General features: G+C 66.3%; 101 protein-coding genes, 1 other RNA gene and 1 pseudogene (1 of these 103 cut by a window edge). 57 read left to right on the plus strand and 46 right to left on the minus strand.

Annotated elements, in window-relative coordinates; genetic code table 11:
- The 3 genes from N5D45_RS05765 to ftsY all read right to left on the minus strand — a co-directional run.
- The coding region (locus N5D45_RS05765; RefSeq protein ID WP_279938589.1) for an oxidative damage protection protein at window positions 1–233 on the minus strand (233 nt) is incomplete at its 3' end.
- 5 nt (window positions 234–238) lie between these two features.
- The gene (mutY, locus tag N5D45_RS05770) at window positions 239–1,363 is read right to left on the minus strand and encodes an A/G-specific adenine glycosylase (protein WP_164192135.1); all 1,125 of its coding nucleotides are present in this window, start codon (window positions 1,361–1,363) and stop codon (window positions 239–241) included.
- Between the two features lie 91 nt (window positions 1,364–1,454).
- Complete coding sequence (ftsY, locus tag N5D45_RS05775; protein ID WP_164192132.1) at window positions 1,455–2,777, minus strand: signal recognition particle-docking protein FtsY; 1,323 nt, start codon at window positions 2,775–2,777, stop codon at window positions 1,455–1,457.
- Window positions 2,778–2,906: 129 nt separating this feature from the next.
- On the opposite strand from ftsY, the gene N5D45_RS05780 reads away from it, so the two are divergent.
- On the plus strand, window positions 2,907–3,212 hold the full coding sequence (locus N5D45_RS05780; protein WP_010484366.1) for a hypothetical protein: 306 nt from the start codon (window positions 2,907–2,909) through the stop codon (window positions 3,210–3,212).
- Window positions 3,213–3,380: 168 nt separating this feature from the next.
- Here the strand turns inward: N5D45_RS05780 and htpG are convergent, their stop codons facing one another.
- Window positions 3,381–5,273: a molecular chaperone HtpG gene (gene htpG, locus N5D45_RS05785; protein WP_164192129.1), complete on the minus strand. Its 1,893-nt coding sequence runs from the start codon at window positions 5,271–5,273 to the stop codon at window positions 3,381–3,383.
- 548 nt (window positions 5,274–5,821) lie between these two features.
- Here htpG and rsmD point away from each other — a divergent pair.
- From rsmD to N5D45_RS05815, 6 genes are all read left to right on the plus strand, one after another.
- On the plus strand, window positions 5,822–6,430 hold the full coding sequence (rsmD, locus tag N5D45_RS05790; protein WP_312250764.1) for a 16S rRNA (guanine(966)-N(2))-methyltransferase RsmD: 609 nt from the start codon (window positions 5,822–5,824) through the stop codon (window positions 6,428–6,430).
- Window positions 6,431–6,456: 26 nt separating this feature from the next.
- On the plus strand, window positions 6,457–6,966 hold the full coding sequence (coaD, locus tag N5D45_RS05795; protein ID WP_164192123.1) for a pantetheine-phosphate adenylyltransferase: 510 nt from the start codon (window positions 6,457–6,459) through the stop codon (window positions 6,964–6,966).
- A 60-nt stretch (window positions 6,967–7,026) separates the two neighbouring features.
- A complete protein-coding gene (locus tag N5D45_RS05800) occupies window positions 7,027–7,518 on the plus strand; it encodes a hypothetical protein (protein ID WP_010484374.1) in 492 nt (163 codons plus the stop codon).
- A gap of 132 nt (window positions 7,519–7,650) precedes the next feature.
- On the plus strand, window positions 7,651–7,932 hold the full coding sequence (locus tag N5D45_RS05805; RefSeq protein WP_010484376.1) for a YfhL family 4Fe-4S dicluster ferredoxin: 282 nt from the start codon (window positions 7,651–7,653) through the stop codon (window positions 7,930–7,932).
- Window positions 7,929–9,659 (plus strand): gamma-glutamyltransferase, encoded by a 1,731-nt coding sequence (gene ggt, locus N5D45_RS05810; protein WP_134958159.1) that lies wholly within the window; start codon window positions 7,929–7,931, stop codon window positions 9,657–9,659. The genes N5D45_RS05805 and ggt overlap by 4 nt, the downstream gene beginning before the upstream one ends.
- Before the next feature lie 120 nt (window positions 9,660–9,779).
- The gene (locus tag N5D45_RS05815) at window positions 9,780–10,667 is read left to right on the plus strand and encodes an MBL fold metallo-hydrolase (RefSeq protein WP_053442833.1); all 888 of its coding nucleotides are present in this window, start codon (window positions 9,780–9,782) and stop codon (window positions 10,665–10,667) included.
- 85 nt (window positions 10,668–10,752) lie between these two features.
- Here N5D45_RS05815 and N5D45_RS05820 read toward each other — a convergent pair whose 3' ends face one another.
- Complete coding sequence (locus N5D45_RS05820) at window positions 10,753–11,046, minus strand: PsiF family protein (RefSeq protein WP_019338338.1); 294 nt, start codon at window positions 11,044–11,046, stop codon at window positions 10,753–10,755.
- A 57-nt stretch (window positions 11,047–11,103) separates the two neighbouring features.
- Here N5D45_RS05820 and N5D45_RS05825 point away from each other — a divergent pair, with 57 nt between their 5' ends.
- A complete protein-coding gene (locus tag N5D45_RS05825; RefSeq protein WP_279938593.1) occupies window positions 11,104–11,538 on the plus strand; it encodes a metalloregulator ArsR/SmtB family transcription factor in 435 nt (144 codons plus the stop codon).
- Window positions 11,510–11,989 carry an SRPBCC family protein gene (locus N5D45_RS05830; RefSeq protein ID WP_049434910.1) on the plus strand — a complete coding sequence of 160 codons (480 nt, stop codon included), beginning with the start codon at window positions 11,510–11,512 and terminating at the stop codon, window positions 11,987–11,989. Before N5D45_RS05825 ends, N5D45_RS05830 begins: the two co-directional genes overlap by 29 nt.
- Before the next feature lie 59 nt (window positions 11,990–12,048).
- Here the strand turns inward: N5D45_RS05830 and upp are convergent, their stop codons facing one another.
- Window positions 12,049–12,681 carry a uracil phosphoribosyltransferase gene (upp, locus tag N5D45_RS05835; protein WP_004153184.1) on the minus strand — a complete coding sequence of 211 codons (633 nt, stop codon included), beginning with the start codon at window positions 12,679–12,681 and terminating at the stop codon, window positions 12,049–12,051.
- A 167-nt stretch (window positions 12,682–12,848) separates the two neighbouring features.
- On the opposite strand from upp, the gene N5D45_RS05840 reads away from it, so the two are divergent.
- The 6 genes from N5D45_RS05840 to N5D45_RS05865 all read left to right on the plus strand — a co-directional run bounded on the left by N5D45_RS05840 (window position 12,849) and on the right by N5D45_RS05865 (window position 20,853).
- Window positions 12,849–15,410 carry a TonB-dependent receptor gene (locus N5D45_RS05840; protein ID WP_071305811.1) on the plus strand — a complete coding sequence of 854 codons (2,562 nt, stop codon included), beginning with the start codon at window positions 12,849–12,851 and terminating at the stop codon, window positions 15,408–15,410.
- A complete protein-coding gene (locus tag N5D45_RS05845) occupies window positions 15,410–16,525 on the plus strand; it encodes a phytase (RefSeq protein WP_057503071.1) in 1,116 nt (371 codons plus the stop codon). The genes N5D45_RS05840 and N5D45_RS05845 overlap by 1 nt, the downstream gene beginning before the upstream one ends.
- 14 nt (window positions 16,526–16,539) lie before the next feature.
- On the plus strand, window positions 16,540–17,889 hold the full coding sequence (locus N5D45_RS05850; protein ID WP_239519158.1) for a metallophosphoesterase family protein: 1,350 nt from the start codon (window positions 16,540–16,542) through the stop codon (window positions 17,887–17,889).
- 10 nt (window positions 17,890–17,899) lie between these two features.
- Window positions 17,900–18,514 carry an inorganic diphosphatase gene (locus N5D45_RS05855; protein WP_164192118.1) on the plus strand — a complete coding sequence of 205 codons (615 nt, stop codon included), beginning with the start codon at window positions 17,900–17,902 and terminating at the stop codon, window positions 18,512–18,514.
- A gap of 89 nt (window positions 18,515–18,603) precedes the next feature.
- Window positions 18,604–20,034, plus strand: a complete 1,431-nt coding sequence (locus tag N5D45_RS05860) for a deoxyribodipyrimidine photo-lyase (RefSeq protein ID WP_164192115.1) — start codon at window positions 18,604–18,606, stop codon at window positions 20,032–20,034.
- A gap of 123 nt (window positions 20,035–20,157) precedes the next feature.
- Complete coding sequence (locus N5D45_RS05865) at window positions 20,158–20,853, plus strand: OmpA family lipoprotein (protein WP_008267948.1); 696 nt, start codon at window positions 20,158–20,160, stop codon at window positions 20,851–20,853.
- Window positions 20,854–21,183: 330 nt separating this feature from the next.
- Here N5D45_RS05865 and N5D45_RS05870 read toward each other — a convergent pair whose 3' ends face one another.
- Window positions 21,184–22,215 (minus strand): LysR family transcriptional regulator, encoded by a 1,032-nt coding sequence (locus tag N5D45_RS05870; protein ID WP_005409107.1) that lies wholly within the window; start codon window positions 22,213–22,215, stop codon window positions 21,184–21,186.
- A 147-nt stretch (window positions 22,216–22,362) separates the two neighbouring features.
- Between N5D45_RS05870 and N5D45_RS05875 the strand changes: the two genes are divergently transcribed.
- From N5D45_RS05875 to N5D45_RS05900, 6 genes are all read left to right on the plus strand, one after another.
- Window positions 22,363–22,590, plus strand: a complete 228-nt coding sequence (locus N5D45_RS05875) for a hypothetical protein (protein WP_010484401.1) — start codon at window positions 22,363–22,365, stop codon at window positions 22,588–22,590.
- Window positions 22,587–23,357, plus strand: coding sequence for an SDR family NAD(P)-dependent oxidoreductase (locus N5D45_RS05880; RefSeq protein WP_019338346.1), 771 nt, complete (start codon window positions 22,587–22,589; stop codon window positions 23,355–23,357). Before N5D45_RS05875 ends, N5D45_RS05880 begins: the two co-directional genes overlap by 4 nt.
- A 91-nt stretch (window positions 23,358–23,448) precedes the next feature.
- Window positions 23,449–24,672, plus strand: a complete 1,224-nt coding sequence (locus tag N5D45_RS05885; protein ID WP_010484405.1) for an efflux RND transporter periplasmic adaptor subunit — start codon at window positions 23,449–23,451, stop codon at window positions 24,670–24,672.
- Between the two features lie 127 nt (window positions 24,673–24,799).
- The gene (locus N5D45_RS05890) at window positions 24,800–27,970 is read left to right on the plus strand and encodes a multidrug efflux RND transporter permease subunit (RefSeq protein WP_019338348.1); all 3,171 of its coding nucleotides are present in this window, start codon (window positions 24,800–24,802) and stop codon (window positions 27,968–27,970) included.
- 64 nt (window positions 27,971–28,034) lie between these two features.
- Window positions 28,035–28,772, plus strand: a complete 738-nt coding sequence (locus N5D45_RS05895) for an SDR family oxidoreductase (protein ID WP_005416162.1) — start codon at window positions 28,035–28,037, stop codon at window positions 28,770–28,772.
- On the plus strand, window positions 28,766–30,187 hold the full coding sequence (locus tag N5D45_RS05900; RefSeq protein WP_049411599.1) for an efflux transporter outer membrane subunit: 1,422 nt from the start codon (window positions 28,766–28,768) through the stop codon (window positions 30,185–30,187). The genes N5D45_RS05895 and N5D45_RS05900 overlap by 7 nt, the downstream gene beginning before the upstream one ends.
- A gap of 41 nt (window positions 30,188–30,228) precedes the next feature.
- Here N5D45_RS05900 and N5D45_RS05905 read toward each other — a convergent pair whose 3' ends face one another.
- Window positions 30,229–30,606 carry a VOC family protein gene (locus tag N5D45_RS05905; RefSeq protein WP_010484413.1) on the minus strand — a complete coding sequence of 126 codons (378 nt, stop codon included), beginning with the start codon at window positions 30,604–30,606 and terminating at the stop codon, window positions 30,229–30,231.
- Between the two features lie 139 nt (window positions 30,607–30,745).
- On the opposite strand from N5D45_RS05905, the gene N5D45_RS05910 reads away from it, so the two are divergent.
- Window positions 30,746–31,009 (plus strand): hypothetical protein, encoded by a 264-nt coding sequence (locus tag N5D45_RS05910; protein WP_010484415.1) that lies wholly within the window; start codon window positions 30,746–30,748, stop codon window positions 31,007–31,009.
- Window positions 31,010–31,028: 19 nt separating this feature from the next.
- Here the strand turns inward: N5D45_RS05910 and N5D45_RS05915 are convergent, their stop codons facing one another.
- The 6 genes from N5D45_RS05915 to N5D45_RS05940 form a co-directional block, all read right to left on the minus strand.
- Complete coding sequence (locus tag N5D45_RS05915; RefSeq protein WP_164192109.1) at window positions 31,029–31,883, minus strand: endonuclease/exonuclease/phosphatase family protein; 855 nt, start codon at window positions 31,881–31,883, stop codon at window positions 31,029–31,031.
- Between the two features lie 138 nt (window positions 31,884–32,021).
- On the minus strand, window positions 32,022–32,267 hold the full coding sequence (locus N5D45_RS05920) for a hypothetical protein (RefSeq protein ID WP_010484419.1): 246 nt from the start codon (window positions 32,265–32,267) through the stop codon (window positions 32,022–32,024).
- Between the two features lie 26 nt (window positions 32,268–32,293).
- Window positions 32,294–32,533: a hypothetical protein gene (locus tag N5D45_RS05925; RefSeq protein ID WP_241875278.1), complete on the minus strand. Its 240-nt coding sequence runs from the start codon at window positions 32,531–32,533 to the stop codon at window positions 32,294–32,296.
- A gap of 87 nt (window positions 32,534–32,620) precedes the next feature.
- Window positions 32,621–33,325: a PA1136 family autoinducer-binding transcriptional regulator gene (locus N5D45_RS05930; RefSeq protein ID WP_010484423.1), complete on the minus strand. Its 705-nt coding sequence runs from the start codon at window positions 33,323–33,325 to the stop codon at window positions 32,621–32,623.
- Window positions 33,326–33,330: 5 nt separating this feature from the next.
- Window positions 33,331–34,203, minus strand: a complete 873-nt coding sequence (gene hchA / locus N5D45_RS05935) for a glyoxalase III HchA (RefSeq protein WP_010484425.1) — start codon at window positions 34,201–34,203, stop codon at window positions 33,331–33,333.
- 70 nt (window positions 34,204–34,273) lie between these two features.
- The gene (locus N5D45_RS05940; protein WP_239519153.1) at window positions 34,274–35,206 is read right to left on the minus strand and encodes an AraC family transcriptional regulator; all 933 of its coding nucleotides are present in this window, start codon (window positions 35,204–35,206) and stop codon (window positions 34,274–34,276) included.
- A 98-nt stretch (window positions 35,207–35,304) separates the two neighbouring features.
- Here N5D45_RS05940 and N5D45_RS05945 point away from each other — a divergent pair, with 98 nt between their 5' ends.
- Entirely contained in the window at window positions 35,305–35,997 is a 693-nt protein-coding gene (locus tag N5D45_RS05945) for an alpha/beta hydrolase (RefSeq protein ID WP_164192103.1), read from the plus strand.
- A gap of 75 nt (window positions 35,998–36,072) precedes the next feature.
- Here the strand turns inward: N5D45_RS05945 and N5D45_RS05950 are convergent, their stop codons facing one another.
- Window positions 36,073–38,094: an alpha/beta fold hydrolase gene (locus N5D45_RS05950; RefSeq protein WP_010484431.1), complete on the minus strand. Its 2,022-nt coding sequence runs from the start codon at window positions 38,092–38,094 to the stop codon at window positions 36,073–36,075.
- Between the two features lie 153 nt (window positions 38,095–38,247).
- Here N5D45_RS05950 and N5D45_RS05955 point away from each other — a divergent pair, with 153 nt between their 5' ends.
- Entirely contained in the window at window positions 38,248–38,709 is a 462-nt protein-coding gene (locus tag N5D45_RS05955; protein ID WP_279938597.1) for an isoprenylcysteine carboxylmethyltransferase family protein, read from the plus strand.
- 131 nt (window positions 38,710–38,840) lie between these two features.
- On the plus strand, window positions 38,841–41,006 hold the full coding sequence (locus N5D45_RS05960) for a hypothetical protein (RefSeq protein ID WP_279938599.1): 2,166 nt from the start codon (window positions 38,841–38,843) through the stop codon (window positions 41,004–41,006).
- 100 nt (window positions 41,007–41,106) lie between these two features.
- Here the strand turns inward: N5D45_RS05960 and N5D45_RS05965 are convergent, their stop codons facing one another.
- The 4 genes from N5D45_RS05965 to N5D45_RS05980 all read right to left on the minus strand — a co-directional run bounded on the left by N5D45_RS05965 (window position 41,107) and on the right by N5D45_RS05980 (window position 45,298).
- Window positions 41,107–41,595: a hypothetical protein gene (locus tag N5D45_RS05965; protein WP_279938600.1), complete on the minus strand. Its 489-nt coding sequence runs from the start codon at window positions 41,593–41,595 to the stop codon at window positions 41,107–41,109.
- Window positions 41,596–41,738: 143 nt separating this feature from the next.
- Window positions 41,739–43,238, minus strand: a complete 1,500-nt coding sequence (locus tag N5D45_RS05970) for a S8 family serine peptidase (protein WP_228355232.1) — start codon at window positions 43,236–43,238, stop codon at window positions 41,739–41,741.
- Between the two features lie 341 nt (window positions 43,239–43,579).
- Window positions 43,580–43,972: a transfer-messenger RNA gene (gene ssrA / locus N5D45_RS05975) on the minus strand.
- A 264-nt stretch (window positions 43,973–44,236) separates the two neighbouring features.
- Window positions 44,237–45,298, minus strand: coding sequence for a substrate-binding domain-containing protein (locus N5D45_RS05980; protein WP_279938602.1), 1,062 nt, complete (start codon window positions 45,296–45,298; stop codon window positions 44,237–44,239).
- A gap of 319 nt (window positions 45,299–45,617) precedes the next feature.
- Here N5D45_RS05980 and N5D45_RS05985 point away from each other — a divergent pair, with 319 nt between their 5' ends.
- Entirely contained in the window at window positions 45,618–45,806 is a 189-nt protein-coding gene (locus N5D45_RS05985; RefSeq protein WP_049454717.1) for a hypothetical protein, read from the plus strand.
- 139 nt (window positions 45,807–45,945) lie between these two features.
- On the opposite strand, the gene N5D45_RS05990 is transcribed toward N5D45_RS05985, so the two are convergent.
- A complete protein-coding gene (locus tag N5D45_RS05990) occupies window positions 45,946–47,934 on the minus strand; it encodes an XVIPCD domain-containing protein (RefSeq protein ID WP_134958172.1) in 1,989 nt (662 codons plus the stop codon).
- A gap of 160 nt (window positions 47,935–48,094) precedes the next feature.
- Here N5D45_RS05990 and N5D45_RS05995 point away from each other — a divergent pair, with 160 nt between their 5' ends.
- Both N5D45_RS05995 and N5D45_RS06000 read left to right on the plus strand, forming a co-directional pair.
- Window positions 48,095–48,526 (plus strand): GNAT family N-acetyltransferase, encoded by a 432-nt coding sequence (locus N5D45_RS05995; protein WP_279938603.1) that lies wholly within the window; start codon window positions 48,095–48,097, stop codon window positions 48,524–48,526.
- 141 nt (window positions 48,527–48,667) lie between these two features.
- Window positions 48,668–49,240 (plus strand): hypothetical protein, encoded by a 573-nt coding sequence (locus N5D45_RS06000; protein WP_010484444.1) that lies wholly within the window; start codon window positions 48,668–48,670, stop codon window positions 49,238–49,240.
- 126 nt (window positions 49,241–49,366) lie between these two features.
- On the opposite strand, the gene smpB is transcribed toward N5D45_RS06000, so the two are convergent.
- Window positions 49,367–49,870: an SsrA-binding protein SmpB gene (gene smpB, locus N5D45_RS06005; RefSeq protein WP_010484447.1), complete on the minus strand. Its 504-nt coding sequence runs from the start codon at window positions 49,868–49,870 to the stop codon at window positions 49,367–49,369.
- 57 nt (window positions 49,871–49,927) lie between these two features.
- Here smpB and N5D45_RS06010 point away from each other — a divergent pair, with 57 nt between their 5' ends.
- The gene (locus N5D45_RS06010; RefSeq protein ID WP_010484449.1) at window positions 49,928–50,353 is read left to right on the plus strand and encodes a type II toxin-antitoxin system RatA family toxin; all 426 of its coding nucleotides are present in this window, start codon (window positions 49,928–49,930) and stop codon (window positions 50,351–50,353) included.
- 3 nt (window positions 50,354–50,356) lie between these two features.
- Window positions 50,357–50,614, plus strand: coding sequence for an RnfH family protein (locus N5D45_RS06015; protein ID WP_010484451.1), 258 nt, complete (start codon window positions 50,357–50,359; stop codon window positions 50,612–50,614).
- A 36-nt stretch (window positions 50,615–50,650) separates the two neighbouring features.
- Here N5D45_RS06015 and bamE read toward each other — a convergent pair whose 3' ends face one another.
- Window positions 50,651–51,043 carry an outer membrane protein assembly factor BamE gene (gene bamE / locus N5D45_RS06020; protein ID WP_010484453.1) on the minus strand — a complete coding sequence of 131 codons (393 nt, stop codon included), beginning with the start codon at window positions 51,041–51,043 and terminating at the stop codon, window positions 50,651–50,653.
- A gap of 103 nt (window positions 51,044–51,146) precedes the next feature.
- Here bamE and fur point away from each other — a divergent pair, with 103 nt between their 5' ends.
- Window positions 51,147–51,554 carry a ferric iron uptake transcriptional regulator gene (gene fur, locus N5D45_RS06025; RefSeq protein ID WP_005409235.1) on the plus strand — a complete coding sequence of 136 codons (408 nt, stop codon included), beginning with the start codon at window positions 51,147–51,149 and terminating at the stop codon, window positions 51,552–51,554.
- Between the two features lie 59 nt (window positions 51,555–51,613).
- Here the strand turns inward: fur and N5D45_RS06030 are convergent, their stop codons facing one another.
- Complete coding sequence (locus N5D45_RS06030; protein WP_279938605.1) at window positions 51,614–52,858, minus strand: SGNH/GDSL hydrolase family protein; 1,245 nt, start codon at window positions 52,856–52,858, stop codon at window positions 51,614–51,616.
- Window positions 52,859–52,955: 97 nt separating this feature from the next.
- On the opposite strand from N5D45_RS06030, the gene N5D45_RS06035 reads away from it, so the two are divergent.
- On the plus strand, window positions 52,956–53,873 hold the full coding sequence (locus N5D45_RS06035; RefSeq protein WP_010484459.1) for a LysR family transcriptional regulator: 918 nt from the start codon (window positions 52,956–52,958) through the stop codon (window positions 53,871–53,873).
- Window positions 53,874–53,973: 100 nt separating this feature from the next.
- On the opposite strand, the gene recN is transcribed toward N5D45_RS06035, so the two are convergent.
- Window positions 53,974–55,635, minus strand: a complete 1,662-nt coding sequence (recN, locus tag N5D45_RS06040) for a DNA repair protein RecN (RefSeq protein WP_049454725.1) — start codon at window positions 55,633–55,635, stop codon at window positions 53,974–53,976.
- 115 nt (window positions 55,636–55,750) lie between these two features.
- Here recN and hrcA point away from each other — a divergent pair, with 115 nt between their 5' ends.
- From hrcA to dnaJ, 4 genes are all read left to right on the plus strand, one after another.
- Window positions 55,751–56,815, plus strand: coding sequence for a heat-inducible transcriptional repressor HrcA (gene hrcA, locus N5D45_RS06045; RefSeq protein WP_010484463.1), 1,065 nt, complete (start codon window positions 55,751–55,753; stop codon window positions 56,813–56,815).
- 63 nt (window positions 56,816–56,878) lie between these two features.
- Window positions 56,879–57,394, plus strand: a complete 516-nt coding sequence (grpE, locus tag N5D45_RS06050; RefSeq protein ID WP_010484465.1) for a nucleotide exchange factor GrpE — start codon at window positions 56,879–56,881, stop codon at window positions 57,392–57,394.
- 182 nt (window positions 57,395–57,576) lie between these two features.
- Window positions 57,577–59,502, plus strand: coding sequence for a molecular chaperone DnaK (gene dnaK, locus N5D45_RS06055; protein WP_010484469.1), 1,926 nt, complete (start codon window positions 57,577–57,579; stop codon window positions 59,500–59,502).
- Between the two features lie 154 nt (window positions 59,503–59,656).
- Window positions 59,657–60,778 (plus strand): molecular chaperone DnaJ, encoded by a 1,122-nt coding sequence (gene dnaJ / locus N5D45_RS06060; RefSeq protein ID WP_010484471.1) that lies wholly within the window; start codon window positions 59,657–59,659, stop codon window positions 60,776–60,778.
- A 59-nt stretch (window positions 60,779–60,837) separates the two neighbouring features.
- Here the strand turns inward: dnaJ and N5D45_RS06065 are convergent, their stop codons facing one another.
- Window positions 60,838–61,635, minus strand: coding sequence for a helix-turn-helix transcriptional regulator (locus N5D45_RS06065; RefSeq protein ID WP_043399327.1), 798 nt, complete (start codon window positions 61,633–61,635; stop codon window positions 60,838–60,840).
- 72 nt (window positions 61,636–61,707) lie between these two features.
- Here N5D45_RS06065 and N5D45_RS06070 point away from each other — a divergent pair, with 72 nt between their 5' ends.
- The 3 genes from N5D45_RS06070 to N5D45_RS06080 all read left to right on the plus strand — a co-directional run bounded on the left by N5D45_RS06070 (window position 61,708) and on the right by N5D45_RS06080 (window position 65,519).
- Window positions 61,708–62,907: an MFS transporter gene (locus tag N5D45_RS06070; protein WP_057503775.1), complete on the plus strand. Its 1,200-nt coding sequence runs from the start codon at window positions 61,708–61,710 to the stop codon at window positions 62,905–62,907.
- Between the two features lie 582 nt (window positions 62,908–63,489).
- The gene (gene pdxY, locus N5D45_RS06075) at window positions 63,490–64,398 is read left to right on the plus strand and encodes a pyridoxal kinase (protein ID WP_057502452.1); all 909 of its coding nucleotides are present in this window, start codon (window positions 63,490–63,492) and stop codon (window positions 64,396–64,398) included.
- Window positions 64,395–65,519 carry a prephenate dehydrogenase gene (locus N5D45_RS06080; protein ID WP_057502453.1) on the plus strand — a complete coding sequence of 375 codons (1,125 nt, stop codon included), beginning with the start codon at window positions 64,395–64,397 and terminating at the stop codon, window positions 65,517–65,519. The genes pdxY and N5D45_RS06080 overlap by 4 nt, the downstream gene beginning before the upstream one ends.
- Before the next feature lie 227 nt (window positions 65,520–65,746).
- Here the strand turns inward: N5D45_RS06080 and N5D45_RS06085 are convergent, their stop codons facing one another.
- The 5 genes from N5D45_RS06085 to N5D45_RS06105 all read right to left on the minus strand — a co-directional run bounded on the left by N5D45_RS06085 (window position 65,747) and on the right by N5D45_RS06105 (window position 69,936).
- Window positions 65,747–65,941 carry a hypothetical protein gene (locus tag N5D45_RS06085; protein WP_005409247.1) on the minus strand — a complete coding sequence of 65 codons (195 nt, stop codon included), beginning with the start codon at window positions 65,939–65,941 and terminating at the stop codon, window positions 65,747–65,749.
- A 70-nt stretch (window positions 65,942–66,011) separates the two neighbouring features.
- A complete protein-coding gene (locus tag N5D45_RS06090; RefSeq protein ID WP_010484484.1) occupies window positions 66,012–67,784 on the minus strand; it encodes an ABC transporter transmembrane domain-containing protein in 1,773 nt (590 codons plus the stop codon).
- Complete coding sequence (locus tag N5D45_RS06095; protein ID WP_049454749.1) at window positions 67,777–68,373, minus strand: YigZ family protein; 597 nt, start codon at window positions 68,371–68,373, stop codon at window positions 67,777–67,779. Before N5D45_RS06095 ends, N5D45_RS06090 begins: the two co-directional genes overlap by 8 nt.
- Before the next feature lie 40 nt (window positions 68,374–68,413).
- The gene (locus N5D45_RS06100) at window positions 68,414–69,421 is read right to left on the minus strand and encodes a hypothetical protein (RefSeq protein ID WP_164194504.1); all 1,008 of its coding nucleotides are present in this window, start codon (window positions 69,419–69,421) and stop codon (window positions 68,414–68,416) included.
- Complete coding sequence (locus N5D45_RS06105; RefSeq protein WP_229301621.1) at window positions 69,418–69,936, minus strand: RNA polymerase sigma factor; 519 nt, start codon at window positions 69,934–69,936, stop codon at window positions 69,418–69,420. The genes N5D45_RS06100 and N5D45_RS06105 overlap by 4 nt, the downstream gene beginning before the upstream one ends.
- Window positions 69,937–70,183: 247 nt before the next feature.
- Between N5D45_RS06105 and N5D45_RS06110 the strand changes: the two genes are divergently transcribed.
- A complete protein-coding gene (locus N5D45_RS06110) occupies window positions 70,184–73,024 on the plus strand; it encodes an EAL domain-containing protein (protein WP_057502291.1) in 2,841 nt (946 codons plus the stop codon).
- A gap of 19 nt (window positions 73,025–73,043) precedes the next feature.
- On the opposite strand, the gene N5D45_RS06115 is transcribed toward N5D45_RS06110, so the two are convergent.
- Together N5D45_RS06115 and N5D45_RS06120 are read right to left on the minus strand one after the other, a co-directional pair.
- On the minus strand, window positions 73,044–73,637 hold the full coding sequence (locus tag N5D45_RS06115; protein ID WP_010484495.1) for a TIGR00730 family Rossman fold protein: 594 nt from the start codon (window positions 73,635–73,637) through the stop codon (window positions 73,044–73,046).
- A 263-nt stretch (window positions 73,638–73,900) separates the two neighbouring features.
- Entirely contained in the window at window positions 73,901–75,397 is a 1,497-nt protein-coding gene (locus tag N5D45_RS06120; RefSeq protein ID WP_043403227.1) for an aminotransferase class III-fold pyridoxal phosphate-dependent enzyme, read from the minus strand.
- 211 nt (window positions 75,398–75,608) lie between these two features.
- Between N5D45_RS06120 and queA the strand changes: the two genes are divergently transcribed.
- The 6 genes from queA (at window position 75,609) to fabV (ending at window position 83,397) form a co-directional block, all read left to right on the plus strand.
- Window positions 75,609–76,676: a tRNA preQ1(34) S-adenosylmethionine ribosyltransferase-isomerase QueA gene (gene queA / locus N5D45_RS06125; RefSeq protein ID WP_010484499.1), complete on the plus strand. Its 1,068-nt coding sequence runs from the start codon at window positions 75,609–75,611 to the stop codon at window positions 76,674–76,676.
- 177 nt (window positions 76,677–76,853) lie between these two features.
- Window positions 76,854–77,984, plus strand: a complete 1,131-nt coding sequence (gene tgt / locus N5D45_RS06130; RefSeq protein WP_029379947.1) for a tRNA guanosine(34) transglycosylase Tgt — start codon at window positions 76,854–76,856, stop codon at window positions 77,982–77,984.
- Between the two features lie 134 nt (window positions 77,985–78,118).
- Window positions 78,119–78,463 (plus strand): preprotein translocase subunit YajC, encoded by a 345-nt coding sequence (yajC, locus tag N5D45_RS06135; RefSeq protein WP_005409257.1) that lies wholly within the window; start codon window positions 78,119–78,121, stop codon window positions 78,461–78,463.
- Between the two features lie 61 nt (window positions 78,464–78,524).
- On the plus strand, window positions 78,525–80,381 hold the full coding sequence (gene secD, locus N5D45_RS06140) for a protein translocase subunit SecD (RefSeq protein WP_010484504.1): 1,857 nt from the start codon (window positions 78,525–78,527) through the stop codon (window positions 80,379–80,381).
- A gap of 16 nt (window positions 80,382–80,397) precedes the next feature.
- Complete coding sequence (gene secF / locus N5D45_RS06145) at window positions 80,398–81,378, plus strand: protein translocase subunit SecF (protein WP_010484505.1); 981 nt, start codon at window positions 80,398–80,400, stop codon at window positions 81,376–81,378.
- Window positions 81,379–82,137: 759 nt separating this feature from the next.
- Entirely contained in the window at window positions 82,138–83,397 is a 1,260-nt protein-coding gene (gene fabV, locus N5D45_RS06150) for an enoyl-ACP reductase FabV (protein ID WP_010484508.1), read from the plus strand.
- Between the two features lie 113 nt (window positions 83,398–83,510).
- Here the strand turns inward: fabV and N5D45_RS06155 are convergent, their stop codons facing one another.
- From N5D45_RS06155 to N5D45_RS06165, 3 genes are all read right to left on the minus strand, one after another.
- Window positions 83,511–85,580 (minus strand): EAL domain-containing protein, encoded by a 2,070-nt coding sequence (locus N5D45_RS06155; RefSeq protein WP_010484510.1) that lies wholly within the window; start codon window positions 85,578–85,580, stop codon window positions 83,511–83,513.
- 91 nt (window positions 85,581–85,671) lie between these two features.
- Window positions 85,672–86,856, minus strand: a complete 1,185-nt coding sequence (locus N5D45_RS06160) for an NAD(P)/FAD-dependent oxidoreductase (protein WP_010484512.1) — start codon at window positions 86,854–86,856, stop codon at window positions 85,672–85,674.
- The gene (locus N5D45_RS06165; protein WP_057502436.1) at window positions 86,853–87,401 is read right to left on the minus strand and encodes a YaeQ family protein; all 549 of its coding nucleotides are present in this window, start codon (window positions 87,399–87,401) and stop codon (window positions 86,853–86,855) included. Before N5D45_RS06165 ends, N5D45_RS06160 begins: the two co-directional genes overlap by 4 nt.
- A gap of 123 nt (window positions 87,402–87,524) precedes the next feature.
- Between N5D45_RS06165 and N5D45_RS06170 the strand changes: the two genes are divergently transcribed.
- On the plus strand, window positions 87,525–88,403 hold the full coding sequence (locus N5D45_RS06170; RefSeq protein ID WP_057502437.1) for a pseudouridine synthase: 879 nt from the start codon (window positions 87,525–87,527) through the stop codon (window positions 88,401–88,403).
- Window positions 88,404–88,409: 6 nt separating this feature from the next.
- Here N5D45_RS06170 and N5D45_RS06175 read toward each other — a convergent pair whose 3' ends face one another.
- Complete coding sequence (locus N5D45_RS06175) at window positions 88,410–88,898, minus strand: YaiI/YqxD family protein (RefSeq protein ID WP_010484520.1); 489 nt, start codon at window positions 88,896–88,898, stop codon at window positions 88,410–88,412.
- 302 nt (window positions 88,899–89,200) lie between these two features.
- On the opposite strand from N5D45_RS06175, the gene N5D45_RS06180 reads away from it, so the two are divergent.
- From N5D45_RS06180 to N5D45_RS06195, 4 genes are all read left to right on the plus strand, one after another.
- On the plus strand, window positions 89,201–89,410 hold the full coding sequence (locus tag N5D45_RS06180) for a cold-shock protein (RefSeq protein WP_004153307.1): 210 nt from the start codon (window positions 89,201–89,203) through the stop codon (window positions 89,408–89,410).
- A gap of 185 nt (window positions 89,411–89,595) precedes the next feature.
- Window positions 89,596–90,285: a glutathione S-transferase gene (locus N5D45_RS06185; protein WP_010484523.1), complete on the plus strand. Its 690-nt coding sequence runs from the start codon at window positions 89,596–89,598 to the stop codon at window positions 90,283–90,285.
- A 32-nt stretch (window positions 90,286–90,317) separates the two neighbouring features.
- Entirely contained in the window at window positions 90,318–91,883 is a 1,566-nt protein-coding gene (locus N5D45_RS06190) for a protein adenylyltransferase SelO family protein (protein ID WP_197657323.1), read from the plus strand.
- A 589-nt stretch (window positions 91,884–92,472) separates the two neighbouring features.
- On the plus strand, window positions 92,473–93,009 hold the full coding sequence (locus N5D45_RS06195; protein ID WP_019338396.1) for an adenine phosphoribosyltransferase: 537 nt from the start codon (window positions 92,473–92,475) through the stop codon (window positions 93,007–93,009).
- A gap of 78 nt (window positions 93,010–93,087) precedes the next feature.
- Here the strand turns inward: N5D45_RS06195 and dbpA are convergent, their stop codons facing one another.
- Window positions 93,088–94,464: an ATP-dependent RNA helicase DbpA gene (gene dbpA / locus N5D45_RS06200; RefSeq protein ID WP_010484543.1), complete on the minus strand. Its 1,377-nt coding sequence runs from the start codon at window positions 94,462–94,464 to the stop codon at window positions 93,088–93,090.
- A gap of 85 nt (window positions 94,465–94,549) precedes the next feature.
- On the minus strand, window positions 94,550–95,629 hold the full coding sequence (locus N5D45_RS06205; RefSeq protein WP_057504268.1) for a YeiH family protein: 1,080 nt from the start codon (window positions 95,627–95,629) through the stop codon (window positions 94,550–94,552).
- Between the two features lie 102 nt (window positions 95,630–95,731).
- Between N5D45_RS06205 and N5D45_RS06210 the strand changes: the two genes are divergently transcribed.
- On the plus strand, window positions 95,732–96,607 hold the full coding sequence (locus tag N5D45_RS06210) for a LysR family transcriptional regulator (protein WP_057504267.1): 876 nt from the start codon (window positions 95,732–95,734) through the stop codon (window positions 96,605–96,607).
- A gap of 348 nt (window positions 96,608–96,955) precedes the next feature.
- Window positions 96,956–98,839 carry an ATP-binding cassette domain-containing protein gene (locus tag N5D45_RS06215; protein WP_010484548.1) on the plus strand — a complete coding sequence of 628 codons (1,884 nt, stop codon included), beginning with the start codon at window positions 96,956–96,958 and terminating at the stop codon, window positions 98,837–98,839.
- Between the two features lie 147 nt (window positions 98,840–98,986).
- Here N5D45_RS06215 and N5D45_RS06220 read toward each other — a convergent pair whose 3' ends face one another.
- The gene (locus N5D45_RS06220) at window positions 98,987–99,448 is read right to left on the minus strand and encodes a cytochrome c (protein ID WP_279938610.1); all 462 of its coding nucleotides are present in this window, start codon (window positions 99,446–99,448) and stop codon (window positions 98,987–98,989) included.
- A 9-nt stretch (window positions 99,449–99,457) separates the two neighbouring features.
- A complete protein-coding gene (locus N5D45_RS06225) occupies window positions 99,458–99,847 on the minus strand; it encodes a c-type cytochrome (RefSeq protein WP_005413034.1) in 390 nt (129 codons plus the stop codon).
- 207 nt (window positions 99,848–100,054) lie between these two features.
- On the opposite strand from N5D45_RS06225, the gene N5D45_RS06230 reads away from it, so the two are divergent.
- The 3 genes and pseudogenes from N5D45_RS06230 to N5D45_RS06240 all read left to right on the plus strand — a co-directional run bounded on the left by N5D45_RS06230 (window position 100,055) and on the right by N5D45_RS06240 (window position 107,801).
- Complete coding sequence (locus N5D45_RS06230; protein WP_010484552.1) at window positions 100,055–101,206, plus strand: MexH family multidrug efflux RND transporter periplasmic adaptor subunit; 1,152 nt, start codon at window positions 100,055–100,057, stop codon at window positions 101,204–101,206.
- 62 nt (window positions 101,207–101,268) lie between these two features.
- A pseudogene (locus N5D45_RS06235) lies at window positions 101,269–104,724 on the plus strand (efflux RND transporter permease subunit); the annotation flags it as partial.
- Complete coding sequence (locus tag N5D45_RS06240; protein WP_279938611.1) at window positions 104,721–107,801, plus strand: efflux RND transporter permease subunit; 3,081 nt, start codon at window positions 104,721–104,723, stop codon at window positions 107,799–107,801. The pseudogene N5D45_RS06235 and the gene N5D45_RS06240, both read left to right, overlap by 4 nt.
- Before the next feature lie 208 nt (window positions 107,802–108,009).
- Here N5D45_RS06240 and N5D45_RS06245 read toward each other — a convergent pair whose 3' ends face one another.
- The 6 genes from N5D45_RS06245 to ykgO all read right to left on the minus strand — a co-directional run bounded on the left by N5D45_RS06245 (window position 108,010) and on the right by ykgO (window position 112,510).
- Window positions 108,010–109,242 carry a TraB/GumN family protein gene (locus N5D45_RS06245; protein WP_010484557.1) on the minus strand — a complete coding sequence of 411 codons (1,233 nt, stop codon included), beginning with the start codon at window positions 109,240–109,242 and terminating at the stop codon, window positions 108,010–108,012.
- On the minus strand, window positions 109,235–109,765 hold the full coding sequence (locus tag N5D45_RS06250; RefSeq protein ID WP_125438522.1) for a GNAT family N-acetyltransferase: 531 nt from the start codon (window positions 109,763–109,765) through the stop codon (window positions 109,235–109,237). The genes N5D45_RS06245 and N5D45_RS06250 overlap by 8 nt, the downstream gene beginning before the upstream one ends.
- Window positions 109,766–109,779: 14 nt before the next feature.
- Window positions 109,780–110,667 carry a carbon-nitrogen hydrolase gene (locus tag N5D45_RS06255; RefSeq protein ID WP_005409280.1) on the minus strand — a complete coding sequence of 296 codons (888 nt, stop codon included), beginning with the start codon at window positions 110,665–110,667 and terminating at the stop codon, window positions 109,780–109,782.
- 165 nt (window positions 110,668–110,832) lie between these two features.
- Window positions 110,833–111,870 (minus strand): agmatine deiminase family protein, encoded by a 1,038-nt coding sequence (locus tag N5D45_RS06260; RefSeq protein WP_019336280.1) that lies wholly within the window; start codon window positions 111,868–111,870, stop codon window positions 110,833–110,835.
- A gap of 39 nt (window positions 111,871–111,909) precedes the next feature.
- Window positions 111,910–112,239: a hypothetical protein gene (locus N5D45_RS06265; RefSeq protein WP_005416228.1), complete on the minus strand. Its 330-nt coding sequence runs from the start codon at window positions 112,237–112,239 to the stop codon at window positions 111,910–111,912.
- Between the two features lie 145 nt (window positions 112,240–112,384).
- On the minus strand, window positions 112,385–112,510 hold the full coding sequence (gene ykgO / locus N5D45_RS06270; protein ID WP_005409283.1) for a type B 50S ribosomal protein L36: 126 nt from the start codon (window positions 112,508–112,510) through the stop codon (window positions 112,385–112,387).
- A gap of 197 nt (window positions 112,511–112,707) precedes the next feature.
- Between ykgO and cmk the strand changes: the two genes are divergently transcribed.
- Window positions 112,708–113,131: the 5' portion of a (d)CMP kinase gene (gene cmk / locus N5D45_RS06275; protein ID WP_010484566.1), read on the plus strand. Its footprint extends 254 nt past the window's final position; only the first 424 of its 678 coding nucleotides appear in the window; its start codon is at window positions 112,708–112,710; the stop codon falls past the right edge of the window.

The raw sequence follows: 113,131 nt of genomic DNA on the forward strand, positions 1-113,131 counted from the left end.
TCCTTCTCGAATAGGAACTTGACCAGTTCGCCTTCAAGGAACGCGCGATGCTCCGGCGTGCGCGGTGACAGCCGGTTCTCGTTGATCAGCATGGTCTGGTGCGCCAGCCACGCGGCCCAGGCCTGCTTGCCGATGTTGTTGAAGATGCGCTGGCCCAGCTCACCGGGGTAGGGCACGAAGTCCAGGCCCTCGGCATCGCGTTGTTCGTACTGGCAGAAGACGGTTCGGGGCATGGCACTCACTCGTGGTTGCGGGATTTCTTGGAGGTTCGTTTCGGCGTCTTGATCGTGGCGCCGTCGAGCAGCTTGCGGATCGGCGCCGGAAGGCCCAGCGCGGGCAGTTCGTCGGCAGCCACCCAGCGCAGCGTGGGTTCTTCCACGCGCAGGCCGTGTACCTGCCGCGACAGTACCTGCAGATGCAGCTTGTAGTGGCTGAAGATGTGCTGCAGCACCGGCAGTTCGTCGGCATCTTCCAGCGAGCCGTCCACATGTGTGTCGAACCAGTCCTGCAGGTCGCTGCCCGTCTCGGCCTGCGGCAGCGTCCACAGCTGCGCCCAGATGCCAGTATCCGGCCGCTTCTGCAGCAGCACGCGCTGCTGGGCGTCGCGCAACAGCAGGGCGACCGCTTCGCGTTCGGGCAGGGTCTTGCTGGGCTTGGGCGTCGGTAACTCAGCGGTGCGGCCTTCGCGGCGTGCCACGCAGTTGTCCTGCAGCGGGCAGATCACGCATGTCGGCTTGGCCCGACTGCAGACGGTGGCGCCCAGATCCATCTGCGCCTGGGTGTAATCCGCCATGCGCCCGGCCGGGACCTGCGCAACGTGCGCCTCGGCGATGGCCCACAACTGCTTCTCGATGGCCGGCAGGGCGGGAAACCCGTCGATGCCGTGGTAACGGCTCAGCACGCGCTTGACGTTGCCATCCAGGATCGCGAACGGGTCGTTCCAGGCTTGGCTGAGGATCGCGCCGGCAGTGCTGCGGCCGATGCCGGGTAGGGCGTGCAGTGCATCGAAATCTCGCGGCAGGTCGCCGTCATGCAGTTCCACGCAGCGCTTTGCGGCGGCATGCAGGTTGCGTGCGCGGGCGTAGTAGCCGAGCCCGGCCCACTGCGCCATCACCGCGTCATTGCTGGCGGCGGCAAGGTCGGGCAGGGTCGGGAAGTGCTGCAGGAACCGCTGGAAGTACGGGATGACCGTGGCCACCTGGGTCTGCTGCAGCATGATTTCCGACAACCACACCCGGTAGGGGCTGCGCGGGTGTTGCCAGGGCAGGTCGTGGCGGCCGTGGTCGTCGAACCAGTGCAGCAGGCGGGCGACGAAGTCGTCGTGCTGGGTAGTGTCGGCGCTGGCGTGCGGCTGGCGGGGCATCGGTGTTCCAGAGAGGCAGCCACCCGTGGGTTCACCCTTGTAGAGCCACCCCATGGGTGGCTGCACCAGAGTGCGGTGGCTGCACGGTATATCAGGCACCCAGCGCTTCAGGCAGCAGGGCGTCGACGAAGGCTTCCGGATCGAACACGCGCAGGTCTTCCGGGCGCTCGCCGATGCCGGCAAAGCGGATCGGAATGCCGAACTCGCGGGCCAGCGCGAACACCACGCCGCCCTTGGCGGTGCCGTCCAGCTTGGTCACCACCAGGCCGGTCACGTTCACTGCGGCATTGAACTGGCGCAGCTGCGACAGCGCGTTCTGGCCGGTGGTGCCGTCGATCACCATCAGCACCTCATGCGGCGCGGTGGGGTCGATCTTGCCGAGCACGCGGCGGATCTTGCCCAGTTCGTTCATCAGGCCGGACTGGGTATGCAGGCGGCCGGCGGTATCGGCGATCAGCACCGAGGTGCCACGGGCCTTGCCGGCCTGCAGCGCGTCGAACGCCACCGAAGCGGCATCGGCGTTCTGCCCCTGCGCGACCACGGCCACGCCGTTGCGCTCGCCCCAGGCCTGTAGCTGGGCCACAGCTGCGGCGCGGAAGGTATCGCCGGCGGCCAGCATCAGGCTGTGGCCTTCGTCCTTGAAGCGCTTGGCCAGCTTGCCGATGGTGGTGGTCTTGCCGACGCCGTTGACGCCGACGGTCAGCACCACGAAGGGCTTGGCAGTGCGGTCGATCACCAGCGGCTTGGCCACCGGCTGCAGGATCGCGATCAGCTCGGCGCGCAGCGCGGCCAGCAGTGCATTGGCGTCGGCGAACTCGCGCGACTTCATGCGCTTGCGCAGGCCCTCGACCAGATCGGTGGTGGCACCTACGCCGACATCGGCGGTGATCAATGCAGTTTCCAGCTCGTCGAGCAGGTCGTCGTCGAGCTTGGGATTGCGCGAGAACAGGCCACCGAAGCTGCGCGCGATGACGCTGTTGCGCAGGCGCTCGCGCCAGCCGGGCTTGCCGGCAGTTGCGGGCACGGCGTCGACCGAGGCGGCGGCCGGCAGATCGTCGGTGACCGGTGCCGGTGCCGGGGTGGGCCCAGGCAGCGGCGCGGGTGCCGGTTCGATGGCCGGGGTCGCGATGGGGGCGACGTCGATCTGCGCCGTCGGCGCTGGAGCTGCCGGAACCGGTGCGGCTGGAGCCGGAATCACCGGGGTGGGTTCGACAGCGACTGGAACGACGGCTGCGGGGGACGACTCGACCGGTGCAGGCTCGGCCGCTACGGCTGCCGGTGCCGGCTCTTTGTCTTCGACCGGCGCGGCCGACGGAAACGCCGCCGCCAGCTCTTCAGCCGAGTAGTGCTGGGTCTTGGGTGCCTCCGCTGCGGGGGCATCCTGGGGCTTCTTGCGGCGGAAAAAACTGAGCATTGGCAAAAGGCGCTGAAATCAGAGGGATATGCTACCACTCGGGCCTGTCGGGCCGATGTGGGCTCAAGGTTGCGGCCCATCGGCCGTTAACCGGTCCGGAGGGCTGCGCAGTGCGGTCCGGAGACCGCCATGAACAACGTGATGGGAACGGCACGCGGTGGCATGCGTGCAGCCCAGCAGGGGGTGCAGCTGGCCGCGCACAACGTGGCCAATCTGGCGACCCCGGATGCCCAGCGCCTGCAGCTGCAGCGTAGTGCGGTGGAGCAGGGCGGAGTGCAGGCCTCGGTGACCCCTGCCGGTGCCGATGTCGATGTCAGTGCACCGCTGGGAGATCTGCTCGCGGCGAAAGCCGAGGTGTTGGCCTTCGCCGCCAATGCCACGGTGATCCGCCGCCAGGACCAGATGCTGGGCTCGCTGCTGGATCGCGAAGCCTGAACCCCCTCGGCAGGCGCCAACCGCCGCCCCTGGTGGGTGCCAACCCTGGTTGGCATGCTTGACCCGCCCTGGTAGGTGCCAACCTTGGTTGGCACGCTTTTGGGGCGCCAACCAAGGTTGGCCTCTACCAAGGCACCGCCGGGCCATGCCCGGCGACCACCGCCTCGATCAGGCCGACAGCTCCAGCAGCAGTTTGTTCAGGCGCGCCACGTAGGCGCCCGGGTCCTTCAGGCTGTCGCCGGCGGCCAGCGCGGCCTGGTCGAACAGCACCCGGCTCAGGTCGTCGAAACGTGCGCCATCGCCTTCGGCATCCAGCTTGGCGATCAGCGGATGGCCGGGGTTGATCTCCAGCACCGGCTTGCTGTCGGGCACCTTCTGCCCGCTGGCCTCCAGGATCTGCCGCATCTGCAGGCCCAGGTCCTGTTCGCCGATGGCCAGGACCGCCGGCGAATCGGTCAGGCGGTGCGACACGCGCACCTCGGCCACGTCATCGCCCAGCACCGTCTTCAGGCGCTCCACCAGGCCCTGCTTGTCCTTCGCGGCCGCTTCCTGTTCCTGCTTGTCGGCCTCGCTTTCCAGCGCGCCCAGGTCGAGGTCGCCACGGGCGATGTCAACGAAGCCCTTGCCGTCGAAATCGGTCAGGTAGCCCATCAGCCACTCGTCGATGCGGTCGGTCAGCAGCAGCACTTCCACGCCCTTCTTGCGGAACACTTCCAGGTGCGGGCTGTTGCGCACCTGGCTGTAGCTCTCGCCGGTCAGGTAATAGATCTTGTCCTGGCCTTCGGTCATGCGGCCGATGTAGTCGGCCAGCGACACGGTCTGCGCATCGGCCTCGCCACGGGTGGAGGCGAAGCGCAGCAGGCCGGCCACCTTCTCGCGGTTGTTGTAGTCCTCGGCCGGGCCTTCCTTCAGCACCTGGCCGAATTCCTTCCAGAACGTGGCGTACTGCTCGGGCTTGTCGGTGGCCAGCTTTTCCAGCATGTCCAGCGAGCGCTTGGTCAGCGCCGATTTCATCGAATCGATGACCGGGCCGGACTGCAGGATTTCGCGCGAGACGTTCAGCGACAGGTCGTTGGAATCGACCACGCCCTTGATGAAGCGCAGGTACAGCGGCAGGAACTGCTCGGCCTGGTCCATCACGAACACGCGCTGCACGTACAGCTTCAGGCCCTTGGGCGCGTCACGGTGGTACAGGTCGAACGGCGCGCGGCCGGGCACGTACAGCAGCGAGGTGTACTCCAGCTTGCCTTCAACCTTGTTGTGGCTCCACGCCAGCGGGTCGCTGTGGTCATGTGCCACGTGCTTGTAGAACTCGGTGTACTCGGCGTCGCTGATCTCGGTGCGCGGGCGGGTCCACAGCGCGCTGGCGCGGTTGACGGTTTCCCATTCGACCGCAGCGCCTTCTTCGCCGCCTTCCTTCGGCATCTGGATCGGCAGGCCGATGTGGTCCGAGTACTTCTTCAGGATGCTGCGCAGGCGCCAGCCATCGGCGAAGTCATGCTCGCCTTCCTTCAGGTGCAGCACGATGCGGGTGCCGCGCTCGGCCTTGTCCACGGTGGCCACTTCGAAATCGCCTTCGCCACGCGAGGTCCAGCGCACGCCTTCGCCTGCAGCCAGGCCGGCGCGGCGCGAGGTCACTTCCACTTCGTCGGCGACGATGAAGGCGCTGTAGAAGCCGACGCCGAACTGGCCGATCAGCTGCGAATCCTTCTTCTGGTCGCCCGACAACTGGCGCAGGAAGTCGCCGGTGCCGGACTTGGCGATCGTGCCGAGGTGGGCGATGGCTTCGGCGCGGCTCATGCCGATGCCGTTGTCTTCGATGCTGATGGTGTGGGCGGCGGGGTCGAAGCTGACGCGCACGCGCAGTTCGCTGTCGCCTTCCAGCAGAGCCGGCTGGGTCAGGGCCTCGAAGCGCAGCTTGTCGGCGGCGTCGGCGGCGTTGGAGACCAGCTCGCGCAGGAAGATCTCCTTGTTGGAGTACAGCGAGTGGATCATCAGCTGCAGCAGCTGCTTGACTTCGGTCTGGAAGCCAAGGGTTTCGGTCTGGGTGGTCTCGGTCATCGATAGGGCTCCATGTGCAATGCCGCGCCGGCGCGTGCGGCCTCGCCAAGGGGTATGGCTGATTGTCCCGAAATCAAGGGGGTTGGTCGGCAGGGCTTGCAGCCCTGCACCTGCAGAGGCCGAAGCAACCGCAACTGCAACAGCAACGGCAAGAGCGGGCATTCCGTGGGATGGCGGGGCACTGTGGGTTTGCGGGGACGCCGTAAACCCATCCATGGGGGCTTGGGCGCGGCATCCATGCCGCTCACACCCCGCAAACCCACAGTGCCCCGCTTTCGACAGTTGGCTGGCGGCCAGTAGATCCACGCCATGCGTGGATGAAATCTCTCAGATATCGAAATCCAATCTGACCCCGCCTGTATGTCGAGCATCGGATCGCGTCTGGGGTAGAGCCCCCTGAGTCAGGGGGCGGCCGCGAAGCGGCGGGGGTATGGAAGCTGGTAAGTGGGGCCCGCGTTTCGCGCAGCGAAGCGTGGGAGCGACAGCGCGCATGCGTTGGCGCGTCCCCGGGCGCCGCCCGGCCGAACTACAATCCCGCTCATGCTGAAATTCTCGAATACCTCCCGCCGGGGGCGCCGGTGAGCGGCCGTGGGGGCAATGACGGTCAGGTCCGCATCATCGGCGGGCGCTGGCGCAATACCCGCCTGCCAGTGCCGACCCTGCCAGGGCTTCGGCCCAGCAGCGACCGCGTGCGCGAGACCCTTTTCAACTGGTTGATGCCCAGACTGGGCGGCGCGCGGGTGCTGGACCTGTTCGCCGGCAGTGGCGCGTTGGGCCTGGAGGCGGTCTCGCGCGGCGCCGCCCACGCCACTCTGGTCGAGCGCGACGCGCAGCTGGGACGCAATCTGACCGCGGCCGTGGCCAAGCTGCAGGCCTCCGGCCAGGTCACCGTCGTGCAGGCCGATGCCCTGCGCTGGCTGCAGGGCGCACCGGCACAGCAGGCCGATCTGGTGTTCATCGACCCACCGTTCGCCGATGGCCTGTGGCAGGACGTGCTGGCCAAGCTGCCGCGGCATCTGGCTGCCGATGCCTGGCTGTACCTGGAATCGCCGGCCGGCCACGTGCCGGTGCTGCCGTCGGACTGGCTGCTGCACCGCGAGGGGGGCACCCGCGAGGTGCGCTTTGCCCTGTACCGCCGCGCCACTGCTACACTTTGACCTCATCTGAACATCTGCAACCGCCCATGACCGTGGCCAACCGCCGCATTGCCGTTTATCCCGGCACGTTCGACCCCATCACCAACGGTCATATCGACCTGGTGAGCCGGGCCGCGCCGCTGTTCGAAAAGGTCGTGGTCGGCGTGGCGCAGAGCCCGTCCAAGGGCCCGTCGCTGCCGCTGGAGCAGCGCGTGCAGCTGGCACGTGGCGCACTCGGCCACCACAGCAACGTCGAGGTCATCGGCTTCGATACGCTGCTGGCCCATTTCGTACGTTCGGTCCAGGGCGGGGTGCTGCTGCGCGGCCTGCGCGCGGTGTCCGACTTCGAGTACGAGTTCCAGATGGCCAGCATGAACCGCCACCTGATTCCGGAGGTCGAGACCTTGTTCCTGACCCCGGCCGAGCAGCACAGCTTCATTTCGTCCTCGCTGGTCCGCGAGATCGCGCGCCTGGGCGGCGACGTGTCCGGTTTCGTGCCGGCCGCGGTGCTCGAAGCCCTGCGCAAGGTCCGCGAAGCGAAGGCCGCACAGTCGTAAGCCCCGCTGTACCCGCACCCCATTACGTACAACACCACGCACCATTCCGGGAGGAAACCCATGAACACCACCATGCGCGCGATGCTGATTGCTTCGTTGGCCCTGGCCTTCACGGCCTGCAAGAAGGAAGAGGCCGCTCCGGTCGACGAGGCCAAGCAGGCCCTGGTCGCGCCGTCCAAGGACGACGATGCAGGCTGGAAGAAGTACCTGCAGGAAGTGGCCATCCAGAACATGGGCAACATCAGCAACAGCCCGTTCCTGTACTACCTCTCGCCGGAATCGGACCCGGACTTCCAGGCCAAGTACGAGCGCCAGACCGAGAGCGCGACCCAGGCCGTGGCCCGTGGCGTGCAGCCGGGCAACATGCTGGCCTTCGGTTCGTCGGCCTCGGGCAAGATGGCTGACATGATCCAGGCCGTGTTCAAGGACGTGGCGCCGGATTCGATGAAGGGCGTGCGCGTCGTCTTCATCGGCCAGTCGGCCGACAACGCCCGCGTGCAGGCGGCGGTCCAGCCGACCGGCGCCGAGTACATTTTCGTCGAAGCCAAGTAATACCGAGCCATGGCGGCCATGCTCCGGCATGGCCCGGGCGGCACCCCGCAAGGGTGCCGCTGATGACCTGACCGGCCCGCGCGCCCGCGCTGGCCGGTCCTTTGTCCCAAGGCGCGGGCGAGGAGTATCGCCATGTCGCTGAAAATCAACGAGCTCTGCGTCAACTGCGACGTCTGCGAGCCGGCCTGCCCGAACCAGGCCATTTCGATGGGTGAAACCATCTACGTGATCGACCCTGCGCGCTGTACCGAATGCGTCGGTCATTTCGACGAGCCACAGTGCGTGGTCGTCTGCCCGGTCGAGTGCATCGACCCGGACCCGGAGATCGTGGAAACGGAAGACCAGCTGCTGGCCAAGCTGCGCCAGCTGCAGCACGATCACCCCGAACTCTACGCGGAGCCCCCATCCGAATGAAGACGCTGATCGTCCGCCCCCTGTTGCTGCTCGGCCTGCTGCTGAGCCCGATGGCCTGGGCCGACAGCCCGGCCCGTGCCGAGCGCCCCGATGGCGCAGCCATTGCCAGCGGCCACGCGCTGGCCACCCAGGCAGGTATCGATATCCTGGCGCAGGGCGGCAACGCCTTCGATGCCGCGGTCGCGGTGTCATCCACGCTGGCGGTGGTCGAGCCGATCAGTTCCGGGCTGGGCGGCGGCGGCTTCTTCCTGCTGCACGACGCGGCCACCGGCAAGGATGTGATGCTGGATGCACGCGAGACCGCACCGGCCGCGGCAACTCCGCAGGCCTTCCTCGACAAGCAGGGCAACCTGGACCGTGATCGTTCGGTCAACGGCGCCTGGTCGGCCGGTATCCCGGGCCTGCCTGCAGCGCTCGTCGAGCTGTCGGCCAAGCACGGCAAGCTGCCGCTGTCTGCATCGCTGCAGCCGGCGATCCGCATCGCGCGCGAAGGCTTCCCGGTGTACGACCGCATGGCCAAGGGCTATGCGTCGCGCCGAGAAGTGATGGAGCGCTATCCCGGCACGCGCGAGGTCTACCTGCGCAACGGCAAGCCGATCGCCACCGGTGACCTGTTCAAGCAGCCGGAGCTGGCACAGACGCTGGAGCGCCTGGCCGCGGATGGCTTCGATGGCTTCTACAAGGGCCAGACCGGAAAGCTGTTGCTGGCAGGCGTGAAGCAGGCTGGCGGCAAATGGAGCGCCGCAGAGTTGGCCGGCTACCGCGTGAAGCAGCGCGAGCCGATCGTCTTCAATTACAACGGCTGGAAGATCACCACCGCGCCGCCGCCGTCGTCCGGTGGCATCGCGCTGGCCAGCATGCTGCAGATCCTGGAAGGCTGGGACATCAGGAAGATGGACCCGGCGCACCGTACCCACCTGGTGGTGGAGTCGATGCGTCGCGCGTACCGCGACCGCACCTTCTTCCTCGGCGATCCGGACTTCGTGCAGATCCCGCAGAAGGTGCTGACCAGCAAGGATTACGCACAGGGCCTGCGCGCTACCATCCATCCGGAGAAGGCCACGCCCAGCGACCTGCTGTCGGGCAATCCGACTCCGCTGGAAGACGACGAGACCACGCATTTCTCCATCATCGACCGCGACGGCAACCGCGTCGGCGCCACCCAGACCGTCAACCTGCTGTACGGCTCGGGGTTGATTCCCAAGGGCACCGGCGTGCTGCTGAACAACGAGATGGACGATTTCGCGCTGAAGCCGGGCACGCCCAATGCGTTCGGCGTGATGGGCTATGAAGCCAATGCGCCGAAGCCGGGCAAGCGCATGCTCAGCTCGATGACGCCGACCTTCATGGAGAACGCCGACAAGGTCGTGGTGCTGGGCACCCCGGGTGGCAGCCGCATCATCACCATGGTGCTGCTGGGCATCCTCGGCTACGACGACGGCCTGGATGCACAGCAGGTTGCCGCGCTGCCGCGCTACCACCACCAGTGGCTGCCGGACCTGATCGAAGCCGAGGACGATGCGTTCGACGCGGCGACGGTGAAGCAGCTGCAGGCGATGGGGCACAAGATCGACCTGCCGGGCAATGTGGCCGCAGGCGGCCGCGGGTCCAGCCATGTGTGGGGCAACCTGCAGACCGTGGAATGGGACCGCAAGGCGAACAAGCTGTTCGGCGGCAGCGACCCGCGCAATCCGGTGGGCAGTGCCCAGGTCGTCCCGGCGCGCTGATCCGGTCGCGCCGGCTGCTGGCCGGCAATCCGGCTGATTATCGAAACCCCGCCTTTGCCGGCGGGGTTTTCTGTTTCCCTTCTAGCGATTATTTAACGAGCCGGCGCCGATAATCGACACATGAAACTCTGGTCAATTCGTGGAAACTCGCAGCGCCTCGATGGCGGAGCGATGTTCGGCAACGCGCCGCGCGCGTTGTGGGAAAAATGGGCGGCACCGGACGAGCTCAATCGCATCGAGCTGGCCTGCCGTGCGCTGCTTGCCAGCCCGCTGGAAGGCAAAACCGTGCTGTTTGAAACCGGTATCGGCGCGTTCTTCGACCCGCGCATGCGCGAGCGCTACGGCGTGCAGGAAAGCCAGCATGTGCTGATCGATTCGCTGCGCGAAGCCGGCTTCGAGCACGAGGATATCGACGTGGTGGTGCTCAGCCACCTGCACTTCGATCATGCCGGCGGCCTGCTGGCGGCGTGGAGCGAAGGGCGTGAGCCCGAGCTGCTGTTCCCCAACGCAACCTTTGTGGTCGGCGCGCAGCATTGGCAGCGCGCCGTGCAGCCACACCCGCGCGACCGCGCCAGCTTCATTCCGGAACTGCCGGGCCTGCTGCAGGCCAGTGGCCGGCTGGAAGTGGTGGACGGGGAGTACTCGAAGGCGCTCGGCCGCAGCGTGCGCTTCAGCTACAGCGACGGGCATACGCCGGGGCTGATGCTGGCCGAGATCGTCGGTCACGCGCATGCCGGCGAAAGTGCGCACGGTGGCGTGGTGTTCTGTGCCGACCTGATCCCGGGACGCTCATGGGTACACGTGCCGATCACCATGGGCTACGACCGCAATGCCGAGCTGCTGATCGACGAAAAGCGGCAGTTCCTTGAAGACAAGCTGGCGCGCAACGTGCGGCTGTTCTTCACCCACGACCCGCAGGTGGCGTTGGCGCAGCTGGGCAGGGATGACAAGGGGCGTTTCGTGACCCTGCACGAACAGGGCGAGCTGAAGGCACGCGCCCTGGGGTAATGGAAAGGCCGGGCAACGCCCGGCCTTCACTGATGGCGGCAGGTCCACGCGATGCGTGGATGGCCGTTTCATCCGGATGCGACCGTTACGATGCCTTCAGGCAACTGCTCATGAAGGTCTTGCGCGCATCACCGGTCAATTTTTTCGTGCCGGCATCGGCGTTGCATTTGCGCATGCGTTCCTGCGGCGTTGTCGCGGCCTTGGTCTCGGCGGCATGGCCGCTGAGGCAGGAGCTCTGTGCAGTCTTGTAGGCATCCCCCTTCAAGCCCTTGTTCTTGGCTGAGCATTCGGCCATGCGCTGCTGCTGCGGCGTGGTGGCATTGGCAGCCAGGGGCAGGCCGACCAGCAGGACGGCGGCCAGCAGGAAAGAGGCTTTCATCGGGAGCTCCAAGGGTGGCGGGTGCGCGGAGCATTCGCTTCCAGCCTGCAAGGCCACGTGAAGAACCACGCCATTGCCGCGCCTGCTTGCGGCAACGTTCAGGTCGGCGTATTACTTAGCCATATGGGTAAGTATGATCCCGCCATTCAAGACGTCTTCCAGGCATTGGCCGACCCGACCCGGTGCGCGATCGTGGCTGTGCTGGGGCAGGGGCCGCGCACGGTGTCGATGCTGGCCGGGCCCTTCGAGATGGCTTTGCCTTCTCTGATGAAACATCTGGCCGTGCTGGAGCGCAGCGGCGTGGTGCGCAGCCACAAGCGGGGGCGCGTACGCACCTGCGAACTGGTGCCGGCGCGGTTGGGCGAGGCCGAGCAGTGGCTGGCCGAACAACGTGCCGTATGGGAAGCGCGCGCCGACCGCATGGTCGATTTCGTTGAAACCCTTCACCGACAGGAGCAGGCCCATGGCCGTAGACGCAGGCAACAACCCTGACACCGACCTGGTCATCAGCCGTGTGTTGAATGCACCGCGTGCCGCCCTGTGGCGGGCCTGGACCGATCCGGAACTGCTGCGCCAGTGGTGGTGCCCGAAGCCGTGGACCACCGAGGTACGCGCATTCGACCTGCGCCCCGGCGGGGCCTTCCACACCTTCATGCAGGGCCCCGATGGTGGCAGCAGCGACAATCCGGGCAGTTTCCTGGAGATCGTGCCGCAGCAGCGCCTGGTGTTCACCTCGATGCTGGGCGCAGGCTGGCGACCGCAGTCACCCTGGCTGGGCTTCACCGCCGTCATCACGATGGAGGATGACGGGCAGGGCTGCCGCTATACCGCGCGGGTGATGCACCCGGACAAGGCCCTGCGTGACCAGCATGAGCAGCTGGGCTTCTTCGACGGCTGGAACACGGTCATCGGCCAGCTGGAAGCCTTCGCGGCCGGCCTGTAGGCCGCGCTTGGGGTCAGATCCCTTCCGCTGTGAAAGGGCGCTGACCCCGGTTCGCCGGATCAGCCGACGCGGGTCCCGAAGATACGGTCACCGGCATCGCCCAGGCCTGGCAGGATGTAGCCCTTGTCGTTGAGCTGGGCGTCGATGGCCGCGGTGTAGATCTCCACGTCCGGGTGCACGGCCTTGACCGCCTCGATGCCTTCCGGCGCGGCCACCAGGAAAATGCCCTTGATGCGGCGGGCGCCGGCACGCTTGAGCATGTCGATGGTGGCGATCAGCGTGCCGCCGGTGGCCAGCATCGGGTCCAGGATCAGCGCGTCGCGCTCTTCCAGGCGGCCGGTCAGGCGCTCGAAGTAGGGCACCGGCTGCAGGGTTTCCTCATCGCGCTGCAGGCCCACCACGCTGACGCGGGCGGCCGGGATCAGCGACAGCACGCCGCTGAGCATGCCCAGGCCGGCGCGCAGGATCGGCACCACGGTGATCTTGGCGCCCGCAATGCGCTGCACGGTGACCGGGCCGGCCCAGCCGGGCAGGGTGTGCGGCTCGGTTTCCAGGTCGGCGGTGGCCTCATAGGCCAGCAGCGTACCCAGCTCGTTGGCCAGTTCGCGGAAATCCTTGGTGCTGAGCGCAGCGTTGCGCATCAGGCCGATCTTGTGCTGCACCAGCGGGTGGCGCACTTCGACGATCTTCATGGTCGGGAAGGGGAAAAGGAGAGAGGGCGCCATTTTGCCGGATTGGGCGGCCAACCCCAAACCGGGGCCGGAGACGGCCAGCATGAAATGCGCAGGCGCATGTCACGGCCATGCAATCTTGCGGACATACCGTGCAGACCCATTCTTAACAGGAATGGGGATTCCCAGTGCATATCAAGACTCCGTTGGCCGTTGCCATCACGCTGACCCTGGCAATGGGGGCCGCAGCACCGCTGCATGCCGCCGGGCAGCAGGCGGTAGCCGCCACCGGCGCCGTGGCGTCGGACGCGGTCGACCTGGACCGCATCGAAGTGCGCGCCCAGCTCGAATCGCAGATCCGCGCGGTCGACCTCAAGCGCAGCAGCGACGCCATCGAAGACGCGGTGTCCTCCGATGCGCTGGGCCAGTACCCGGACAAGAACGTGGCCGAGTCGCTGCAGCGGCTGCCGGGCATCAGCGTCACCCGCGACCAGGGCGAGGGCCGCTTCGTGGTGATCCGTGGCCTGGATGCCAATCTCAACAGCGTCAGCGTGGATGGCATCGCCGTGGGCACGCCGGAGGATTCCAGCCGTGCCGCGCCGTTGGACGTGATCCCGTCCGACTCCACCGAACGCCTGCGCGTGGTCAAGTCGCCGACCCCGGACATGCCCGGTGATGCCATCGGCGGCGCCGTGCTGGTGGAATCGGCCTCGGCCTTCGACCGCGACGGTCGCAGCCTGCGTGGCAAGATCGAAGGCAGCCACCAGCAGTTGTCCGGCGAGACCAGCCCCAAGGCCGCCTTCAACTACAGCGAAGTGTTCAACGACACCTTCGGCGTGGCCCTGGGCGTGAACTACCAGAAGCGGAAGTTCGAGTCGGACAACACCGAAGTGGAGTATGACGGCGAGGATGACGCCGCACCTGGCGACGTCACCGCGATCAACCTGCAGCACCGCAAGTACGAGATCGAGCGCAAGCGCATCGGCGCCAACCTCAACCTCGACTGGCGCCCGAACGAAGACAGCAAGTACTACCTGCGCACGCTGTACAGCCAGTTCGACGATGCCGAAACCCGCCAGCGTGTGATCTTCAACTTCGACGACGCCAAGATGGTCAGGACCGGCACCGACCAGTACCGCCTGGATGGCATGCCGAAGGATTCCATCGACAAGCGCATGCGCTACCGAACCAAGAAGGAAAACACCTTCGCGGCCAGCCTGGGTGGCGAGAACAAGCTGACCAACGCCGTGGTCGACTACAGGGTTGGCTACACCCGTACCGAAGAGCGCGTGAATGACGAGATGGAGGCGCGCTTCAAGCTCAACGGCAAGGCCTTCAACGGCACCCTGGACCAGAGCAGCCGCCTGCCCAGCTACAGCTTCGACAATCCGCAGTGGCTGGACAGCAGCAACTACGCGTTCGACCGCTTCGTGCTTTCGCCCAAGCAGGTGAACGACAAGGAGCACAGCGCGCAGGTCAACGTGCGCTTCGACGGCGACAGCAGCAGCATCAAATTCGGCCTGCTGGGCCGCTGGCGCGACCGCGACGTCAATGTGGATGAGCGCGAACTGCGTGTCGGCCCGAAGGTGGCGCTGTCGAGCTGGAGCACCTCCTCGCCCGAACACCGCCACGGCAACCTGGGTGATGGCATGGATTCGGCCGCGATGCGTGCCTTCTGGGCGGCCAATGGCGGCCAGTACAGTGCCCGCCCGCAGGACGTCGGTGGCAACGCGATGACCTCGCTGGAAGAGGACTACGTGGCCAGCGAAGACATCTTCGCCAGCTATGCGATGGGCACCTGGGATGTGGGCGCGCTGCGCATCATCGGCGGTGTTCGCGTGGAAAACACCCAGTTCAAGGCAGTCGGCAACCAGGTGGACGTGGCCGCCAACGGCCGCAGCTTCACCGTCACCCCGCGCGTGGCCAACAGCAGCTACACCAACGTGCTGCCGGGGCTGCACCTGCGCTATGACGCGGCCGATGACTGGGTGCTGCGCGCCTCGGCCAACAAGACCGTGTCGCGCCCCTCGTTCGGTGACATTTCACCGCGCGTGGGCTACAGCCGCGGTGACGAGGAAGTGCGCCTGGGCAATCCGGAACTGGACCCGTACGAGTCGAAGAACATCGACCTGTCGGTAGAGAAGTACATCGGCAGCAGCGGCATCGTCTCGCTGGGCCTGTTCCACAAGTCGATCGATGGTTACATCGTGGAGACCGTGCGCACCAATGATCCGGCCTACGGCGGCCTGGACGTGACCCAGCCGATCAACGGCCGCAAGGCCACCGTGCGCGGTGCCGAGTTCAACTGGCAGCAGCAGCTGGCCTTCCTGCCGGAGGGCCTGGATGGCCTGCTGGTCGGCGCCAGTGGCACGTGGCTGGATACCGAGTTCGATGCCGGCATCAAGGACCGCCCAGGCGAGGACTTCACCCTGCCGCGCGCCTCCAAGCACGTCTACAGTGCCCACATCGGCTATGAGAAGTACGGTCTGAGTACGCGGCTGGCGGCGGTGTACCGCAGCGAGTACCTGGACAGCATCGGCAAGGGCCGCGCCTTCGACATCTACGTCGCGCCGAACACCCAGCTCGACTTCTCGCTGGACTACAAGTTCACCCCGCGCGTGAGCATGTATCTCGAAGCGCAGAACCTGCTGGACAAGCCGCTTGAGCTGTACCAGGGCACGCGCTCGCGCACCCTGCAGATGGAAGAGTATGGCCGCACCTACGCGCTGGGCCTGAAGGTGGCACTGTGATGGGGCGTCGCATCACTGCCTTGGCCACCGCGCTGGCGGTAGCGCTGGCTGCCGGCTGCACGCCGGCCACCGGCAATGACCCCGCCATGGCCGCGACGTCAGCGAAGGCCAGCGGCGAGCGAGCGGTGACCACCATCGCCGAGGCCTTCCTTTCGCCGATGACCCCGGCTGACAACATCGACTCGCCTGCGGCCTGGCGAGCTCCGGATGGCAGGCTGTGGCTGATCGCCACCGCAAAGGCCACCGACAAGCTGGTGGTCTACGACGGCAGCACCGGCCAGCACCTGCGTGACGTGGGCAGCAGCGGCACCGCACCGGGGCAGTTCGACCGCCCAAACGGCATCGCGGTGATCGACGATCTGCTGTGGATCGTGGAGCGCGACAATCATCGCGTGCAGGTATTGAGCCTGCCGGACTTCGCACCGCTGGCGACGTTCGCTGCGGAGGACCTGCGCAAGCCGTACGGGCTGTGGGTAGACCGCCGCGCCGATGGCTACAGCGTCTACGTCACCGACTCCTGGGACAACGGCGAGGATGCGCAGGGCCGTGACATCCTGCCGCCGCTGGCCGAGCTGGACAAGCGCGTGCGCCAGTATCACGTGACCCGCGATGGTGCGAAGGTCGAGGCGAAGCTCGTCGCCAGCATCGGTGACACCAGCGAAGCCGGTGCACTACGCGTAGTCGAATCGATCTGGGGCGACCCGGATAACGACCGCCTGCTGATTGCCGAAGAGGACGAGAGCTACGCCAGCGAGTTCAAGGTCTACACCCTGTCAGGTCGCTTCACCGGTACCACCTTCGGTCGCGACGTGTTCAAGGCCCAGGCCGAAGGCGTGACCCTGCGCACCTGTGGCAAGGACGGCTGGTGGATCACTACCGAACAGGGCAAGCAGCGCAGCGTGTTCCACCTGTTCGACCGGCATACGCTGAAGCCGGTCGGTGCGTTCCAGGGCAATACCGTGGCCAACACCGATGGCATCTGGATGATGCAGCAACCCAGCGCGCGCTTCCCGCACGGTGCGCTGTATGCCGTGCACGACGACCAGGGCGTGGTTGCGTTCGACTGGGAGAGCATCGCCAAGCAGTTGGCGCTGCCGCTGGAGTGTGGCGCATGAGCGGGCACTGCGTGATGCGTACGCTGGCGCTGAGCTTGCTGCTGGCGTTGCCGTCATTGTCGTTCGCAGCGGCCGAACCGAATACCCAGGTGCCGGCGGGCAGCCGCCACTACGCAGCAACGACGGTACCTGACCGCATCGTCGCCTCGCCGGCGGTCGATCCCAGCCATGGATTCGCTGTCGCCTGGCGTACCGACGGCAGCGTGCAGGCACCGCTGCTGGAGATTGCCCTCGCCGGAGATTCGCCGGCCATCGAGGGCATCCGCCAGGTGCGCGCAACGACCCGTTCGCTACAGACCGAGAATGGTCTGTCGCATCATCATCGCGCCGACATCAGCGGCCTGCAGCCGGATACCCAGTACGTCTACCGCGTGCAGGGCAACGGCAGCTGGAGCGCCTGGAACCAGTTGCGCACACTGGCCGCGGCCGACCAGCCGCTGACCCTGCTGTACTTCGGTGATACCCAGAACAAGAACGTCAGCCATGTCAGCCGGGTAGTGCGCGCCGCGCAGAAGGCCGCACCGCAGGCGCGCATGAGCCTGTTTGCCGGCGACCTGGTCAGCGGCGGCGACAACATGGATGACAGCGAGTGGGGCGAGTGGTTTGCTGCGACCAGCTGGCTGGCGCAGGAAACCCTGGTGGCCCCGGCCATCGGCAACCACGAGTATTTCGAGGAGTTCGAGGACACCCCGCAGGAACGCCGCGTGCTGGGCAAGCATTGGCCGGTGACGTTTGCGCTGCCGGGCAATGGCGCCAGCGCCGCGCAGCAGACCAGCTACTGGTTCGATGCGCAGGGCGTGCGCGTGGCCGTAGTCGATGGCACTTCGGCGCTCGACCTGGGCACCGCCAAGGCACAGGCACAGTGGCTGGACAAGGTACTGGGCGGAAATCCGCAGCCGTGGACCATCGTGCTGCTGCACCAGCCGTTCTACTCGCCGCGCGAAGGACGCGAGAACGCCGCGTTGCGTGACGTGCTGCTGCCGGTGGTACGCCGCCATAACGTCGACCTGGTGCTGCAGGGCCACGATCACACCTATGGTCGCCGTGGTGAAGGGCAGGCCGCGACGCCGCAGTATGTGGTCACCGTGGCGGGGCCGAAGCAGTATCGCCTTTCCGACGAAGCGCGCAGGACGATGGACCCGGTGGCCGAAGACACCCAGCTGTTCCAGGTGTTGAACATCGATCCGCAGCACCTGCGCTATGAAGCACGCACCGTGACTGGCCGTCTCTACGATGCCTTCGAACTGCGCCGTGATGCCAAGGGTAGCAAGCAGCGCACGGAGCTGACCGAAGGCCGCATCACGCCGCGTGACTGCCCGCGCGCGCAGACTGCCAAGGGCCGCGCTGATCGCTGCTGGGAATGAGGAAATCCAGATGAAAACCGTACGCCGTCTTGTCCCCATGGCTGCCATCGGCGGGGCCCTGCTCCTGCTCGCGACGGCGGTGACCGCCGCCGATAGCGTGCTGCATCCGTTCCTGGCGGCGCAGCCGAAGCAGGCCCCGCAGGAAGTGAATCTGGCGGTGGAGATTCCGGCCGGCAGCTTCACCAAGTACGAGATCAAGGAAGACGGCCTGGTGCATGTGGACCGCTTCCAGTCGATGCCGGTCGCCTATCCGGCCAACTACGGTTCGATGCCGCGCACCCTGGCCGGTGACAACGATCCGCTGGATGCACTGGTGCTGACCCGCGAACCGCTGCATCCGGGCGTGATCGTGCGCTTCCGGCCGATCGGCTACCTGAAGATGATCGACGGCGGCGAGCACGACGAGAAGATCATCGGGGTGCCCACCGACAAGGTTGATCCGAGCTACGCCAACATCCGCGATCTGGCCGATCTGCCGGAGATCGAACGGCAGCGCATCGAGGCCTTCTTCCGGGTCTACAAGGACCTGCCGGCCGGGCGCAACCCGGTGCAGCTCAACGGTTGGGGCAACGCCGCCGAGGCGCGCGCGCTGATCAGTGAAGCGATGGAGCGATTCAAGCAGTAGACCCACGCCATGCATGGATGGCCGGGCGCGCGCATCTCCTTCACCGCCGCTGGCTATCATGTGCGCCTTCCACAACGAAGGCAGTGCCTGTGTCGGTAGCGTTGGTATGGTTCCGCCGTGATCTGCGGCTGCAGGACAATCCGGCCCTGCAGGCCGCGCTGGATGCCGGTCACGACGTGGTGCCGGTCTACATCCATGCGCCGCACGAAGAAGGCGGGTGGGCGCCGGGTGCCGCCTCCGATGCGTGGCGCCACCGTTCACTGGCCGCGCTGGATGCGGACCTGCGCACGCGGGGTTCCTCGCTGGTGCTGCGCAGTGGTGACAGCCTGCCGGCCCTGCAGTTGCTGATCGAGCAGACCGGCGCCGGGGCGGTCTACTGGAACCGCAAATACGAACCGGCCACCCAGCCACGCGACGCCACCATCAAGCGCATGCTGCGCGAGCAGGGCATCGACACGCACAGCTGCAATGGCAGCCTGTTATTCGAGCCTTGGGACATCGCCACCCAGCAGGGCCAGCCGTACAAGGTATTTACGCCGTACTGGCGCAACGTACTCAGTCATTGGCGCCTGCCTTCGCTGCAGGCCGCACCGAAGGCACTGGCGGCACACGCGGTCGACAGCCTCGCACTGGATGATCTCCAGCTGGCACCGACGCTGGACTGGGATACCGGCTTCTGGGAACACTGGCAGCCGGGTGAAGCCGGTGCGCTGGAAGCACTGTCCGTCTTTGAAGATGGTGCCCTGCGCGGGTATCGCGAGCAGCGGGACCTGCCGGACCGTGTCGGTACCTCGCGGCTGTCACCGCACCTGCATTTCGGCGAAATCGCCCCCTGGCGGATTGCCCATGCGCTGGAAGGGCTGCGTAGTGCCGGCACCGACGCCGACATCGACGGCTACCTGCGCCAGCTGGGCTGGCGTGACTTTGCCTACCACCTGCTGCATCACTTCCCGAAGACGCCCACCGACAACCTCAACCCCCGTTTCGATCGCTTCCCATGGGCAACGCCCAGTGACGCGCAGCTGCACGACTGGCAGCGCGGCAACACCGGCGTGCCGATCGTCGACGCCGGCCTGCGCGAGCTGTGGCACACCGGCTACATGCACAACCGGGTGCGGATGATCGTTGCCAGCTACCTGTGCAAGCACCTGCGTGCGCACTGGCTTCACGGCGCGCGCTGGTTCTGGGACACCCTGGTCGATGCCGACCTGGCCAACAACACGATGGGCTGGCAATGGGTGGCCGGGACCGGCGCCGATGCCGCACCGTACTTCCGCGTGTTCAACCCGGTCACCCAGGCTGAGAAGTTCGACCCGCAGGCCCGCTACATCAGCCGCTGGGTGCCCGAACTGGCGGCGCTGCCGGTGAAGGCGCGCTTCGCGCCGTGGCAGCATCCGCTGCTGCTGGCGGCGCACGCCCCGGGCTATCCGCGTGCGCCGCTGGTGGATCTGGCGGCTGGCCGCGATGCCGCGCTGGCTGCCTACCGGCAGTCAGGAGCGGGTAAAGTGCGGGTTGAGTGATCCGGTCAGTTAGCTGAACGCGGCCCTGTCGGCGTGCCCGATCATCATTCCGGCATCGCATCGGGCTGTTTATTCTCTTTGCGCCCGCAGGCCGCCGGCCAACCGGAAACCAAGGAGAACCTCATGATCCGCAACACCACCCGCAACGTCGCATTGGCCCTGATGAGTGCGGCCGTCCTGTCGGCCTGCGCCACCGGCGGCTCCTACGTACAGAGTGACCAGTACGGCAACCCGACCGAGCAGCAGAACCGTACCGGCCGCAACGCCCTGATCGGTACCGCTATCGGCGTGGCTGCCGGCCTGCTGACCGGCGACAGCGCCACCGAGCGCCGTCAGCATGCCCTGATTGGTGCTGGTATCGGCGCGCTCAGCGGCGCCGCGGTCGGCCAGTACCAGGATCGCCAGGAACGCGCACTGCGCGAGCGCACCGCCAACACCGGCATTGATGTGCAGCGCCAGGGCGACAACATCATGCTGAACCTGCCGGACGGCATCACCTTCGACTTTGGCAAGGCGACCCTGAAGCCGCAGTTCTATGGTTCGCTCAACGGCGTGGCAGGCACCCTGCGTGACTACAACCAGACCATGATCGAAGTGGTCGGCCACACCGACAGCATCGGCAGCGACGCGGTCAACAACCGCCTGTCGAAGGAACGTGCCGACTCGGTCGCGCAGTACCTGATCGGCCAGGGCGTGCAGAGCGTGCGTATCGAAACGCTGGGCGCCGGCAAGTCGTACCCGATTGCCGACAACAGCACCGACGCCGGCCGCGCCAAGAACCGCCGCGTCGAGATCCGTGTGATTCCGCTCAAGCAGTAACGCTACGCGTTACTGCTTGAGCCGGTCCGGCCATCGGCCGGAACGAAAATGCCGCCCTTGCAGGCGGCATTTTTGTGGGTGCCGAGCATTGCTCGGCACGCCGATAGCGCCTGTAGAGCCGAGCCACGCTCGGCTACCTCTTCTGGTAGATGCCAACTTTGGTCGGCGCCGTTCGAAGGGCAGTCGAGCATGGCTATGCCGGTCGTCCTGACCGGCACCCGTCGGGCCGTCGCAAGCGACGTTGGTAGCGGCTCCTGCCGCTACCTTCGACGCTACAGAAAGCGGCATCGCGCGCTCGGGTAGATCCACGCCATGCGTGGATACCCTCGGTCATGCCGCCGAAGCGGCCACCTTCTCCAGGATCCGCTTGCCGCTGCTTTCCAGCGCAGCGTCTTCCTTTTCTTTCTGCTGCTGTGCCAGCTTCGCGCCCGGGCATTGCGCCAGCATGTAGTTGGCGTCGAAGTTGAGCTTCTCGACCAGGAAGTCGACGAACGCACGCACCTTCGGCGAGACCAGGCGGCCACCGGCGAACACGGCGTTGAAGTCCACTTCCGGGCCGGTCCAGCCGGCCAGCACGCGGCGCACCATGCCCGATTCAACGAACGGCTTGGCCATCACGTCGCCGGTCAGCAGCAGGCCTTCGCCGCACACCAGCGCACCATTGAGCGCAGACATGTCGTTTGCGGTCATCAGCGGGGTAACAGGGAAGTCGCGCAGCTCGCCGCCGTTCTCGCCCAGCTGCCAGGTGAAGCGCGGCGAGTTGCCGGTGTGGTACGGCTTGCGCATCGCCAGGATGCGATGGAACTGCAATTCTTCCGGATGCAGCGGCTCGCCATAACGTTCGATGTAGGCTGGGCTGGCGAACACCTGCGTGCGCAGGCTGCCGAGCTTGCGCGCGACCAGATTGGAATCGGGCAAGGCACCCACGCGCAGCGCCAGATCGGCTTCGCCGGCAATCAGGTCCAGCTTCTCGTTGCCCATATGCATGTCCAGGCGGATCTCTGGATACTGCGCATGGAACTGGCCCAGCAGCGGCGCAATCCAGGTGATGCCGATCGAGTAAGGCACAGTGAAGCGCAGCCAGCCACGCGGCCCGGACTGCAACTGGCTCACTGCGCTCTCGGCTTCTTCAAGCTCGCGTGCGATGCGTTGGCAATGTTCGTGATAGATCGAACCGGCTTCGGTCAGGCCGAGGCGGCGCGTGGTCCGGTGCAGCAGGCGCGCACCCAAGCGCGTCTCCAGTTCCTGCACCTTGCGGCTGACCGTGGTCTTGGGCAGGCCGAGCGATTTGGCAGCGGCAATGAAGCTGCCTTGCTCGACCACTTTGACGAAGATCAGCGTCTCGTTGAGATCGTGGGACATGGTCTGGGATCCTGGACGTCGGGGATGGGACAATCGTGACAGAACGATTGGACCGGGAGCGGGATGATTATTCCCCTTAATCAGGACTAATCAAGTAAAGGTTTGAGGTCTATCGTGGCGCCATTCGTTAATTGGAGCCCGTCCGCCATGAGCCTGCGCAACATTCTTGCCCGTCTCCGGAACGCCGGCCAGAGCAGCCTGGACCTGGCAATGACCGTTGAAGTCCGCCCGAGTTCCTTGGTACACAAGGACTTTCGTGAGTTTACCGCGCCCATGCGTCAGCAGCGTGGCGGTGCCATCCGCCTGGTCCCGCACAAGGGCGACCGGCTGCGTCGAATCGGGACTATCCCGGATTTGGGAGGAAATGTCCCGTGAATGGGATGCTGACGCCCGAAGTCCTGGTCCTCGGCGGCACCGGTGCCGTCGGCCAGGGCGTGGTTGGCGCATTGCTGGAAGCCGGCAGCCCGGTGCTGGTGGTCGGTCGCGATCCGGGCCGGCTGGCGGCGCTGCATGAGCAGTTCGCCGACGAGCCGGGCCTGGAGACGCTGCTGGGTTCGCTCAGCGATGACGGCTCGGCGCGCGCACTGGCCGAACGCATCGCGCATCGCCCGCGTCCGCTGGCCGCCGTGATCGCCGCAATGGGTGGTCCTTACCGTCGCGGCCGGGTGACCGACCGCAACGGCGATGAACTGCTGGGCGCGATGCAGGCCGACCTGATGCCGCACGTGCACGCGGTGCGTCACCTGCTGCCGCTGCTGCAGGACAACGTGCACGCACGACGCTACGTGATGATCGGCAGCCCGGCCAACGCCAAGCCGTGGGCGGGCTACGGCGAGACCTCGATTACCACCGCCGCGCTGCGCATGTACGCGCAGGTGGTGCACCAGGAAGCGCAGGCGCTGGGCGTGCGCGCGCAGATGCTGGAAGTCTGCAGCCCCGTCTGTACCCCGGCCAACGCGGCCAATGCCTGCATCGAGTGGCCCAGCTCGCTGCTGGTCGGCCGTCGCGTGGTCTCGCTGCTGGATGGTTGCCGCGACAACCGCGCCATCGTCCGCTGTGACAGCAGCGATGCCGAACTGCCGCGCGGCCTGCTGCACTTGGAAGTTCCCCCTTTGTGGCGCGATACCGCAGGCGTCGCTTGACCTCGACCATGGTTGAGGTCGCAGTATGCGGCGCCGATTTTTGCAACACGTTCTCATCTAGCTGTACCACCCCTCCGTACGGATGCATGCCATGACTTCCCCCAATACCACCCCACATCGTTTCGGCCATCGCATCGCGATGGTCGGCGTGTCGATCCTCGCCGCCGCCGTGCTGGCGGCCTGCAGCGGCGGCCATGCCGAAGAAGCCGGTGCACCGCCTCCGCCGCAGGTCAGTGCAGCGCCGGTGCTGGTCAAGCAGGTCAGCCAGTGGGACGAATTCAGCGGCCGCGTCGAAGCGGTACAGAGCGTTGAACTTCGTCCGCGCGTGTCCGGCTACATCGACAAGGTCAACTACGTCGAAGGCCAGGAAGTGAAGAAGGGCGAAGTGCTCTTCACCATCGACGCGCGCAGCTACCAGGCCGAGTACGATCGCGCTGCCGCAGAACTGGCCCGTGCCCGCACCCAGGCTACGTTGGCCCGCAGCGAGTCCGAGCGTGCCAAGCGCCTGTCCGAGCAGCAGGCGATCTCCACCGAGACCGCCGAACAGCGTCGTGCGGCGGCCGACCAGTCCGGTGCTGCGGTGCAGGCCGCGCAGGCGGCGCTGGACGCGGCCCGGCTAAACCTGGAGTTCACCAAGGTGCGTGCACCGATCGACGGGCGTGCCGGCCGCGCGATGGTCACCGCCGGCAACCTGGTCACTGCTGGCGACAGCGCCAGCGTGCTGACCACGCTGGTCTCGCTGGACACGGTGTTCGTCTACTTCGATGCCGACGAGAGCACTTTCCTGCGCTACGCCCAGATGGCGCGCAAGGGCGAGCGCCCGAGCGAGCGGGACAGCGAGCTGCCGGTGAAGGTCGGCCTGTCCGGGGAAGAGGGCTATCCGCACTCGGGCAAGGTCGATTTCCTCGACAACCAGGTGGCGCGCAGCACCGGCACCATCCGCGTCCGTGCGCTGCTGGACAACGCCGACCGCCAGTTCACGCCGGGCCTGTTCGCCCGCGTGCAGCTGCTCGGCAGCGGCCAGTTCCAGGCCCTGCTGATCGACGACAAGGCCGTGCTGACCGACCAGGACCGCAAGTACGTCTACGTGGTCGACAAGGATGGCAAGGCCCAGCGCCGTGACATCCAGCTCGGCCGCACCGCCGATGGCCTGCGCATTGTCGAGCACGGCCTGGCCGCCGGCGACAAGGTGATCATCGACGGCGTGCAGAAGGTCTTCATGCCGGGCATGCCGGTGCAGGCCAAGGCCGTGGCGATGCAGCCGCAGGCTGCGCCGGCACCGGGCCGTGATGCCACCGCTGCGCTGAACCACTGATCCGCCCGCTCCTGATCCGCGTCCCCGCTTAGCTGCCGGCGCCAGCGGCAGCCTTCCGTGCCTTCGTCATATCGACGAGGGGCAGGGTGGCTGTTGCCCGCCGTCGGCCTTTCCCAGGAATTCCTCCATGGACTTTTCCCGTTTCTTCATCGACAGGCCGATCTTCGCGGCGGTGCTGTCGATCGTGATCTTCGCCGCAGGCCTGATCACGATTCCAATCCTGCCGATCAGCGAGTACCCGGAAGTGGTGCCGCCGTCGGTGGTCGTGCGTACGGTGTATCCGGGCGCCAACCCCAAGGTCATTGCCGAGACCGTCGCCACGCCGCTTGAAGAGGCCATCAACGGCGTCGAAGGCATGATGTATCTGAAGTCGGTTGCCGGCTCGGACGGCGTGCTGCAGATGACCGTCACCTTCCGCCCGGGCACCGACCCGGACGCGGCGGCGGTGAAGGTGCAGAACCGCGTGGCGCAGGCACAGGCACGCCTGCCCGAGGACGTGCGCCGGCAGGGCGTGACCACGCAGAAGCAGTCACCGACCTTCCTGATGGTGGTGCACCTGACCTCGCCGCAAGGCAAGTACGACACCCTGTACCTGCGCAACTACGCGCGCCTGCACGTCAAGGATGCGCTGGCGCGTATTCCGGGCGTGGGTGACGCGCAGATCTTCGGCGGTGGCGACTACGCCATGCGCGCCTGGCTGGACCCGGACAAGGTGGCTTCGCGCGGTCTGACCGCCAGCGACGTGGTGCGCGCCATGCGCGAGCAGAACGTGCAGGTGTCGGCCGGCCAGCTTGGCGCCGAACCGCTGCCGGACAGCAAGTTCCTGACCCTGATCAACGCCCAGGGCAGGCTGAAGACCGAAAAGGAATTCGGCGACATCGTGCTCAAGAGCGGCACCGATGGCGAGATCGTGCGCCTGTCCGACGTGGCCCGCCTGGAACTGGGTGCCGGTGACTACACCCTGCGCTCGCAGCTGGACGGCAAGAACGCGGTCGGTATCGGTATCTTCCAGTCGCCGGGTGCGAACGCGCTGGAAATCCGCGACCAGGTCATCTCGACGATGGACGAGATGCAGAAGACCATGCCGGCCGACGTGAAGTACGAAGCGGTGTATGACACCACCATCTTCGTGCGCGACTCGATCAAGGCTGTGGTCTCCACGCTGCTGGAAGCCATCGCGCTGGTGGTGCTGGTGGTGATCCTGTTCCTGCAGACCTGGCGTGCCTCGATCATCCCGTTGATCGCGGTGCCGGTGTCGGTGGTGGGTACCTTTGCCGCGCTGTACCTGCTGGGCTTCTCGATCAACACGCTGAGCCTGTTCGGCCTGGTGCTGGCGATCGGCATCGTGGTCGACGACGCGATCGTGGTGGTGGAGAACGTCGAACGCAACATCGAGGAAGGGTTGTCGCCCACCGCCGCGGCTCACCAGGCCATGCGCGAGGTCTCCGGCCCGATCGTGGCGATCGCGCTGGTGCTGTGCGCCGTGTTCGTGCCGATGGCGTTCCTGTCCGGTGTCACCGGCCAGTTCTACAAGCAGTTCGCGGTCACCATCGCCATTTCCACGGTGATCTCGGCGATCAACTCGCTGACCCTGTCGCCGGCCCTCGCCGCGCGCCTGCTGAAGGCCCACGGTGCCCCGAAGGACGGCCCGAGCCGCCTGATCGACCGCCTGTTCGGTTGGGTGTTCCGTCCGTTCAACCGCTTCTTCAAGTCCAGCTCGGAGAAGTACGAGCGTGGCGTGGCCCGCATCCTCGGCCGTCGTGGTGCGGTGTTCGTGGTCTACGCGATCCTGCTGGTCGGTACCGGCGTGATCTTCAAGCTGGTGCCGCCGGGCTTCATCCCGACCCAGGACAAGCTGTACCTGATCGCGGGTGTGAAGCTGCCGGAAGGCTCCTCGATCGCGCGTACCGATGAAATGTTGCGCAAGGTCGCCAAGATCGCCCAGGAAACCGATGGCGTGGCCCACACCATCTCGTTCCCGGGCTTGAACGCGCTGCAGTTCACCAACACGCCGAACACGGGTGTGGCGTTCATTCCGCTCAAGCCGTTCGCCGAGCGCCATGGCCGCACTGCCGCGCAGATCAACGCCGAGATCAACCAGAAGATCGCCGGGCTGCAGGAAGGCTTCGCCTTCGCGATGATGCCGCCGCCGATCCTCGGCCTGGGCAACGGCAACGGCTACCAGATGTTCATTGAGGACCGTGGCAACCTGGGTTACGGCGCGCTGCAGAATGCCGTACAGGCGATGCAGGGCACCGTGGCGCAGACGCCGGGCATGGCATTCCCGATTTCCAGCTACCAGGCCAATGTGCCGCAGCTGGATGCCGAGGTCGACCGCGTCAAGGCCAAGGCGCAGGGCGTGCAGCTCACCGAACTGTTCGACACCCTGCAGACCTACCTCGGTTCGGCCTACGTCAACGACTTCAACCAGTTCGGCCGTACCTGGCAGGTGATCGCCCAGGCCGACGGTCCGTACCGCGAGACGGTCGAGGACATCGGCAAGCTGCGCACCCGCAACGACCGCGGCGAGATGGTGCCGATCGGTTCGATGGTCACCATCAAGCAGACCTTCGGCCCGGACCCGGTGCTGCGCTTCAATGGCTATCCGGCGGCTGACCTGGCCGGTGAAGCCGACCCGCGCCTGCTGTCCTCCGCCGAGGCGATGAACAAGCTGACCGAGATCGCCGGCAAGGTGCTGCCGGTGGGCATGACCACCGAATGGACCGACCTGAGCTACCAGCAGGCAACCCAGGGCAAGGCGGCCTTCATTGTCTTCCCGGTGGCGATCATGTTGGCCTTCCTGGTGCTGGCCGCGTTGTACGAGAGCTGGTCGCTGCCGCTGGCGGTGATCCTGATCGTGCCGATGACCCTGCTGTCCGCGCTGTTCGGCGTGTGGTTGACCGGTGGTGACAACAACGTGTTCGTGCAGGTCGGCCTGGTGGTGCTGATGGGCCTGGCGTGCAAGAACGCGATCCTGATCGTCGAGTTCGCCAGAGAGCTGGAGATGGGCGGCAAGGGCATCGTTGAAGCGGCATTGGAAGCCTGCCGCCTGCGTCTGCGCCCGATCGTGATGACCTCCATCGCCTTCATCGCCGGCACCGTGCCGCTGGTGCTGTCGCACGGTGCAGGCGCCGAAGTGCGCTCGGTGACCGGTATCACCGTGTTCGCCGGCATGCTGGGCGTGACTCTGTTCGGCCTGTTCCTCACCCCGGTGTTCTACGTGGCCCTGCGCAAGTTCGTCACCCGCAACGGTGGTGGCCAGCTGGTGCAGCACGGCGAGCCGACCATCCACCACTGATATGGAACCCCGTCGCCGCCGGTTATTGGCCGGTGGCGGCTTTCCCCTCACAAGGCATGCATCCATGAACACCCATCAGAACAAGATCGCGCTGGTCACCGGCGCCACCCGTGGCATCGGCCTGGAAACTGTGCGCCAGCTGGCCCAGGCTGGCGTGCACACGCTGCTGGCCGGTCGCAAGCGTGAGACCGCCGTGGAGCTGGCACTGAAGCTGCAGGCTGAAGGCCTGCCGGTCGAAGCCCTGCAACTGGACGTGACCGACGCGGCCAGCATCGCCGAAGCGGTCGAGCAGGTGCGCCAGCGCCATGGCCGCCTCGACATCCTGGTCAACAACGCCGGCATCATGATCGAGAACCCGGCGCAGGCACCGTCGGAACAGTCACTCGATACCTGGAAGCGCACTTTCGACACCAACGTGTATGCGCTGGTGGCCGTCACCCAGGCCTTCCTGCCGCTGGTCAAGCAGGCCAAGTCCGGGCGCATCGTCAACGTATCGAGCATGCTCGGCTCGCAGACCCTGCACGCCGACCCGGCGTCGGGCATCTACGATTTCAAGATCCCGGCCTACAACGCCTCCAAGGCGGCGGTGAACAGCTGGACCCTGAGTCTGGCCTACGAACTGCGCAATACCCCGATCAAGGTCAACACCGTGCATCCGGGTTACGTCAAGACCGACATGAACGGCGGCAACGGCGAAATCGAAATCAGCGAAGGCGCACGTTCCAGCGTGGAAATGGCGTTGATCGGTGAATCCGGCGCCAGCGGCAGCTTCACCTACCTGGGCGAGGTGCTGCCATGGTGATCCGCACGTTGGCGATGGCCGTCTCCAGCCTGGTGCTGGCAGGCTGTGTCAGCGTCGGCCCCAACTACAAGGCGCCGGTACAGGAGCCTGTGGTGCTGCAGGGTGCGCAGCAGCCGGTGTTCAGCACCACCTCGCCGGTGGCCAGCTGGTGGGCGCAGTTCGATGATCCGGTGCTGGAACAGCTGGTGCATGGCGCACTGTCGGACAACCTGGATCTTCGCGTGGCCGTGGCCCGCGTCAGCCAGGCCCGCGCGGTGTTCGTCGAAAGCCGTTTCGACCAGGCCCCGCACATCACCGCAGGCGGCAGCTACGACCGCCGCAAGCAACCCGATCCGCAGCTGGGTGGGCAGCGGGTGTTCAGTGAAAGCTACCAGCTCGGCTTCGACGCCGGCTGGGAGCTGGATCTGTTCGGCCGCAAGCGCCGTGCTGCAGAAGCCGCGCGCGCCGACCTCGACGCCGAGCAGGCCAACCTGGCCGATGCGCAGGTGCTGGTCGCCGCCGAAGTGGCGCGCAACTACTTCGAGCTGCGCGGTACGCAGAAGCGCATCGCCGTGGCCCAGCACACGCTGGTCAACCTGCGCGATACGCAGAAGCTGACCGAGGCGCGCTGGGAGCTGGGCGCCGGCAGTGAGCTGGACGTGCAGAGCAGCCGTGCACGGCTGAAGGCGATCGAGGCCGACATTCCGCTTCTGGAAGTGGCCGAGACGCAGTCGCGTAACCGGCTGGCGGTGCTGCTGGGCCAGCGCCCGGAAACGCTGACCGCCATGCTGGCACCACATGACGTGCCGGCATTCGCCAAGGCACTGCCGCTGGGCGATACCCGCGAGCTGCTGCGCCAACGCGCCGACGTGCGCGTGGCCGAGCGTCGCCTGGCCGCTGCTACCGCACGCGTGGGCGTGGCTACTGCGGACCTGTTCCCGCGGCTGTCGCTGTCCGGTTTCGTCGGCTTCCTCGGCGGCGATGCAAGTGGCCTGGTCAATGGCAACAACAAGGCCTGGTCGCTGACCCCGTCGCTGAGCTGGGCAGCATTCGACTTCGGCACCGTGCGTGCACGCCTGCGTGCCAGCAAGGCCGAGGCCGAAGGCGTGGCAGCACAGTATGAGCAGGCCGTGCTGCTGGCACTGGAAGACACCGAGAACGCGCTGACCCGCTATTCCAAGCAGCAGGCGCGGCTGGCGATCGTGGTCGAGCAGGCGCAGGCGGCACGCCGCGCTGAGTCGCTGGCGCAGATCCGCTACCGCGAGGGCTCGGAGGACTTCCTGACCCTGCTGGATGCGCAGCGCACGCAACTGGCGGCCGATGATGCGTTGGCGGCCGCCGAGTCCGAGGTCAACGTCAGCGTGGTGGGCGTGTACAAGGCGCTGGGGGGATGGGGTCAATCACCGCAGCCGCCGAGTGTGGCGCAGGTGCAGTAACCGCAGGGGACGGAAGCAGTGGCTTCCGTCCCTTTCTTCTTTCAGGGCCAGTGATTGGCAGGCACCTCGCGCTCGCGCATGCGCACGATGCAGAAGCGATGGCCGGTCGGTGCTTCCATTACCCACCAACGTTTGACGAAGCCGATCCGGCGCGCGCCGAGCCTCTCCAGGCGGTCGGCCTCGGCGTCGATGTCGTCGCTCTCGATGTCCAGGTGCACCCGTGAAGGGTGATCGACGCGCTGTACTTCCACGTTCAGGCCCGCAGGAGCGCCCTGCAGGTCAGCGTACTCGGCGCCATCTTCGGCATACGATGGCTGCGCCTGCAGGCCGAGTGCGGCCGCCCAGAAGCGTGCGCCTTCGTCAGCGGGCGTGTCCTGGCAGTCGATGATGAATCCGGCCAGACGGCTCTGGTGCGCCATGACGTCCTCCGCAGATTGGGAATGGAGGAAGGGTAGCGTGTCGCGTGCTGTGGACGTTGTCACAGTCATGACGTTTCTGACTCTGCCAGAACCGGGGCCTGCGGTGTAACTAGTGGGGCAGAGTCCAGGAGGGAAGGCGATGAGCGATGACAAACGCGATACCCAGCGCATGCTGTTTGGTGATCCGGGACCGCCTGGCGCAGGGCTGTCGGTAGCGGTCGTAGTGCTGATGGTGCTGGCGACGATGGCCGCTGCCATCGGTTTCCTGCGGCTGCCCGATCCGATGCTGGGGCTGGGGCTGATCGGCGTTGCCGTGTTTCTCGCCGTCGGCGCCCGCATCTGCCAGGCGCGCAACCAGCACCAGGCGTTGTACCGGCTGTTGTCGCGGCAGCCGCCGCCGTAGCCACGGCTGCCGCAGGGAGTCAGTGCTTCGGCCAGTCCAGCGTGACCACCAGCGGGAAGTGGTCCGACGGCAGCACGCCATCGATGCGACGATCATCGGTAAGGAAGCTGCGCGCATGGAAGCCGCGCACCAGCACCCAGTCCAGCTGTACGGTGGCCTTGCCGGTGAAGTTGTGGAAGGTCAGGCGCGGACCCTGCGGAGCCCTCACCTGGGTACGGGTGTCCAGCAGGAGGCGGGTGAACGCCTTGTAGGTGTCACCGCCTGGCTCGCTGTTGAAGTCACCGGTCAACACCACCGGCAGGTCGGCCGGCAGTGCTTCCAGGCGCTTGCCGATCAGCTCGGCACCCTTCACCCGGCGTGGTTCGTCCTCGTCGCGGTAGGGCAGGTGGGTATTCATGAAATAGAAGCGACGGCCGTCGTTCAGGCGCCGGAACAGGGCCCAGGTAACCATGCGCGGGTACAGATTGCCCCAGGTGATGCTGCCGGGTACATCGGGTGTATCGGACAACCAGAAGTTGCCGGATTCCTCGATGGCCAGCACCTTGCTGTCGTAGAACACGCCCATGTGTTCATCGCCGCTGCCACCGCGGCGGCCTTCACCGAACCAGCGGTAGCCGGGCAGGTGCCCTGACAGGTAGTCGGCCTGTTCCTTCACCAGCTCCTGCGTGCCGATCACCGCCGGATGCGCGTCGAGGATCACCTTGACCATGGCATCGCGACGGTCGGGCCAGCGCTTGCCCGGTTCGGTATCGGCCGGAGTGCGGACATTGAACGACATTACTTTCAGCGGCGCCGGTGCAGCAGCCCAGGCGACGCCAGGCAGAGCAAGCGCCAGCAGCGCACACAGCGCAGGGCGACGGAAACGCGACAACATCGTGGAATCCCTCCATTCCATGAAAACGGTTTCACGAAGCATGCCACGGAAGGCGAGGGCAGCGGTATGCCGGGATGGGCGGCTGGGAGATGCCGGGCGGGCGGTGAAGGCGCCGCCCGGCGGATCGCGCGGGCGCGATCAGGGGTCGTAGATCATCCCGTTTTCGTCGCGGTTGTAATGGCCGGTGACTTCGCGGGTGCCGTCGTCGTAGATCACGTACGACGTGCAGCGCTGGTGGAATACGTTGCCAGCGATGCGGAAGGGCACGCATTCCTCCTGGACCTCGACGACTTCGGCCGCCATCGTGGTGCCGACCGGAGCCAGTGCGGCCACGGCCAGCACGGCGGCAAACGCACATGCCGGAAAACCTTGATGCAGTCTCATCCTCACGTTCCTTGTCGATGGGGGGCTTACATCAGATAGGGATTGCCGTACTCGTCGATCCAGTACTCGCTGAGGAAGATCTCACCGTCCACGTCGGGCATGGTCACGATACAATGCTGGTGGAAGCGATAACGCTCCACTTCAAACGGTTCGCAGCGGGTTATGCTGCCGGGCGGGGTCGGCACCCCCGCGCTCGCCGTGCCGGACGACATCATTCCAGCGAACGTCACAATCAGTGCCGCCATCGAAGCCAGTTGCAGTTTCATAAGCATCATCCTTGCTTTCTGCAATCGCGCACATGCGCATGGCGTGTGTAGCACGCGAATCAGGCCGCCGGAAGTGTCTCGCCCGGATCAGTCCTCGATCTCGCCGCGCCGACTGGCAGCGCGTACCGCCTGCGCGGTGGTTGCCACTCCCAGACGCTGGCGCGCGCGACGCAGGTGATTTTCCACTGTACGAGCGGAAAGCCCCAGCGTGGCCGCGATCTCCGCCTGGCGACGGCCGGCGGCGACCCAGCGCAGCACCTCGCGTTCGCGCGTGCTCAACGTACGTCCGGAAAGTTCGCTGGGTGTCTCTGCAAGCCGGCGTGCGGCACGGAATGCTGCAGCTGCAGCAGCATCCAGCAGCAGCCGCGCGCTGGCCGATGCATCGATCGCTGTCCCGGCAAAACTGATCGCGCCTTCCAGGCCGGTGGTGCCGAACACCGGCACCTGCAGGCCGTGCAGGCCTTCACCACGAGGCTGCTTCACCACCTGATAGCGTTCGCCGCGAACGCCCTGGCGCTTGCTCCAGAAGAACGGCGCGTCACTGTCCAGCACGTGGCGATTGACCGGACAGGCGTGCAGGTAGCGCGCGAGGTCGGTACTGCTGCCGTCGCCGAACCAGTCGCCCTCGATCCAGTACACGCGCTGGGTACCGCGCTCCAACCCCGTGCCGGTGGCGAACACCAGCACGCGATCGTAGCCGAGTGGTGCAGAGATGCTGCGTAGTACCGCGCCCACCGAACTCAGTGAGCGAGCGCGTTCCAGTTCCAGCAACGCCTGCACCAGATCGCCCATCCCGATCAGCGCCCGGCCAGTGCGTCGAGCAGCGTGCGCGCGGCCAGCTTGCCCAGCGCATTGCCGGCCAGCGGGCTGTCACCGGTCAGCAGCAGGCGGTCCTGCAGCACGCTGCCATCTATGCCGTCATTGACGATCTGCACGCCCTGCTGCGCCAGGCGTTCACCGAAGAACCACGGCAGCTGCCCGGGCATGTAGCCGATCTCCGGTGTCTGCCGGTCCATCGCATCGGGGAAGGCACAGATGCGGTAGCCGCGGAACAACGAACCACCGTCGGCCTCGTCGACGCCTGCGGCCAGCAACGCGGCCGGGCCGTGGCAGAGGGTGATGATGTGGCGTTGCTCGGCCATCGCCCAGTGCAGGGCTGCCTTTACCGCGCGACTCTGCGGCAGTCCGATAAGGGCGCCATGGCCACCGGGAATGAACACGGCTGCATAATCCGATGCGGCATCGAGGCCTGCCACCACCTCAGCCAACGGCAGTGGCTGGCGGAAGCGGGCTTCGTAGCGGTCGTACAGTCCGCCGATCTCCTTGTCCTCGCGCGGGAACGCCCACCACTCGAACTTTGCGGCGTTGCCGGACAGCGTGGCCACATCGATGTCGAAGCCGGCCTTGTCCAGGTGGTACATCGGCAGCAGGGTTTCCACCGGATGGTTGCCGGTGGAGAACAGGTGGCCGTTGGCAGTAGGCAGATAGCGTTCGTCCGCAGCGATCATCAGCACCTTCCAGCGGCCATCACGGCGCGCGTCGGGATAGTCGGCACCGGACAGGTCGCTCTTCGCCGACGTGAACTGTGACAGCGAGTACGGAGACGGGAAGAAGGCGTCGCGCTCGGCCGGGTCGGGGCTGGGATGGCGGCTGGGCTCTTGCGTGTTCATGCGGACCTCCAGTGGGGTAGTGGAGCCAGCATAGAAGGGCTGATGCGTACGTGCGATGAGGGTTTTCCCCTCATTCGCGCGACGCTGCCATCTGTTGGCGCCAGGCATTCGGGCTCATGCCGAAAGCACGGCGGAACGCACGGCTGAATGCTGGTTCGGAGAGATACCCGACGTCTCCGGCGATCTGCGAAACCCGCCGGTTTCCGCTGCGCAGCAGCTCCGCGGCCAGCTGCAATCGCGATCCAGCGAGATAACGCATCGGTGACATGCCGGTGGCCAGGCTGAACCGCTGCGCGAAGTTCGAGCGGGACTGATTCAGGCTTGCCGCCAGAGACTCGACCGTCCATGCCTGTGCGGGGTGTGCCTGCATCAACGCCAGTGCCCGCCCGATCAATGGGTCGGCCAGTGCGTGCAGACGCTGGCAGTTGTGAGGGCTGGAGGTTCCCAGCCAGTAGCGCAGCGTCCAGACAAACAACAGGTCGAGCAGGCGTGACAGCATCAGCCCACTACCCAGCGTGGGCCGGGCCGCTTCAACCTGGATTGCGCCCAGGGTTACCGCCACCCAATCGGCTGAGCTGGCGGGAAATCCGTTCGGCATCCGGTCAACCCCGGGAACATGCAGCCAGCCGGGCAGGGCATCAAGCAGCAGCTGGCTGCCTGGGCCATCAAATCCAAAGGACGCCGTGGTCAGATGGGCAGGTTGCGAGGCGTCGCCGGCACAGTCGATGCGATGTGTCCTGCCATGCGGCATCAACAGCAGCTCGCCGGTCTGCAGTGGCACCACCGTGGCATCCGCATGCAGGCGTGCCGTGCCCTGTTCGATGAAATGGAAGCAGCCGCGCCCCACGGCAATGATGCGGGCCCCACCGGGCTGCACGACGTGGCGGGTGATGTCGCCGCCGTGCATGCGCGAGGACTGGAAGATCGCAAACAAGGCGTCGGAGCCGGCCTGAAGCGATTCGGTGGTGTGGAGCCTTGGCATGGTTTTCAGGAGTCCGTGCATCGCCGCTGGCAGGGGCGATCCGTAGTCTGGTCGGGTGGCTTCAGGCAGCGCTGATGGCTGTCGGGCAACGATCCCATCCAAGTGAGGAGTTCTGCAAGATGAGCAAGCCAAGCATCATTCTGGTTCATGGTTTCTGGGGCGGCGCCGCGCATTGGGCCAAGGTGATCCTGGAGCTCGATCGCCGGGGCTTCCACGATCTGCATGCCGTGGAACTGCCGTTGACGTCGCTGGCCGACGACGCAGAGCGGACCCGGCGCATGATCCGCCAGGTTGCGGGGCCGGTGCTGCTGGTCGGCCATTCGTATGGTGGCGCGGTGATCTCCGAAGCCGGAAACGAACCCAACGTGACCGGCCTGGTCTTCATCGCCGCGTTCGCGCCGGATGCGGGTGAGAGCCCTGGCGGCATCACCCAGCAACAGCTGCCGCAGGCGGCGGCCAATCTGGCGCCGGACAGCGACGGCTACCTGTGGCTGCAGCCCGGCAAATTCCACGAGAGTTTCTGCCAGGACCTGCAGGCCGACGAGGCGCGGGTGATGGCGGTCACCCAGAAGGCGCCGCTGGCGAGCACGTTCGGTGATGCCGTCAGTGTTCCGGCGTGGCGGCATAAGCCGAGCTGGTACCAGGTCTCCAGCGCGGACCACATGATTCACCCTGATAACCAGCGGCGCATGGCGGCGCGCATGCAGCCACGTGCCAGCATCACGCTGGATGCAAGTCATGCGTCGCTGGTATCGCAGCCGGTAGCGGTGGCCGAACTGATCACCGAAGCTGCGTCCGACGGACAAGGCTGAGTTTCCCGGTCTTGCCGCGGTGGTGGTGTCCCGGCCGGCCAGAGCACCGCTGCCGTGATGCTGCCACGCCCAGCGTTACTTGTACTGCCGGTCGTGTTCCTGCATGTCTTCATGCAGGATCCGCCGCAGTTCGACGATGGCCGGCGTGGCTTCCTGCACGCTGTGCCCGGACACGATCACCTTCTCCGAATCCGCGTGCGGCAGGTGCGAGCTCCAGTAGGGCACCAGCCCGTCGTCGGTCTTTTCCAGCGGACCATCCGCCTTGGCCCGCGCGATGATCGAGTGGTAGTGCACCTTCGGCGACATCGGCAGGTCCGCCACGGCGCGGACGAAGGGATCGTCCTTGTCCAGATTCTGGATGCTGTTCATCTGGTAGCCGTGCTTGCCGTCGTTGCGATCGATCTGGCCGTCGTTGGCGATGGTGGCGACGTCTTCCAGCACGGTCAGCGGCAACCGCACCAGGCGACCGATCCAGCGGCCCAGGCGGGTGCCCGCCACATCGGTGCCGCGGTGTGGCGTGGCGATGAATACCACGCGCGATACTTCCGGCTCCGGCAGGAAGGTCAGTACCGGTGCGCCCTTGGTACGCAGCAGTTCACGCTGTGCCGGCGTCATCTGCGCAGTCTCCAGCAGGGTGTCGACCAGATGATCGCCGGAAGAGGAGATCATCAGCCGCGCGATCACGCCACCCATGCTGTGCCCGACCAGCACCATGTCATGCGAAGCCTGCGCCTTGCCGCTGGGGTCGAAATGCTTGAACACCTCATCCAGTGTGTGGCGCATCGAATCGTGGCTCATCGCGATGGGCATGTTGGTGGGGTAGTAGAACTGCCAGACCTGGAAATCCTGGCGGATCTCGTCGTCGCGCATCAGCTCGTTGGCGACGTTGACCCAGGCTTCCGGACTGCTGGCCAGGCCATGGATCATCAGCAGCACGCGGCGGTTCGGATCGTAGGGCTGCATCATGTACAGATGCGGCGTGTCGATGCCGCCTTTGCCACCGAACAGCGAACGCAGTGATTGGTGGCTGAAGTTGGAGCGCGCCAGCCACAATGCGTAGCCTGCGGTGAAGTTCGCGGCCAATGGCACCTGCTGCCCATGCAGGGTGACTTCCGTGACCTGGTAGGGATCGTGGATCTCCAGTTCCGGCTCGTCGTCGTGCAGCACTTCCCACAGGTTCTTTCCGGAGAAGCGCAGCAGTACCGTCATCGATGGCGACGGCATCTCGCTCCAGCTCTGCGTGACCGGTGTGGCGGCCTGCGCGGCGGGTGTTGTGGCCGGCGGCGTGGTGGCCGTGGCGGCGGCCGGATCCTCCATCACGGCCACCAGTTCGGCACCGAAGCCATCGCGGCGATGCACGCTGCGCAGCGTGCCCGTGAACGACAGCGAGGCCGCCGGCACCAGTTCGGTGGGGGTGCGCGTATCCAGCGGCGATGCCTCACCTGAAGGTGCCAGCACGAAGGTCCAGCGGCCCAGCTGGAAATGGCTGGCCTGGCTGTGCACGCGCCCGGTGGCATAGGCGTTGTACAACTGCACCGAGGCTTCCTGCACGGCCAGGTTGTAGTAGTCGCGCACCTGGGTCTGGCGGTCCTCGAAACCGCGCTGGTTGGCCGTTCGCTCGGTGAAGAACAGGTAGGCGTAGGCCTGCCGCGCGACCTGCATCCACGCGTCCAGGCGCGGCTGGAAGTCGGCATCCAGCTCGGTGATCGCACTCTTGGCACGGCCGGAGGTGGAGTACTCGCGCTTGGGCGCGGGCAGGGTCATCGCATACTGCAGCCACAGCTCGGCCAGGCTTGAGCGCTTGTCCTCCTCGCGCACCACGATGCTGCCTTCCATGGCCTCGATGCAGGGCAGGCCGGGCTTGGCGCAGACGCCTTCGTCGAGACCGGCCACGCGCAGGGTTTCCATGGTGGCCGAACTGAGCTTGCCGGTGGTCAGGATGTCGCCGCGCTTCAGGGCGATGTACTGGCCGGGGGTGACCGAGGCCACCTGCACCGACGGCCCGAACTGGCGCAACGTGGCACAGCCGCCAAGGGTGAGCAGCACGGTGATGATGAGGGTCGTGCGGCCGATGAAGCCCAAGCCCGTGGTTGCCATACGATCCTCCTGCGCGGTGGCGCCACTCTAGCGGTCGGCATGTCAAAGCGGAAGATACCGGGCGGTCGGTTTGGAGCACGGAAGTGCCGCCAACCGGGCGATTCAGGCATTTCCGTGTGACACTGGGGTGAACAGGATGAATGCAGGGCTGCGATGCGCTGGCTTGAGACCCGTGTTCCTCCGCCTTTTGCGATGCTGTTGTGCGCCGCCATCGGCTATATGGGCAGCCGATGGCAGCCGGGCGGGGCGTTGCAGCTACCCATGCCTGAGTTGCTTGCGGGTCTGGTGATGGTCTTCGGCGTGGTCTTGAACCTGCTGCCGAAGCTGGCCTTCCGGCGCGCGGGCACCACGGTCAACCCCCTGCGGCCGGCGGCGTCGAGCGTGCTGGTCACGCACGGCGTGTACCGCTACACACGCAACCCGATGTATCTGGGGCAGGCCACTGTCCTGGCAGGTGCCATGCTGTACCTGCAGAACCTGGCCGCACTGCTGGCTGTGCCGCTGTTCGTGCTGTACATCAACCGGTGGCAGATCGTACCGGAAGAGCGGGCACTGTCGGCCCGCTTTCCTGAGGCGTACGCAGCCTTCCGCCAGCGAGTACGACGCTGGCTGTAGCGCGGGTCAGGCCGTTACCGAGTGCTCTGGCACTCCCTGGGCTGTATCACGGGTGTCCTCGCGTTCCGTGGATGACGCGCGCAGCTTCAGACAGTAATCTGCGCCCTCCCATCCAACCTTCGAGTGCAAGCGTGAAACCACCCGTCGGGAGGCTTGTACTTGCAAGCGCATTGGTACTGGTTTTCATCCTGGTTCCCATCTGGTCCCTGGTCGGTCCCGGTGTGTGGGGCTGGCATGTAAGGCAGCCGGCCGCCTGGCAGGGCGCCTTGGAGTCATCAGCGCTGTTTTTCGCGTTGTATGTGGCGCTGAAGTTGATCCGGGGGGCCGCTCTCTGGGCAGGTATCGCAGCGGTTTCGGCTCTGTATGCCAGGCACCATGGTGTGGATGTGGCGATGCTTGCCAGTTACATCTACCTGGAGGGCATCTTCGCCTTGGGCGGATGCCTTGTTGCCTTGGCTGGAGGTGTCTCCCAACGCGATCCCGCCCAACAGGTCATTGTCGGCATGACAGGCCTTGTGGCCTGCTCGCTTCTACTGTGGATGGCTTCCTTGCTTGGCGTGGGAACCATGCAAGCACTGGCCGTGCTCACCGCGCTGGTACTGGGCGGGGCGTTGATTCTGCGGCGTGGACCGTGGCTGGGAGGAATGCTGGTTTCTGGCGTTCGACGTGGAGCTGGGCGTACACCAGCAGTCACGGCTTTGATTGCGACTTTGACGCTGGTGCTTTTTGCGAAGGCGTCTGTTTCCTCGGATTTTGATTCCAACTGGTATGGCCTGTCAGCCGACCGCGCATTGATCGCAAGTGGCAACATATTCCGTAGCGAAGGTCTTGTAGCACCAGTCCACTACTATCCAAAACTGATTGAGCTGCTCCAGGTCCCCTTGGCGGCCATCGGCAGCATCCCTGCAATCATCGGCTTGAGTATAGGCTGCTGGCTGGCCACCCTCGGGGTTGCGTCACAGATCCTGCGTGAGCTGCGCGTAATGCGTGTCTTGCGTCCTTACATTGTCGCGCTGCTTGCAACGCTACCTGCGTTCGCCAACATTTCAATCACGGCCAAGGGAGACGCCTTGGCGGCCTTGCTGCTTGCCGTCTCGCTGTTGGCTGTGCTTCGACTCGGCAACAAAGGCGGTGCCGGTTGGCTCTGGATTGCGGCGGCTTCGTCCCTGTTGGCGAGTCAGGCCAGGCTGTCCAACATTCCGTACACGCTGGCCATCGGCCTGCTGGCGATTCCCGCTTTCATCCGTTGGCGGAGCCAGCGCTTTCACCGGAGGCAGCCGCCTGCTGCGATTGCCGGAGGGGCGTTGCTTGGCGCGATAGTGCTGGTGGGGTTGATCACCGCGCGAACATGGTGGCTGGCGGGGGTGCCTATTGTTGCCCCGAATGCCGCGCTTGATCTCTTTGCCGCCTGGGGCATGCCGCTGCAGTCACCCGTGGGTCGTCTCCCGACCAGTGATCTGCTTGTTTATCTGCCTCCCGGAAAGGCCCTGTTGGCGTACCTATTCGATCCGCGGCAGTATCCGCTGCTGCAGATATTGTGGACGGGCAATGCATGGCTTGGCCTGCCATTGGTGGCGATGATCCTCGGCTGGCGGCGATCGGTCGCCTGGCGGCGCGCTGTTCCCGTGCTTCTGCTGGGGCTGCTGTTCTTCCCGATGCTCCTGGGAAATCGCTACATCGAAGCGTCGGGTGCGGATGGAAACTACTTCATCACCCCCTTGCTGAGCCTGTTCATGTTTGCTGGCTTCCTTCTTCAGCAATCACTGTGGAAATGGCAGTCCTGCCCTGGCGTGAGCCAAGTCGTGCGTGCCTTGGTTTTCTCGATCGCGGTGGCATCTGCGTTGATGTGTCTTGTGACGGGCGCATGGGGGCCTGGTACCCGCGCCTTCGATACACGTCTTGATCGCCCCATGCTGGATACGGCTTCGCGGCGTGCGGCAGCCTGGCGCGACATCGGCCTGGAAAGGATGGCCCAGCGGCTTTCCCAGGAGGCGCCGCGCACGCGTGCTGTGGGGGATGTGGGCGGGGAGGGCTTCTGGTTGCCAGTCCGGTACGAGCCCATCGACATCATTGCGCTGACACGCCCCGGCCTGGTTGATACCCCGGAGCACACGCTGGAATTTCTGGAGCACATTGCTGCTGAATACCTCATCGTCCGCTCACCCGGTGCGGCAGGTGGCCAGGAGCGGGATAGGATTCTGCGCACTGCGGTTGACACTCTTGCTGCGGACAGCCGGGCAACATGTGTCATGACCGAAGGGCCTTACGAACTCTGGAGGGTAAGCCCGAAGCGCTGAGCGTCGTGCCGGAAGAGCGGGCACTGTCGGCCCGCCTTCCTGAGGCATACGCAGCCTTCCGCCAGCGAGTACGGCACTGGCTCCAGCGCGGGTCAGGCCGTTACGGCGCGATCTGGCACTTCACGGCGGCGGAATAACCTTCGTAATCGTCACCGGCAATCACGTGCAGGGTGTGGCGCTTGTCGATGCGCTTCACGTACGAGGGCTCTTCGGTGTTGGCGTATTCGTTGACCGTGGTCATCGACCAGGTCTTGGCGAGGCGCTTCGGATCGACACCGTTCAAGTAGACGAAGACGCTCTTCTCGCCCTCGGCGACATTCACATCGGCATGGGTGACGGTACCGCCGAACAGGGCGACTGGCGTGGTTTCCGGCTCGAACGTGCCGCCAGGCTTCCTGGCCAGGCCGGCTGCCTGCAGGGCATCGATGGCCTCGGCTTCGCTGAAGTTCGAACCTGCCTTGCAGGCCAGCAGGGCCTCCAGCGTTGCGGTGCCGGCGGGGGCGATGGCAGGCGGCGGGGCTGCGTGGGTAGCCGAGCTCGCGGCCAGAGCGGTCATGACCACGGCGAACGCGGTGTTTCTGGTTCTCATTGCAGGTCCTTCTGTACGTGACGGAGCAGCGCGCCCGGAACCGGGCGCGGAACCGGATTATGGGCCTGCTGATGTTGCCTGCGTGTACAGATCGGATGCGCGACGAAGGCGCAGCGACCTTGCCGGGCCGCTGCGCCATGCCGTCAGTTGCTGGCCGCCTTCACCGCTTCTGCGGCGTCGACAATGCCTGGCCCGCAACCCCCCGGGCAGTTTGCTGCCGCGATCGGGCGCGCAGTGCGACGCAGGATGTCCTTGACCTGGTCGGTGGTCTTGGGCACCGGCGCCACCGCCTGCATCAGCGCGACGATGCCGGCGACGTGCGGCGCCGCCATCGAGGTGCCGGACATGAAGTCGAAGGCGTTGTTGCCCACGGTGGACAGGATGCCCTGTGCCGGATGCTGGCGGGTCGGTGCGCAGTTGGTCTGGTTCGGCGGCGTGGCCAGCGGCAGGAACTCGCCGACGGACGCGCGGCAGGACCAGGTTTCACCACCGGGTGCGGTGATGTGGATGCCTGCGCCGTAGTTGGAGTAGAACGCACGACGACCGCCCTGATCGTTGGCGGCAACCGCAATCACGCCCTTGCAGTTCGCCGGAGCAAACTCGGACACATCCAGATTGCTGTTGCCGGCGGCGACCACCACGATCGTGCCCTGCGCGGTGATGTCGTCGATTGCATCCTGCTCGGCCGGCGAGCAGGCCCGGCGGCCGCCGAGGCTGAGATTGATGACTTCAGCCGGGTTGGCATTGGCCGGGACGTTGGGCACGTTGATACCCGCACTCCAGAGCATGCCGTCGATGATGTCGGCGGAACCGCCATTGCCCTGGTTTCCGAGTACGCGCACCGGCACGACCTTCGCGTTGTAGGCCACGCCGGCGACGCCGATCTGGTTGTTGGTCACCGCTGCGACCGTCCCAGCGACGTGGGTGCCGTGAGCGATGCCCGAGGCATCGAAGGCATCGGCGTCGCGTCCGTCGCCATCGTCGGAGCCACCACAGCCGGGATTGAGTCCGCCGATGATGCACTGCCAATCACTGAACGGGCGGGTGGACGAGATCATGTCGTAACCCGGCAACAGGTTCGCCTGCAGGTCGTTGTTGTTGAGATACCCCGAATCGACCACAGCCACCACCACACCCTGGCCGGTGGAGCGGTCCCACGCGGCCGGCAGGCGCGCACCACTGGTCGGATTGCTGTAGTGCCACTGCTCGCCGTAGCGCGGATCGTTCGGTGTGGCGAACGCGCTCATCATGTAGTTCGGCTGCACATACTCGACGTCCGGATCGTCGGCGATGCGCTGCATCAGGATCTGCGCTTCCGGAAGATCCAGTGCCTTGTCCGTGGTGACGACGTCGGCGCCACCGCCCATGCGGCGCTGGTGGGTCACGGCTGGGGCCGGCGCAGCGCCGATCGAGCGCTTGCTGCGTTGCTGGATGCCGAGGCGCTTCTTCAGCGCATCCTGTGCGGTGGTAGCCGAAACGCGCTTGCTGCTGCCGTCCCGGTACTTGACGATGAAACTGCTGTACTGCTCGTTGCTGGCCATGCCTCGCGTCCATACCCGTTCGGTGGGTTGGGCGAAGGCGGGGGCGCTGACCAGAACCAGGGTGATGGCGCTGGCAAGGGAAACCCGAAGCGACGTACGCATGGATACAGTTCCTTTGTGAAAGATGTGTCGAACAGGCCGTGCCCCTCGGGCGCGGCTTCATGTGAAGGGTGCGGGTGCTCCGTGGTCTCCTCTTGATGGCGACCAGGGACGAACGGCTTCGCGGACACATCCCCCCAATGGGAGGCTGGGAAAATTCTGAAGTGATTTAGTGATGTCGAAGGTGAGAGAAGATGCGTGGTGTCGACATTGCTTGACGGCATCGAATCGCGACTGCGCCTGGGCGGTGAACTCCGCGGCGAGGCGAGGCGGGCAACAAAAAAGCCCGGAAACCCACGTTGGTGGAATTTCCGGGCTTCTCCGGTCCTTGACGAACCGTTCGTTGGTGGAGGTGGGCGGAATTGAACCGCCGTCCGAAGGCACTCCATCCCCAGCACTACATGCTTAGCTCACCGTTGAATCTCATCCCCGAGCAGCACGGTGTGCAAAGCGCACCCGGGAACCAGCCTGTTGTGTTCTAGTGCCGGACTGACAGGCAGCCGCCCAGCGCGATTCCATGATAATGACTCTACGCTGCGAGCATGGACACAAGCAGTTTCGAGGCTCCGCCTAAGTCGGCAGAAGGTCACGCACCGCAGTTTTTAGGCTGCGAGAGCGACCGGAGCGTAGTTGTCGTCGTTGGCAACTAGAGTTTTGCAGCTGGATTTACGAGGAAAGCTACCCCCTCGGCATGCGCCAGGCGACTTCACAACCCCCGTCGAAACCAATGCACCCCCGGTTTCTTCAAGTGCTGCAAGGCTTTGGGGCCAATGCCGTCATAAACGCTGACACTGACCCTGCCCAACGAAACGGATCTTACGGCAATCTTCCTGAACAGTCACGCGCGGTCAGGGCCGACGCTGAAATCGTTCAGCCGCCGCTGCTGTCCAGAGGCGGGCAGCGGGGCAGGGGCCGGCATGACAGCCGGCCCCTGTTTTCCAACGTCGTGATGTCGCATCCCTGCTAGGGGCGCCCCATTCCATTGCAGGCGTCCGGGTTGTTCAGTCCGGTCGAACTACTTGCAAGAGCGAATCGTGTCTGGATCGCCTCACGCCAACTCCTATCCAGTGGGTAGAACCAGTGCGCCCGTAATGTCGCGTCATTAGGCCCTTGATCCTGGCTGGAATCACCTGCGCTTCCGTAGTGATTGAAAAGGAATGAACGAATGGCGCTTGCAACACGCTTGTGGGCGGACTAACGGCACCGATCGTTGCGGGGATGCTCACATATTTGGGCGAGAACCCAATCACGCGGGCCACTTTCGTGGCATCGTCCGGGTTGACCATCATGTCTGGGCCAGTGTATCCAATGCGGCCATTACCAGAATTGACGGTATCAAGCAGCGAGGTGTCTCCCGTTGCCACGGCAGGGAGAAAGTTTGAGGGCGCCATGTTGTTTGAGAACAAGCCGGCGAAGCTCGTCTGGATCGAGAAGCCCGGCGCCGATCCACTCCAGTTGCTTTGCTGTTTGAGACTAGTCCCGAACAAATCAACCGACTTGCATGCCGCAGACAGAAAACGCGTGAGAACTTCAGTGCTACCGCTGCTCTCCGAGCGGTAAACCACAGTGATCGGGCCACTCTGACCCGACGACAAACCCGATGATAGTTGAGACCAGTCCGCTATCTTGCTTGAGAAGACACCACAGATATCGTTGATGGACAGGTCAAGCTTCGCGCCGGGCTTGTTGAAGGGGATCACGACTGGTACGAGCGCCGTGGGAATCTGGATGAGCGCTCCATATTTTTGGTTGGTTGTGGGTACGTTGTAGGCGTTGGTGTAGTCGGACAACTCGGTCGCCGTAAGAACGGAATCGCCTGCCGCAAAATGTACTGTGCCGATGTTCCCGAAGAGACTGGGATCATTGCTTAGAAACGCTTTCTTCTCTTTGCCGGAGCCCGTTACGGCGTAGCTGAAGCTGTTTGGAAGAATGCTGTCTGCTGATCCCTTGTAGAGGTTTGCCGGCACCGAGGCGCCGCCGCCTTGCACTGGGGACTGGGCGTAAGCCAAGTGGAACGGACTGGACAACGAGATAACGAGCAAAGCGGTCCTGATCGATTTCACGTTTACCTCTTGGCGGGCTGCTTTTGCAGAGGGGCGTCAAGGGAGGTTGCACAACGGTTGCTCGAACCCTCCAAGCCCCCCTATCCCTGAAGGACGATTCGATGTTCGATTGAATCAATGACATGCCGCTTAGAAATCCTGTGGAAGATCAAACGGTCATCCTTCTGTGAAGCCATCACGCTGAGAACCGGTGGCCATTGGAGGAGAAGGGCCAGTCCATGGATGGTGGTGCTGCTTTTCTTTTCCCTGCAACAGGCTTGGAGGCGGGTCCAAGGCATGCAGAGGGCGGCACTCTCGCCGCCAGACGCTGGAGAAGGACATGGAAGATGAGCGCCATAAGGCTCAGGTGGTCTCGATGGAGGCCTTCAAGGCAGCCCGGATGGGAAAGATCCCACCGGAGCTGCTGGATATGTATGACGAGCTGACGCGCGATCAGGATGCGTTGGCGCAGATCTCGATCATTCTAGTGGCGGCGCTGCGGAGACGATTGGGCCTGCCGGACCTGTAAGGTCCAAGGGGCCGCCGCGGCGGCCCCTTCAGGAACTGGCGCCGCTGGAAGCGGCATGATTCAGCTATGGCCAGGCATACGCCAGTGGCAGTTCATCGGCGACGCTGGACAGCACAAGCCCTGCTGACCCGGAGACAGGTCATAGTCCTCGCGCCGCCATCAGTCGCGTCTCATGCTCGTGCTCTTGAGTACGCAGATCGCTCTGTGCACGCGATTCAGAGGCCACCTCCAATCTGGAGAAACTGTCCTCGATCGGTGTATTCAACGCCGTCTGATAGTCGAAACCCGCCCGTAGATGCGCCGGGGAGTCGAGTGCCCCCTGCACGACAAAAGCTTGGCCACGATTTCCGACCACAAGGTGATCCACCTGACTCAACCCAGCCCGCTGGGCTGCGATGGTTCCGGCCATCGCCAAACGCTCAACTGCCTGATCCGGCAATCCGCCCTGAGTGCATGCCAGTCTTTCTGCCGCTTGGAAATTCTGCTTGTAGATGGCATTTGCCTCGTGGTCCGAATGGCGCGGATCGAGGGTGGCGGTGCGGCCAGCCGGTGAAAGGGGGGCCGGAGCCTGCTGCTGCGATTGAATCGGCGCATTGAGCAGCGTGCCGTCTGAGCGCGTGAGTTGCGCATTGATCGGGTGGACAGGCCCACGCGGGTCACCGTCCTGCGCCACACGCTGTAGATGCTTGCCGAACTGATCGGCATTACCCTGCAGGCTACGGGCTATCCCGATTGCGAACTCAAGACCATCGCGCTGCGGCTGGTCGCCATAGCCAGCGCGAGCGATACCTGCCAATGGATCGAGATGTCCGAGGGGGCGCTCGACCATCTTCTGGGTTCGCTGCATGAATTCCTGCATCTGCGCTTCGCTGAAGCTGACCGAGACTTTTTCACCGGGACGGATCTGTCCCGGGCCCTCGGTCGATCCAGTTAAAGCCAGGTTCAACCCGGTGGCGATGTTGCGCTCCTCAACGGCTTCGTTTCGGCCACCAACCACCTTGTCCATAAAGCCGGGGGTCGGCACATCCGTGTCGACAAGGAACTGATACCTGCGCGCATCCACGTCCTCGCGGAGCGTTTCTCCGTCACGGATGAAGGCGCGCACAATCGTCAGCTTCACGTTGTCGTCATAGCTCAATTGCTGGGTGACTGTGACCTTGCCGTCGGGAGCCGTGCTCTGGATCGCCGTGCCAGTATTGCGGCGCCCCGCGATATCGGCACTCACCAGGTCATTGACCAGTCCCACTTGCAGCCGCTGCTGGGAGCTGTAGTCCAACCGCTCCAGCTGAGCCACGTTGCTCACGCCCGGCGTCTGATCGGCCACCTGGCCTGTTGCGAGCATTCGGATGTAGGCCGCACGCGCATCCGGGTCGCGCAGGTCAAAGTCGGCGGTCTGCAGTTTGGACTGTCCAAGCGCATCCTGGCGACCGGCCATCACGCGCGCAATGCCTAGATCGACGCCCACGCCCTGCAGGGATTCGATCGCCTTGTTGGGCCCCGTAACGACCCGGACATGGTGTTCGTCCAAACGGCTGATCGCGACACCGACCCCCTCCGCTTCAGTGAGCTGGTTCACCGTTGCGATGTGGCGGAACGCAACTTTCAACTCACTCTGCTGGAATTGCTGGCTATCCAGCAACACCCGGCCACCAATCGGCAGCGTGGTCGGGTTGAAGGGGTTCACTCTGGCAGCTTGCTCAGCCGTTGCAGGAGTGGATTTTCCGGTTTCAGATGCGGTGGTGTCAGGCAGGGAGACGCGATAGCGCACACGGGCACCCACCTGCGATCCGGCTTCAAGCTCGATACCAGCCAGACGCTCTTTGCCTTTGACTTCGGCGCGTGCGCCAACTGCAACCGACGCCTCAAGGCTGAACTGGGTGATGCGTTCGCGCTCGATACGGTTCTCGCCTGCCGTACCCGTTACCTCTGTCACCTTCTTCAACGTGGCGCCTGCAAGAGCCACCTCTGCCTGAGTCTTCTCGATACTACGTCCGGCAACCTTTACAGCGCCGTCTGCGGTCCGGGTAATCGAAGCGCGGTCACCCGGCAGTTTTGCACTGTGCTCAGTGCTAGAGCCGGAGTAGGTGGGGTCAATCGAATCGTCAGGATTGGAGGCCGTCGCAGCCATGCGAACTTCCTATGAAGAGGCGAGCCAGCCCAGAGTATAGACACCCTTCGGTTGATGGGGGGCGGGACGGTTGGCCGTGGCCGTTCTGCCTGACCCCAGCAGCAAAATATTGGGGTTGATAGCATCCAGACTCTCGATCTGCAGCCAATGGAAGGACGCCATGTCGCTTGAAGTCGCCGTAACCGATGATCCCAGCGACGAGGCGCTGGACCTAATTGGCAGTGGCCTGGACCAGTTCAATCTGAACGCAGCGGGTTACGCCGATCGGCGCACGCTGGCGGTGCTGGTCACCGATCAGGCCAGTGGCGAGGTGGTGGGGGGGCTTACCGGGCGAACTTCACTGGGCCTGTGGTTCGTGGATCTGTTCCATCTGCCAGCGGCCTATCGCGGCAACGGGCTGGGATCGCGCGTGCTGAAGGCCGCAGAGGATGAAGCACGGCGTCGTGGTTGCCGTTCCGGCGTGCTGTACACCCTCAGCTTCCAGGCGCCCGACTTCTATGTGAAGCATGGATGGGTCGTGTTCGGCCGGGTGCCATGCGATCCGGTCGGCACATGCAGGGTGTTCCTCAGCAAGGATCTGTCGGCGGGGTGAGTGCTGCGGGCGAGCCGCGCGTCCTGTCAATCCGCAACTTGTTGTAGAGCGTCTGTCATAGCGGATTGCTAACTTCGTGGGCACGAATTTGCGACACACTGGCGACGACCATCCAGGCCAGGACAGACACGGAGACGGTGGGTGACCGATGCAAGCCAACAACGCAGCCTGCGGCAGCTGATCGGACCGGTCGGTGCCGATTACCAGCGACGCGCGTTGCCGCCGGGCTGGGTATGGGCGGTGCTGGCGGTGCTGCTGGCGGCCACCTGGGTGACCGAGTTGCCGGCCACGGCCGCTGCGGCACTGGTCGCCAGCGCGGTGGTGGTGCACTGGTCGCAGCGTGGTCGCATCCATTGGCTGGGGTGGCGCCTGCCGGGCCTGGCGGTGCTGGCGGCCTTGTTGTGGGGGCCGGAAGTGCTGTCGCAGTGGTTCGAGCACGGGTTGGCCGTGGTGCTGATGTCGCTGGCCAGCCTGAGCATTGGTGTGCACGTGTGGCAGTCGCGACAGATGGCCCGCCGGCTGCAGGGTGCGGCCGACGCGCTGGACGATGCCCAGCTGCTGGCGCTGCTGCCGGCTGATGCCGCACAGCTGGCCCAGCAGTGGCGCTCGGGCGATGATCGTTACGCGCCGGAGCTGGCAGTGGTGATGCATCTGGCGGTGATGCACGCGGCACTGGCGCCGCGGGTGCGCAGGCAGGGCATGCTGGCGGGGTGACCAGCGTCTTGTAGAGCCGAGCCTGCGCTCGGCTGCTCTTCTTGCCGAAGCCGAGCGTGGCTCGGCTTTACAGAAAGCCAAAGCAGTCGAGCATGGCTCGACTCTACAGGGTGATGCGCAACCGCCTTACGCGTCGCGGTTGCCGCGACGCATGACACGCTGCTTCTCGATCGCCCAGTCGCGGTCCTTGGCGGCATCGCGCTTGTCGTGGGTCTGCTTGCCCTTGGCCAGCGCGACTTCGAGCTTGATCTTGTTCTTGCTCCAGTACATCGCGGTGGGCACGATCGTGTAGCCATCGCGCTCGACCTTGCCAACCAGCTTGTCGATCTCGCTCCGGTGCAGCAGCAGCTTGCGATCGCGCCGGTCGTTGGCCACGACATGGGTCGAGGCCTGGATCAACGGCGTGATCTGCGCGCCGATCAGGAAGATCTCACCATCCTTCACGTAGGCGTAGGCGTCGACGATGTTGCCGCGGCCAGCACGGATCGATTTCACCTCCCAGCCCTGCAGGGCCAGGCCGGCTTCGAAGCGGTCTTCGATGTGGTACTCGTGGCGGGCACGCTTGTTCAACGCGATGGTTTTGTTGGCCGTCGCGCTCTTTGCTTTATCCTTGCCGCTGTTCTTGCTCATTTCCGTATTGTCTCCGATTCGGGCCCGCCCGGTCGATTGCCGAAACGTCCTGTATTCATGCCTACTATCCGCCGCAGCGCCCTGGTCGAACATTCGGCCGCGCGCATGTTCGACCTGGTCAATGATGTCCAGGCCTATCCGCGCCGTTTCCGCTGGTGTTCGGCTGCCCAGATCCTGGAGCAGGGCGAGGACCGACTGGTAGCGCGCCTGGATCTGGGCCTGGGCTCGTTCAGCACCTGGTTCCAGACTGAAAACACCCTGCAGCGCCCGCACAGCATCGACATGCAGCTGCGCGATGGCCCGTTCAAGCAGCTGCATGGCCGCTGGGAGTTCCATGCGCTGGCCGAAGATGCCTGCAAAGTCACCCTGACCCTGGACTTCGAGCCCAGTTCGCGCCTGCTGGGGCCGGCGCTGGCGTTGGGCTTCCAGAGCCTGGCCGACCGCATGGTCAACGACTTCATCCGCGTTGCCGACGAGGCCTGAGCAATGATCGAGGTCGAGGTGGTGCTGGCCTGGCCGCAGCGGGTGCTCTCGCGCCGGTTGCAGCTGGACGAGGGCGCGACCGTGGCCGAGGCCATTGCCGCTGCTGCGCTGGAAGGCAGTGCAGGCTGCCCGGCGGCGGCCGTGCATGGGGTACTGGCGCGCCCGCAGCAGGTACTGCTGGATGGCGACCGCATCGAGCTGCTACGCCCGTTGCAGGCCGACCCCAAGGACAACCGCCGGCGTCGCGCGCTCGGCGGTTGATTCCTGCCGCCCGTCCGTGCGGACGGGCAGGGGGCGTCAGCGACCCTTCTTCTTCTTGTCCTTCGGCAGATTGCGGCCGAACTGGCGCACGGTCTGCTGGGCCAGGGCCTTGTCGTTACCCGGGAAGTAATCGCCTTCCCAGCGGGTCACGTTGTCATTGTCGAAGAACACGGTGAAGTTCTTCACCTCGGTGCGGCCCAGGCGGTTCACGCGCTGGCTGGAGGTGTAGTCCCAGCGCTGGGCGTGGAACGGGTCCGGAATGGACGGGGTGCCCAGCAGCGCAGTGACCTGCTGCTTGCTCTGCCCGACCTGCAGCTTGGCCACGGCATCTTCCCGGATCAGGTTGCCCTGATAGATGGGTTGCTTGTAGATGATGCCGCACCCGGTGGTGGACAGGGCGACGGCGGCGACCAACAGGAGATTGCGCATCGGGACTGGCGGTTGGGGAAATCAAACCGATGATACACTCCCGGCGTGCCACCGCGACCCAATCCGAGGCAGCTGGCGCTAAATCGCCAATGAACGGAGACCTATGGAAACCCACGACCTGCGAAAAGTCGGCCTGAAGGTGACCCATCCACGGATGCGGATCCTGGCGCTGCTTGAACAGCGCAATGCCCAGCACCACATGACCGCCGAAGATATCTACCGCCAGCTGCTCGAGCATGGCGACGAGATCGGCCTGGCGACGGTCTACCGGGTGTTGACCCAGTTCGAGGCCGCCGGCCTCGTGCTCAAGCACAATTTCGAAGGCGGCCAGGCCGTCTACGAGCTGGACCGTGGCGGCCACCATGACCACATGGTCGACGTGGACAGCGGCAAGATCATCGAGTTCGAGAGCCACGAGATCGAGGAGCTGCAGCGCAAGATCGCTGCCGACCACGGCTACGAGCTGGAAGAGCACTCGCTGGTGCTGTACGTGCGCAAAAAGCGCAAGTAAGCCGTTCCGGCCAGCCGTAGTGCGACGAAACCCCGGGCTTGCCCGGGGTTTTTCGTTGCTTACGGTAGATCCACGCCATGCGTGGATGGCCCCATGAGCACCTCAAGATCGACCGCCTCGGCCATGGCCCGGTTGCCCGCATCGCCCGGGTGCAGGTGGTCACCGGAGTCGTAGGCGGCCGCCATCCGAGACGGATCGGCCGGGTCCCGCAGCGCGGCGTCCAGGTCGATCACCGCGTCAAAAGGGCTGTCCGTGCGCAGCCACGCATTGAGCTGCCGGCGCAGGGCGTCCTTGTCCGGGTGATAGTAGTCAGCCAGCGGCGTGCCGGGCAGGGCGCCGGCGAACGGTGTCAGGGTGGCGCCTACGATCCGCATACCTCGGCCTCGGGCCTGCTCGGCCAGGGCGCGATACCCCGCCTGTAGTTCCGCCAGCGCGGGCCGGGCCTGGTTGCGGGCGAACGCGGTGCCAGGCCAGCTGATGTCGTTGATGCCGATCAGCACGATCACACTGGCCACGCCGGGCTGATCCAGTGCATCGCGCTGCAAGCGGGCCAGAACCGACTCACCCATGCCGTCGCGCAGCAGCCGCCCCCCGGATATACCGGCGTTGACCACGGCGATGCCCCGCGGTGCCAGACGCGCGGCCAGGTGGTCGGTCCAGCGCTGGTCCTGGTCGAGGCTGGCGGTGGCGCCGTCGGTGATCGAGTCGCCGATCACCACCACGCTACGTGCGCGGGCGGCGGCCTCGACCTCGATGCCGGCCAGGAACAGGCGGGCAGTGGTGCTGCTGGCCGCGCTCAGAGCCTGGGCCCGGCTCTGGTCGCCGGGCGCAGTCCAACTGGTCTGGCGGCCTTCCCAATGGAACGTCTGCACCGGCGTCGGCCCGGGCACGAAGATACTGACCTGCAGCGCCTGCCGGTCATCCGTGGCCAGTGACAGCGGATCGCTCAGCCGTTCCTGTCCGGGGCCGATCAGCACCCCGGGCTGGCCGTCGAAACTGAGCGGCTGCGGGGTGGCTCCCGCACGTGCGGCCACGCTGGCCGCCCCGATCCGCAGCGGCTGGGTGCCGTAGGCATTGCTCAGCCGCACCCGCAGCCGGGGCCCGCCCAGGCTGATGCGCGCGGTCTGGCGGAAGGTCTGGTCATGCAACGTGGCCGGGACCAGGGTCGGGAACAGAAAATCCGCGCCCCAGACCGGTTGCGGGCTGGCCTGCCAGCTGGCAACCCAGTGCGGGGCGGATGCGGCACTGGCGACGCCGGACAGGGCGAGCAGGATGGTGGCGGTAAGGTGGCTCAGGCGGTTCATCGGGCGGTCCCGGGTGGAGGGAACACCATGGTGATTCCGTGGTTATCTGTGAACTAGACTGCGCATGGATAATCATCTGTGAACTGGATTCATTGCCATGGCGCGACCAGACATCAACCGATCCGGCGAGCTGGAAGTGTTCGTGCGGGTGATCGAGACCGGTGGCTTCTCCGCCGCCGCCCGCACCCTGGACATGACGCCCTCGGCGGTGAGCAAGCTGGTGGCCCGGCTGGAACAGCGGCTGGGCACGCGCCTGCTGCAACGCTCCACCCGCCAGCTACAGCTGACCCCGGAAGGCTGCGCGTTCTATGAACGTGGCCTGCGCGTGCTGGCCGACCTGGAGGAGGCCGAACGCTGCGCCAGCGCACATGCCGAGCCGCGCGGACGGCTGCGGGTCAATTCCAACGTGCCGTTTGGCCAGCACTTCCTGTTGCCGCTGCTGCCGGCGTTCCTGGAGCGCAACCCGCAGGTGGGCGTGGACCTGACCCTCAACGACGAGGTGATCGACCTGCTGGAGCAGCGCACCGATGTGGCGGTGCGGGCCGGGCCGCTGAAGAGCTCTAGCCTGGTGGCGCGGCGGCTGGGCGCGACGCGGATGATGATCGTGGCCGCGCCGGCCTACGCGCAGCGGCATGGGCTGCCGCGCGACGCTGAGGAGCTGCAGTCGCACAATCGGCTGGACATCGGCCATGCCCGGGCGATGCAGGGCTGGCCATTGCTGCAGGACGGACGCGAGCGGATGGTGCTGCCCAGTGGCAATGCCCGCGCCAGCAACGGTGATGCACTGCGGCAGCTGGTGCTGGGTGGTCTGGGCATGGCACGGCTGGCAGCGTTCCAGGTGCAGGCCGACATCGCTGCCGGACGCCTGCTGCCGGTGCTGGAGGAAGCCAATCCCGGTGACCTGGAAGAGGTGCACGCGGTGTTCCTGGGGCAGGGCGGCTACCTGCCGCTGCGGGTGCGCGCGTTCCTGGATTACCTGGTGGAAACGGTGGACCTGGCACGGCCCTTGGGGTGAGAGCGCCGGCGGACAGAAGCCGAGCATGGGCTCGGCTCTACATGTCGGTTTCGTTCGGGACGTTCCTGTAGAGCCGAGCCCATGCTCGGCCCGGTCGGCGTTACACCTGCAGCAGCTTGCGCGCAGCGGCGCGCGCTTCCTTGCTCACTTCCACGCCGCCGAGCATGCGTGCCAGCTCTTCCTCGCGCGCCTTGCTGTCCAGTTTTTCCACCGCGCTCTGGGTCATGCCTTCCACTGGCGCCTTGCTGACCCGGTAATGCGCGTGGCCCTTGGAGGCGACCTGTGGCAGGTGGGTCACGCACAGCACCTGGCGCTTCTCGCCGAGGGCGCGCAGCTTCTGGCCGACAATGTCGGCCACGGCGCCGCCGATGCCGGAGTCGACCTCGTCGAACACCATGGTCGGCACCGCATCCAGGTCCAGCGCGGCCACTTCGATGGCCAGCGAAATGCGCGACAGTTCACCGCCTGAGGCCACCTTGCGCAGTGCGCGCGGCGGCTGGCCGGCATTGGCCGCGACCAGGAACTCCACGCGCTCGGCACCCTGCGGATCGGGCTTGCCGGCATCCTGCGGCTCCAGCTCGATCAGGAACTGGCCACCGCCCATGCCGAGCTCGGCGATGATGCCGGTGGTGGTGGCCGACAGTTCGGCAGCAGCGCTGCGACGGCTGGCGGTCAGCACTTCAGCCTGCACACGCCAGGCGGCGGCGGCCTTGTCGATCTCGCCGGCCAGGCGCTGCAGGCGTTCGTCGGCGCCGCGCAGCTGCTCCACTTCGGCGTGCATGCGCTCGCGCTGCGCGCCCAGCTCGTCCATCGGCACGCGGTGCTTGCGGGCCAGGTCGTGCAGGCGGCCGAGACGGCGCTCGTTCTCTTCGAACTGCTCCGGGTCGGCATCGAGGTCATCGTGCACCCGGTCCAGCAGCGACAGGGCTTCGTGCAGCTGGATCGAGGCGTTCTCGATCAGGCCGTCCACCTCGCCCAGGCGCGGGTCGTGTTCGATCAGGCGCGACAGTTCGTGGCGCACCTGCTGCAGCAGGTCCAGCGCGGAGCTGCCGTCATCGCCGTTGAGCTGGTTGCTGGCGGCCTGGCAGGCGCTCAGCAGGGCGCTGGCGTGGGCCTGGCGGCGATGGCTGGCACCGAGCGCCACGATCGACTCCGGCTCCAGGTCTTCGCGGTCCAGTTCGCGCAGCTGGTGCTCCAGGAAGCCGATCCGGTCACTCACGTCGCCCTGTTGCGACAGCGCCAGCGATTCATCGACCAGTGCCTGCCATGCGGCCGCGGCGCGGCGCACCTGGCGGCGCTCGTTCTCGTTGCCGGCATAGGCATCCAGCAGGGCCAGCTGCGACGGGCGCGCCAGCAGAGCCTGCTGTTCGTGCTGGCCGTGGATCTCCACCAGCAACGAGGCCAGGTCGCCCAGCTGGGCCAGGGTCACCGGGCGGCCATTGATCCACGCCCGCGAACCGCCGTCTGCACGGATCACGCGGCGCAGCTGGCATTGTTCTTCGTCGTCCAGCTCGTTGTCGGCCAGCCACTGGCGCGCGGCCTGCAGCTGGTCCAGCGTGAACTCGGCCGAAAGCTCGGCGCGCGCGGCGCCGTGGCGGACCACGCCGCTGTCGGCGCGCAGGCCGGACAGGAAGCCCAGCGCGTCGACCATCAGCGACTTGCCGGCGCCGGTCTCGCCTGAAACGACGGTCATGCCTGGCCCGAACTCCAGTTCGGTGGCGCGGACGACGGCAAAATCCTTGATCGAAAGATGTCTGAGCATGGGTAAGGGGGTATCAGCAGCCGCGCAACGCTAGCACGTGGGCGAGGGAGGTCCAATGACTTGCCAAGGTGATGCGCCGCCATTATCTAGTGTCCGTGTCTCACAGGTTGATTCCATGCACGGTTCTCCCGACCAGCTTGCCCCGCGTGCGCGCCATCTGCTGCGCACGCTGATCGCGCGTTACATCCAGGACGGTGAGCCGGTCGGCTCGCAGACGTTGGCGCGCGTGGCCGGCCTGGAGGTCAGCCCGGCCACCATCCGCAACATCCTCGGCGACCTGGAGGACCTGGGGCTGCTGGCCTCGCCGCACACCTCGGCCGGGCGCGTCCCGACCGCACACGGCTACCGGGTGTTCGTCGACAGCCTGCTGCAGATGCAGCCGCCGGGCGAGGGCGAGCTGGCCCGGTTGCGTCAGGAACTGGCTGGCGGCGGCAGCACCCAGGCCCTGCTCGGCAGCGCCTCGGAGCTGCTGTCGGCCATGAGCCACTTCGTCGGCGTGGTCAGCGCGCCGCGGCGCGAGCAGTTCGCCTTCCGCCAGATCGATTTCGTGGCGCTGGACGGGCGCCGCGTACTGGCGATCCTGGTGTTCGCCGACAACGAGGTGCAGAACCGGGTCATCGAGACCCGGCAGGAGTTCGCGCCAGGCCAGCTGGAGCAGGTCGCCAACTACCTCAATGCCCATTTCGCCGGCCTGCCGATGGCCGAGATCCGCACCCGCCTGCTGCTGGAACTGCGCGACGCCCGCTCCGAGCTGGAACAGCTGCTGGCGCACAGCATCGAGCTGGCCGAGCAGGCCCTGCAGCCAGCGGCCGACGACATGCTGGTGGCCGGCCAGACCCGCCTGATGGGGGTGCAGGACCTGTCCGACCTGGAGCGCCTGCGTGAACTGTTCGAGCTGTTCTCCAGCAAGCGCGAGATCCTGCAGCTGCTGGAGCGGACCATCCAGGCGCCGGGCGTGCGCATCTTCATCGGCGAGGAGACCGGGATGATGCCGCTGCAGGGCGTCTCGCTGGTCACCGCCCCGTACACGGCCAACGGCCAGGTGCTGGGCGTGCTGGGCGTGATCGGCCCCAAGCGGATGGCCTACGACCGCATGATCCCGCTGGTGCAGGCCACCGCCGATGTGCTCGGCGCGGCCTTTTCACCCGCCGGGCGCACTCCCGGAACATCCGACGCTTGAAACGCAGCATCCCGCCCACACTAGGGTGGGTGGAGGCGGAGAGTGACCGCCAGGGACCCAGACATGAACCACGAACAGCCAGATATCGAATCCCAGCAGAGTGCCGCTGATGCGGCTGCCGCCGCCGGCGTCAACGACGAAGTGGAGCGCCTGCGCGCCGAAGTCGAGCAGATCAAGGCCGATGCGCTGCGTGAGCGCGCCGACCTGGAGAACCAGCGCAAGCGCGTGGCCCGTGACATCGAGCAGGCCCGCAAGTTCGCCAACGAGAAGCTGCTCGGCGAGCTGCTGCCGGTGTTCGACAGCCTGGATGCCGGCCTGAAGGCCGCCGGCGACGACCCGCACCCGCTGCGCGAAGGCCTGGAGCTGACCTACAAGCAGCTGCTGAAGGTTGCCGCCGACAACGGTCTGGTCCTGCTGGACCCGACTGGCCAGCCGTTCAACCCGGAACACCACCAGGCCATCAGCCAGGTGCCGGCCCCGGGCGCGGCCCCCGGCAGCGTGGTGACCGTGTTCCAGAAGGGCTACCTGCTGAACGAGCGCCTGCTGCGGCCGGCGCTGGTGGTGGTGGCCGCCGATTGATTGACTGGGCCGGGTGATGCCCGGCCCCGGTCGAGCCAGGCCATGCCTGGCAAGGTTTTCCAGGCGCTGAACACAGCGTTCGGGAGATGGCTTGAATGTTCCACGAGCCTCCCCCACATCGTATTCATCCACCGGCCGAACGGCCGGACTGACCCCAACAAGCATCCTCAGGAGTCTCCCCCATGGGCAAGATCATTGGTATCGACCTCGGCACCACCAACTCGTGCGTGGCGATCATGGACGGCGGCAAGGCCCGCGTCATCGAGAATTCGGAAGGCGATCGCACCACCCCGTCGATCGTCGCCTACACCAAGGACGGCGAAGTCCTGGTCGGCGCCTCGGCCAAGCGCCAGGCCGTGACCAACCCGAAGAACACCTTCTACGCGGTGAAGCGCCTGATCGGCCGCAAGTTCACCGACGCCGAAGTGCAGAAGGACATCGCGCACGTCCCCTACAGCATCCTCGCCCATGACAATGGCGATGCCTGGGTGGCCACCAGCGACGGCAAGAAGATGGCGCCGCAGGAAATCTCGGCCAAGGTGCTGGAAAAGATGAAGAAGACCGCCGAGGACTTCCTCGGTGAGAAGGTCACCGAAGCGGTCATCACCGTGCCGGCCTACTTCAACGACAGCCAGCGCCAGGCGACCAAGGACGCCGGCCGCATCGCCGGCCTGGACGTCAAGCGCATCATCAACGAGCCGACCGCGGCCGCGCTGGCCTATGGCCTGGACAAGGGCGACAACAAGGATCGCAAGATCGTGGTGTACGACCTGGGCGGCGGCACCTTCGACGTCTCGGTGATCGAGATCGCCAACGTCGACGGCGAAAAGCAGTTCGAAGTGCTGGCCACCAACGGCGACACCTTCCTGGGCGGCGAAGACTTCGACAACCGCGTCATCGAGTACCTGGTTGAAGAGTTCAACAAGGACCAGGGCATCGACCTGCGCAAGGATCCGCTGGCCCTGCAGCGCCTGAAGGACGCTGCCGAGCGCGCCAAGATCGAGCTGTCCAGCGCCCAGCAGACCGAAGTGAACCTGCCGTACGTCACCGCTGACGCGTCGGGTCCGAAGCACCTGAACATCAAGCTGACCCGCGCCAAGCTGGAAGCGCTGGTGGACGACCTGATCAAGAAGTCGATCGAGCCGTGCCGCGTCGCCCTGAACGATGCCGGCCTGCGTTCGAGCGACATCAGCGAAGTGATCCTGGTCGGCGGCCAGACCCGCATGCCGAAGGTGCAGCAGGCGGTGACCGAGTTCTTCGGCAAGGAACCGCGCAAGGACGTCAACCCCGACGAGGCCGTGGCACTGGGTGCGGCGATCCAGGGCGGCGTGCTGGGTGGCGACGTCAAGGACGTGCTGCTGCTGGACGTGACCCCGCTGTCGCTGGGCATCGAAACCATGGGTGGCGTGTTCACCAAGATCATCGAGAAGAACACCACCATCCCGACCAAGGCCTCGCAGGTGTTCTCCACCGCCGAGGACAACCAGTCGGCCGTGACCGTGCACGTGCTGCAGGGTGAGCGCGAACAGGCCCGCTTCAACAAGTCGCTGGCCAAGTTCGACCTGTCCGGCATCGAGCCGGCGCCGCGTGGCCTGCCGCAGGTGGAAGTGTCCTTCGACATCGACGCCAACGGCATCCTGCACGTGTCGGCCAAGGACAAGAAGACCAACAAGGAACAGAAGGTCGAGATCAAGGCCGGTTCGGGTCTGTCCGAGGAAGAGATCGCACGCATGGTCGCCGACGCGGAAGCCAACCGCGAAGAAGACAAGAAGTTCCAGGAACTGGTGCAGGCCCGCAACCAGGCCGACGCCCTGATCCACGGCACCCGCAGCGCGATCACCGAGCACGGCAGCAAGGTCGGTGGCGAAGTGATCGGCAAGGTCGAGGCGGCCCTGGCCGATCTGGAAACCGCGATGAAGGGTGACGACAAGGCACAGATCGAAGCCAAGTCGAAGGCGCTGGAAGAAGCTGGCCAGTCGCTGTTCGCTGCCGCTTCGGCCGACCAGGGCGGTGCTGCCCCGGGTGCCGACGCCGGCAACGCAGGCAAGGCGCAGGATGACGTGGTCGACGCCGAGTTCACCGAAGTCAAGGACGACAAGAAGTCCTGATCCGGACCGACACGGGACGCTGGCCATCAGCGTCCCGTTGTCGCATCAGGGTCCTGACCGCCCACCGGCGTGTCGGGGCGCCCGACGCAAGAGCGGACCTGGTTCCGCTCTTCCGCTTTGACGAATCCCGACTTTCCGGAACCCGATTCACGATATGAGCAAGCGCGATTACTACGAAGTGCTGGGCGTTGCCCGCACCGCCACCGACGACGAGCTGAAGAAGGCTTACCGCCGCTGCGCGATGAAGTTCCACCCGGACCGCAATCCGGGCGATACGGCGGCCGAAGCCTCCTTCAAGGAGTGCAAGGAAGCCTACGAAGTACTGTCCGACGGCAACAAGCGCCGCATGTATGACAGCCACGGCCACGCCGCGTTCGAGCACGGCATGGGCGGCGGTGGTCCGGGCGGCCCGGACATGAACGATATCTTCGGCGATATCTTCGGCAACATCTTTGGTGGCGGCGGTGGTCCGCGTCAGGCCCGTCGCGGCGCCGACATCGGCTACGTGATGGAGCTGGACCTGGAAGAAGCCGTGCGCGGCGTCGAGCGCCGCATCGAGATTCCGACCCTGGCCGAGTGCGGCGACTGCGATGGCAGTGGCTCCGAAGACGGCAAGGTCGAGACCTGCAACGTCTGCCATGGCCGTGGCCAGGTGCGCATCCAGCGCGGCATCTTCGCCATGCAGCAGGCCTGCCACAACTGCGGCGGCCGTGGCCAGATCATCGCCAAGCCCTGCAAGACCTGCCATGGCAACGGCCGTGTCGAGGAAGACAAGGTGCTGTCGGTGAAGGTGCCGGCCGGCGTCGACACCGGCGATCGCATCCGCCTGCAGGGCGAGGGCGAAGCCGGTCCGGCCGGTACGCCGCCGGGTGATCTGTACGTGGAAGTGCGCGTGCGCGAGCATGCGATCTTCCAGCGCGATGGCGACGACCTGCACTGCGAAGTGCCGATCCGCATCTCGCAGGCCGCACTGGGCGACACTGTGCGCGTGGCCACGTTGGGCGGTGAGGCGGAGATCCGCATCCCGGCCGAGACCCAGACCGGCAAGCTGTTCCGCCTGCGTGGCAAGGGCGTACGTTCGGTGCGCAGCCGCAGCGAGGGCGACCTGTACTGCCGTGTGGTGGTGGAGACCCCGGTCAACCTCACCAACGAGCAGCGCAAGCTGCTGGAGCAGTTCGAAGCCACCTTCGTCGGTGAGGAAGCGCGCAAGCATTCGCCGAAGTCGGCCACCTTCATCGATGGCGTGAAGGGCTTCTGGGACCGCATGACGTCCTGAGTTCTCAACGCAAGCGTTGAACGCTAGCGCCGGGCCATGCCCGGCGTTTTCGTATGCGGTCAGCGGAAAAACGCCGCGGGTGTCTGCCCCAGCTGCCGCTTGAACATGCTGGTGAACGCGCTCGGGCTGTCGTAACCCATCGCCAACGCGACATCGATGACCTTGTCACCGACCGCCAGCCGTTCCAGTGCGGCCAGCAGCCGCGCCTGTTGTCGCCACTGCCCGAAGGTCATGCCCAGTTCGCTGGCGAAATGGCGCTGGATGGTTTTCACGTCCACCTGCAGCGCCTGCGCCCAATCCTGCAACGTGGCGTCGTCGCCGGGATGCTTCTGGATGTGCTGGCAGATCCGCTGCAGGCGCGGGTCGGTGGGGGAGGGCAGGTGCAGCGGCAGCACGTCCATGCGGTGCAGCTCGTCCAGCAGCAGGCGTACCAGGCGGCCGTCGCGGCTGTCGTCCACATGCGCGGTCTCGATCAGGCTGGCGGCCAGCAGCAGCTCGCGCAGCAGCGGTGCTACCTGTACTGCGAACGCCTCGTCCGGCAGCTGCGGCGCGAAGTCCGGCTCCACGTACAGGCTGCGCATGTGTACTTCGGCGATGCAGTCCACCGCATGGGCCATGCCGGCCGGCACCCAGATCGCGCGGGTCGAAGGCACCACCCAGCGGCCGCCGTCCGCACGCACCACCATCAGTCCGGACATGGCGAACACCAGCTGGTGACGGCGGTGCCGGTGGGGCGCGATGTGGGTGCCGGGCTTGTAGTGGCGGGCGCGGCAGGTTACTGGGCGGTGCACCGGAACCTCGTTCCACGGTGCAGTCTCGCGGACCGGGCAGGGGGTGTCCTTTTTGCGATATGCCATGACCCGAACGCGGCAGAAGGGAGGGGGAGGTCACCGTAGCATGCGGTGCTCGCCCCCAACCTGACTGCGTCCATGTCGACCCTGGCTTCTCCTGCAACGACCTCACGCCCGGTGGCCCCCGGCGTGCTGGCCGCCATCTCCACCTCGCATGTCGTCAACGACATGATGCAGTCGCTGATCCTGGCCATCTATCCGGTGATCAAGGGCGGCTTCAACCTGAGCTTCACCCAGATCGGCCTGATCACGCTGACCTACCAGCTCACCGCCTCGATCTTCCAGCCCTTGATCGGCATGGCCACCGACCGCCGCCCGGCGCCGTACTCGCTGCCGATCGGCATGGCCTCGACCCTGTGCGGCATGCTGCTGCTGGGCTTCGCACCGAACTACGCGGTGGTGCTGATGGCGGCGGCGATGGTCGGCATTGGTTCGGCCATCTTCCATCCGGAAGCCTCGCGCATCGCGCGGCTGGCCTCGGGCGGTCGCCATGGTTTTGCACAGTCGGTGTTCCAGGTCGGCGGCAACTTCGGTACCGCGCTGGGCCCGCTGATTGCCGCGGCGGTGATCGTGCCGTATGGCCAGCATGCCGCATCGTGGTTTGCCGGCGCCGCCCTGATCGGCATCGCATTGCTTACCTATGTGGGCCGCTGGTATGCACTGCACCTGGGCACACCGCGTCCGGCCAGCACCGCGTCGATGGCCCCGCGGCATCCGTCGCGCACCGTGGCCAAGGTGCTGGCGATCCTGCTGGTGCTGATCTTCAGCAAATACTTCTACATGGCCAGCATCGGCAGCTACTTCACCTTCTACCTGATCCACCACTTCGGCATTCCGGTGGCACAGGCGCAGCTGCATCTGTTCGCGTTCCTGGTGGCATCCGCTGCCGGTGGCTTCCTCGGCGGCCCGCTGGGTGATCGCATCGGCCGCAAGCCGATCATCTGGACCTCGATCTTCGGCGTGGCCCCGTTCGCGTTGATGCTGCCGCATGCGGATCTGTTCTGGACCACGGTACTGGCCGTGCTGATCGGTTTCGTGTTGTCGTCAGCGTTCTCGGCGATCGTGGTGTATGCGCAGGAGATGATGCCGCACCGCATCGGCATGGTGTCCGGCCTGTTCTTCGGCTTCGCGTTTGGCATGGGCGGACTGGGTGCGGCCGTGCTCGGCCTGCTGGCGGACAAGACCAGCATTGAGTACGTCTACCAGCTGACCGCGTTCCTGCCGCTACTCGGCATCGTGGCGGCGTGGCTGCCGCCGTCGCGGCCTGCTGCTCACTGAGAGGTTTTGGTTTGCAGGGCTTGCAGCCCTGCACCCGCCGAAGCAACGTCAACGTCAACAGCAGAAGCTGGCTATCCGTGGGTTGGCGGGGTGGGTCCGGTTGAGGGGGACGCTGCAAGTACGTCCATGTAAGCTCGGTCGCCGCATCCATGCGGCTCACGCCCCCTCAACCGGACCCACCCCGCCTTCGACAGTTGGCCGCGATCTGTTGGAGCAGCACTCTGCTCTGGTGGGTGTCGACCTTGGTCGACACATCTGTCAGATATCGAATGAATTCATCCACGCATGGCATGGATCTACCGTGTCGACCAAGGTCGACACCCACCAACAGCCGCAGTTACCAACAGCCGCATGAATCTGTCGAAGGCGGGGCGGTGTGGGTGGGCAGGACCGTTGGCGCCATGGATGGCGCCATCGAGCCCCCATGGATGGGTTTACGGCGTGTCCTGACCACCCACACCGCCCCGCCAACTCACGGAATGCCGCTCTGGCTTTTGCCGTTGCCGTTGCCGTTGCCGTTGCATAGAGCAGGTGCAGGGCTGCAAGCCCTGCCGAAAACCCCCTTGGGCGTAGAATGCGGCCATGAGCGAATCCCTTGATAACCACCTGGTCCACGGCCGCCGCCAGCGGCCCGACGGCCCGTCGCCGATCGATGTCATCTCGGTCCAGTCGCAACTTGTCTACGGCCATGCCGGCAACAGCGCCGCCGTACCGCCGATGCGCGCGCTCGGCGTGCGCGTAGCCGAAATTCCGACCGTGCTGCTGAGCAACGCGCCGTTCTACGACACCACCCGCGGTCGCGTGCTGCCCGCCGACTGGTTCGCCGATCTGTTGCGGGGCACCCACGAGCGTGGCCTGCCGCAGCGGGCGAGGATGCTCGTCTCCGGCTACTTTGGCAGCACGGCCAATGGTGCCGCCTTCGCCGATTGGCTGGACGACATCCTGCCGGCCTGCCCGCAGCTGCGTTACTGCCTGGATCCGGTGATCGGTGATACTCACACCGGCCCCTACGTGGAACCGGGCCTGGAAGCGATCTTCGCCGAGCGGTTGTTGCCGCATGCCTGGCTGGTTACCCCGAACGCCTTTGAACTGAATCGCCTGACCGGCATGCCGGCGCTCGCCGAGGCCGATGCCATCACCGCCGCACGCACGCTGCTGGATCGTGGCCCGCACTGGGTGATCGCGCACAGCGTAGGCGGCACCCCGGGTGAACTGGTGACCCTGGCCGTTGGCCGCGAGGAGACCTGGCGCTGGACCTCGCCGCTGCTGCCGGTGGACGTGGCCGGTACCGGCGATGTGCTGATGTCGCTGGTGGTGTCGTTCCTGCTGCGCGGCGAATCGATGCAGCAGGCGATCTCGCGTGCGATTGCCGGCACCCACGCGGCGCTGGAGGCGACCCTGGACAACGGCTTCGAAGAGTTCGACGTGATTGCTGCAGCGCCTGCCGCGCTGGCCGAAGGGTCGCGCTTCCGCGCCGAACGCGTGGCATGAGCGGCCTGCTCGAACGTACGCCGCGCACGGTCGGCATCATCGGCAGTGCCGGCGCCTACGGGCGCTGGCTGACCCGCTTCTTCCAGCAGCACATGCAGCTGAAGGTGATCGGCCACGATCCGGCCGATCCGGACTCGCATACGCCGGAAGAGCTGCTGGCGCAGGCCGACGTGCTGGTGTTCTCGGCGCCGATCCGGCACACGCCCGCGTTGATCGCCGAGTACGTGCGGCAGTCCGCAGGCCGTGAACGCGACCGACTGTGGCTGGACGTGACCTCGGTGAAGGAAGCGCCGGTCCAGGCGATGTTGGCCTCTCAAGCCGAAGTGGTCGGCCTGCACCCGATGACCGCTCCGCCCAAGGCGCCGACCCTGAAGGGCCGGGTGATGGTGGTCTGCGAAGCGCGGCTGCAGCACTGGCAGCCGTGGGCCAATACGCTGTGCACGGCGTTGCAGGCTGAGTGCGTGCGCGCCACGCCACAGCACCACGACCAGATGATGGCGCTGGTACAGGCGATGGTGCATGCCACTCACCTGGCCCAGGCCGGCGTGCTGCGCCAGTACCAGCCGCAGCTGGGCGATCTGGCCACGATGATGCCGTATCGGTCGGCATCGTTCGAGCTGGATACGGCGATCATCTCGCGCATCCTGTCGCTCAACCCGGCGATCTACGAAGACATCCAGTTCGGCAACCCATACGTAGCGCCGATGCTGGAGCGGCTGGTCGGCCAGCTGCAGTCCCTGCAGGCGCAGGTCGGGCAGGGTGACGACGGTGCACGTGCTGCATTCCGGGAGCAGCTGCTGTCGGCCAATCGCACTGCCTTCGGCGAGCAGGCGCTGGCGGACGGCAATTACACATTCGAACGCGTGGGCTATCTGCTGGCTGACCTGACCGAGCGCAATGCGTTGTCAGTGCACCTGCCGGAAGACCGGCCGGGGTCGTTGCGTGAACTGCTGAACGTGTTCGAGCAGCACCGCATCAGCCTGGCGTCGATCCATTCTTCGCGAACGCCTGGCGGCGAAGTGCATTTCCGTATCGGATTCGTGGCCGGCAGCGATCCGGCGGCGATCACCCGGGCGGCGGCCGAGGTGGACGCCAGCGGCATCGGACGGGTGCTGGGCTGAATTCATCCACAGGCGATGTGGATGGTTTCTGAGCAAAGGTGTGGATAACCTCGCGCAGCCCTTGGCAGCCAAGGCTGTCAAGATGCTTGGTGAAAAATTGACCATGCCTTTTTGTAGCGTCGAGCCATGCTCGACCGCCTTTGGCAAAAAGCATGTCGACCAAGGTCGACACCCACCAGAGCGGGGCGGAATGAAATCCGGTAGCGCCGGGCCATGCCCGGCGAACCTCAGATCGTCAACCTCAACTCGCCGCCACTGGTGGTGAACTCGCGGCCATCGCGCACCAGCGGCCGCCCATCATCCAGCTCGTAGCGCGGCGTGGCTTCGGAATGGTGCCCGCTGCCATTCGCCTCGGGCTTGAACTCGATGATGATGTGACTTTCGCCGTTGCTGTCGACGGCGGGGAACTGACGGAACGACATCGTGCACCTCCTTCAGCGGATGCTGCAGTTGCGCGGCCAGCTTGGCCGCGCCGATGTTAGCCGGACGTCATCAATCGATGAACTGCAGGCGTGCCAGTTCAGCGTACAGTCCGTCTTCGGCCAGCAGCTGTGCGTGCGTGCCCTCGGCGACGATGCGGCCCTGGTCCATCACCACGATGCGGTCGGCCTTGAGCACGGTGGCCAGGCGGTGGGCGATGACCAGCGTGGTGCGACCCGCCATCAACCGTTCCAATGCCTGCTGCACGCTGTGTTCGCTCTGTGCATCCAGCGCGCTGGTGGCTTCATCCAGCAGCAGGATCGGCGCATCCTTCAGCAGCGCACGGGCAATCGCCACACGCTGCTGCTGCCCACCGGACAGGCGGGCACCGCGCTCACCCAGCTCGCTGTCATAGCCCTGCGGCAACGCGCGCAGGAAACCGTCGGCCTCGGCCGCTCGTGCGGCATCCTCGACCTCGGCGTCGCTGGCCTGCAGGCGGCCATAGCGGATGTTGTCGCGGGCACTGGCAGCGAACAGCGTAGGCTGCTGTGGCACCAGCGCCAGCTGCGCACGCAGCTCGGCCGGGTCGACCTGGCGCACGTCGATGCCGTCCACGTCGATGCGGCCGCTGGCCGGGTCATGGAAGCGCAGCAGCATCGAAAGCACCGTGCTCTTGCCCGCCCCTGACGGACCCACCAGCGCTACGGTCTCGCCGGGGCGCACATGCAGGTTGAAGTGGTCCAGTGCGGCCTGGTCCGGTCGCTGCGGGTAGTGGAACACCACGTCGTCGAACCGGATCTCGCCACGCAGCGGTTGCGGCAGTGCATGCGGCTGGGCCGGCGCGCGGATCTCGATGTCTTCCTGCAACAGTTCGCCGATGCGGCCCATGCCGCCGGCCGCGCGCTGCAGCTCGTTCCATACTTCGGCCAGCGCGCCCACCGAACCGCCGCCGATCAATGCATACAGCACGAACTGACCCAGCGTGCCGGCGCTGAGGCGGCCGTCGATGACGTCGTGCGCGCCCAGCCACAGCACACCGACGATGGCGCCGAACACCAGCAGGATGGCGCTGGCGGTGACCAGCGACTGCGCACCGATGCGGCGGCGGGCGGCGCCGATGGCGTCACCGAGCGCCTTGTCGAAGCGACCGCGTTCGTATGGTTCGCGTGCATGTGCCTGCACCGTGCGCACCGCGCCCAGCGTCTCGCTGGCCAGGCTGTTGGCATCGGCGATGCGGTCCTGGCTGTTGCGTGCGACGGTGCGCAGCTTGCGTGCGCCGATGATGATCGGCAGCACCGCCAGCGGAATGCCGAGCAGCGACCATGCGGCCAGCCGCGGGCTGGTGACGAACAGCATCGCCAGGCTGCCGATGACAGTGACCGTGCTGCGCAATGCTACGGACATGGTCGAGCCGACCACGCTGCGCAGCAGTTCGGTGTCCGCGGTCAGGCGCGAGACCAGTTCGCCGCTGCGGCTGCGGTCGTGGAAGCCGGCGCCCAGCTGGATCAGGTGGGCATACAGCTGGCTGCGCAGGTCGGCCACGACTTTTTCGCCGAGCAGCGACACGAAGTAGAAACGCGCGGCCGTGCCCAACGCCATCACGACCGCCACCAGCATCAGCAGGGCGAAGGCGCGGTTGATCTGGCCGCCACTGCTGAAACCATGATCGATCATCTGCTTCACCGCCGGCGGCAGGCTCAGCGTGGCGGCCGAAGACACCGCCAGGGCCAGCAGCCAGGCGGTGAACAGCCCGCTATGGCGGCGCACGAATGGCCACAGCGTGCGCAGGCTGCCGAGGCGCCGCAGCGGCGGAGTCGAAGCGGGGGCGTCGTCCTTGTCAGTCATCCTGGTCGTCGTCTTCTATGCGGATACGGTCACGGGTGGCGTCGCGCAGGCGGATTTTCAATGCGTCGACCTGATCGGCAGGCAATTCGATCCGCAGGCACACGCCATGGGCATCGAACTGTTCATCGCGCTTTTCGGCACCGAAGGCGGGCAGGGTGGCGTGCAGGGTACCCAGATCCTCGAAGCCGGCCAGCAGCTGCAGCCGGGCCATCGCTAGCAGCGGCAGGCGCGGCGCGGTACGCAGGCACTCGGCGGCGGCGCCACCGTAGGCGCGTACAAGGCCACCGGCGCCGAGCTTGATACCGCCGAACCAGCGGGTCACCACCACCATCACCCGGTCGAAACCCTGGCCGTCGATCGCCGCCAGGATCGGACGTCCAGCCGTGCCGGCCGGCTCGCCATCGTCGCTGGAGCGATAGTCCTGCCCGTGCCGGTAGGCCCAGCAGTTGTGGGTGGCATCGGCCACCGCGACCTGCTGCAGGAACGCCATGGCCGCTGCGGCGCCTTCGATCGGCGCGGCATGGGCGATGAAACGGCTGTGTTTGACTTCCAGCGTGTGGCTGACCGGCTGGGCGAGAGTATCGAGCATTCCCGCCATTCTACGGGGTTGCCAGGTATTCCCGTCCGCTTCAGTCGTCCAGCAGTGGGCGCAGGTCGCGTGGCAGGCGCGCTTCCGGGTACTGCTGCATGTAACGCTCCAGGCTGGCACGGGCCAGATCGCGCTGGCCGTCGTCGCGTCGCGTACGGATTTTCTGCAGCCACTGCCGACGCGGCAGTCGTGCGTCGGCGTCCACCTCGGCCTGCACGGCGTCCGCGCTCAGGCCCGCATCGGTGCTGCGGCGCATGATGCCTGGTGCGGAACGGCTGGGAGCCTCACGCTTCATCGAGGTGATTTCTACCCGGTCCAGCGCCTGCGCCCGCTCGACTTCGGCGGCATTCGCTGCCGGTGCTGCGGCCGTGCGTGCTTTCAGCGCCCCGGACGCTACCGGCGCGAATGCCGGTGCCGGTGCCGAGTAGGCGGCGGGTGCCGGTGGCGCAGGCGGCGCCGCTGCCGGCGCTGCGGCCGGAGCGGGCGGAAGGGCCGCAAAGGAGGTATCGGCGGCGGCATCTGCAGCCATCGATCGTGCAGCCTGGGCCGGCGCGTCAGCGGACTCGGCCGGCGCAGGCTTGCGCGTGCGCGCGATGACCGGTGCCGGTGCCGGGGCAGCGGCAACAGGGCCTGCCTCGGGCGCTGCGGGCGCAGCGGCCGGTTCCGCAGCCGCCACCGCGCTGTCGGCCGCACCGCTGTCAGCGGCCTGATCGGCAGCCGCAACGTCTTCTGCAGCAGCCGGTGCCGCAGCAACAGCGGCCTCACCGGCCGGAACCGGCGGCGGTTCCGGACGCAGCTGCCAGGCGATGCCAATGGCGAACACCATCGAGGCGGCGATGCCGAACACCGCCGGCCAACGCGGGCGTGTGCGCTGCGTGGGCGGCGCCTCGGGAGAGGCGACCGCATCGGCAGCCGGAGCGTCCACGGCAGCGCGGGCCGCGGCCAGGATGGCGGCGTCCAGTGCGGCGGGCGGTGCCTGATCGGCGCGACGGCCGAGCAGGCGGGACAGCTCGCGTTCTTCCGGCGTCAGCGGTTCGTCTCGGTTCATGCGTTCAATCCCGCACGCAGCTTGTCCATCGCATAGCGCAGCCGCGATTTCACGGTTTCCCGGCCTACGCCGGTGATCTGGCCGATCTCCTCCAGGCTCAGTTCCTGATCCAGCCGCAGCTGCAGCACTTCGCGCTGCTCCGGCGGCAGTTGTTCCATCGCCAGCTGGATGCGGCGACGTTGTTCGAATTCGGAAAGCTCACCTTCCGGGGTCTGCCCATCCTCGATCGCGGCCAGGCGCAGATCGGCGTCGGCCGGCGCGGCGGGGCGATGACGGGCGGCACGCCAATGGTCATTCAGGCGGTTGTGCGCAATGCGGAACAACCAGGTGCTGAACGCCGCCTCGGGCTGCCAGCCGGCGCGGGCGCTGATCACCCGCTGCCAGACGTCCTGGAAGATCTCCTCGGCCAGCGCGTTGTCGCGCAGTTGCCGCAGCAGGAAGCCGAACAGGCGCTTGCGATGGCGCGCATACAGGCTTTCGAATGCGCGCAGGTCACCACCGGCCCAGGCCAGCATCAAGGCTTCATCGGTTGGCAGTGCGCTGGCTTCCACGGCGTACAGGGTAAGGCCTGCAGGCGATGGCGCATAGCCGGTGGCGGGGGCGGGCAGGGCGAGGGTCATGGCTCGGAAGGGGCTACGGACAGCAGGAAAAACGTACGGGCGCACGATTCGGGGTTTACGGGCTTCCATTGCCCCCCGGGTGGCGCGCTATGCTCGGCGGCTCAGGGGAGGCGACGCACCGACGGCGCCAAGAGATTGTCATTTGTCCACGCATGCTGAACCGGCGGAAGAGCCACCACACGAGGCCGTGCTGAGCACGGCGCTGGTGCGCGCGTTGCATGCGCTTTTGCCGGAAACGGCCGTGGTCCGCGTCGGCTGGGACGACCCGCAGCTCGGTCGTGGCCAGGGGGGGTGGCCGACAGCGGCTGCCGGAGGTGATGCGGCGGCACCCGGCGCGGGCGATGGCCAGCACGGCTGGGAACATGATGGTGCGCGCCTGCTGTTGTCGGTCGAAGGCGCAGTGCCTTCGCCGGCATGGTGGGGCGTTGCCCGGCAGGCGATGGAGCTGGCGCTGCAGCGCGGCCGCCAGGCCGGCCAGATCAAGGCACTGGAAGAGGCCGAGCGGTTGCAGCAGGCCCTGTTCCAGATTGCAGACCTGGCCGGTGCCGACCTTGAAATGCCCGAGATGCTGCGCCACGTGCATGGTGTGCTGGGCACGCTGATGTATGCCGAGAACTGCTACATCGTCGAATACGACGATGTGCGCGACCAGATCCGGTTCCTGTACTTCGCCGATCAGGTCGATGACTTCGTCGCCGATCCCACGCAGAGCCATGACGCCAGCGAGATGCCGCGCAGCCTGACCGTGGCGCTGCTGCGCCATGGCAAACCGCTCAGTGGTCCCTCGCGCAAACTGCTGGCGCAGGTGATGGAACAGGAGCACGACCCGCAGCGTGGGCCGGAAAGCCTGGACTGGCTGGGCGTGCCGATGCTGCGCGATGGCCGTGTATGCGGTGCCATCGTGGTTCAGAGCTATGAACAGGCGGCCCGCTATGGCGAGGCCGAGCGCGCATTGCTGGGTTTCGTTGCGCAGCATGTGCAGACCGCGATGGACCGGCGCCAGGCGCAGGTGCGGCTGGAGCAGCAGGTAGAGCGGCGTACCCAGGAACTGCAGCGCGCCAACCACAGCCTGCAGGACGAAGTAACCGAGCGGCGTCGCGCCGAACAGCTGCAGACCGCGCTCTATAACATTGCCGAGATGGCGATGTCGGCCGACAGCCTGGCCCAGTTCTACGGACAGGTGCATGGCGTGGTTGGGCGCCTGCTCGACGCACGAAATTTCTACATCGCCCTGGTCAACCCGGCCGGCAACGGCCTGGATTTCGTGTATTCGGTGGACGAGCACAATGCCAGCCGCGCGCCACGGCCCTTCAGCCGGGGCCTGACCGAATACGTGGTGCGCAACCGGCGCCCGCTGCTGGCCTCGCGCGCGCAGATCGATGCACTGCTGGCCAGTGGCGAAGTGCGTGAATCCGGTGCGCGTTCGCACTGCTGGCTGGGCGTACCACTGCTGCGCGACGACGAAGTGGTCGGCGCGATCGTGGTGCAGAGCTACAGCGAGAACAGCATTTTCAGCGTGCATGACCAGCGCCTGCTGACCTTCGTTGCGCAGAACATCGGTACCGGCCTGGCCCGTCAGCGCGACCAGCAGCGGCTGCGTTCGGCGCATGCCGAACTGGAAAAGCGCGTGGAAGAACGTACCCGCGAGCTGGCCGAGGTCAACGAGAAGTTGCTCGGGCAGATTGGTGAACGCCTGCGGGCCGAGCAACGCCTGACCCACCAGGCCATGCACGATGCGCTGACCGGCCTGCCCAATCGCCTGCACCTGCTGGACCGCCTGCAGGATGCGCTGGCACTGGCCAAGCGAGAGGGCGGCCCGGTGTTCGCCGTGCTGTTCCTCGACCTGGACCGCTTCAAGCTGGTCAACGACAGTATCGGCCACGCTGCCGGTGACCGCATGCTGGTGGAAGTGGCCAAGCGCATCGTATCGATGGCCGGTACCGAAGATGTGGTGGCACGGCTCGGCGGTGATGAGTTTGCTGTGCTGCTGCAGTGCCCCCAGGGCCTGGCACAGGCGCTGGACTTTGGCCAGCGCCTGCTGCTGGCGTTGCAGGAGTCGATGTGGATCGCCGGGCGCGAACTGTTTCCGTCCGGCAGCCTGGGCATTGCCCTGTGGAATCCGCGCTACCGCACCGGTGAAGAGCTGCTGCGCGACGCGGACGCAGCGATGTACCGGGCCAAGGCGCAGGGCCATGACCGCTGTGCGATCTTCGACGAGGACATGCGCGAAGAAGCCATGCGCAGCCTGGACCTCGAAGCCGACCTGCGTCGTGCGATCAACAACCGCGATTTCGTGCCGTTCTACCAGCCGATCGTGCGCCTGTCCGATGGCGAGGTGGTGGGCCACGAGGCGCTGCTGCGCTGGCAGCATGAGCGCCGCGGCCTGCTGCTGCCGGGCGCGTTCCTGGAGCTGGGTGAAGAGAGCGGCCTGATCGAACAGGTCGACTGGCTGATCTACGAGCAGGTCATTGCAGGGTTGGCGCAGGGGGGCGACGGCTACGTCTCGGTGAACGTCTCACCCCGGCATTTCCGCTCCGCCGAATTCAGTGACCGCCTGTTCGGCCTGCTCGACAGCTGCGGTGCCGATCCGCGCCGGCTGCGCCTGGAGATCACCGAGGTGGCGCTGCTGGACGATGGCCCGCACACGCTGCGCATCCTGCAGGGGCTGCGCGAGCGCGGCATCCAGGTGCAGCTGGACGATTTCGGTACCGGCTTCTCCGCGCTGTCCTACCTGCACCGTTTCCCGATCAGTACGCTGAAGATCGACCAGAGCTTCATCGCCGGCCTGCATGGACCGGAAGTGCAGAGCACGCGCGCGCTGGTCGAAGGCGTACTGTCGCTGGCGCGCACGCTGGGCATCGAGACCATCGGTGAAGGCATCGAGACCGAGGCGCAGCGGCAGACCCTGCGCGAACTGGGCTGCGATTACGGCCAAGGCTATCTGCTGGGGCGGCCTGCCCCGTGGTCGCACGCGGGGGCCTGAGCCACCGCGTGCGGCTGCATCAACGCAGGGCGGCGCGACGCTTCTCGTCGATCCACTTCGAGGCCTGGGCCGGCTGGTAGTTCTTCATCCACTCCAGCATCGCTTCGATGTCCGAGCCGTACCACAGGTCCTGGCGCTGGTCCGGGTGCAGGAAGCGCTCTTCCACCATGCGATCGATCATGCCGATCAGCGGGGCATAGAAGCCTTCCACATCGAGGAACGCGCACGGCTTGTTGCCGATGCCCAGCTGGCGCCAGGTCAGCATCTCGAAGATCTCTTCCATGGTGCCGAAGCCGCCGGGCAGGGTGACGAAGCCATCGGCGAGGTCGAACATGCGCGACTTGCGCTCATGCATCGAACCGACGATCTCCAGTTCGGTCAGGCCGCGGTGGGCCACTTCCCAGTCGGCCAGCTGACGTGGGATCACGCCGGTCACTTCGCCGCCAGCGGCGAGCACGGCATTGGCCACGGTTCCCATCAGGCCGACGTTGCCGCCGCCATACACCAGGCGCAGGCCGTCGCGGGCGATGCGGTCGCCCAGTGCGATGGCGCGTTCGGTATAGGCCGGCTTGCTGCCAGCGTTGGAACCACAGTACACACAGATCGATTTCATGGATCTTCCTGTCTCTTGGCCGGAAACGAAAACGCCCCGTCGCCGACCGCAGGGCGGTCAGGGACGGGGTGCCCAAGGATTATGAGGCCTTGAGAGGCCTTCTGTAGAGCCGAGCCGCGCTCGGCTGCTCTTCGTTCAGATCGCGGCAAAGGCGCCAGCCGAGCATGGGCTATGCCGGTCGTCCTGACCGGCACCCTTCGGGCCGTCGCCAGCGACGTTGGCAGCGGCTCCTGCCGCTGCCTTCGGCTCTACCGAAGCGGGGGTTACGCCGCCGCCGCCTGCTCGCGGCGCGGGCCTTCACGCAGGGCGCGGCCGACCATGCCCACCAGCAGGTCCAGCTCCTCGCTGTCCATGCCGAAGTGCGGGGTGAAGCGCAGCGAATTCTCGCCACCGTGGATCACGTTGATGCCGTGCTGGCGCAGCCATTCTTCGGTGGAATTGGCGCCATAGCACTTGAACTGCGGCGCCAGCTCGCACGAGAACAGCAGGCCGGTGCCCTGCACCTTGGTGATCAGCCCGCCCAGCTCGTTCTTCAGCTGTTCCAGCTTACGCACGGCCTCGGCACCGCGTTCGGCAATGTTGGCACGCACCTGCGGGGTCAGCTGGGCCAGGGTGGCGCAGGCCACGTCCAGCGCACGCGGGTTGCTGGTCATGGTGTTGCCATAGATGCCCTTGCGGTACAGCTGCGCGGCATGCTCGGTTACCGCCAGCACGGACAGCGGGTACTGCGCGGCGTTGAGCGCCTTGGAATAGGTCTCCATGTCCGGCGGGTCCAGGCCTTCGAAGCCCGGGTAGTCCACCACCGAGAGCACGCCATGCGCGCGCAGGCCGGCCTGGATCGAGTCGAGCAGCAGCAGGCTGCCATGGGCACGGGTCAGTTCACGGGCCACGGCATAGAACGACGGCGGCACCGAGCGGCCGGGGTCGCCTTCGCCCATCACCGGCTCCAGGAACACCGCTTCGATGAACCACTGGTTGCGTGCGGCATCCTCGAACACCTTGCGCAGGCCGGCCTCGTCGTACGGCGCCACGGTGATCACCGAGTCCTCGCCGCGATAGCTGGCCAGGTGCTGCATGTAGCTCTTGCGGCTGGAATCGGAATACAGCGCCGGGCGGTCGGTACGGCCGTGGAAGCTGCCCTTGACCACCACGCGCTTGATCGCGGCGCCGGCGTGGCGCGCGCCGGGGTCGGTCTGCAGCTTGGCGTTGACGTCGGCGATGCGGGCGGCCAGGCCGACGGCCTCGGAACCGGAATTCAGGCACATGAAACGGGCGAACGGGCAGCCGCCACGGCGGTGGCCGATCTCGGCGCGCAGGGCGGTGATGAAGCGCTGCTGCGACAGGCTGGGGGTCATGATGTTGGCCATCACCTGCGGGCGGGCCATCGCCTCCAGCACGGCATCCGGGGTGTGCCCGAAGCCGAGCATGCCGTAGCCGCCGGCGTCGTACAGCACGGCGCCCTTCAGGGTGACCACCCACGGGCCGCGCGCGGCCAGTGCCACGTACGGGGTCACCGCGTCATCGGCATAGAAATTGACGAAACCGTCCTGCATCGCGTCGATCTGCGCCTGTTCGTCCTGCGCCAGCAGCGGCCCCAGGTCGGCCTGCACGCGCGCGAATTCCTCGGCGGCGGCATCCACCGCAGCGATCAGCTGCGGGTGGTTGGCGGACAGGGTGGTCAGGGTGGCATCGTCCAGACCGGAGGTGAGGCGGGTGCCGGGCTGGTTGCGCAGGGGGGCGAGGCGTTCGATGAAGCTCATTGCAGATCTCCTGAAACAATGGGTCGCACGGGTCTTCAAAAGCAAAACGCGCGTCATCACGCGCGCTTGGGGGCAGGCTCGTGCAGCGGACTTCCGGCTCGATGCTAGCACTTGTTTTTTTGCGCGATAACCCCGCAGAAACCTGCTGCATAGCAGCATTTTGCGCGACGTTCGCCGCGAAGCGCGCCGGCTCGCAGACGCTGGACGTACAATGCGCGCCATTGTCGACCTGTTGCCGCCCACTGCCTTGAAGAAGTCCGATTTCCACTACGACCTGCCGGCTGAACTGATCGCGCAGGCACCCTTGGCCGAACGTTCCGCCAGCCGCCTGCTGCTGGTCCCGCCGGCGCCCGATGGCTTCACCGATCTGCAGGTGCGTGATCTGCCATCCCTGCTGCAGCCGGGCGATCTGCTGGTGTTCAACGACACCCGGGTGATCCCGGCGCGCCTGTTCGGGCAGAAGGCCAGCGGTGGCCGCGTGGAGATCCTGATCGAACGCCTGCTCGGCGGCCAGCAGGCCCGTGCCCAGGTCGGCGCCAGCAAGTCGCCGAAGGCCGGCAGCCGCATCGCGCTGGATGCCGGTGGCGAAGCCGAGGTGCTGGGCCGCGATGGCGAGTTCTACGTCCTGCAGTTCCACGTGCCGGAATCGCTGGAACAGTGGCTGCTGCATGCCGGCCGGCTGCCGCTGCCGCCGTACATCCAGCGCGAGCCGGGCGTGGACGACCGCGAGCGCTACCAGACCGTGTTCGCGCGCGAAGTGGGCGCGGTGGCGGCGCCGACCGCCGGCCTGCATTTCGACGAACCGCTGCTGGCCGCGCTGAAGGACAAGGGCGTGGACTTCGGCCATGTCACCCTGCACGTCGGCGCGGGCACCTTCCAGCCGGTGCGCGCCGATGACCTGAAGGATCACGTGATGCACCGCGAGTGGCTGAACGTCGGCGCTGAGCTGGTGCAGCAGGTACGGCGCACGCGCGCGGCCGGCGGCCGGGTGATCGGCGTCGGCACCACCGTGGTACGCGCGCTGGAAAGCGCGATGCGCGATGGCGAGCTGCTGCCGTTCGCCGGTGAAACGCAGATCTTCATCACCCCGGGCTACCGCATCCGCAGCGTCGACGCGATGGTGACCAACTTCCACCTGCCGGAAAGCACGCTGCTGATGATGATCTCCGCGTTCGCCGGCAAGGAAAGGGTGTTCGAGGCGTACCAGCACGCGATCGAGCAGCGCTACCGCTTCTTCAGCTACGGCGACGCCATGCTGCTGTTCCCGCAAGCGGGGTAGGGCGCTGACCTCTGCCTGCTTGTGGTGGGTGCGCACCGTTGGTGCGCACTTGCAGGTGCCTGGAGACCAGGAAAGCCACGCATGGCGTGGCTCTACTGCCGTGCCGTTCAGGCCTGAATGGGCGGTCGAGCCGGTTTTGGGAGACAATGAGCGACTATTTGCCTGAACGACCGCTCCATGTCCCGATTGCAGTTCCAGCTCCAGACCCGCGACGGCCGTGCCCGCCGTGGTCGCCTGACCTTCCCGCGTGGCACGGTGGAAACGCCGGCCTTCATGCCGGTGGGGACCTATGGCTCGGTCAAGGGCATCCTGCCGGACCAGGTGCGCGCGCTGGGCGCCGAGATCATCCTCGGCAACACCTTCCACCTGTACCTGCGCCCGGGCCTGGACATCATCGCCGACCACGGCGGCCTGCACGGCTTCTGCCGCTGGGATGGCCCGATCCTGACCGACTCCGGCGGCTTCCAGGTGTTCTCGCTGGCCCACCGTCGCAAGATCACCGAGCAGGGCGTGACCTTCGCCTCGCCCACCGACGGCGCTCGCGTGTTCCTGGGCCCGGAGGAGAGCATGAAGATCCAGAAGGTGCTCGATTCGGACGTGGTGATGATCTTCGACGAGTGCACCCCGTACCCGGCCACCGAAGACGTCGCCCGCCGTTCCATGGAACTGAGCCTGCGCTGGGCGCAGCGCAGCCGCAACGCGCATGACGAGCTGGGCAACGACGCGGCCCTGTTCGGCATCGTCCAGGGGGGCGTGCACACCGACCTGCGCAGCCGCTCGGCCGAGGCCCTGCAGGCGATCGGCTTCGACGGTTACGCCATCGGCGGCCTCGCCGTGGGCGAGCCGGAGCACGAGCGCAATGCCATGCTCGACCACCTGGACCCGGAGCTGCCGGGTGACCGCCCGCGCTACCTGATGGGCGTGGGCCGGCCGGAAGACCTGGTCGAGGGTGTCGCACGTGGCGTGGACATGTTCGATTGCGTGATGCCCACCCGCAACGCGCGCAACGGCCACTATTTCACCTCGTTCGGCACCGTCCGCATCCGCAACTCGCAGTACGCGCGCGACATGGATCCGATCGAGCCCGGCTGCGGCTGCGTGGCCTGCACCGGTGGCTACACCCGTTCCTACCTCCGCCACCTGGACCGCTGCAACGAGATGCTGGCGCCGATGCTGGGTACCCTGCACAACCTGTTCTATTACGAAAAGCTGATGGCCGACATCCGTGCGGCCATCGAAGCGGGAACCTTCCTGGCCTTCCGTGAGTCTTTCTACGCGGCACGCGGGGCGGTCGCGCCGCCCCTGTAAACCGAGTACCCCCTGCCAAACGGCCCAAGGACGAACGCCCGGGGCCGTGGCATACTTCAAGGCTGACCCAGATCCGCGGTCGACACCCCGTGCCCGTGAAAGGGCCGGAGCGCCGCCCAACCAAAGGACCAACGATGAACCTGCTTGCTTTCCTGATTCCCGCCGCCCACGCCCAGGCCGCCGGCGGCCAACCGCAGGGCATGGGCCTGACCACGCTGCTGTTCCCGGTCATCCTGATCGCCATCATGTACTTCCTGATGATCCGCCCGCAGATGAAGCGGCAGAAGGAGCACAAGGCCATGCTGGAGAAGATCAAGCGTGGCGATGAAGTGCTGACCAATGGCGGCATCGCCGGCATCGTCACCGACATCGGCGACAACTTCATCACCATCGAAGTGGCTGACAACGTGCGCATCCGCGTGCAGAAGGGCGCTGTCGGCAACGTGCTGCCGGCCGGTACCCTGAAGTCGGCCCAGTAAGCCACTCCCTTTCCGATGCACAACCGCGGCGCCGGGGATGGCGCCGCGCGGGACCCAAGCAATGCTCGAATTTCCACGCTGGAAGTACGTCGTCATCCTGATCGTACTGGCGCTCAGCGCGCTGTACGCGCTGCCCAACATCTACCAGAAGGACCCGGCCGTCCAGATCACCGCCAACCGTGGCGGACAGGTCGACGACGCGCTGCGCGACCGTGTGCTGGCCGACCTGAAAAAGGCCGGTGTGGACGCCCTCGGTGCCGAGAAGGAAGGGGAGAGCCTGATCGTCCGCCTGCCGGACCTGAAGGCGCAGTCCGCTGCCAGCGACGCCCTGCGTGACACCGTCGGCGAGAAGTACACCGTGGCCCTGAACCTGGCCTCGACCGTGCCGGACTGGCTGGCCAACCTCGGCGGTCGCCCGATGGTGCTGGGCCTGGACCTGCAGGGCGGCGTGCACTTCGTGCTGCAGGTCGACCAGAAGGCCGCGCTCGACAAGCGCCTGGATGCTTACACCGAAGACGTGCGCAGCACCCTGCGCGACGCCCGCATTCCGTACCAGTCGGTGGAACGCCGTGCTGACAACAGTATCGTGGCCAACCTGAGCCCGTCCGCCGGTGACGACGCCGCGCAGCGTGCCCGCACTGCCCTGGTCAAGGCGCAGCCGACCCTCGGCTACGACGTCAGTGGCAATCGCATCACGGTGACCGTGCCGGAAACCGAGATCACCCAGATCGCCAACGGCGCCATCGAGCAGAACATCAACACCCTGCGCAACCGCGTGAACCAGCTGGGTGTGGCCGAGCCGATCATCCAGCGCCAGGGTGCCGACCGCGTGGTCGTGCAGCTGCCGGGCGTGCAGGACACCGCTGAAGCCAAGCGCATGATCGGCGCCACCGCTACCCTCGAGTACCGCGCGGTGGTTGACGGCAATGCACAGGACGCCATCAACTCCGGCCGCATTCCGCCGGAAGCGAAGGTCTACCAGCGTCGTGATGGCGGTGGTCCGGTCCTGCTGAACAAGCGCGTGATCGTCACCGGTGACCAGATGGTCGGCGCGCAGGCGGTGACCGATTCGAACAGCGGTTCTCCGGCGGTCAGCGTGACGCTGAACAATGTCGGCGGCCAGCGCATGTTCGACTTCACCAGCGCCAACGTGAACAAGCCGATGGCGGTGGTCTACACCGAGCGCGTACCGACCGTGACCGTTGTCGACGGCCAGGAAGTGCGTGGCTTCAAGGTCAACGAGGAAGTGATCTCGGTGGCCAACATCAACGGCGTGTTCGGCAAGAACTTCCAGACCACCGGCCTTCAGAAGAAGGAAGCCGAGGACCTGGCCAAGCTGCTGAAGTCCGGCTCGCTGGCCGCGCCGATGGACTTCGTCGAAGAGCGCGTGGTCGGCCCGAGCCTGGGTGCCGAGAACGTCAAGAACGGTATGCGCGCGGTGGTGTTCGCATTCCTGTTCACCCTGGTGTTCTTCAGCGTCTACTACCGTATGTTCGGCGTGATCACCTCGATCGCGATGCTGTTCAACCTGCTGATCGTGGTGGCGGTGATGTCGCTGTTCGGCGCGACCATGACCCTGCCGGGCTTTGCCGGCCTGGCGTTGTCGGTCGGCCTGTCAGTGGACGCCAACGTGCTGATCAACGAGCGTATCCGTGAAGAACTGCGTGCCGGCGTGCCGGGCAAAACCGCGATCGTGACCGGTTACGAGCGTGCTTCGGGCACCATCCTCGACGCCAACCTGACCGGCCTGATCGTCGGTGTGGCGCTGTTTGCATTCGGTACCGGTCCGCTGAAGGGCTTCGCGCTGACCATGATCATCGGTATTTTCGCCTCCATGTTCACCGCGATCACCGTGTCGCGTGCGCTGGCGACGCTGATCTACGGCCGTCGCAAGAAGCTCCAGAACGTGGCCATCTGACGGGACGACACGCACAATGAAACTGTTTCCGCTGCACATCCTCCCGAACGACACCAAGATCGACTTCATGCGCTGGCGCCATGTCGCCATGGCAGTCACCATCGTGGTGTTCCTGGCGTCGATCAGCATCATCGCGTTCAAGGGCTTCAACTACGCGCTGGACTTCACCGGCGGCACCCTGATCGAAGCCCGCTTCGACAAGGCGGTGGACGTCGAGCAGGTCCGCACCAAGCTCGAGCAGAATGGCTTCGACGGCGCCCAGGTACAGAGCGTCGGTGGCAACACCGACCTGCTGATCCGCCTGGCGCCACACGGCGAGCATGCTCCGGGCACGGGTGCTGCCGCCACCGAAGACAAGGCTACCGCTGCCGCTGTAGTGAAGGCACTGTCCACGGCTGATAATCAGGCAACCGTACTGCGCAACGAGTTCGTCGGCCCGCAGATCGGCAAGGACCTGGCGATGAATGGCCTGTACGCCACCATCTTCATGCTGGCCGGCTTCCTGATCTACATCGCCGTGCGCTTCGAATGGAAGTTCGCGGTCACCGCCAGCATCGTGGCCATGTTCGACCTGATCGTGACGGTGGCTTACGTGTCCCTGCTGGGCCGTGAGTTCGACCTGACCGTGCTGGCCGGCCTGCTGTCGGTGATGGGCTTTGCGATCAACGACATCATCGTGGTCTTCGACCGCGTCCGCGAGAACTTCCGCAGCCTGCGCGTGGACTCGATGGAAGTGCTGAACCGTTCGATCAACCAGACGCTGTCGCGTACGGTGATCACCGCGGTGATGTTCTTCCTGTCGGCGCTGGCCCTGTACATGTACGGCGGCAGCTCGATGGAAGGCCTGGCCGAGACGCACATGATCGGTGCGGTGATCGTGGTGCTGTCCTCGATCCTGGTGGCGGTGCCGATGCTGACGATCGGTTTCCTGCGCGTGAGCAAGCAGGACCTGCTGCCGAAGGCGAAGGACGTCGAGGCCCTGGCCCGTCGCCCGTAAGCGTTCGCGCTGCACGCAATGCACAGAGAACCCCGCGCAAGCGGGGTTTTTTGTTGGCAGGGCTTGCAGCCCTGCACCTGCAGAGGCAACAGCAACAGCAACAGCAACAGCGGGCATTCCGTGGATTGGTGGGGCGGTGTCGGAGTGCGGGGGCGCCGCAAGTACGTCCCTGTAGGCTTGGCAGCCGCATCCATGCGGCTGACACCCCGCACTCCGACACCGCCCCACCTTTGACAGATTCCTGCGGCTGTCGGTAGGTGTCGACCTTGGTCGACACATCTGTCAGATATCGAATGAATTCAACCGTGTCGACCAAGGTCGCACGCCGTTCCAACAGATCGCGGAAGTCTGTCGAAGGCGGGGTGGGTCCGGTTGAGGGGGCGTGAGCCGCATGGATGCGGCGACCGAGCTTACATGGGTGAGGGCGCTTTGCTTGCGAAGCATTGCTTCGCAAGCGCCCGAACGCACAGCCGCCAGCGGCTGGGCCGGGCCCCGGAGGGGGACTTGCAGCGTCCCCCCTCAACCGGACCCACCCCGCCCACCCCCAGGAACCCAGCTTTTGACGTTGCTCTGGCTCTGGCCGTTGCTCAGGCCTCTGCGGGTGCAGGGTGCAACCCTGCAAAAGAAACACCACCCTACGGCAGCGTCGGTTGTGCATTCGGCCCCCGCGCACTACGATCCTGCGGTTCGCGCGCGCATGCGCGCACCCATATTCCTGCTGAGCGCCCCGCGCGCCGCATCTGCCAACCCGAGGTATCCATGGTCATCAAACCGCGCGTCCGCGGCTTCATCTGCGTCACCACCCACCCGACCGGCTGCGACGCCGCGGTCAAGCAGCAGATCGACTACATCCGCGCGCGCCCGCCGATCCAGAACGGCCCCAAGCGCGTGCTGGTGATCGGCGCCTCCACCGGCTACGGCCTCGCTGCGCGCATCACCGCTGCCTTCGGCAGTGGCGCCGCGACCCTGGGCATCTTCTTCGAACGCCCGGGCAGCGAGACCAAGCCGGGTACCGCGGGCTGGTACAACTCGGCCGCATTCCACAAGTACGCCGACGAAGCCGGCCTGTACGCCAAGAGCATCAACGGCGATGCCTTCTCCGATGAAGTGAAGGCCAGGGCCATCGAGATGATCAAGGCCGATCTCGGCCAGGTCGATCAGGTCGTCTACAGCCTGGCAGCGCCGCGCCGCAAGCACCCGAAGACCGGTGAAATCATCAGCTCTACGCTGAAGCCGATCGGCGAGCCGATCACGCTGCGTGGCCTGGATACCGACAAGGAAGTGCTGACCGAGACCCATCTGCAGCCGGCCACCCCGGAAGAAATCGCCGGTACCGTCGCGGTGATGGGCGGTGAGGACTGGCAGATGTGGATCGACGCGCTGGCCGATGCCGGCGTGCTGGCCAACGGCTGCACCACCACCGCCTTCACCTATGTGGGCGAAGAGATCACCCAGGCGATTTACTGGAACGGCTCGATCGGTGCCGCCAAGAAGGACCTGGACACCAAGGTGCTGGGCCTGCGCGAGAAGTTGGCCAAGATTGGTGGTGATGCACGCGTATCGGTGCTGAAGGCGGTGGTGACCCAGGCCAGCTCGGCGATTCCGACCATGCCGCTGTACCTGTCGCTGCTGTTCAAGGTGATGAAGGAAAAGGGCACCCACGAAGGCTGCATCGAGCAGTTGGATGTGCTGTACGACATCCTCTACGGCGGCAAGGCCGACGGCGTGGCGATCGATCGCCTGCGCCACGACCTGGTCGATGGCGAGGGCCATACCGTTGCGCTGGTCGATGAGGAAGGCCGCCTGCGTGCCGACTACAAGGAAATGGCGGCGGACGTGCAGGGCAAGGTGGTTGCGCTGTGGCCGCAGGTGACCAACGAGAACCTGTACGAGATCAGCGATCTGGCCGGTTACAAGGCCGACTTCCTGCGCCTGTTCGGCTTTGGCGTGGAGGGCGTCGACTACGAGGCCGACGTCAACCCGGACGTGAAGATCGACAATCTGGTCGACATGACCTGATCCATGAAAAGGCCGGCGAAAGCCGGCCTTCTCTTTGTGTAGAGCCGAGCCATGCTCGGCTGCTCTTCGCTTGAGTCTCGCAGCCGCGCATCGCTCGGCTCTACAGAGAGGCGTCAACCAAACTCGAACCCCATCTCCGGCAACGCCGGACCGACGAAGTCGCCCTGCACGTAATCCACGCCGGCACTGAACAGCAGGGTCATCGAGTTGGCATCGCTGACGAACTCGGCGATGGTGCGGATGCCGGCTTCCTGCGCACGCGCAGTGATCTGGCTGATGCGGTCGATGTTTTCCCGGGTGGCGGCCAGATCGCTGGTGAAACCGCGGTCCAGCTTGAGGAACTGCGGCTGGAAGTGGGCCAGCAGCTGGAACGAATCCAGCCCCGATCCGAACTGCTCCAGGCCGATGCGGCAGCCCAGCGGCGCCACTTCGGCAAGGAACTGCTGCGCACTGCGCAGATGGGTGAACACCTTTGCTTCCGGCGCATGCAGCCACAGCCGTTCGCCGGGCACGCCCTGTGCCTGCAGTTCCCGACGCAGGGTGGCGATCATCTGCGGGTCGTCGAACGACTCTGGCGTCACCTTCACCAGCATCTGCGTGGCATGGCCTTCGCGTGCACGTTGGCCCAGCACAGCGATCGCCCGTGACACCACCCAGCGGTTGATGTCGGCCAGCAGGCCGTGTTCCTCCGCGATGCCCAGGAACGCAGTCGGGCTCAGCAGTTCACCATTGTGCTCAAGGCGCAGGTAGGCCTCATACAGCTCCAGCGACTCCCCCTGCAGGTTCAGCACCGGCTGGTAGTGCAGCTGGAAGCCATCACCGGCCAGTGCTTCACGGATTCGGGTGACCCAGCGCAGCACGCGTTCTTCCTCCACGCGGTCGGCAGCGGCCGGGTCGAAGATGCGGCAGGTGTTGCCCAGTTCGGCGGCGGCCTGCGTGCATTCGCTGGCGCGTGCCAGCACCTGGCCGATGCTGGCGATCTTCTCGCCCACCTGCACGCCACCGATGCTGACCGTTACCGTGGCCGAACGCGCGCCGATGCTGAAGACGTGTGCGGCGTAGGCTTCGCGGATGCGCTCGGCCAGTGCCACGGTCTGCGCGTAGGGCCCGGCCTGCAGCACGGCGAAATTGTGTTCGCCGAAACGGGCCAGCTGCGCGTCCTCGCCAACCACCTCGGCCAGCAGAGCGGCGAGGGCGCCGATCAGGATGTCGGCCGAGGCCAGGCCGATATCCGGCAGCAGGCGCGCGTAGTGGTCCGGCTCGATCAGCAGCAGGCCGAACTGGCCTTCGCTGCGCCCGGCCTGGGCCACCGCGCTTTCCAGCTGCAGCATGAAGGTCGGTCGGTTGAGCAGGCCGGTGACCTGGTCGCGCTGGCGCAGGTCCTCGACCTCGCGCGCCAGTTCCGGGTCGAATTCCATGCGGCGGCGGAGTACCACCTGCAGGCAGGATTCGCCCTCGTAGGTGGCGGGGGTGAATTCCATCGTTGCCGGGAACGCGCTGCCATCCTCGTGGCGCGCGTCAAGCTGGTACTGCGGCGGCGGCGCCTCGCCACGGCTGAGGCCCTTCAGCAGCTGCTTGAAGCCTTCCACATGCTGGGCGGCGACCATGTCCAGCAGCGAGATGCCTTCGATATCGTCGAAATGCTCGTAGCCGAACATCTCCAGATAGGCGTCGTTGGCGCGGATGTGCATGCCTTCATGCACGTAGGCGATGGGGTCGCGCGAGGAAGCGATCAGGGCATCGCAGCGGCGCTCGGTCTCGCGCATCTGCGCCTCGATGCGGCGCAGGCCACGACGCGCCTGCAGGTCCACCCACTGATCACGGACCACGGCGAGCAGGTGCTCGGAACGCTGGCGCAGGGCGAGGGCACGGATGCCGTGGCTGCTGGCTTGTACCAGCTCGTCCTCGTCGATGCGTTCGGCCAGCAGCACCAGCGGAATGTCCTTGCCGCTGGCAGCAATATGCTGGGCCACCAGTGGCAGCGGGATCCCCTGCGAGGGCGAAGCCAGCACCAGGTCGATGGCCTGGCTGGCCAGCACCTGGGACAGCTCGGCAGCATCCTGCGGGCGCCACGGACGCACCGCGATGCCGCTGTTGCGCAGGGTGCTGACGATGGCCTCGGCGTTCTCGCCGCTGTCATCGACGATCAGCAGGCGGATGGTGATGTCGTTCGCGTTCTGCATGCACTGCTCCCCAATCTGCAAATCTAGATACACGATGCGCGCCGAACCGTCCATGCGCGCACCCCTTGCACGCATCGAACGGCGATGTGGTTCACACCACGCCACCGGCCGCGTGGCCGCTGGCCCAGGCCCACTGGAAGTTGTAGCCGCCCAGCCAGCCGGTCACATCCAGCACCTCGCCGACGAAATGCAGGCCGGGTACGCGCTTGGATTCCATCGTCGAAGACGAGACCTCGGCGGTGTCCACGCCGCCGAGCGTGACCTCAGCGGTACGGTAGCCCTCGGTGCCACTGGCCACCAGCGGGAACGCGCCCAGCAGCTGCGCGGCCTGGCGCAGCACCGGCTCGTCCAACTGGCGCACGGGCCGGTCGGGCAGCCAGTGTTCGCACAGCCGCTGTGCCAGCCGCTTCGGCAGTACTTCGCCCAGCACCGTGCGCAGTTCGGCGGCGGGTCGTTCGCGCTTCATCTGGCGCAACCACTCGCCGGCATCCTGGCCGGGCAGCAGGTCCAGCTCCAGCGCATCGCCGGGTTGCCAGAACGAGGAGATCTGCAGGATCGCCGGGCCACTCACGCCGCGATGGGTCAGCAGCATGAAGTTCTGGAAGCTCTTTCCGTTGCAGCGCGCCTCGATCGGCAGGGCGACACCACTCAGATCGGCCAGCCGTTCCTGGTGCTTGCCGCTGAGCGTCAGCGGTACCAGCCCGGCGCGGGTCGGCAGCACCTGGTGGCCGAACTGTCGGGCCACTTCATAACCAAAGCCGGTGGCACCCATGCTGGGAATGGACAGGCCGCCGGTGGCAACCACCAGCGAGGCGCAATGGAACAGGCCATGGGTGGTATGCACGCGGAAGCCATCGCTGCCGTGCTCGATGCGCTGCACGCTGCACTCGGTGCGCACCTGCACGCCGGCCGCCTGGCATTCGTCCACCAGCATCTTCACGATCTGCTTGGACGAGACATCGCAGAACAGCTGGCCCAGCTCTTTTTCGTGATAGGCGATGCCGTGCTTGTGCACCAGCTCGATGAAGTGCCAGGGCGTGTAGCGCGCCAGCGCCGACTTGCAGAAGTGCGGGTTGGCCGACAGGAAGTTGGCCGGGGTGGTGCCGGTGTTGGTGAAGTTGCAACGGCCACCGCCGGACATCAGGATCTTCTTGCCGACCTTGTTGGCATGGTCGATCACCTGCACCTGGCGGCCGCGCTGGCCAGCCGTGATTGCGGTCATCAGCCCGGCCGCGCCGGCGCCGATGACCACCACATCGCAACGGATGGTGCTCATGCCTTGGCGCGCTTGCGCCAGTTCGGGATCACGTCGAGCTGGATCTGGTCGTTGAGCAGCTGCACTTCGCCGTCCTGGATCAGCACGCTCCAGCGCATGGCGCGCTGGATCTGCTGGCCCCACAGTTCGACGAAGGCACCATCGAGGTTGACCACCGACAGGTTGTCGAAGCGCGCCAGGCCCTTGCTCTGCTTGCTCCACCAGATGTCCGAAGCGTTGCCGCCGTAGTTCACCACCTGCACCTGGCGGCTGCGGTTGCTGGCCTTGCGGATGCGCGATTCGTCTGGATGGCCCAGGTCGATCCATTGCAGGATGTCGCCGGTGTAGTCGTGCTCCCACAGGTCCGGCTCGTCATCGGTACTCAGGCCGCGGCCGAATTCCAGGCGGTCGCCGGCGTTCAGCGCGAAGGCGAGCAGGCGCACCATCAGGCGATCGTCGGTCTCGGACGGGTGCTGGGCCAGGGTCAGGTTGTGGGTCACGTAGTAGCCGCGATCCATGTCGCTGATCTGCAGTTCGGCCTTGCGGATGGTGGCGGTGAGAGCCATGGGGGGTCCGTGGACTAAAGACGACAATGATAGAGGTTTGCTCCAGGGGTGTCCGTGGCCGGGCTGTCTGTGGCGCGTCAACGTGGCACCCTTTCACTCTTTCCTGCCGCAGGAGTGCCACCGATGACCCTGCCCAGCCGCCTGCAGCTGCCGCCCGGCCACTGGAGCAGCCTGCTCGATGGCCTGTGTGCACGTTTCCCACGCATCGACCGTGCGCAGTGGCAGGACCGCTTCGCACGAGGCCGTGTGCAGGATGCGCAGGGCAGGGCACTGGCGCCGGACATGCCCTGGCAGGTGGGGCTGGAAATCCAGTACTTCCGCGAGGTGGCCGACGAGCCGGTGATTCCCTTCGCCGAGACCATCCTGCATCTGGATGCGCACCTGCTGGTGGCGGACAAGCCGCACTTCCTGCCGGTGACGCCGGCCGGTGGCTATGTGCGCGAAACCCTGCTGGCGCGCCTGGTCGCACGCACCGGCAACACCGAACTGGCGCCGTTGCACCGCTTGGACCGGCTGACCGCCGGCCTGGTGCTGTTCTCGACCCAGGCAGCCACGCGTGATGCCTATCAACGGCTGTTCCGCGAACGGCGCATCGAGAAGACCTATGAGGCGCTGGCACCGGCGCTGCCCGGGCTGGCGTTTCCGTTGCAGCGGGACAGCCGCCTGGTGCCGGGCGAACCGTTCTTCCGCATGGCCGAAGTGCCGGGCGAGCCCAATGCGCGCAGCCGGATCGAGCTGATCGAGGCCGAAGGGCCGGTCTGGCGCTACCGGCTGCTGCCGGAAACCGGCCGCAAGCACCAGCTGCGCGTGCACATGGCGGCGCTGGGCGCGCCGATCGAGGGCGATGACCTGTATCCGCTGCTGAGGCCGCGCCCGGATGAAACGGTCGAGTCGCCCCTGCAGCTGCTGGCGCAGGGGCTGGCCTTCGATGACCCATTGAGCGGGGAGCCCCGGCGGTTCAGCAGCCGGCGCCGCCTGTGCCTGCCCGGCCAGGGCGGGTAGGGCCGTTCAGCGAACCGGGCGTCGGGCCAACCAGCGGTCCAGCTCGGCAGCGAACAGCTGCCGGTCGCGCGGACCCAGCGGCGGCGGGCCACCGGTCTGCACCCCGGCGCCGCGCAGCTCTTCCATGAAATTGCGCATCGACAGCCGCTCGGCCATGTTGTTCGGGGTGTACAGCTGGCCGCGCGGGTTCAGCGCCACGGCCTTCTTCTCCAGCACCAGGGCGGCCAACGGGATGTCCTGGGTGACCACCAGGTCTCCGGCGGCGACCCGCTCGACGATGGCGCTGTCGGCCACGTCCAGGCCCTGCGGCACCTGGATCGAGCGCAGCCAGCGCGATGGCGGGGTGCGGATCCACTGGTTGGCGACCAGGGTCAGCTCGATCCCAACGCGTTCAGCGGCACGGAACAGGATGTCGCGAATGACGGTGGGGCAGGCATCCGCGTCCACCCAGATGCGGGGCAGGGCGGGTTCAGCTTGGGTTTCAGCTTCAGTCATTTACCCAGTGTAGGGTAGGAAAAACCTGAATGGGGACTCGGAGTTAGGCTTGATCGGCTGCCAAGCCTTGTCACGCCTAGCGGGCAGGGTTTGCCCATGAACGTCCGGGCTATCGCTTTTTGCAGAAAACACGCGTATCGTTCGACCCACTGTGTTTGCTAGGGTCACCGTGAATCGTGGCCTGGTGCAGTTGATCTCACGATCCGCTCATCGATCCGCTTTACCAACGCCTGCAACTCAGTCTCGGCCCCGATACCCGGTGGCTGCGATTTTTTTCAACATGTGTTTCAGGAGTTAGTCAAATGTCTGATCGTCAGACCGGCACCGTCAAGTGGTTCAACGACGCCAAGGGCTTCGGCTTCATCACCCCGGAAAGCGGCCCGGACCTGTTCGTGCACTTCCGTGCCATCCAGGGCACCGGCTTCAAGACCCTGCAGGAAGGCCAGAAGGTTACCTTCATCGCCGTCCAGGGCCAGAAGGGTATGCAGGCTGACCAGGTGCAGGCGGTCTAATCCGTCTGCTACCGTTTGGTAGCCAGAACGCCGGAAGCGAAAGCTTCCGGCGTTTTTTGTTGCCTGCTGTTCTGTAGCGTCGAGCCATGCTCGACTGCTTTCCAAAGGCAGTCGAGCATGGCTCGACACTACATGGGGCATGCACTGCTCGCGGTACGATGCGGGCCTCCCCAAGGATCATCCCCATGCGCATCGTCCATCACCTGGAAAACTCCCGTTCCCTGCGTGTGCTGTGGATGCTGGAGGAGCTGGGGCTGGACTACGAACTGCGCCGCTATCCGCGCGATCCGAAGACGCTGCTGGCGCCGCCGGAGCTGCGCAACGTGCATCCGCTGGGCAAGTCGCCGGTACTGCAGGATGGCGAGCTGGTACTGGCCGAGTCCGGTGCCATCCTCGACTACCTCGCGGATCGCTATGACACCCAACGCCAGCTGTCGCCGTCACCGATGCCGGCCGATGGCGCCGAGCGCATCGCCTACCGTTATTGGCTGCACTACGCCGAAGGCTCGGCGATGCCGCCGCTGCTGCTGACCCTGGTGATGGGCCGCATCCGCAACGCGCCGATGCCGTTCTTCGCCCGTCCGATCGCGCGCAGTATCGCCGACAAGGCCGAACGTGGCTTCATCGGCCCACAGCGGCGCCTGCACCTGGACTGGATGGAGCGCCGCCTGGCCGAAAGCCCGTGGTTTGCCGGTGAACGCTTCAGCGCGGCCGACATCCAGATGAGCTTCCCGATCCAGGCTGCGGCCGCGCGCGGCGGTGGTCTCGACGACAAGCCGGCACTGCGTGGCTTCCTCAAGCGTATCGGTGAGCGACCCGCCTACCAGCGTGCCGAGGCCCACGGCGGCCACCTGCAGGCGCTCAGCGGCAATTGAGGAGGGCGGCCGTCGCCCCCATCTTCAGCACCATGGATACCGACAGCCCCCGTTTCGACAACCGCCTGCTGCAGACCCTGCCGGGCGATCCCGAATCCGGCCCGCGCCGGCGCGAAGTGCTGGGTGCGGCCTGGTCGCCGGTGATGCCGACCCCGGTGACGGCGCCCACGTTGCTGGCCTGGTCGCCGGATGTTGCCGCGATGCTTGGTTTCGATACCGCTGAAGTCGAAAGCGAAAGCTTCGCGCAGGTGTTTGGCGGAAACGCGCTGTACGCCGGCATGCAGCCTTGGGCGGCCAACTACGGCGGCCATCAGTTTGGTCACTGGGCCGGCCAGCTCGGCGACGGTCGCGCGATCTCGCTGGGTGAACTGGTCGCGCCCGATGGCCGTCATTGGGAGCTGCAGCTGAAGGGGGCGGGGCCGACGCCGTACTCGCGCGGCGCCGATGGTCGCGCGGTACTGCGCTCGTCGATCCGCGAGTTCCTGTGCAGTGAAGCGATGCACCACCTTGGCGTGCCGACCACGCGTGCGCTGTCGCTGGTTGGTACCGGCGACGACGTGGTGCGCGACATGTTCTACGACGGTCATCCGCGTGCCGAGCCCGGCGCCATCGTATGCCGCGTGTCGCCGTCGTTCCTGCGCTTTGGTTCCTTCGAGCTTCCGGCATCGCGCGGGGAAACCGCACTGCTGCAGCATCTGGTTGATGCCTGCATCGCCCGCGACTTCCCCGAACTGCATGGGCAGGGTGAGGCGCTGTATGGCGACTGGTTCGCGCAGATCGCGGTGCGCACCGCCGAGATGATCGCGCACTGGATGCGCGTCGGCTTCGTGCATGGCGTGATGAATACCGACAACCTGTCCGTTCTTGGTCTTACGCTCGACTACGGTCCCTATGGCTGGGTCGAGGATTTCGATCCGGACTGGACGCCGAACACCACCGATGCCCAAGGCCGGCGCTATCGTTTCGGCACCCAGCCGCAGGTGGCGTACTGGAACCTGAGCCGATTGGCACAGGCATTGTCACCGTTGTTTGCCGATGTCGAACCGTTGCAGGCTGGATTGGCTGCATACCAGTCCACCTTCGTGGCCTGCACGCGCCGCGATGCCGCAGCCAAACTCGGCCTGGCTGCGGCCGACGATGACGACCTGCAGCTCTACCTGCGCTGGCAGCAGTTGATGCAGGACGGGGGAATGGACATGACCCTGGCCTGGCGTGCGCTGATGCGTATCGATCCCGCGGCACCGGATGTGGCGCTGCTGGATGCGGTGTACTACGACGAGGCGCGCCAGCAGGCGGTGCAGGCGCCGTTGCAGCAGTGGCTGCAGGACTATGCGGTGCGGTTGCAGGCCGATCCGCTGTCGGCCAGCGAACGCCTGGCGAAGATGACAGCGGCCAACCCGCTGTACGTGCTGCGCAACTGGCTGGCCCAGGAAGCCATCGATCGCGCGGAGCAGGGCGACCTCGGCGGTGTTCATGCGTTGCAGGACGTACTGCGCAATCCATACACCGAGCGTTCCGGTCTGGAACACTTCGCCAGCAAGCGCCCGGCGTGGGCCGACAATCGCGCCGGCTGCTCGATGCTGTCCTGCAGTTCCTGAGGGTGGGTTTCGGCAGGGCTGCGCCCTGTACCCGCAGAGGCCAGGTCAACAGCGAGAGCAAAAGCGGATTCCGTGGTTTGGCGGGGCGGTGTCGGAATGCGGGGACGCCGCAAGTACGTCCGTGTAGGCTTGGCAGCCGCATCCATGCGGCTGACACCCCGCACTCCGACACCGCCCCGCCTCCGACAGATTCCCGTTGCTGTGGGTAGGTGTCGACCTTGGTCGACACGGTCGATCCACGCCATGCGTGGATGCTCTTCGTTCAATTCTCGAAATATTCGATCTAGATGAAGATTCATCCACACATAGCGTGGATCTACGACAGATCGCAGGAATCTGTCGAAGGCGGGGTGGGTCCGGTTGCGGGGGCGTGAGCCGCATGGATGCGGCGACCGAGCTTACATGGACGTACTTGCAGCGCCCCCCGCAACCGGACCCACCCCGCCATCCCTCGGAATGCGGCTTTTGTTTTCGCTTTTGCTTGCGCGGTGGCCTCTGCAGGTGCCGGGCGCAGCCCGGCCGACACCCCCAACAGGCAGCCGGCGCCCGGAACAGGTACCCTATGCCGCCATCAGACAACCAACGTGACATGACCGACGCCCTCGTCGCTCCGCAGTGGGCCTCCCGCCTGCGCGACATCGCCGACTTCCCCAAGCCCGGCATCCTCTTCAAGGACATCATGCCGCTGCTCGCCCATGGCGAGGACTTCCGCGGTGCCATCACCGCGATGGCCGACCGTTGGCGCGACCAGAAGCTGGACGCGGTGATCGGTATCGAATCGCGTGGTTTCATCCTCGGTGCCGCCATGGCGCTGGAACTGGGCGTGGGCTTCGTGCCGGTGCGCAAGCCGGGCAAGCTGCCGGGTCAGGTGCTGCGCGAGGAATACACGCTGGAATACCGCAGCGACTGCATCGAAGTGCACGCCGATGCGCTGCCGGCCGGTGCCCGCGTGGCGATCATCGACGACGTGCTGGCCACGGGCGGCACGCTGGTCGCCGCGTTGTCGCTGGTGCGCCGCCTGGGTGTCGAGGTGGTGGGTGCCGGCGTGCTGGTCGAGCTGGACGGCCTCGGCGGCCGCGCACGCTGGGAAGCGGACCTGCCGCTGCACACCGAACTGGTGTTCTGAGTCTGTCGCCGGGCGTGGCCCGGCGCTACACACGGCATGCAGGTAGTGCCGGGCCATGCCCGGCGACTACCTTGCCAATCACATCATCCGCACGCGGAAGCGACGGCCCTTGATCTTGCCGGCTTCCAGCCTGGCCACGGCCTTGTTGGCCTGCTCTCGGGCGATCGCCACGTAGGAGCGGGTCGGGAAGATCGCGATCTTCCCGATGAACTTGGCTGACAGGCCGGCATCACCGGTCAGCGCGCCAAGGATGTCGCCCGGGCGCAGCTTGTCGGTCTTGCCACCATCAATGCGCAGGGTGCGCATCGCGGCCTGCGGCAATTCGGCCGGGCGCGAGGTCGCCAGCGGCGTCTTCTGCCAGTCCAACGGCTGCCCCATCTGCGCTTCGATGGCTTCGGCGCGGGTCTTCTCACGGCCGGCCACCAGGCTGATCGCCAGGCCGCTGGCACCGGCACGGCCGGTACGGCCCACGCGATGCTGGTAGCTCTCCACGTCGGTCGGCAGCTCGTAGTTGATCACCGCCGCCAGCTCTTCCACGTCCAGGCCACGTGCGGCCACGTCGCTGGCCACCAGCACGTTGCAGCTGCGGTTGGCCAGCAGCAACAGCACTTCCTCGCGGTCGCGCTGCTCCATGTCGCCATGCAGGGCGAGCGCGGAGAAGCCGAACTGCTGCAGGGAATTCGCAACCTCGTCCACGTCCTTGCGGGTGTTGCAGAACACTACCGCCGATTCCGGCGTGTACTTCAGCAGCAGGCCCGCCAGCGCCTTCTGGCGGTGCGCCGGTTCCACCTCGCAGAACAGGTGGCGGATGGCCGGCGCCTGATCGGCGCCTTCCACGGTCACTTCCACCGCGTCGCGCAGCAAGTCACGCGCCATGGCGCGGATGCTGTCGGGGAAGGTGGCGGAGAACAGCAGGCTCTGGCGGTCCTTGTGGGTGCGGCCGGCGATCTCGCGGATCGGCTCCTCGAAGCCCATGTCGAGCATGCGGTCGGCTTCGTCCAGCACCAGCGTGCGCACCGCGCCCAGGTTCAGCGCGCGCTTGCGTGCCAGCTCCTGCACGCGGCCGGGTGTGCCGACCACCACATGCGGGTCATGGCCTTCCAGCGACGCCAGCTGAGGGCCCAGCGGCACGCCGCCCACCAGCAGCAACAGCTTCAGGTTGGGGATGCCGGTGGCCAGCTTGCGGATCTGCTTGCCGACCTGGTCGGCCAGTTCGCGGGTCGGGCACAGCACCAGTGCCTGCACGCGGATCAGGCTGGGGTCGATGGCCTGCAGCAGGCCCAGGCCGAAGGCGGCGGTCTTGCCGCTGCCGGTCGGCGCCTGTGCGATCACATCGCGGCCATCCAGAATGGCCGGCAGGCTCTGCGCCTGCACGGGGGTGAGGGTGGTGTAGCCGAGGGCATCCAGGCCGGGCTGCAGGGCCGGGCTCAGCGGCAGGGTCGAGAAGTCAGTCATGGCGCATTGTACCCGTCTGCGCGGCCGCTCCCTGCCACAGGGTCTTCATCCACGTGGGCGCCGACCTTGGTCGGCACGCTCTTGATCAGCCCAGCACCGCCAACACGCCCTGATGAATCGCCAGGCCACCGAACAGCAGCCAGGCGAACAGGATCAGCGCCAGCAGCAGCGGCTTCAGGCCTGCCTGGCGCAGCGCCGAGACGTGGGTGGTCAGGCCCAGCGCGGCCATCGCCATCGCCAGCAGCACGGTATCCAGCTGCACCAGCCCGGCCTGCAGGCCCGCCGGCAGCAGATGCAGCGAGTTGAAACCGGCCACCGCCACGAAACCGAAGGCGAACCACGGCACCACGATGCGCGCCTTGCTGCCGTCGGCGCTGGCCTTGCCGCCACGCGCCAGCCACAGCGACAGCGCAACCAGGAACGGCGCCAGCAGCATCACCCGCACCATCTTGGTGATCACCGCCGTATCAGCCGCCGCTTCATTGACCGCACGGCCTGCCGCCACCACCTGTGCCACTTCATGCACCGTCGCACCGGTGAAAAGGCCGTACTGCTGCGCATCCATCGCCAGCCAGCCGTGCGACTGCACCAGGGCATACAGCGCCGGGTACAGGAACATCGCCAGCGTGCCGAACACCACCACCGTCGACACGGCCACCGTGACCTGTGCCGCGCGGCCACGCACCACGGGTTCGGCAGCCATCACCGCTGCCGCGCCGCAGATCGCGCTGCCAGCACCGATCAGCATCGCTGCCTCGCGCTCCATCTTGAACACGCGCACACCCAGCCAGCAGGCCAGGCCGAAGGTGCTGGCGACCACCAGCACGTCCATCAGCACGCCGCTGACGCCGACGTGGCCGATGTCCTGGAAGGTCAGGCGCAGGCCGTACAGCACGATGCCGGCGCGCAGCAGCCAGTGCTTGGAAAAGCCGACACCGGCCGCGCTGCTCGGCGCCAGCCGCGGGTAGAGGGTGTTGCCGATCACGATGCCGGCGACGATGGCCACGGTCAGCGCACTCAGGCCGTGTGCCTGCAGCCACGGCAGCTCGGCCAGGTACAGCGACGCCGCTGCGATCAGGCCGACCAGCAGCAGGCCGGGCAGGCGCGGCTGCCAGCGTTGGCGCAGGGCGGGCAGGGACCAGGGGGAGAGGGCGGGGGCGTTCATAGCACGGGCAGCGCTGGAGAGATGGGGCAAGCGTGCGCCTGAGATGATTACCTGTAAAACGAATAATATGGGTGAAACCTACCCATAAAGAAGGTAAGTGCCATGCGCCTGACCTTGCGCCAGCTGCAGGTCTTCGTCGCCATCGCCGATCACGGCAGCACTACCGCCGCCGGCCAGGCCATCGCGCTTTCGCAATCGGCCAGCAGCGCCGCCCTGCAGGAGTTGGAAGCCCACTTCGGCACCCCGCTGTTCGACCGCATCGGCCGCCGCCTGGCGCTGAACGGGCACGGCCGCGCACTGCTGGAGCCGGCGCGTACCTTGCTGGTCAACGCCGCCGATCTGGAGCGGCAGTTGGCCGCCGGCGGCGACCCGTCGCAGGGCGCGCCGCTGCGGCTGGTGCTGGCGGCCAGCACCACCATCGGCAATTACCTGCTGCCGCCACGCATCGCCGAACTGCTGCGCCAGGCGCCACAGGCCGAGGTTGATCTGCGCATCGACAACAGTGCCGGCGTGGTCGCCGCCGTGCAGCGCCTGGACGTCGACGCCGGCCTGATCGAAGGCCCGTGTCACGAGCGCGGCCTGCAGGTGACCGCCTGGCAGCAGGATCCGCTGGTGATCGTCGCCGCCGCCGATGCCCCCGCGCGCTGGTCGCTGGATGAACTGCGCCGCGCACGCTGGCTGCTGCGCGAGCCCGGCTCGGGCACCCGCGAGGCGGTGGAGCAGGCGTTGTTGCCGCATCTGCGTGGCTTCGCCCAGACCCTGCAGCTGGGCAATACCGAAGCGATCAAGCAGGCCGCCATCGCCGGCCTCGGCCTGGCCTGCCTCTCGCGCCATGCGCTGGAAGAGCCGCTGGCGCTGGGCCGCCTGCGCGTGATCGAGACCGCGCTGCCGCCCCTGCAGCGCACCCTCTGGCTGGTACGCCACCCGGGCAAGCACTGGCTGCCGGGATTGCAGGCGTTGTTGGGGGACGTGGAGTAAGTCATCAGACCCCTAGTCGATTTCATCCATCGACAGTCCCTGCAGCGCTCATCCACGCATGGCGTGGATCTACCGTGTCGACCAAGGTCAACACCCACCAGAGCAGAATGCCGTTCCGACAGATCGCGGGAAACTGTCAGAGGCGGGGTGGTGTGGGTCTGCAGGACCGTTGGCGCCATGGATGGCGCCATCGAGCCCCCATGGATGGGTTTACGGCGTGTCCTGCAGACCCATACCGCCCCGCCATCCCACAGGAAACCAGCTTTGGCTGTTGCTTCGGCAGCAGCAGTGGCCGCTGCGGGTGCCGGGTGCAACCCGGCCGACGCCCCCAACCCGTACAATATCCGGATGCCTCTGATTACCCTACAGAACGTCGACTTCAGCGTCGGCGGCCCGTTGTTGCTGGAAAAGGCCGAACTGTCGATCGAGCCGGGCGAACGCATCGCCCTGATCGGCCGCAACGGCGCCGGCAAATCCACCCTGCTCAAGCTGCTGTCCGGCGACCACAAGCCCGATGACGGCGAAGTCCGCGTGCAGCAGGGCGTGCGCGTCACCCGCCTGGAGCAGGAAGTGCCACACGGCGCCGCCGGCTCGGTGTTCGACGTCGTCGCCGATGGCCTCGGCGAACTGGGCCAGTGGCTGGCCGAATTCCACCACCTCAGCCATGCAGAAGTATTCGATGGCGAAGCCCTCGGCAACGTGCAGGCCAAGATCGACGCCGCCAACGGCTGGGGCCTGGACCAGCGCGTCAGCGAAACCCTGACCAAGCTCGACCTGGACGGCGAGGCCGAGTTCGGCCGCCTGTCCGGCGGCATGAAGCGCCGCGTGCTGCTCGCCCGTGCACTGGTCTCCAGTCCGGATGTGTTGCTGCTGGACGAACCGACCAACCACCTCGACATCGAAGCCATCGACTGGCTCGAAGCGTTCCTGAAGGGCTGGAGTGGCAGCGTGGTGTTCGTCACCCATGACCGCCGCTTCCTGCGTGCGCTGGCCACCCGCATCGTCGAGATCGACCGCGGTCAGGTCACCAGCTGGCCGGGCGACTGGGCCAACTACGAGCGCCGTCGCGAGGAACGCCTCAACGCGCAGGCGCAGGAAAACGCACGCTTCGACAAGCTGCTGGCGCAGGAAGAAGTGTGGATCCGCCAGGGCATCAAGGCCCGTCGTACCCGCGACGAAGGCCGCGTGCGCCGCCTGAAGGCGATGCGCACCGAGCGTTCGCAGCGCCGCGATCTCAGTGGCAACGTCAAGATGGAAGCCGCACAGGGCGTCAGCTCCGGCAAGAAGGTCATCGACGTCAAGGACATTTCGTTCGCCTTCGGCGAGCGCACCATGGTCCGCGATTTCACCACGACTATCCTGCGTGGCGACCGCATCGGCCTGATCGGCCCCAACGGCAGTGGCAAGACCACGCTGCTGAAGCTGCTGCTGGGTGAACTGCAGCCGGCCAAGGGCGAAGTCAACGCCGGCACCAACCTGCAGATCGCCTATTTCGACCAGTACCGCGCGGTGCTGCGCGAAGACTGGAGCGCGATCGAGAACGTGGCCGAAGGCCGCGATTTCCTCGAGTTCAACGGCAAGCGCAAGCACGTGCATGCCTACCTGCAGGACTTCATGTTCACCCCGGAACGTGCGCGCGCACCGATCACCCGCCTGTCCGGTGGCGAGCGCAACCGCCTGCTGCTGGCCAAGCTGTTCGCGCAGCCGTCCAACCTGCTGGTGATGGACGAACCGACCAACGACCTCGACGTGGAAACCCTGGAGCTGCTGGAAGAGCTGCTGGGCGACTACACCGGCACGCTGCTGCTGGTCAGCCACGACCGTGACTTCATCGACAACGTGGTGACCTCCACGCTGGTGATGGAAGGCGATGGCGTGATTGGCGAGTACGTCGGCGGCTACAGCGACTGGCAGCGCTATGCAGCCAGCATCGCAGCGCCTGCTGCGGCTCCGGCAGCCAAGCCGGCGGTTGCTGCACCGGCCACCCCGACGGCCGCAGCTCCGGCCGCACCGAAGCGCAAGCTGGCCTACAAGGAAGCGCGCGAACTGGAGCAGCTGCCGAAGACCATCGAGAAGCTGGAAGGCGATGTCGAAGGGCTGACCTCGGCGATGAACGATCCGTCGTTCTACACCCGCAGCAGCGCCGAAGTGACCGCGCACACCCAGCAGCTGGCCAAGGTGCAGGCCGAGCTGGATGCCGCGTACGCACGCTGGGAAGAGCTGGAAGGCTGAGTTCGCCGGGTTCGTGCGGACCAACGGTCCGCACCTACCGACGCCGGTGCCTGGTAGATCCACGCCATGCGTGGATGTCTGCATCAGTGCGGACCATGGTCCGCACCCAACAAAGCGGATTCCACACCCACCGGGGGGGGCTGGGAGTCATTTGACCCCGTGCAGATCCCGCAACTGGCTCGGCCGGCTACCGAAGTACGCCGCCAGATCGGCGATGTCCTGATCGCTCAGGTCCTTCGCCTGCAGCGTCATCAACATGTGCTGGCGGTCACCGGCACGGTAGGCCTGCAGGGCGTGCGCCAGATAGTCGCCGTACTGCCCACCCAGCTTCGGATAGGTCGGGTCGATCGGCGCATTGCCGTCAGCCCCGTGGCAGTCGATGCAGCTTTGGTTGGTGGCCTTGCCCTTCACCTTGGCGCGGGCTTCACCGGCGGCCTCGCGGCCTGCGGGCAGGCCGGCCGAAGAAGAAGAGCCGTGTTCGCCGCTGGCATGGCCCGGGTCGGCGGCGGATTTCTCGCTGTTTTCCACCTGCGACTGCGAACAGGATGCCAGCAGCAGGGCAACGGACAGGGCGATGGCGTGACGCATCGGATGCGCGGCTTTCGACATGGGCGGGCCTTACTTGACGGTGGACAGGTAAACAGAGAGATCGGCGATCTCCTGTTCGCTGAAACTCATCGACTGCGCCTGCATCGTCGGATGCCGGCGCTTGCCCTGGCGGTACTCGGTCAGGGCCTGGGCCAGGTACTGCTGGGTCTGGCCGCCGATCTTCGGCACCCGGTAACTGGGGTAGGCGTTCTTGTAGCCGGTGATCCCGTGGCAGCCCTGACAGGTGTAGGCCAGGACACGGCCATTGTCGAAGTTGCCGGTGGGGGCGGCGGGCGCCGGGGCAGCGGCGGGAGCCGGGGCCGGGGCCGGTGTGGCAGGAGCAGGAGCGGGCTGTGCGGCGGCCCCAAGGGGCAGGAGGACGGCCAGAGCGAGACAAGCGGCGAGCGGCTGCGGGCGCATGGTGTCGTTTCCGGGGATTCGGGTCTGGTCGTTCCGGCGTGGGGTACGGAACGACCCGAGTATAGCCCCAGGTTTCATCTAGCTGAAATGGGGGGGCGGGCCGACCAGTGGCGTGAAGGCACCATGACCTTTGGGATATGGTGTTGCCGTGAAGTGGTGCATTACTTTGCTACCACACCTGTCCACGCATCCTCCAGGGACCTGACGATGTCGCACCCAACCTTCCTGTCCGGCCGTCGCAGCGGAATCTGCGCTGCCGCACTGCTGATCTCCACCTCCCTGCTGCTGGGCGGTTGCGCCGCAGGGCCCAATTCCGAAGCCAAGGCCGCCGAGACCAAGGAGGAGAAGAAGGTCGACGCGGTCCCGGTCGAAGTGGCCGTGGCCAGCCACCGTGCCGTCGCGGCCAGCTACACCGGTACCGCCGCGTTGGAACCACGCGCCGAATCGCAGGTGGTCGCCAAGACCTCCGGCGTGGCGCTGGCGGTGCTGGTCGAGGAAGGCCAGCGGGTGACCGCTGGCCAGCCGCTGGTGCGCCTGGACCCGGACCGCGCACGCCTGGCCGTGGCGCAGAGCGAAGCGCAGATGCGCAAGCTGGAAAACGACTATCAGCGTGCACAGAAGCTGGTCGTCCAGCAGCTGGTCAGTGCGGCCAGCGTTGACCAGCTGCGCTACGACCTGGAAAACGTCCGTGCGCAGTACCGCCTGGCCACGCTGGAACTGTCCTACACCACGGTGGTGGCGCCGATCTCCGGCGTGATCGCCTCGCGCTCGATCAAGACCGGCAACTTCGTGCAGATCAACACGCCGATCTTCCGCATCGTCGACAACTCGCGGCTGGAAGCCACGCTCAATGTGCCCGAGCGCGAGCTGGCCACGCTGCGCGCCGGCCAGCCGGTGACACTGGCTGCCGATGCACTGCCGGGGCAGAGCTTCACCGGCACCGTCGATCGCATCGCGCCGGTGGTGGATTCGGGCAGCGGCACGTTTCGCGTGGTCAGCGCCTTCGATGGCGCCGCGCATGCGCTGCAGCCCGGCATGTTCGGCCGCATCCGCATCGATTACGACCAGCGTGCCGATGCGCTGGTGGTGCCGCGCCTGGCGCTGCTCGACGACGGTGAGCCGGCGGTGTTCCGGGTGCGCGAAGGCAAGGTCGCACGCGTTCCGGTCAAGCTGGGTTACGCCGAGGGCCCGTGGGTGGAGATCCGTGATGGCCTGGCGGCCGGTGATCAGGTGGTCACCGCCGGCAAGGTCGCGCTGCGCGACGGCACCGCAGTGCAGGTGATCGCTGATCCGAAGGCAAAGGCGAAGACGGTCGCAGCGGCCGCCAAGCCGGCAGACAAGGCCGGGAGCAAGCAATGACCGCCCCGGGCCACGACCACGGTGCCTCGCCGGCGAGCGACGGCGCCGCCGCCGGCATGCGCGGCGGCCTGGTGGAATTCGCCACCCGCCGCCGCGTGACCATCGCCATGTGCACGGTCACCCTGCTGCTGTTCGGGCTGATCGCGCTGGGCAACCTCAAGGTCAACCTGCTGCCCGACCTGAGCTACCCGACGCTGACCGTGCGCACCGAGTACACCGGTGCGGCGCCGACCGAAATCGAAACCCTGATCACCCAGCCGGTCGAAGAAGCGGTGGGCGTGGTCAAGAACCTGCGCAAGCTGAAGTCGGTCTCGCGCACCGGCCAGAGCGATGTGGTGCTGGAGTTCGCCTGGGGCACCAACATGGACCAGGCCAGCCTGGAGGTGCGCGACAAGATGGAAGCGCTGAACCTGCCACTGGAGGCCAAGGCCCCGGTGCTGCTGCGCTTCAATCCGTCCACCGAGCCGATCATGCGCCTGGTGCTGTCGAACAAGGTGGCACCGGCCAGCGATGCCGATGCGATCCGCGAGCTGACCGGCCTGCGCCGCTATGCCGATGAAGACCTTAAGAAGAAGCTGGAGCCGGTCACCGGCGTCGCAGCGGTCAAGGTCGGCGGTGGCCTGGAAGACGAGATCCAGGTCGACATCGACCAGCAGAAGCTGGCGCAGCTGAACCTGCCGATCGACACCGTCATCAAGCGCCTGAAGGACGAGAACATCAACATCTCCGGCGGTCGCCTGGAGGAGGGTTCGCAGCGCTTCCTGGTGCGCACCGTCAACCAGTTCGCCGACCTGGAGGAAATCCGCAACCTGCTGGTGACCACCCAGGCCGCCAATGGCAGCGCGGCCGACTCGGCACTGCAGCAGATGTTCAACATCGCCGCATCGACCGGTTCGGCGGCCGCGATCGCGGCGGCGTCGGCGGCGCAGAGCGCGTCCTCCGGCGGTGGTTCCAGCGTGGTCGCCAACGGTGTGCCGGTGCGCCTGAAGGATGTGGCCACCGTGCGCCAGGGCTACAAGGAACGCGAAGCGGTGATCCGCCTGGGTGGCAAGGAATCGGTTGAACTGGCCATCTACAAGGAAGGCGATGCCAACACCGTGTCCACCGCCGAAGCGCTGCGCAAGCGCCTGGAGCAGATCAAGGGCACGTTCCCCTCCGATGTCGAGATGACCACCATCGAGGACCAGTCGCGCTTCATCGAGCACGCCATCGCCGACGTCAAGAAGGATGCGGTGATCGGCGGGCTGCTGGCCATCCTGATCATCTTCCTGTTCCTGCGCGATGGCTGGAGCACGTTCGTGATCAGCCTGTCGTTGCCGGTCTCGATCATCGCCACGTTCTTCTTCATGGGCCAGCTCGGCCTCAGCTTGAACGTGATGTCGCTGGGCGGCCTGGCATTGGCTACCGGCCTGGTGGTGGACGACTCGATCGTGGTGCTGGAGAGCATCGCCAAGGCGCGTGAGCGTGGCCTGGGTATCCTGCAGGCGGCCATCGTCGGTACCCGCGAAGTGAGCATGGCGGTGGTCGCCTCGACCCTGACCACCATCGCGGTGTTCCTGCCGCTGGTGTTCGTCGACGGCATCGCCGGCCAGCTGTTCCGCGACCAGGCACTGACCGTGGCGATCGCCATTGCGATCTCGCTGCTGGTGTCGATGACGCTGATCCCGATGCTGAGCTCGCTGAAGGGACGGCCGACGCTGGCGTTCCCGGAAGAGGCACCGAACGAGCCGTGGCAGCCGCAGAACCGTTGGCAGAAGCCGGTGGCGCTGGGTCGCCGTGGTGCCGTGGCGACCGCGCGCTGGAGCTTCTATGCGCTGGCCTGGCTGGTCGTGCGGGCGTGGCGTGGCGTGGTGGCGGTGGTCGGCCCGGTGATGCGCAAGGCCAGCGATCTGGCGATGAAGCCCTATGCCGGTGCCGAGCGCGGCTACCTGCGACTGCTGCCGAGCGCGCTGGCGCATCCGGGCAAGGTGCTGGGCGTGGCCACGATCATCTTCGTGGCGACCATGGCGCTGGTGCCGATGCTCGGTGCCGACCTGATTCCGCAGCTGGCACAGGACCGCTTCGAAATGACGGTGAAGCTGCCGGCCGGCACGCCGCTGAAGCAGACCGATGCGCTGGTGCGCGAGCTGCAGCTGGCGCATGGCAAGGGTGAAGGCGTGGCCTCGCTGTATGGTGTCAGTGGCAGCGGCACCCGCCTGGATGCCAGCCCGACCGAAAGCGGCGAGAACATCGGCAAGCTGACCGTGGTGATGGAAGGCGGCGGCAACGCGCGCACCGAGGCGGAGATCACCGAGCGCCTGCGTGACACCATGGGCCAGCATCCGGGTGCCCAGGTCGACTTCGCGCGGCCGGCGTTGTTCAGTTTCTCCACGCCGCTGGAAATCGAGCTGCGCGGGCAGGACATGGCGACGCTCGAAGTGGCCGGCCAGCGCCTGGCGGCGATGCTGCGCGGCAACGCGCACTACGCCGACGTGAAGTCGACGGTGGAGGAGGGCTTCCCGGAAATCCAGATCCGCTTCGACCAGGAACGCGCGGGTGCGCTGGGCCTGACCACCCGCCAGATCGCCGATGTGGTGGTGAAGAAGGTGCGCGGTGACGTGGCCACCCGCTACAGCTTCCGTGACCGCAAGATCGACGTGCTGGTGCGTGCCCAGGAGGGCGACCGTGCCAGCGTGGAGAGCATCCGTCGGCTGATCGTCAATCCGGGCAGCACCCGCCCGGTCACGCTGGACGCGGTGGCCGACGTGGTCGCCACCACCGGCCCCAGTGAGATCCATCGCGCCGACCAGACCCGCGTGGCCGTGGTCTCGGCCAACCTGCGCGACATCGATCTGGGGGCGGCCATGCGTGAAGTGCAGCAGATGGCCGCCGAGCAACCGCTGGGCGCGGGTGTCGGCCTGCACATCGGCGGCCAGGGTGAGGAGCTGGCGCAGGCGGCGAAGTCGCTGATCTTCGCTTTCGGCCTGGCGATCTTCCTGGTCTACCTGGTGATGGCGTCGCAGTTCGAGTCGCTGCTGCATCCGTTCGTGATCCTGTTCACCATCCCGCTGGCGCTGGTCGGCGCGATCCTGGCACTGATGCTGACCGGCAAGCCCATCTCGGTGGTGGTGTTCATCGGCCTGATCCTGCTGGTGGGCCTGGTCACCAAGAACGCGATCATCCTGATCGACAAGGTCAACCAGCTGCGCGAGTCCGGCGTGGCCAAGCATGAGGCCCTGGTGGAAGGTGCGCGCTCGCGCCTGCGGCCGATCATCATGACCACCCTGTGCACGCTGTTCGGCTTCCTGCCGCTGGCGGTGGCGATGGGCGAGGGTGCTGAAGTGCGTGCGCCGATGGCGATCACCGTGATCGGTGGCCTGCTGGTGTCGACCCTGCTCACCCTGCTGGTGATCCCGGTGGTGTACGACCTGATGGATCGCCGCGGTGATGCCTACTACCGCGAGCGTGGCCGCAAGCACGCCGGTGAGATCGAGCCGGGTGCAGCAGGCAGCGCGGCGGGTGTGGAGGAGCCGGCATGAGTGTTGCCGAATTCTCCATCCGCCGTCCGGTCACCACCATCATGTGTTTCGTGTCACTGGTGGTGATCGGCCTGATCGCCTCGTTCCGGCTGCCGCTGGAAGCGCTGCCGGACATCTCCGCGCCGTTCCTGTTCGTGCAGATCCCGTACACCGGTTCAACCCCGGAGGAAGTGGAGCGGACCATCATCCGCCCGGTGGAGGAATCGCTGGCGACGATGACCGGCATCAAGCGCATGCGCTCGTCGGCCACCTCCGAGGCGGCGCTGATCTTCATCGAGTTCAGCGACTGGGACCGCGACATCGCCATCGCCGCCTCCGATGCACGCGAACGCATCGATGCGATCCGCAGCGACCTGCCCGATGACCTGCAGCGCTACAACGTGTTCAAGTGGTCCAGCAGTGACCAGCCGGTGCTGAAGGTGCGGCTGGCCAGCACCACCGACCTGACCACTGCCTATGACATGCTCGACCGCGAGTTCAAGCGGCGCATCGAGCGCATCCCCGGCGTGGCCCGCGTCGACATCACCGGCGCGCCGCCGAACGAGGTGGAGATCGCCATCGATCCGAACCGCCTCAACGCGCACGGTCTGAGCATCAATGAGCTGAGCGAGCGCCTGCGCACGCTGAACTTCTCGATCTCCGCCGGGCAGATCGATGACAACGGCCAGCGCGTGCGCGTGCAGCCGGTGGGCGAGATCACCGACCTGCAGGAAATGCGCGACCTGGTGATCAACGCCAAGGGCCTGCGCCTGGGCGACATCGCCGACGTGCGCCTGAAGCCGGCGCGGATGAACTACGGGCGTCGCCTGGACGGCAACCCGGCGGTCGGCCTGGACATCTTCAAGGAACGCAGCGCCAACCTGGTGGAAGTCTCGCGCGCGGCGCTGGCCGAGGTCGAATCGATCCGCGCGGAGCCGTCGATGCGCGACGTGCAGATCAAGGTGATCGACAACCAGGGCAAGGCGGTGACCTCCTCGCTGCTGGAACTGGCCGAGGCCGGTGCGGTCGGCCTGATCCTGTCGGTGACGGTGCTGTTCTTCTTCCTGCGCCATTGGCCGTCCACGCTGATGGTCACCCTGGCCATCCCGATCTGCTTCACCATCACCCTGGGCTTCATGTACTTCGTCGGGGTGACGCTGAACATCCTGACCATGATGGGCCTGCTGCTGGCCGTCGGCATGCTGGTCGACAACGCCGTGGTGGTGGTGGAGAGCATCTACCAGGAGCGCGAGCGCCTGCCCGGGCAGCCGCGGCTGGCCTCGATCATCGGCACCCGCAACGTGGCCATCGCGCTCAGCGCCGGCACGCTGTGCCACTGCATCGTGTTCGTGCCGAACCTGTTCGGCGAGACCAACAACATCAGCATCTTCATGGCGCAGATCGCGATCACCATCTCGGTCTCGCTGCTGGCCTCGTGGCTGGTCGCGGTCAGCCTGATCCCGATGCTGTCCGCGCGCATGGCCACGCCCAAGCTGGTGCACTCGCAGACCGGCATGATCGCGCGCCTGCAGCGCCGCTACGCCAGGCTGCTGGACTGGTCGCTGCATCATCGTGGCTGGAGCCTGCTCGGCATTCTGCTGGTGGTGCTGGTCAGCCTGGTGCCGATGAAGCTGACCAAGATCGACATGTTCGGTGGTGACGGCGGCAAGGACATCTTCATCGGCTACATGTGGAAGGGCGCCTACACCTACCGGCAGATGTCCGAGGAAGTGGCGCGGGTGGAGAACTGGATCGATGCCAACCGTGAACGCCTGCACGTCAAGCAGGTCTATTCCTGGTACAGCGAGCAGGAAGGCAGCTCCACCGTGGTCACCCTGGACGAGAAGTACGCCAAGGACATCAAGGCGCTGCAGGAAGAACTGCGCAAGGGCCTGCCGAAGTCAGCCCGCACCGACTACTTCGTGGGCAACCAGGGCGGCGATGGGGGTGGCGGCGGCAACCAGGGCGTGCAGGTGCAGCTGGTCGGCGACTCCAGTTCGATGCTGCAGGAGATCGGCCAGGAAGTGGTGCCGCTGCTGGCCCAGCGTGCCGAGCTGCGCGATGTGCGCATCGACAATGGTGAGAAGGGCGGTGAGCTGAAGGTGCGCGTCGACCGCGAGCGCGCCGCCGCATTCGGCTTCAATGCCGAACAGGTGGCCAGCTTCGTCGGCCTGGCCCTGCGCGGTGCGCCGATGCGCGAGTTCCGCCTCGGCGACAATGAAGTGCCGGTGTGGGTGCGCTTCGCCGGCGCCGAGCAGAGCAGCCCGGAAGACCTGGCCGGTTTCAGCGTGCGCACCGGCGACGGCCGCAGCGTGCCGCTGCTGAGCCTGGTCACCGTTGACGTCGGCTCGTCGGCCACCCAGATCGGCCGCACCAACCGCCAGACCACGCTGACCATCAAGGCCAACCTGGCCGAGAAGGTCACCGCGCCGGATGGCCGCAAGGCGATGGAGTCGGTGCTCAAGCCGATGAACTTTCCGGCCGGCTATGGCTTCACCTTCGACGGCGGCGACTACGGCAACGATGACGAAGCCATGCAGCAGATGGTGTTCAACCTGCTGATCGCGCTGGTGATGATCTACGTGGTGATGGCAGCGGTGTTCGAGTCGCTGCTGTTCCCGGCGGCGATCATGAGCGGCGTGCTGTTCTCGATCTTCGGCGTGTTCTGGCTGTTCTGGATCACCGGCACCTCGTTCGGGATCATGTCCTTCATCGGCATCCTTGTGCTGATGGGGGTGGTGGTGAACAACGGCATCGTGATGATCGAACACATCAACAACCTGCGGCGCGGCGGCATGGGCCGAACGCAGGCACTGGTTGAAGGCTCCCGCGAGCGCCTGCGCCCGATCATGATGACCATGGGCACGGCGATCCTGGCGATGGTGCCGATCTCGCTGACCAATACGCAGATGTTCGGCAACGGCCCGGAGTACGCGCCGATGGCGCGCGCGATTGCTGGCGGCCTGGCGTTCTCGACCGTGGTCAGCCTGCTCTTCCTGCCGACCATCTACGCGGTGCTCGATGACCTGCGCAATGCCGTGACGCGGCTGATCCGCCGCGCGCGCGGCCTGGAGGTCGTGGCGGGTACCCCGGTGTAGTGGTCGAGCTTGCTCGACCGTAATGCGCGACAACGTGTTGTGGTGTGGGGGAGGCCGGTCGTAGTGGGGCGGCCTCCCCCTTTTTTTCTGCTCGCCGCGTCTGTTTGTCTCTGTAGAGCCGAGCCCATGCTCGGCTGCTGTTCGCCGCGTCGCCGCGTCGCCCGAGCGTGGGCTCGGGCGCTACAGATTCTGTGGCCGGTTGAGGGGTTTACCCTGCCACCTTGCCCCACACCTTGAACGTGGTCAGCCACAGGCCGAGCATGCTGCCGATGTTGGTCAGCATGAAGGTCAGCACCACGCGGGTGACGCGATTGCGATACCAGCCCTTCAGGCTCTGCGCATCGTCGCGCAGCTTGAGGAAGTCCTCATACGCCGGCTTGCGCAGGCGCGCTTCCACCAAGGCCGAGAATGCGCCGGTCGGGATGCTCAGGCGGAACGGCTTGAACGGGGCCACCGCGATTGCAGTGAGGATGCTCAGCGGGTGGCCACCGGCCAGCAGGCAGCCCAGGCCCGCCAGACCGCCGGTATACATCGCCCAGGTCGCCAGCAGCTCGGTACCCACGCCGAGGCCGCCGCGATAGAAGCCCACGCCGATGCCGGTCGCCACGATCGCCAGGATGCCCAGCGTGAACCAAGGGATGTTGCGCTTCTTCGGTACCGCTTCCAGCTCGGCACGCAGCGGCGCCGGTGCTTCGGTGTCGGTTTCCAGGTAGCGCGCCAGGCCTGCAAGGTGACCCGCACCGACAACCGCCAGCACTTCACGCTGCTGCGGGTTGTGCTCCTCGCGCAGGCGCGTGGCCATGTAGCGGTCGCGCTCGCCGATGATGGTCTCGTACAGCGCTGGGCTCTCGCTGGCGAACTCACCGAAGCTCGATTCCAGCATGTCGCCCTGCTTGAGCTTCTCGATCTCGTTCTCGCCCACTTCCTCGGACGAGAACAGGCCGGCGCCGAGGCCGGCGACCAGCTTCAGCTTGCCGAAGAAACCCAGCCGCTGCGAGGCGCGGCGGAAGGTCAGGCCGACCTCGCGGTCGATCAGGTGCACCGGCAGGTCGCGTTCGCGGGCCAGTTCCACCGCGCGCTTCAGTTCGGCGCCCGGCTCGATGTCCAGCTGTTCGGCCAAGCGGCGCTGGTAGGCGGACAGCGCCAGGTTGGCCGCGAACAGGGCGACGCGGCCCTTGCGGATCACCTCGACCAGGTCGAGCTTGGCCAGCGTGTCCGGATCACTCAGTGCCTGCAGGCGCTGCGGGTCCAGTTCAACGGCAACGGCATCGAAGCGGCCGCTGTCGATGGCTTTTTCCACCGCCTCGACGCTGGCGCGCGAAACGTGGGCAGTGCCCAGCAGGGTGTAGCGCACGCCGTCGCGTTCGACGACGCGTACCGGCTGGCCGGCGAACAGGTCGTCGCCGGTTTCGGGAAGGGTTTCGGTCATGGGTTCATTCATTGGAAGGTGCGGTGTCGGCGCCATCGCCGAGCGCGCGCTGCATCTGCACGGTATCCAGCCAGCGGCCGTGCTTGCGGCCAAGGCCACGGAACACGCCGACCAGCTCGAAGCCGAAGCGTTCGTGCAGCTTGATTGAAGCGGTATTGGTCGGTTCGCCGATCACCGCCACCATCTGCCGGTAGCCACGCGCCACGCAGGCATCGATCAACGCCTGCAGCAGGCCGGTACCAACGCCCTTGCCCTGGAACGCGGCATCGACGTAGACCGAGTTCTCCACGGTCCACTGGTAGGCAACGCGGGTACGGTAGGTGTTGGCGTAGGCATAGCCGGCCACCTGGCCGTCGATCTCGGCGACCAGGTAGGGGAAGCCGCGTTCGATGATGTCGCGCATGCGGCGCAGCATCTCGGACGCGTCCGGGATGTCGTACTCGTAAGTGTTGACGAAGTCGGTCACTTCCACCGCGTAGATCGCGGTGATCGCGGCGATGTCGGCCGGGCCGGCATCACGGATGAGGACGGCCATGCGCGGGCTCCGGCTCAGTCGATGTAGCGCTTGAGCAGGTCACCGTACGCATCGATGCGACGGTCGCGCAGGAACGGCCAGATGCGGCGCACGTGCTCGCTGCGCTGCAGGTCAACGTCGCACAGCAGCACGGTGGCGTCGGTGCCGGCTTCGGCCAGGAACTCACCCTGCGGGCCGAGCACGTGGCTGTTGCCCCAGAACTGGATGCCCGACGCGCCCAGCGGCGAAGCCTCGTGGCCGACGCGGTTGCAGCTCAGCACCGGCAGGCCGTTGGCCACGGCGTGGCCGCGGTGGCTCAGCACCCAGGCGTCGCGCTGGCGGGTCTTCTCGTCCTGCACGTCGTCCGGGTCCCAGCCGATCGCGGTCGGGTAGAGCAGCAGTTCGGCACCGGCCAGCGCCATCAGGCGTGCCGCTTCCGGGTACCACTGGTCCCAGCACACCAGCACGCCAAGGCGGCCCACCGAGGTGTCGATCGGCTTGAAGCCGATGTCGCCCGGGGTGAAGTAGAACTTCTCGTAGAAGCCCGGGTCGTCCGGGATATGCATCTTGCGGTACTTGCCCAGCAACGTGCCGTCCTTCTCGAAGACGACGGCGGTGTTGTGGTACAGGCCGGCAGCGCGGCGCTCGAACAGCGAGCCCACCAGCACCACGCCATGCTTCTTCGCCAGCGCGCCCAGGCGCTCGGTGCTCGGGCCCGGAATCGGCTCGGCCAGGTCGAACTCGTCCACCGACTCGTGCTGGCAGAAGTATGGCCCGTTATGCAGTTCCTGCAGCAGCACCAGCTTGGCACCCTGCGCAGCCGCCTCGGCCACGCGTGCTTCGATCACCGCCAGGTTGGCGGCGGCATCACCGTGGTTGCGCTCCTGGATCAGGGCGACGGTAAGGGGGCTGCGCGAGTTCATGCGGGGCGTTCCTGCGGGGGAAAACCAGCATGTTAGCGCGGATGGGCGGCGACGGCGTGTCGCGCGCTGAATGGGTGCACGCAATCGGTAGCGCCGGGCCATGCCCGGCGGATTTTCCAGATGCGGCAGCGTTCGCCGGGCATGGCCCGGCGCTACCGGTTCGGCTTACGCCTTCAACAGCCCTGCCGGCAGCTGCATGGTGATGCAGTGCAGGCTGCCGTTCTGCCAGATCAGCGAGCGGCAGGGCACCTGCACGATCTCGCGGCCCGGGTGCGCCTGCGCCAGCACGTCGCGGGCCAGGTCGTCGGCCGGATCACCGTAGGCCGGCATCAGCACCGCACCATTGACGATCAGGTAATTGGCGTACGACGCAGCCAGGCGGCGGCCTTCGTCGATCACTGGCTGTGCCCACGGCAGCGGGAACAGGCGATACGGCTGGCCGTCCCTGGTGCGCAGCGCGGCCAGTTCGTTGCCCATCGCCTGCAGCTCGGCGTAGTGCGAGTCGCTCGCGTCGTCGCAGGCCTGGTAGACGATGCTGTCAGCCGAGGCGAAGCGGGCGAGGGTGTCGATATGCGCGTCGGTATCGTCGCCTTCCAGGTAGCCGTGGTCCAGCCACAGCACGCGGTCCTGCTGCAGCCAGTCGGCCAGGTCGGCGCTCAGGCTGGCGCGGTCGCGGTCCGGGTGGCGCTCGTGCAGGCACTTCCAGGTGGTCAGCAGGGTGCCTTCGCCGTCGGTCTCGATGCCGCCGCCTTCCAGCGCGAACGGGATGCTGCGCACCGGCGCGTCGTTGAACACGCCGGCCTGGTCGAGCACGCCCACCAGCTGGTCATCCAGGGTGGCGTCGAACTTGCCGCCCCAGCCGGTGAAGCGGAAATCCAGCAGCTGGAAGCCGCCGTCGGCGCGGCGCAGGGTGATCGGGCCGGAGTCGCGCAGCCAGGTATCGTCGTAGGCCGCCGTGGTGAAGTGGACCTTGTCCATGTCGATGCGGTTGGAGCGCAGCCGCATCTCGGCATAGGTCTCCACATCGTCGTCGGCCACGCAGATCAGCACCGGCTGGAAGCGGGTGATGGCCGCGACCAGGGCGATGTAGGTCTCTTCCACCTGGCCCAGGCGGTCAGCCCAGTCGGTGTCGGCGGTGGGCCAGGCAATCAGGACGCCGCTCTGGGCTTCCCACTCGGCAGGAAAACGAAGGGTCTGGTTCATGGTCTCGCTACACAGGCCCGCCCACGGCGGGTAAAGGGATCAACGGATCGGCGGTTTCGGGCCGATTTCGTTCGGGTCCGCCTGGTTGGCCACCACGTCGATCACCTTCTGCTTCTCGAAGTAGACGGTGAACTGCGGGTACACCCAGCGGTTGATGGTCGGCCACTGCCGCTTCTGCCCGCCACGTGGCTGCAGCTGCTCGCTGGGCGCGCCGAACTGCGCCTGCACCTGCTGCATGCTCTGGCCGCGCACGGGCAGGGCACCGGCCGGCTTCTCGCGGGCACGGTCGACAAGCAGGGTATCGGCCAGTGCCGGTGTGGCGGCGGCCAGGGTGGCCATCACGGCCAGGGCGGACAGGTAACGCTTCATCTCGATCTACTCCCCAGTGGTCAAGAAAGGCGATTACAGCAAAAACGGCAGGAAAAAGCCGCATAAACAAAAAACCGCCCGAAGGCGGTTTCTTGCATCGGGTCGGCCCCGCGTAGGGCCAGCCGCAGCCGGAAGGCTGTGAGGCTTAGCGCTGACGCGCCTTGAAACGCGGGTTCGACTTGCAGATGACGAAGATCTTGCCACGACGACGCACGACCTTGCAGTCACGGTGACGGGCCTTCGCCGACTTCAGGGAGGACAGGACTTTCATGGCATACCTCGGCGTAAACAGTAGTTGTTCGGGTGGAGCGTGGCCGCGATATGCGAAAGACAATCGGCAGTTGACGCTCGTTCAAGCCCGCCATTCTACCGGGCTTTTCCTCGTGGTTTCAAGTGGTTGCACAAAAGATCCCGCTGGGGGTGTCTGGCAGGGGCTAGAATGACCCCTTCACACGCTCTGGGAACCCCATGAATCCACTCGCTCCCGTCCTGACCATCGACGGCCCTTCCGGGGCCGGCAAGGGTACCATCAGCCGCATCATCGCGCGCCGGATGGGCTGGCATTACCTGGATTCGGGCGCGCTGTACCGGGCAGTGGGCGTGGCCGCGAGCTGGGCCGACATTGATACGTCCGATGCCTCGGCACTGGTGCGCTGCACCTTCGACACCCATGTTCAGTTTGTTGAACAGGGCGAGTCGATGCGGGTCATGGTCAACGGCACCGATGCCACCGACGAGCTGCGCCTGGAGACCACTGGCGCCCTGGCCTCGGCCATTGCCGCCATTCCGGAGGTCCGCGCGGCCCTGAAGGAGCGCCAGCGCGCATTCAGGGAGCTGCCCGGCCTGGTTGCCGATGGCCGCGACATGGGTACGGTGATCTTCAAGGACGCCC

It is taken from the genome of Stenotrophomonas sp. GD03819 (assembly GCF_029841665.1).
In the GTDB taxonomy this organism is placed as follows: Bacteria; Pseudomonadota; Gammaproteobacteria; order Xanthomonadales; family Xanthomonadaceae; genus Stenotrophomonas; species Stenotrophomonas geniculata.

Coding starts and splice junctions, on each gene's coding strand:
- mutY (WP_164192135.1), bottom strand. CDS start 1,363: ATGCCCCGCCAGCCGCACGCCAGCGCCGACACTACCCAGCACGACGAC.
- ftsY (WP_164192132.1), bottom strand. CDS start 2,777: ATGCTCAGTTTTTTCCGCCGCAAGAAGCCCCAGGATGCCCCCGCAGCG.
- N5D45_RS05780 (WP_010484366.1), top strand. CDS start 2,907: ATGAACAACGTGATGGGAACGGCACGCGGTGGCATGCGTGCAGCCCAG.
- htpG (WP_164192129.1), bottom strand. CDS start 5,273: ATGACCGAGACCACCCAGACCGAAACCCTTGGCTTCCAGACCGAAGTC.
- coaD (WP_164192123.1), top strand. CDS start 6,457: ATGACCGTGGCCAACCGCCGCATTGCCGTTTATCCCGGCACGTTCGAC.
- N5D45_RS05800 (WP_010484374.1), top strand. CDS start 7,027: ATGAACACCACCATGCGCGCGATGCTGATTGCTTCGTTGGCCCTGGCC.
- N5D45_RS05805 (WP_010484376.1), top strand. CDS start 7,651: ATGTCGCTGAAAATCAACGAGCTCTGCGTCAACTGCGACGTCTGCGAG.
- ggt (WP_134958159.1), top strand. CDS start 7,929: ATGAAGACGCTGATCGTCCGCCCCCTGTTGCTGCTCGGCCTGCTGCTG.
- N5D45_RS05815 (WP_053442833.1), top strand. CDS start 9,780: ATGAAACTCTGGTCAATTCGTGGAAACTCGCAGCGCCTCGATGGCGGA.
- N5D45_RS05820 (WP_019338338.1), bottom strand. CDS start 11,046: ATGAAAGCCTCTTTCCTGCTGGCCGCCGTCCTGCTGGTCGGCCTGCCC.
- N5D45_RS05830 (WP_049434910.1), top strand. CDS start 11,510: ATGGCCGTAGACGCAGGCAACAACCCTGACACCGACCTGGTCATCAGC.
- upp (WP_004153184.1), bottom strand. CDS start 12,681: ATGAAGATCGTCGAAGTGCGCCACCCGCTGGTGCAGCACAAGATCGGC.
- N5D45_RS05845 (WP_057503071.1), top strand. CDS start 15,410: ATGGGGCGTCGCATCACTGCCTTGGCCACCGCGCTGGCGGTAGCGCTG.
- N5D45_RS05850 (WP_239519158.1), top strand. CDS start 16,540: ATGCGTACGCTGGCGCTGAGCTTGCTGCTGGCGTTGCCGTCATTGTCG.
- N5D45_RS05855 (WP_164192118.1), top strand. CDS start 17,900: ATGAAAACCGTACGCCGTCTTGTCCCCATGGCTGCCATCGGCGGGGCC.
- N5D45_RS05865 (WP_008267948.1), top strand. CDS start 20,158: ATGATCCGCAACACCACCCGCAACGTCGCATTGGCCCTGATGAGTGCG.
- N5D45_RS05870 (WP_005409107.1), bottom strand. CDS start 22,215: ATGTCCCACGATCTCAACGAGACGCTGATCTTCGTCAAAGTGGTCGAG.
- N5D45_RS05875 (WP_010484401.1), top strand. CDS start 22,363: ATGAGCCTGCGCAACATTCTTGCCCGTCTCCGGAACGCCGGCCAGAGC.
- N5D45_RS05885 (WP_010484405.1), top strand. CDS start 23,449: ATGACTTCCCCCAATACCACCCCACATCGTTTCGGCCATCGCATCGCG.
- N5D45_RS05890 (WP_019338348.1), top strand. CDS start 24,800: ATGGACTTTTCCCGTTTCTTCATCGACAGGCCGATCTTCGCGGCGGTG.
- N5D45_RS05895 (WP_005416162.1), top strand. CDS start 28,035: ATGAACACCCATCAGAACAAGATCGCGCTGGTCACCGGCGCCACCCGT.
- N5D45_RS05900 (WP_049411599.1), top strand. CDS start 28,766: ATGGTGATCCGCACGTTGGCGATGGCCGTCTCCAGCCTGGTGCTGGCA.
- N5D45_RS05905 (WP_010484413.1), bottom strand. CDS start 30,606: ATGGCGCACCAGAGCCGTCTGGCCGGATTCATCATCGACTGCCAGGAC.
- N5D45_RS05910 (WP_010484415.1), top strand. CDS start 30,746: ATGAGCGATGACAAACGCGATACCCAGCGCATGCTGTTTGGTGATCCG.
- N5D45_RS05915 (WP_164192109.1), bottom strand. CDS start 31,883: ATGTTGTCGCGTTTCCGTCGCCCTGCGCTGTGTGCGCTGCTGGCGCTT.
- N5D45_RS05920 (WP_010484419.1), bottom strand. CDS start 32,267: ATGAGACTGCATCAAGGTTTTCCGGCATGTGCGTTTGCCGCCGTGCTG.
- N5D45_RS05925 (WP_241875278.1), bottom strand. CDS start 32,533: ATGAAACTGCAACTGGCTTCGATGGCGGCACTGATTGTGACGTTCGCT.
- N5D45_RS05930 (WP_010484423.1), bottom strand. CDS start 33,325: ATGGGCGATCTGGTGCAGGCGTTGCTGGAACTGGAACGCGCTCGCTCA.
- hchA (WP_010484425.1), bottom strand. CDS start 34,203: ATGAACACGCAAGAGCCCAGCCGCCATCCCAGCCCCGACCCGGCCGAG.
- N5D45_RS05940 (WP_239519153.1), bottom strand. CDS start 35,206: ATGCACGGACTCCTGAAAACCATGCCAAGGCTCCACACCACCGAATCG.
- N5D45_RS05945 (WP_164192103.1), top strand. CDS start 35,305: ATGAGCAAGCCAAGCATCATTCTGGTTCATGGTTTCTGGGGCGGCGCC.
- N5D45_RS05950 (WP_010484431.1), bottom strand. CDS start 38,094: ATGGCAACCACGGGCTTGGGCTTCATCGGCCGCACGACCCTCATCATC.
- N5D45_RS05955 (WP_279938597.1), top strand. CDS start 38,248: ATGCGCTGGCTTGAGACCCGTGTTCCTCCGCCTTTTGCGATGCTGTTG.
- N5D45_RS05965 (WP_279938600.1), bottom strand. CDS start 41,595: ATGAGAACCAGAAACACCGCGTTCGCCGTGGTCATGACCGCTCTGGCC.
- N5D45_RS05970 (WP_228355232.1), bottom strand. CDS start 43,238: ATGCGTACGTCGCTTCGGGTTTCCCTTGCCAGCGCCATCACCCTGGTT.
- N5D45_RS05985 (WP_049454717.1), top strand. CDS start 45,618: ATGGAAGATGAGCGCCATAAGGCTCAGGTGGTCTCGATGGAGGCCTTC.
- N5D45_RS05990 (WP_134958172.1), bottom strand. CDS start 47,934: ATGGCTGCGACGGCCTCCAATCCTGACGATTCGATTGACCCCACCTAC.
- N5D45_RS05995 (WP_279938603.1), top strand. CDS start 48,095: ATGTCGCTTGAAGTCGCCGTAACCGATGATCCCAGCGACGAGGCGCTG.
- smpB (WP_010484447.1), bottom strand. CDS start 49,870: ATGAGCAAGAACAGCGGCAAGGATAAAGCAAAGAGCGCGACGGCCAAC.
- N5D45_RS06010 (WP_010484449.1), top strand. CDS start 49,928: ATGCCTACTATCCGCCGCAGCGCCCTGGTCGAACATTCGGCCGCGCGC.
- N5D45_RS06015 (WP_010484451.1), top strand. CDS start 50,357: ATGATCGAGGTCGAGGTGGTGCTGGCCTGGCCGCAGCGGGTGCTCTCG.
- bamE (WP_010484453.1), bottom strand. CDS start 51,043: ATGCGCAATCTCCTGTTGGTCGCCGCCGTCGCCCTGTCCACCACCGGG.
- fur (WP_005409235.1), top strand. CDS start 51,147: ATGGAAACCCACGACCTGCGAAAAGTCGGCCTGAAGGTGACCCATCCA.
- N5D45_RS06030 (WP_279938605.1), bottom strand. CDS start 52,858: ATGAACCGCCTGAGCCACCTTACCGCCACCATCCTGCTCGCCCTGTCC.
- N5D45_RS06035 (WP_010484459.1), top strand. CDS start 52,956: ATGGCGCGACCAGACATCAACCGATCCGGCGAGCTGGAAGTGTTCGTG.
- recN (WP_049454725.1), bottom strand. CDS start 55,635: ATGCTCAGACATCTTTCGATCAAGGATTTTGCCGTCGTCCGCGCCACC.
- hrcA (WP_010484463.1), top strand. CDS start 55,751: ATGCACGGTTCTCCCGACCAGCTTGCCCCGCGTGCGCGCCATCTGCTG.
- grpE (WP_010484465.1), top strand. CDS start 56,879: ATGAACCACGAACAGCCAGATATCGAATCCCAGCAGAGTGCCGCTGAT.
- dnaK (WP_010484469.1), top strand. CDS start 57,577: ATGGGCAAGATCATTGGTATCGACCTCGGCACCACCAACTCGTGCGTG.
- dnaJ (WP_010484471.1), top strand. CDS start 59,657: ATGAGCAAGCGCGATTACTACGAAGTGCTGGGCGTTGCCCGCACCGCC.
- N5D45_RS06065 (WP_043399327.1), bottom strand. CDS start 61,635: ATGGCATATCGCAAAAAGGACACCCCCTGCCCGGTCCGCGAGACTGCA.
- N5D45_RS06070 (WP_057503775.1), top strand. CDS start 61,708: ATGTCGACCCTGGCTTCTCCTGCAACGACCTCACGCCCGGTGGCCCCC.
- pdxY (WP_057502452.1), top strand. CDS start 63,490: ATGAGCGAATCCCTTGATAACCACCTGGTCCACGGCCGCCGCCAGCGG.
- N5D45_RS06080 (WP_057502453.1), top strand. CDS start 64,395: ATGAGCGGCCTGCTCGAACGTACGCCGCGCACGGTCGGCATCATCGGC.
- N5D45_RS06085 (WP_005409247.1), bottom strand. CDS start 65,941: ATGTCGTTCCGTCAGTTCCCCGCCGTCGACAGCAACGGCGAAAGTCAC.
- N5D45_RS06090 (WP_010484484.1), bottom strand. CDS start 67,784: ATGACTGACAAGGACGACGCCCCCGCTTCGACTCCGCCGCTGCGGCGC.
- N5D45_RS06095 (WP_049454749.1), bottom strand. CDS start 68,373: ATGCTCGATACTCTCGCCCAGCCGGTCAGCCACACGCTGGAAGTCAAA.
- N5D45_RS06100 (WP_164194504.1), bottom strand. CDS start 69,421: ATGAACCGAGACGAACCGCTGACGCCGGAAGAACGCGAGCTGTCCCGC.
- N5D45_RS06105 (WP_229301621.1), bottom strand. CDS start 69,936: ATGCTGGCCTGGGCCGGTGGTGACCTGCGCGCATTCGAAAGCCTGTAT.
- N5D45_RS06115 (WP_010484495.1), bottom strand. CDS start 73,637: ATGAAATCGATCTGTGTGTACTGTGGTTCCAACGCTGGCAGCAAGCCG.
- N5D45_RS06120 (WP_043403227.1), bottom strand. CDS start 75,397: ATGAGCTTCATCGAACGCCTCGCCCCCCTGCGCAACCAGCCCGGCACC.
- queA (WP_010484499.1), top strand. CDS start 75,609: ATGCGCGCCATTGTCGACCTGTTGCCGCCCACTGCCTTGAAGAAGTCC.
- tgt (WP_029379947.1), top strand. CDS start 76,854: ATGTCCCGATTGCAGTTCCAGCTCCAGACCCGCGACGGCCGTGCCCGC.
- yajC (WP_005409257.1), top strand. CDS start 78,119: ATGAACCTGCTTGCTTTCCTGATTCCCGCCGCCCACGCCCAGGCCGCC.
- secD (WP_010484504.1), top strand. CDS start 78,525: ATGCTCGAATTTCCACGCTGGAAGTACGTCGTCATCCTGATCGTACTG.
- secF (WP_010484505.1), top strand. CDS start 80,398: ATGAAACTGTTTCCGCTGCACATCCTCCCGAACGACACCAAGATCGAC.
- fabV (WP_010484508.1), top strand. CDS start 82,138: ATGGTCATCAAACCGCGCGTCCGCGGCTTCATCTGCGTCACCACCCAC.
- N5D45_RS06155 (WP_010484510.1), bottom strand. CDS start 85,580: ATGCAGAACGCGAACGACATCACCATCCGCCTGCTGATCGTCGATGAC.
- N5D45_RS06160 (WP_010484512.1), bottom strand. CDS start 86,856: ATGAGCACCATCCGTTGCGATGTGGTGGTCATCGGCGCCGGCGCGGCC.
- N5D45_RS06165 (WP_057502436.1), bottom strand. CDS start 87,401: ATGGCTCTCACCGCCACCATCCGCAAGGCCGAACTGCAGATCAGCGAC.
- N5D45_RS06170 (WP_057502437.1), top strand. CDS start 87,525: ATGACCCTGCCCAGCCGCCTGCAGCTGCCGCCCGGCCACTGGAGCAGC.
- N5D45_RS06175 (WP_010484520.1), bottom strand. CDS start 88,898: ATGACTGAAGCTGAAACCCAAGCTGAACCCGCCCTGCCCCGCATCTGG.
- N5D45_RS06180 (WP_004153307.1), top strand. CDS start 89,201: ATGTCTGATCGTCAGACCGGCACCGTCAAGTGGTTCAACGACGCCAAG.
- N5D45_RS06185 (WP_010484523.1), top strand. CDS start 89,596: ATGCGCATCGTCCATCACCTGGAAAACTCCCGTTCCCTGCGTGTGCTG.
- N5D45_RS06190 (WP_197657323.1), top strand. CDS start 90,318: ATGGATACCGACAGCCCCCGTTTCGACAACCGCCTGCTGCAGACCCTG.
- N5D45_RS06195 (WP_019338396.1), top strand. CDS start 92,473: ATGACCGACGCCCTCGTCGCTCCGCAGTGGGCCTCCCGCCTGCGCGAC.
- dbpA (WP_010484543.1), bottom strand. CDS start 94,464: ATGACTGACTTCTCGACCCTGCCGCTGAGCCCGGCCCTGCAGCCCGGC.
- N5D45_RS06205 (WP_057504268.1), bottom strand. CDS start 95,629: ATGAACGCCCCCGCCCTCTCCCCCTGGTCCCTGCCCGCCCTGCGCCAA.
- N5D45_RS06210 (WP_057504267.1), top strand. CDS start 95,732: ATGCGCCTGACCTTGCGCCAGCTGCAGGTCTTCGTCGCCATCGCCGAT.
- N5D45_RS06215 (WP_010484548.1), top strand. CDS start 96,956: ATGCCTCTGATTACCCTACAGAACGTCGACTTCAGCGTCGGCGGCCCG.
- N5D45_RS06220 (WP_279938610.1), bottom strand. CDS start 99,448: ATGTCGAAAGCCGCGCATCCGATGCGTCACGCCATCGCCCTGTCCGTT.
- N5D45_RS06225 (WP_005413034.1), bottom strand. CDS start 99,847: ATGCGCCCGCAGCCGCTCGCCGCTTGTCTCGCTCTGGCCGTCCTCCTG.
- N5D45_RS06230 (WP_010484552.1), top strand. CDS start 100,055: ATGTCGCACCCAACCTTCCTGTCCGGCCGTCGCAGCGGAATCTGCGCT.
- N5D45_RS06240 (WP_279938611.1), top strand. CDS start 104,721: ATGAGTGTTGCCGAATTCTCCATCCGCCGTCCGGTCACCACCATCATG.
- N5D45_RS06245 (WP_010484557.1), bottom strand. CDS start 109,242: ATGAATGAACCCATGACCGAAACCCTTCCCGAAACCGGCGACGACCTG.
- N5D45_RS06250 (WP_125438522.1), bottom strand. CDS start 109,765: ATGGCCGTCCTCATCCGTGATGCCGGCCCGGCCGACATCGCCGCGATC.
- N5D45_RS06255 (WP_005409280.1), bottom strand. CDS start 110,667: ATGAACTCGCGCAGCCCCCTTACCGTCGCCCTGATCCAGGAGCGCAAC.
- N5D45_RS06260 (WP_019336280.1), bottom strand. CDS start 111,870: ATGAACCAGACCCTTCGTTTTCCTGCCGAGTGGGAAGCCCAGAGCGGC.
- N5D45_RS06265 (WP_005416228.1), bottom strand. CDS start 112,239: ATGAAGCGTTACCTGTCCGCCCTGGCCGTGATGGCCACCCTGGCCGCC.
- ykgO (WP_005409283.1), bottom strand. CDS start 112,510: ATGAAAGTCCTGTCCTCCCTGAAGTCGGCGAAGGCCCGTCACCGTGAC.